The 115,343-nt window shown below is 68.9% G+C and carries 96 protein-coding genes, 4 tRNA genes, 1 pseudogene and 1 riboswitch (1 of these 102 running past the window's edge); of the genes and pseudogenes, 34 read left to right on the top strand and 67 right to left on the bottom strand.

Annotation, left to right across the window (positions count from 1 at the left end):
- Positions 1 to 548, bottom strand: partial view of an L-lactate dehydrogenase gene (locus tag MAY35_RS11930; RefSeq protein ID WP_238421502.1) — the 5' portion only. Its footprint begins 406 nt before the window's first position; the window shows 548 of its 954 coding nt (coding positions 1–548); its start codon is at positions 546 to 548; its stop codon lies off the left edge, out of view.
- A 134-nt stretch (positions 549 to 682) separates the two neighbouring features.
- Positions 683 to 866, top strand: a riboswitch (cobalamin riboswitch).
- 47 nt (positions 867 to 913) lie between these two features.
- Here MAY35_RS11930 and MAY35_RS11925 point away from each other — a divergent pair.
- The 4 genes from MAY35_RS11925 (at position 914) to MAY35_RS11910 (ending at position 5,708) form a co-directional block, all read left to right on the top strand.
- Complete coding sequence (locus MAY35_RS11925; protein WP_238421501.1) at positions 914 to 1,993, top strand: iron ABC transporter permease; 1,080 nt, start codon at positions 914 to 916, stop codon at positions 1,991 to 1,993.
- Complete coding sequence (locus MAY35_RS11920) at positions 1,990 to 2,820, top strand: ABC transporter ATP-binding protein (RefSeq protein ID WP_238421500.1); 831 nt, start codon at positions 1,990 to 1,992, stop codon at positions 2,818 to 2,820. Before MAY35_RS11925 ends, MAY35_RS11920 begins: the two co-directional genes overlap by 4 nt.
- Before the next feature lie 50 nt (positions 2,821 to 2,870).
- The gene (locus MAY35_RS11915) at positions 2,871 to 3,896 is read left to right on the top strand and encodes an ABC transporter substrate-binding protein (RefSeq protein ID WP_238421556.1); all 1,026 of its coding nucleotides are present in this window, start codon (positions 2,871 to 2,873) and stop codon (positions 3,894 to 3,896) included.
- Positions 3,897 to 4,097: 201 nt separating this feature from the next.
- Positions 4,098 to 5,708 (top strand): HNH endonuclease signature motif containing protein, encoded by a 1,611-nt coding sequence (locus tag MAY35_RS11910; RefSeq protein WP_238421499.1) that lies wholly within the window; start codon positions 4,098 to 4,100, stop codon positions 5,706 to 5,708.
- Positions 5,709 to 5,836: 128 nt separating this feature from the next.
- On the opposite strand, the gene rplA is transcribed toward MAY35_RS11910, so the two are convergent.
- From rplA to MAY35_RS11860, 10 genes are all read right to left on the bottom strand, one after another.
- Entirely contained in the window at positions 5,837 to 6,553 is a 717-nt protein-coding gene (rplA, locus tag MAY35_RS11905) for a 50S ribosomal protein L1 (RefSeq protein WP_238421498.1), read from the bottom strand.
- Positions 6,554 to 6,638: 85 nt separating this feature from the next.
- The gene (rplK, locus tag MAY35_RS11900; protein ID WP_238421497.1) at positions 6,639 to 7,073 is read right to left on the bottom strand and encodes a 50S ribosomal protein L11; all 435 of its coding nucleotides are present in this window, start codon (positions 7,071 to 7,073) and stop codon (positions 6,639 to 6,641) included.
- 84 nt (positions 7,074 to 7,157) lie between these two features.
- On the bottom strand, positions 7,158 to 8,015 hold the full coding sequence (gene nusG, locus MAY35_RS11895) for a transcription termination/antitermination protein NusG (protein ID WP_238421496.1): 858 nt from the start codon (positions 8,013 to 8,015) through the stop codon (positions 7,158 to 7,160).
- A 71-nt stretch (positions 8,016 to 8,086) separates the two neighbouring features.
- On the bottom strand, positions 8,087 to 8,557 hold the full coding sequence (gene secE, locus MAY35_RS11890) for a preprotein translocase subunit SecE (RefSeq protein WP_238421495.1): 471 nt from the start codon (positions 8,555 to 8,557) through the stop codon (positions 8,087 to 8,089).
- 39 nt (positions 8,558 to 8,596) lie between these two features.
- Positions 8,597 to 8,669: transfer RNA gene (locus tag MAY35_RS11885), tRNA-Trp, on the bottom strand.
- 255 nt (positions 8,670 to 8,924) lie between these two features.
- Positions 8,925 to 10,022, bottom strand: coding sequence for a fused (3R)-hydroxyacyl-ACP dehydratase subunits HadA/HadB (locus tag MAY35_RS11880; RefSeq protein WP_238421494.1), 1,098 nt, complete (start codon positions 10,020 to 10,022; stop codon positions 8,925 to 8,927).
- Positions 10,023 to 10,166: 144 nt separating this feature from the next.
- Positions 10,167 to 10,334, bottom strand: coding sequence for a 50S ribosomal protein L33 (rpmG, locus tag MAY35_RS11875; RefSeq protein ID WP_003929651.1), 168 nt, complete (start codon positions 10,332 to 10,334; stop codon positions 10,167 to 10,169).
- Between the two features lie 93 nt (positions 10,335 to 10,427).
- Positions 10,428 to 10,501, bottom strand: a tRNA-Met gene (locus MAY35_RS11870).
- A gap of 21 nt (positions 10,502 to 10,522) precedes the next feature.
- Positions 10,523 to 10,595 (bottom strand) — tRNA-Thr (locus MAY35_RS11865).
- A 117-nt stretch (positions 10,596 to 10,712) separates the two neighbouring features.
- Positions 10,713 to 10,793: transfer RNA gene (locus MAY35_RS11860), tRNA-Tyr, on the bottom strand.
- A 126-nt stretch (positions 10,794 to 10,919) separates the two neighbouring features.
- Here MAY35_RS11860 and MAY35_RS11855 point away from each other — a divergent pair.
- Positions 10,920 to 11,411: a YajQ family cyclic di-GMP-binding protein gene (locus MAY35_RS11855; protein ID WP_238421493.1), complete on the top strand. Its 492-nt coding sequence runs from the start codon at positions 10,920 to 10,922 to the stop codon at positions 11,409 to 11,411.
- Positions 11,412 to 11,557: 146 nt separating this feature from the next.
- Complete coding sequence (gene htpX, locus MAY35_RS11850; RefSeq protein ID WP_238421492.1) at positions 11,558 to 12,415, top strand: zinc metalloprotease HtpX; 858 nt, start codon at positions 11,558 to 11,560, stop codon at positions 12,413 to 12,415.
- 3 nt (positions 12,416 to 12,418) lie between these two features.
- Here htpX and MAY35_RS11845 read toward each other — a convergent pair whose 3' ends face one another.
- The gene (locus MAY35_RS11845; protein ID WP_238421491.1) at positions 12,419 to 13,435 is read right to left on the bottom strand and encodes a polyprenyl synthetase family protein; all 1,017 of its coding nucleotides are present in this window, start codon (positions 13,433 to 13,435) and stop codon (positions 12,419 to 12,421) included.
- A gap of 233 nt (positions 13,436 to 13,668) precedes the next feature.
- On the opposite strand from MAY35_RS11845, the gene MAY35_RS11840 reads away from it, so the two are divergent.
- Entirely contained in the window at positions 13,669 to 14,883 is a 1,215-nt protein-coding gene (locus MAY35_RS11840; RefSeq protein WP_238421555.1) for a geranylgeranyl reductase family protein, read from the top strand.
- A 143-nt stretch (positions 14,884 to 15,026) separates the two neighbouring features.
- A complete protein-coding gene (locus MAY35_RS11835; protein ID WP_238421490.1) occupies positions 15,027 to 16,040 on the top strand; it encodes an oxygenase MpaB family protein in 1,014 nt (337 codons plus the stop codon).
- A gap of 16 nt (positions 16,041 to 16,056) precedes the next feature.
- On the opposite strand, the gene MAY35_RS11830 is transcribed toward MAY35_RS11835, so the two are convergent.
- On the bottom strand, positions 16,057 to 16,764 hold the full coding sequence (locus MAY35_RS11830; protein WP_238421489.1) for a demethylmenaquinone methyltransferase: 708 nt from the start codon (positions 16,762 to 16,764) through the stop codon (positions 16,057 to 16,059).
- A gap of 75 nt (positions 16,765 to 16,839) precedes the next feature.
- Complete coding sequence (locus MAY35_RS11825) at positions 16,840 to 18,003, bottom strand: glycosyltransferase family 1 protein (protein WP_238421488.1); 1,164 nt, start codon at positions 18,001 to 18,003, stop codon at positions 16,840 to 16,842.
- A 129-nt stretch (positions 18,004 to 18,132) separates the two neighbouring features.
- Between MAY35_RS11825 and MAY35_RS11820 the strand changes: the two genes are divergently transcribed.
- Positions 18,133 to 18,753, top strand: coding sequence for a Type 1 glutamine amidotransferase-like domain-containing protein (locus MAY35_RS11820; protein ID WP_238421487.1), 621 nt, complete (start codon positions 18,133 to 18,135; stop codon positions 18,751 to 18,753).
- Here the strand turns inward: MAY35_RS11820 and MAY35_RS11815 are convergent.
- Positions 18,740 to 19,255: a hypothetical protein gene (locus tag MAY35_RS11815; RefSeq protein ID WP_238421486.1), complete on the bottom strand. Its 516-nt coding sequence runs from the start codon at positions 19,253 to 19,255 to the stop codon at positions 18,740 to 18,742. The genes MAY35_RS11820 and MAY35_RS11815 overlap by 14 nt on opposite strands.
- A gap of 49 nt (positions 19,256 to 19,304) precedes the next feature.
- On the bottom strand, positions 19,305 to 21,008 hold the full coding sequence (menD, locus tag MAY35_RS11810; protein WP_238421485.1) for a 2-succinyl-5-enolpyruvyl-6-hydroxy-3-cyclohexene-1-carboxylic-acid synthase: 1,704 nt from the start codon (positions 21,006 to 21,008) through the stop codon (positions 19,305 to 19,307).
- A gap of 87 nt (positions 21,009 to 21,095) precedes the next feature.
- On the opposite strand from menD, the gene MAY35_RS11805 reads away from it, so the two are divergent.
- From MAY35_RS11805 to MAY35_RS11795, 3 genes are all read left to right on the top strand, one after another.
- Positions 21,096 to 22,244, top strand: a complete 1,149-nt coding sequence (locus MAY35_RS11805; protein WP_238421484.1) for an AbrB family transcriptional regulator — start codon at positions 21,096 to 21,098, stop codon at positions 22,242 to 22,244.
- 50 nt (positions 22,245 to 22,294) lie between these two features.
- The gene (locus tag MAY35_RS11800; RefSeq protein ID WP_238421483.1) at positions 22,295 to 23,584 is read left to right on the top strand and encodes a trans-acting enoyl reductase family protein; all 1,290 of its coding nucleotides are present in this window, start codon (positions 22,295 to 22,297) and stop codon (positions 23,582 to 23,584) included.
- A gap of 246 nt (positions 23,585 to 23,830) precedes the next feature.
- Entirely contained in the window at positions 23,831 to 24,277 is a 447-nt protein-coding gene (locus tag MAY35_RS11795) for an Hsp20/alpha crystallin family protein (RefSeq protein ID WP_238421482.1), read from the top strand.
- Positions 24,278 to 24,438: 161 nt separating this feature from the next.
- On the opposite strand, the gene MAY35_RS11790 is transcribed toward MAY35_RS11795, so the two are convergent.
- Complete coding sequence (locus MAY35_RS11790; RefSeq protein WP_238421481.1) at positions 24,439 to 25,638, bottom strand: EAL domain-containing protein; 1,200 nt, start codon at positions 25,636 to 25,638, stop codon at positions 24,439 to 24,441.
- 494 nt (positions 25,639 to 26,132) lie between these two features.
- Between MAY35_RS11790 and MAY35_RS11785 the strand changes: the two genes are divergently transcribed.
- Complete coding sequence (locus MAY35_RS11785) at positions 26,133 to 27,338, top strand: GGDEF domain-containing protein (protein ID WP_238421480.1); 1,206 nt, start codon at positions 26,133 to 26,135, stop codon at positions 27,336 to 27,338.
- Here MAY35_RS11785 and MAY35_RS11780 read toward each other — a convergent pair.
- The gene (locus MAY35_RS11780) at positions 27,284 to 28,045 is read right to left on the bottom strand and encodes a hypothetical protein (RefSeq protein ID WP_238421479.1); all 762 of its coding nucleotides are present in this window, start codon (positions 28,043 to 28,045) and stop codon (positions 27,284 to 27,286) included. The genes MAY35_RS11785 and MAY35_RS11780 overlap by 55 nt on opposite strands.
- Before the next feature lie 172 nt (positions 28,046 to 28,217).
- On the opposite strand from MAY35_RS11780, the gene MAY35_RS11775 reads away from it, so the two are divergent.
- Positions 28,218 to 30,341 carry an Rv1355c family protein gene (locus MAY35_RS11775; RefSeq protein WP_238421478.1) on the top strand — a complete coding sequence of 708 codons (2,124 nt, stop codon included), beginning with the start codon at positions 28,218 to 28,220 and terminating at the stop codon, positions 30,339 to 30,341.
- A gap of 45 nt (positions 30,342 to 30,386) precedes the next feature.
- Here the strand turns inward: MAY35_RS11775 and MAY35_RS11770 are convergent, their stop codons facing one another.
- Positions 30,387 to 31,037 carry a PaaI family thioesterase gene (locus tag MAY35_RS11770; protein ID WP_238421477.1) on the bottom strand — a complete coding sequence of 217 codons (651 nt, stop codon included), beginning with the start codon at positions 31,035 to 31,037 and terminating at the stop codon, positions 30,387 to 30,389.
- A 482-nt stretch (positions 31,038 to 31,519) separates the two neighbouring features.
- On the opposite strand from MAY35_RS11770, the gene MAY35_RS11765 reads away from it, so the two are divergent.
- Positions 31,520 to 32,512 carry a 1,4-dihydroxy-2-naphthoyl-CoA synthase gene (locus MAY35_RS11765; RefSeq protein ID WP_238421476.1) on the top strand — a complete coding sequence of 331 codons (993 nt, stop codon included), beginning with the start codon at positions 31,520 to 31,522 and terminating at the stop codon, positions 32,510 to 32,512.
- A gap of 100 nt (positions 32,513 to 32,612) precedes the next feature.
- On the opposite strand, the gene MAY35_RS11760 is transcribed toward MAY35_RS11765, so the two are convergent.
- The 4 genes from MAY35_RS11760 to MAY35_RS11745 form a co-directional block, all read right to left on the bottom strand.
- The gene (locus MAY35_RS11760; RefSeq protein WP_238421475.1) at positions 32,613 to 34,376 is read right to left on the bottom strand and encodes a DUF4012 domain-containing protein; all 1,764 of its coding nucleotides are present in this window, start codon (positions 34,374 to 34,376) and stop codon (positions 32,613 to 32,615) included.
- Positions 34,373 to 34,927 (bottom strand): low molecular weight phosphotyrosine protein phosphatase, encoded by a 555-nt coding sequence (locus MAY35_RS11755; RefSeq protein WP_238421554.1) that lies wholly within the window; start codon positions 34,925 to 34,927, stop codon positions 34,373 to 34,375. The genes MAY35_RS11760 and MAY35_RS11755 overlap by 4 nt, the downstream gene beginning before the upstream one ends.
- 104 nt (positions 34,928 to 35,031) lie before the next feature.
- Complete coding sequence (locus tag MAY35_RS11750; protein ID WP_238421474.1) at positions 35,032 to 50,037, bottom strand: non-ribosomal peptide synthetase; 15,006 nt, start codon at positions 50,035 to 50,037, stop codon at positions 35,032 to 35,034.
- Between the two features lie 718 nt (positions 50,038 to 50,755).
- Positions 50,756 to 51,820 (bottom strand): LLM class F420-dependent oxidoreductase, encoded by a 1,065-nt coding sequence (locus MAY35_RS11745; RefSeq protein WP_238421473.1) that lies wholly within the window; start codon positions 51,818 to 51,820, stop codon positions 50,756 to 50,758.
- A 142-nt stretch (positions 51,821 to 51,962) separates the two neighbouring features.
- Here MAY35_RS11745 and MAY35_RS11740 point away from each other — a divergent pair, with 142 nt between their 5' ends.
- The 4 genes from MAY35_RS11740 to menE are packed head-to-tail and all read left to right on the top strand — an operon-like array spanning position 51,963 to position 55,027.
- Entirely contained in the window at positions 51,963 to 53,240 is a 1,278-nt protein-coding gene (locus tag MAY35_RS11740) for an inorganic phosphate transporter (protein WP_238421472.1), read from the top strand.
- Between the two features lies 1 nt (position 53,241).
- The gene (locus MAY35_RS11735) at positions 53,242 to 53,523 is read left to right on the top strand and encodes a hypothetical protein (protein WP_238421471.1); all 282 of its coding nucleotides are present in this window, start codon (positions 53,242 to 53,244) and stop codon (positions 53,521 to 53,523) included.
- A gap of 8 nt (positions 53,524 to 53,531) precedes the next feature.
- On the top strand, positions 53,532 to 53,849 hold the full coding sequence (locus MAY35_RS11730) for a DUF3349 domain-containing protein (RefSeq protein ID WP_238421470.1): 318 nt from the start codon (positions 53,532 to 53,534) through the stop codon (positions 53,847 to 53,849).
- On the top strand, positions 53,846 to 55,027 hold the full coding sequence (menE, locus tag MAY35_RS11725; RefSeq protein WP_238421553.1) for an o-succinylbenzoate--CoA ligase: 1,182 nt from the start codon (positions 53,846 to 53,848) through the stop codon (positions 55,025 to 55,027). Before MAY35_RS11730 ends, menE begins: the two co-directional genes overlap by 4 nt.
- A 62-nt stretch (positions 55,028 to 55,089) precedes the next feature.
- Here the strand turns inward: menE and MAY35_RS11720 are convergent, their stop codons facing one another.
- Entirely contained in the window at positions 55,090 to 55,989 is a 900-nt protein-coding gene (locus tag MAY35_RS11720; RefSeq protein WP_238421469.1) for a type IV toxin-antitoxin system AbiEi family antitoxin domain-containing protein, read from the bottom strand.
- Positions 55,990 to 56,107: 118 nt separating this feature from the next.
- On the opposite strand from MAY35_RS11720, the gene MAY35_RS11715 reads away from it, so the two are divergent.
- Entirely contained in the window at positions 56,108 to 56,977 is an 870-nt protein-coding gene (locus MAY35_RS11715) for a 1,4-dihydroxy-2-naphthoate polyprenyltransferase (RefSeq protein WP_238421468.1), read from the top strand.
- A gap of 64 nt (positions 56,978 to 57,041) precedes the next feature.
- On the opposite strand, the gene MAY35_RS11710 is transcribed toward MAY35_RS11715, so the two are convergent.
- From MAY35_RS11710 to MAY35_RS11685, 6 genes are all read right to left on the bottom strand, one after another.
- The gene (locus tag MAY35_RS11710; protein WP_238421467.1) at positions 57,042 to 57,902 is read right to left on the bottom strand and encodes a Clp protease N-terminal domain-containing protein; all 861 of its coding nucleotides are present in this window, start codon (positions 57,900 to 57,902) and stop codon (positions 57,042 to 57,044) included.
- Positions 57,895 to 58,176 carry a helix-turn-helix domain-containing protein gene (locus tag MAY35_RS11705; RefSeq protein ID WP_238421466.1) on the bottom strand — a complete coding sequence of 94 codons (282 nt, stop codon included), beginning with the start codon at positions 58,174 to 58,176 and terminating at the stop codon, positions 57,895 to 57,897. The genes MAY35_RS11710 and MAY35_RS11705 overlap by 8 nt, the downstream gene beginning before the upstream one ends.
- 82 nt (positions 58,177 to 58,258) lie before the next feature.
- On the bottom strand, positions 58,259 to 60,781 hold the full coding sequence (locus tag MAY35_RS11700) for an FtsX-like permease family protein (RefSeq protein WP_238421552.1): 2,523 nt from the start codon (positions 60,779 to 60,781) through the stop codon (positions 58,259 to 58,261).
- A 110-nt stretch (positions 60,782 to 60,891) separates the two neighbouring features.
- Positions 60,892 to 61,521: an ABC transporter ATP-binding protein gene (locus MAY35_RS11695; RefSeq protein WP_238421551.1), complete on the bottom strand. Its 630-nt coding sequence runs from the start codon at positions 61,519 to 61,521 to the stop codon at positions 60,892 to 60,894.
- Positions 61,522 to 61,640: 119 nt separating this feature from the next.
- Positions 61,641 to 62,762: a PLP-dependent cysteine synthase family protein gene (locus MAY35_RS11690; RefSeq protein WP_238421465.1), complete on the bottom strand. Its 1,122-nt coding sequence runs from the start codon at positions 62,760 to 62,762 to the stop codon at positions 61,641 to 61,643.
- Between the two features lie 25 nt (positions 62,763 to 62,787).
- A complete protein-coding gene (locus MAY35_RS11685) occupies positions 62,788 to 63,060 on the bottom strand; it encodes a DUF4229 domain-containing protein (protein WP_238421550.1) in 273 nt (90 codons plus the stop codon).
- A 277-nt stretch (positions 63,061 to 63,337) separates the two neighbouring features.
- Between MAY35_RS11685 and MAY35_RS11680 the strand changes: the two genes are divergently transcribed.
- From MAY35_RS11680 to MAY35_RS11670, 3 genes are all read left to right on the top strand, one after another.
- The gene (locus MAY35_RS11680) at positions 63,338 to 63,562 is read left to right on the top strand and encodes a BldC family transcriptional regulator (protein WP_238421464.1); all 225 of its coding nucleotides are present in this window, start codon (positions 63,338 to 63,340) and stop codon (positions 63,560 to 63,562) included.
- Between the two features lie 98 nt (positions 63,563 to 63,660).
- Complete coding sequence (locus MAY35_RS11675) at positions 63,661 to 63,879, top strand: hypothetical protein (protein WP_238421463.1); 219 nt, start codon at positions 63,661 to 63,663, stop codon at positions 63,877 to 63,879.
- A 119-nt stretch (positions 63,880 to 63,998) separates the two neighbouring features.
- Complete coding sequence (locus MAY35_RS11670; protein ID WP_238421462.1) at positions 63,999 to 64,475, top strand: helix-turn-helix domain-containing protein; 477 nt, start codon at positions 63,999 to 64,001, stop codon at positions 64,473 to 64,475.
- A gap of 43 nt (positions 64,476 to 64,518) precedes the next feature.
- Here MAY35_RS11670 and ccsB read toward each other — a convergent pair whose 3' ends face one another.
- From ccsB to MAY35_RS11635, 7 genes are all read right to left on the bottom strand, one after another.
- Entirely contained in the window at positions 64,519 to 65,544 is a 1,026-nt protein-coding gene (ccsB, locus tag MAY35_RS11665) for a c-type cytochrome biogenesis protein CcsB (RefSeq protein WP_238421461.1), read from the bottom strand.
- Positions 65,545 to 65,564: 20 nt separating this feature from the next.
- Entirely contained in the window at positions 65,565 to 67,307 is a 1,743-nt protein-coding gene (locus MAY35_RS11660; protein ID WP_238421460.1) for a cytochrome c biogenesis protein ResB, read from the bottom strand.
- A gap of 11 nt (positions 67,308 to 67,318) precedes the next feature.
- Complete coding sequence (locus tag MAY35_RS11655) at positions 67,319 to 68,131, bottom strand: cytochrome c biogenesis CcdA family protein (RefSeq protein ID WP_238421459.1); 813 nt, start codon at positions 68,129 to 68,131, stop codon at positions 67,319 to 67,321.
- Positions 68,131 to 68,724: a TlpA disulfide reductase family protein gene (locus MAY35_RS11650; RefSeq protein WP_238421458.1), complete on the bottom strand. Its 594-nt coding sequence runs from the start codon at positions 68,722 to 68,724 to the stop codon at positions 68,131 to 68,133. The genes MAY35_RS11655 and MAY35_RS11650 overlap by 1 nt, the downstream gene beginning before the upstream one ends.
- Positions 68,725 to 68,741: 17 nt before the next feature.
- Positions 68,742 to 69,368 carry a histidine phosphatase family protein gene (locus MAY35_RS11645; RefSeq protein WP_238421457.1) on the bottom strand — a complete coding sequence of 209 codons (627 nt, stop codon included), beginning with the start codon at positions 69,366 to 69,368 and terminating at the stop codon, positions 68,742 to 68,744.
- A complete protein-coding gene (hemL, locus tag MAY35_RS11640) occupies positions 69,368 to 70,717 on the bottom strand; it encodes a glutamate-1-semialdehyde 2,1-aminomutase (protein WP_238421456.1) in 1,350 nt (449 codons plus the stop codon). Before hemL ends, MAY35_RS11645 begins: the two co-directional genes overlap by 1 nt.
- Before the next feature lie 95 nt (positions 70,718 to 70,812).
- Positions 70,813 to 71,796 carry an SGNH/GDSL hydrolase family protein gene (locus tag MAY35_RS11635; protein WP_238421455.1) on the bottom strand — a complete coding sequence of 328 codons (984 nt, stop codon included), beginning with the start codon at positions 71,794 to 71,796 and terminating at the stop codon, positions 70,813 to 70,815.
- Between the two features lie 135 nt (positions 71,797 to 71,931).
- On the opposite strand from MAY35_RS11635, the gene MAY35_RS11630 reads away from it, so the two are divergent.
- Together MAY35_RS11630 and MAY35_RS11625 are read left to right on the top strand one after the other, a co-directional pair.
- Positions 71,932 to 73,401, top strand: a complete 1,470-nt coding sequence (locus tag MAY35_RS11630; RefSeq protein WP_238421454.1) for an NAD-dependent succinate-semialdehyde dehydrogenase — start codon at positions 71,932 to 71,934, stop codon at positions 73,399 to 73,401.
- Between the two features lie 125 nt (positions 73,402 to 73,526).
- The gene (locus tag MAY35_RS11625) at positions 73,527 to 74,129 is read left to right on the top strand and encodes a YdcF family protein (protein ID WP_238421453.1); all 603 of its coding nucleotides are present in this window, start codon (positions 73,527 to 73,529) and stop codon (positions 74,127 to 74,129) included.
- A 190-nt stretch (positions 74,130 to 74,319) separates the two neighbouring features.
- Here the strand turns inward: MAY35_RS11625 and MAY35_RS11620 are convergent, their stop codons facing one another.
- The 3 genes from MAY35_RS11620 to MAY35_RS11610 all read right to left on the bottom strand — a co-directional run bounded on the left by MAY35_RS11620 (position 74,320) and on the right by MAY35_RS11610 (position 77,577).
- Complete coding sequence (locus MAY35_RS11620) at positions 74,320 to 75,201, bottom strand: endonuclease domain-containing protein (RefSeq protein ID WP_238421452.1); 882 nt, start codon at positions 75,199 to 75,201, stop codon at positions 74,320 to 74,322.
- 346 nt (positions 75,202 to 75,547) lie between these two features.
- The gene (locus MAY35_RS11615) at positions 75,548 to 76,711 is read right to left on the bottom strand and encodes an acyl-CoA dehydrogenase (RefSeq protein ID WP_238421451.1); all 1,164 of its coding nucleotides are present in this window, start codon (positions 76,709 to 76,711) and stop codon (positions 75,548 to 75,550) included.
- 182 nt (positions 76,712 to 76,893) lie between these two features.
- Positions 76,894 to 77,577 (bottom strand): TetR family transcriptional regulator, encoded by a 684-nt coding sequence (locus MAY35_RS11610; RefSeq protein ID WP_238421450.1) that lies wholly within the window; start codon positions 77,575 to 77,577, stop codon positions 76,894 to 76,896.
- Positions 77,578 to 77,734: 157 nt separating this feature from the next.
- Here MAY35_RS11610 and MAY35_RS11605 point away from each other — a divergent pair, with 157 nt between their 5' ends.
- From MAY35_RS11605 to MAY35_RS11595, 3 genes are all read left to right on the top strand, one after another.
- Positions 77,735 to 79,828, top strand: coding sequence for an acyl-CoA dehydrogenase (locus MAY35_RS11605; protein WP_238421449.1), 2,094 nt, complete (start codon positions 77,735 to 77,737; stop codon positions 79,826 to 79,828).
- Between the two features lie 326 nt (positions 79,829 to 80,154).
- Complete coding sequence (locus MAY35_RS11600; RefSeq protein ID WP_238421448.1) at positions 80,155 to 81,069, top strand: manganese catalase family protein; 915 nt, start codon at positions 80,155 to 80,157, stop codon at positions 81,067 to 81,069.
- Positions 81,070 to 81,161: 92 nt separating this feature from the next.
- Entirely contained in the window at positions 81,162 to 81,866 is a 705-nt protein-coding gene (locus MAY35_RS11595) for a hypothetical protein (RefSeq protein WP_238421447.1), read from the top strand.
- Here the strand turns inward: MAY35_RS11595 and MAY35_RS11590 are convergent.
- The 9 genes from MAY35_RS11590 to MAY35_RS11550 all read right to left on the bottom strand — a co-directional run bounded on the left by MAY35_RS11590 (position 81,848) and on the right by MAY35_RS11550 (position 90,264).
- On the bottom strand, positions 81,848 to 82,417 hold the full coding sequence (locus MAY35_RS11590) for an EbsA family protein (RefSeq protein ID WP_238421446.1): 570 nt from the start codon (positions 82,415 to 82,417) through the stop codon (positions 81,848 to 81,850). The two genes, MAY35_RS11595 and MAY35_RS11590, sit on opposite strands and share 19 nt — an antisense overlap.
- Positions 82,414 to 82,872 (bottom strand): hypothetical protein, encoded by a 459-nt coding sequence (locus tag MAY35_RS11585; RefSeq protein WP_238421445.1) that lies wholly within the window; start codon positions 82,870 to 82,872, stop codon positions 82,414 to 82,416. The genes MAY35_RS11590 and MAY35_RS11585 overlap by 4 nt, the downstream gene beginning before the upstream one ends.
- Positions 82,869 to 83,711, bottom strand: a complete 843-nt coding sequence (locus MAY35_RS11580; protein WP_238421444.1) for a hypothetical protein — start codon at positions 83,709 to 83,711, stop codon at positions 82,869 to 82,871. The genes MAY35_RS11585 and MAY35_RS11580 overlap by 4 nt, the downstream gene beginning before the upstream one ends.
- 119 nt (positions 83,712 to 83,830) lie before the next feature.
- Positions 83,831 to 84,808: a porphobilinogen synthase gene (hemB, locus tag MAY35_RS11575; RefSeq protein WP_238421443.1), complete on the bottom strand. Its 978-nt coding sequence runs from the start codon at positions 84,806 to 84,808 to the stop codon at positions 83,831 to 83,833.
- A gap of 117 nt (positions 84,809 to 84,925) precedes the next feature.
- On the bottom strand, positions 84,926 to 86,641 hold the full coding sequence (locus tag MAY35_RS11570; protein WP_238421442.1) for a bifunctional uroporphyrinogen-III C-methyltransferase/uroporphyrinogen-III synthase: 1,716 nt from the start codon (positions 86,639 to 86,641) through the stop codon (positions 84,926 to 84,928).
- Between the two features lie 48 nt (positions 86,642 to 86,689).
- Positions 86,690 to 87,634, bottom strand: coding sequence for a hydroxymethylbilane synthase (gene hemC / locus MAY35_RS11565; protein ID WP_238421441.1), 945 nt, complete (start codon positions 87,632 to 87,634; stop codon positions 86,690 to 86,692).
- Positions 87,631 to 89,028, bottom strand: coding sequence for a glutamyl-tRNA reductase (locus tag MAY35_RS11560; protein WP_238421440.1), 1,398 nt, complete (start codon positions 89,026 to 89,028; stop codon positions 87,631 to 87,633). The genes hemC and MAY35_RS11560 overlap by 4 nt, the downstream gene beginning before the upstream one ends.
- Positions 89,025 to 89,885, bottom strand: coding sequence for a redox-sensing transcriptional repressor Rex (locus tag MAY35_RS11555; RefSeq protein ID WP_238421549.1), 861 nt, complete (start codon positions 89,883 to 89,885; stop codon positions 89,025 to 89,027). The genes MAY35_RS11560 and MAY35_RS11555 overlap by 4 nt, the downstream gene beginning before the upstream one ends.
- Before the next feature lie 124 nt (positions 89,886 to 90,009).
- Positions 90,010 to 90,264, bottom strand: a complete 255-nt coding sequence (locus MAY35_RS11550; RefSeq protein WP_238421439.1) for a glutaredoxin family protein — start codon at positions 90,262 to 90,264, stop codon at positions 90,010 to 90,012.
- A gap of 172 nt (positions 90,265 to 90,436) precedes the next feature.
- Here MAY35_RS11550 and MAY35_RS11545 point away from each other — a divergent pair, with 172 nt between their 5' ends.
- Positions 90,437 to 91,621 (top strand): HAD family phosphatase, encoded by a 1,185-nt coding sequence (locus tag MAY35_RS11545; RefSeq protein ID WP_238421438.1) that lies wholly within the window; start codon positions 90,437 to 90,439, stop codon positions 91,619 to 91,621.
- 61 nt (positions 91,622 to 91,682) lie between these two features.
- Here the strand turns inward: MAY35_RS11545 and MAY35_RS11540 are convergent, their stop codons facing one another.
- From MAY35_RS11540 to MAY35_RS11495, 10 genes and pseudogenes are all read right to left on the bottom strand, one after another.
- A complete protein-coding gene (locus MAY35_RS11540) occupies positions 91,683 to 92,846 on the bottom strand; it encodes a zinc-binding dehydrogenase (protein ID WP_238421437.1) in 1,164 nt (387 codons plus the stop codon).
- Positions 92,847 to 92,909: 63 nt separating this feature from the next.
- On the bottom strand, positions 92,910 to 94,088 hold the full coding sequence (locus MAY35_RS11535; protein ID WP_238421436.1) for a lysophospholipid acyltransferase family protein: 1,179 nt from the start codon (positions 94,086 to 94,088) through the stop codon (positions 92,910 to 92,912).
- A gap of 243 nt (positions 94,089 to 94,331) precedes the next feature.
- Entirely contained in the window at positions 94,332 to 95,384 is a 1,053-nt protein-coding gene (locus MAY35_RS11530; protein ID WP_238421435.1) for an NAD-dependent epimerase/dehydratase family protein, read from the bottom strand.
- A 143-nt stretch (positions 95,385 to 95,527) separates the two neighbouring features.
- The gene (locus tag MAY35_RS11525; RefSeq protein WP_003402602.1) at positions 95,528 to 95,629 is read right to left on the bottom strand and encodes a 30S ribosomal protein bS22; all 102 of its coding nucleotides are present in this window, start codon (positions 95,627 to 95,629) and stop codon (positions 95,528 to 95,530) included.
- Between the two features lie 307 nt (positions 95,630 to 95,936).
- On the bottom strand, positions 95,937 to 96,170 hold the full coding sequence (locus MAY35_RS11520) for a helix-turn-helix domain-containing protein (RefSeq protein ID WP_238421434.1): 234 nt from the start codon (positions 96,168 to 96,170) through the stop codon (positions 95,937 to 95,939).
- Between the two features lie 188 nt (positions 96,171 to 96,358).
- On the bottom strand, positions 96,359 to 97,219 hold the full coding sequence (gene proC, locus MAY35_RS11515; RefSeq protein ID WP_238421433.1) for a pyrroline-5-carboxylate reductase: 861 nt from the start codon (positions 97,217 to 97,219) through the stop codon (positions 96,359 to 96,361).
- Between the two features lie 7 nt (positions 97,220 to 97,226).
- Positions 97,227 to 98,085 (bottom strand): annotated as a pseudogene (locus tag MAY35_RS11510) (thioesterase family protein).
- Positions 98,086 to 98,136: 51 nt separating this feature from the next.
- Positions 98,137 to 99,069, bottom strand: a complete 933-nt coding sequence (locus MAY35_RS11505; RefSeq protein ID WP_374237945.1) for a sugar phosphate isomerase/epimerase family protein — start codon at positions 99,067 to 99,069, stop codon at positions 98,137 to 98,139.
- Positions 99,066 to 100,904, bottom strand: coding sequence for a hypothetical protein (locus MAY35_RS11500; protein WP_238421432.1), 1,839 nt, complete (start codon positions 100,902 to 100,904; stop codon positions 99,066 to 99,068). Before MAY35_RS11500 ends, MAY35_RS11505 begins: the two co-directional genes overlap by 4 nt.
- Positions 100,905 to 101,036: 132 nt before the next feature.
- A complete protein-coding gene (locus tag MAY35_RS11495) occupies positions 101,037 to 102,014 on the bottom strand; it encodes a Ppx/GppA phosphatase family protein (protein WP_238421431.1) in 978 nt (325 codons plus the stop codon).
- A 54-nt stretch (positions 102,015 to 102,068) separates the two neighbouring features.
- On the opposite strand from MAY35_RS11495, the gene MAY35_RS11490 reads away from it, so the two are divergent.
- Positions 102,069 to 102,929 (top strand): hypothetical protein, encoded by an 861-nt coding sequence (locus MAY35_RS11490; protein WP_238421430.1) that lies wholly within the window; start codon positions 102,069 to 102,071, stop codon positions 102,927 to 102,929.
- A 28-nt stretch (positions 102,930 to 102,957) separates the two neighbouring features.
- Here MAY35_RS11490 and MAY35_RS11485 read toward each other — a convergent pair whose 3' ends face one another.
- The 4 genes from MAY35_RS11485 to MAY35_RS11470 form a co-directional block, all read right to left on the bottom strand.
- Positions 102,958 to 103,644, bottom strand: coding sequence for a response regulator transcription factor (locus MAY35_RS11485; protein ID WP_238421429.1), 687 nt, complete (start codon positions 103,642 to 103,644; stop codon positions 102,958 to 102,960).
- Entirely contained in the window at positions 103,641 to 105,044 is a 1,404-nt protein-coding gene (locus tag MAY35_RS11480; protein ID WP_238421428.1) for a cell wall metabolism sensor histidine kinase WalK, read from the bottom strand. The genes MAY35_RS11485 and MAY35_RS11480 overlap by 4 nt, the downstream gene beginning before the upstream one ends.
- 118 nt (positions 105,045 to 105,162) lie before the next feature.
- Positions 105,163 to 105,483, bottom strand: coding sequence for a GNAT family N-acetyltransferase (locus MAY35_RS11475; protein WP_238421427.1), 321 nt, complete (start codon positions 105,481 to 105,483; stop codon positions 105,163 to 105,165).
- Between the two features lie 83 nt (positions 105,484 to 105,566).
- Complete coding sequence (locus tag MAY35_RS11470; protein WP_238421426.1) at positions 105,567 to 106,313, bottom strand: phosphoglyceromutase; 747 nt, start codon at positions 106,311 to 106,313, stop codon at positions 105,567 to 105,569.
- Between the two features lie 162 nt (positions 106,314 to 106,475).
- Here MAY35_RS11470 and MAY35_RS11465 point away from each other — a divergent pair, with 162 nt between their 5' ends.
- Positions 106,476 to 107,924 (top strand): APC family permease, encoded by a 1,449-nt coding sequence (locus MAY35_RS11465; protein ID WP_238421425.1) that lies wholly within the window; start codon positions 106,476 to 106,478, stop codon positions 107,922 to 107,924.
- Between the two features lie 85 nt (positions 107,925 to 108,009).
- On the opposite strand, the gene MAY35_RS11460 is transcribed toward MAY35_RS11465, so the two are convergent.
- The 3 genes from MAY35_RS11460 to mshA all read right to left on the bottom strand — a co-directional run bounded on the left by MAY35_RS11460 (position 108,010) and on the right by mshA (position 111,761).
- On the bottom strand, positions 108,010 to 109,617 hold the full coding sequence (locus MAY35_RS11460) for an AMP-binding protein (RefSeq protein WP_238421424.1): 1,608 nt from the start codon (positions 109,615 to 109,617) through the stop codon (positions 108,010 to 108,012).
- An 81-nt stretch (positions 109,618 to 109,698) separates the two neighbouring features.
- Positions 109,699 to 110,343, bottom strand: a complete 645-nt coding sequence (locus MAY35_RS11455) for a YbjN domain-containing protein (RefSeq protein WP_238421423.1) — start codon at positions 110,341 to 110,343, stop codon at positions 109,699 to 109,701.
- A gap of 53 nt (positions 110,344 to 110,396) precedes the next feature.
- Positions 110,397 to 111,761 carry a D-inositol-3-phosphate glycosyltransferase gene (gene mshA, locus MAY35_RS11450; RefSeq protein ID WP_238421422.1) on the bottom strand — a complete coding sequence of 455 codons (1,365 nt, stop codon included), beginning with the start codon at positions 111,759 to 111,761 and terminating at the stop codon, positions 110,397 to 110,399.
- A gap of 128 nt (positions 111,762 to 111,889) precedes the next feature.
- Here mshA and MAY35_RS11445 point away from each other — a divergent pair, with 128 nt between their 5' ends.
- The 3 genes from MAY35_RS11445 to MAY35_RS11435 are packed head-to-tail and all read left to right on the top strand — an operon-like array spanning position 111,890 to position 114,572.
- On the top strand, positions 111,890 to 112,876 hold the full coding sequence (locus MAY35_RS11445; protein WP_238421421.1) for a metal ABC transporter solute-binding protein, Zn/Mn family: 987 nt from the start codon (positions 111,890 to 111,892) through the stop codon (positions 112,874 to 112,876).
- Between the two features lie 5 nt (positions 112,877 to 112,881).
- Entirely contained in the window at positions 112,882 to 113,706 is an 825-nt protein-coding gene (locus MAY35_RS11440) for a metal ABC transporter ATP-binding protein (RefSeq protein ID WP_238421420.1), read from the top strand.
- Positions 113,703 to 114,572, top strand: coding sequence for a metal ABC transporter permease (locus MAY35_RS11435; protein ID WP_238421419.1), 870 nt, complete (start codon positions 113,703 to 113,705; stop codon positions 114,570 to 114,572). The genes MAY35_RS11440 and MAY35_RS11435 overlap by 4 nt, the downstream gene beginning before the upstream one ends.
- Before the next feature lie 58 nt (positions 114,573 to 114,630).
- Here the strand turns inward: MAY35_RS11435 and MAY35_RS11430 are convergent, their stop codons facing one another.
- On the bottom strand, positions 114,631 to 115,107 hold the full coding sequence (locus MAY35_RS11430; RefSeq protein ID WP_374237947.1) for a DUF2599 domain-containing protein: 477 nt from the start codon (positions 115,105 to 115,107) through the stop codon (positions 114,631 to 114,633).
- Between the last annotated feature and the right edge of the window lie 236 nt (positions 115,108 to 115,343).

Genomic DNA, 115,343 nt, shown 5'->3' with positions numbered 1-115,343 from the left:
ATCTCGGTGTCACCGTGTTCGCCCGCGATGTAGGAGTGCACGCTCTGGACCGCGACCCCGCAGTGCTGTGCGATGAGGAATCGCAGTCGCGACGAATCGAGCACGGTGCCGGAGCCGAACACCCGATTCGGTGGCAGGCCGCTGATCTTCATCGCCGCGTAGGTGACGACGTCGACCGGGTTGGTCACCATGAGGTAGATCGCATCCGGGGCGACATCCAGTACGCCGGGCAGGATCGCTCGGGTCAAACCGATTGTGGCCTCGGCCAGCTCGAGCCGGGACTGCCCGGGCTTCTGCTTGGCGCCGGCGGTGAAGACGACGACGTCGGCGTCGGCGCACACCGACACGTCGTCGGATCCGATGATGTCCGCGCGTGGGACGAACTCGAGTCCGTGGGACATGTCGAGGACCTCGGCGGTGACCTTCGCGGTGTTGACGTCGAGGAGCGCGATGGTCCGCGCGACGCCCCTGATGAGCGAGGAGTAGGCGATCGCGGTACCCACCGCGCCCGCTCCGATGATGGCCAGTTTCGTGTCTCGTACGTCCATCGGTTCACCGTTCCGCCGTCGGTCCATCGGTCGTCGCCCACCACCCTAGGTGCTCGACACGACCCCTGTCCTGGTCGCGAGGCCACCGCTGTTCATCGCCACCGCTGTGTTCATCGCCACCGCCGATGTTGATAGGTTGACCGGGCGAGAACGGTCGCACCTGCAGATGCGGGTGCCAGGGAACCTGGTGGGAATCCAGGACTGGCGCGCAGCGGTATGGGGGACGGCTCCGACACAGAAGCCACTGGGGCAACCCGGGAAGGCGTCGGGACCGGTCGAACCCGAGTCCGAATACCTGCCGATCTCGCTCGAGTCCATCGTGTATCTCGCGCACAGATACCCAGACCGTTAGGCAGTACCAACACGTGTCCCGTCCTCCCGACGGCACGACCGAGATCGCCGTCGCCCCCGCGGCACGGCGACTCCCGTCGACGCCGCTCTCCGTCGTATTACTCGCGCTCACGCTGGTCAGCATCGTCCTCGCCACCGCGTTCGGCGCCGAACCCATTCCCGTCGGCGATGTGTGGCACACCGTTGTCGGCCGTCTCACCGGAAACGACATCGATTCCGCACACGCGGTGATCATCTGGGATCTGCGACTCCCCCGATCGGTCCTGGCCGCGATCGTCGGAGCCGGACTCGCACTCGCCGGTGCCCTGATGCAGGCTCTGGTCCGCAATCCTCTGGCCGAGCCCTATCTGCTGGGTGTGTCGGCGGGCGCCGCGGTCGGGGCCACCGCGGTCATGACCCTCGGCATCCTCGCCGGCCTCGGGGTGTGGTCGCTGTCCGGCGGTGCCCTGCTCGGCGCACTCGCGGCGTCGGCCACCGTGTATGCCGTGGCCCGCGCCCAGGGCGGCCTCACCGCCCTGCGGCTCATCCTGTCCGGAGTGGTCCTCTCCTCGGCGTTCATGGCGTTGTCGTCGCTGCTCGTGTTCACCGCCGCCGACCCGCACGCCGCCGACAACGTGATGTTCTGGATGCTGGGCAGCGTCGCCGGCGCCACGTGGGCCAAGGTCCAGATCGCGGGCGTCGTCGTGGTCGTCACCGTGCTGGCGATGCTGGCGATCCACTCGTGGCTCGACGCCTACGCCGCCGGCACGGACACCGCAACCTCCCTCGGGGTCCCGGTACGGGCGATGCGCAACGCGCTGTTCGGGATTCAGGGCGTACTGGTCGGGGTGCTGGTCGCCGTCGCGGGCGGCATCGGATTCGTCGGCCTCATCGTCCCGCACGCGGCCCGACTGATGGTCGGCGCCACCCACCGCGCCATGTTGCCCGTCGCCGTCTGCGGCGGCGCACTGTTCCTCGTGTGGGTCGACGTGATCTCACGGGTGGCCGCCGCCCCGCGGGAGATGCCACTGGGCATCGTCACCGGGTTGATCGGCGCGCCCATCTTCCTGTTCCTCATGGGTCGACGCCACTACGTGTTCGGCGGTGGCTCATGACAGGCGGCGGCCGCACGCAGGCGATGACCCTGCGTGCCGAAGACCTCGCCTGTCGCCGTGGGAACCGCACCGTCCTCGACCACGTGGACCTCGATGTCCCCGCCGGCACGAGACTCGCCATCGTCGGACCCAACGGAGCGGGCAAGAGCACCCTGCTCCGAACCCTGTGCGGTCTACAGCATCCCGTCGCGGGCAGGGTCGTGGTCGACGGCGCCGATCTCCGTCGCATGCCGCCTCGACGCCGCGCACAGTCCATCGCCGTCGTGGGCCAGGAGGAGCAACCCTCCGCCGAGCTCACCGTGTCCGAGGCTGTGAACCTGGGCCGCACTCCCTACCGATCGGCCTGGGCGACGGGAGATTTCGACGACGCCGCGATCGTGCGCGCCGCCATGGCGAAGGTGGGCCTCGACGGCTGGGAGAACCGGTCGTGCACGCACCTGTCGGGCGGTGAACGTCATCGGGTCGTCCTCGCACGCGCGCTCGCCCAGCAGACACCGATCCTGGTTCTCGACGAACCGACCAACCACCTCGACGCGGCATGGCGACTGCGTCTGATGCAGGTCCTCGACGACGTGGAGTCGACCGTCATCGCGGCAATGCACGACCTTGATCTCACACTCCGTCATTTCGATTCCGTCGCAGTCGTTTCCGACGGCCGGGTCATCGCACACGGCCGCCCGGTCGACGTGCTGACAACCGGACTCCTCGCGTCGGTCTTCGAGGTCTCCGGCACCGTCGTCGATCACCCCACGACCGGCTCGCCCCATCTGCTACTCACCTCCGCACCGTCCCCTTCCACACAGACACTCACCAAGGACATCCCGTGACCATTCGTTCGACCCGAATCCGCCCCGCCCTCGCCCTCGCCGTCACCGCGATGACCCTCGGCACGACCGCCGCGTGCGGCACCGACACCGGAGCCGCATCGAAAGACACTGTCACGGTCACCAATTGCGGATCAGAGGTCGCCTTCCCGCAACCCCTGAACCGCCTGTTCGTCAACGACGGCGGCATGATCGCCATCGCCCTGGCCGCCGGGGCCCGGGACAAGATGGTGGCGGTCAGCGCACTCGCCCGTGACAAGGATGTGCTGCGGCTCGAGTACGGATCGCAGGTCGACGGCCTCAACGAGGTCGCCCCGGAATCCCCCTCGCTGGAGAACATCGTCGGCGCCAAACCCGAGGTCCTCTACGCCGGATACAACTACGGCATGAGCGAATCCCGCGGCATCACCCCGGAGATCCTCGCCTCCCACGGAATCGACGTCTACCAACTGTCGGAGGCCTGCCGGCAGGTCGAGGGTGAGGCGCAGCGCGGCACCATGGATCCGTGGGTCGCGCTCGACACCGACCTCCGCAACATCGGCACCATCACCGGCAACCCCGAGCAGGGCGCCGACGCTGCCGACGACATCGCCGGTCGCCTCGACAAGTTGCGCGCCGCACCACAACCCGCTGACAAGCCCACGGTCTTCGTCTTCGACAGCGTGTCCGACACCATCTTCTCGTCGGGCTCGTTCGGCGGCCCGCAGGGCATCATCGACGCCGCAGGTGCCCGCAACGCGACCGCGGACATCGAAGACACCTGGACGACCGTCAGCTGGGAACGGCTCACCACCGCCGACCCCGACCTCATCGTGTTCGTCGACTACCCCGGTCAGACGGTCGAGCAGAAGATCGAGGCGCTGAGGACCAATCCCGCGAGCCGGAACCTGAAAGCGGTGCGCGAGAACCGATTCGTCAACCTCCCCTACGCCATGTGGGTGTCCAGTCCGCTCAACATCGACGCGGCCGAGACCCTCCGGGCCGTCCTCGAGAACCACGGACTGGCACCCGAATCGGGGATCACACCGACCCTGGACGTCACCGAGCTCGACCTCGGGGGCAACAACTTGCTGAGGTGAGGCCCACACGCGGGCTCACGGTCCCGTGGACCACACAACCTCCGTTGATACGGACCTCGTCAGCGGCCCTAACATTGGCCACCGACACACCGAGGTATTCAATAGCACTGCACAGCAGTACTTTTGGCCTCGCTGTGCGTCCACTTTCGTGTACACTCGAACATACATTCGCAGCAACGGTTCTCGGGGGAGGTGACCGTCATGACCGTTACTCAACGCAACGACGGCACCGACGTGCCGTCCCCGCGTGCGGTCGAAGTGGTGGCCGATCTCCACCACCTCCTCGACGAACTGCAGTCCGTGGACCTGTCGCCGTGTACCGATGCCGAGTTGGCTGATGTGGCAGCCGATACCGAACGCGCCATCGCGCGGTTGACCGTCGCCGGCGACCGGCAGATCGATCAGGTCGAAGCCCGCGACCTCCCCCGCAAGACCGGCTGCCGAACCCTCATGCAGTTCATGACCCATCGGCTACGCGTCTCGAACCCGATGCGTCGCCGCAAGCACATGGACGCCACCGCCACCCGCACCAGCCTCGGCGGCGACGTCCTACCGCCCGAACACCCCGGGCTCGCCGAAGCATTCGCACAAGGAACCGTCGGCACCGCCCACGTCCAGGCCACCCTCGACGTCCTCGACCGCATCCCACTGGCCGTCGAACACGATGTACGAGTCGCCGCCGAACGACACATGGCCGAGATCGCCACCGACCACACCCCCGCCGACATCACCCAACTCGGCGCGCGGCTCCTCGCCCACCTCGACCCCGACGGCACCCTGGCCGACGACTCCGACCGCAAACGGCGCCGCAACCTGTGGATCAACCGCCAACGCGCCGACGGCACCGCCAAGATGACAGCCACCCTCACCCCCGAGCTGGCTGCCCGGGTGACCATGTTGCTTGCCGTCTGGGCCAAGCCCGGCATGAACAACCCCAACGACCCAGACTCGCCCACCGGGTCAGTCGAGGACGCCTACCCCGACACCCTCGCCGCAGCAGCCGAACGCGACGACCGCACGCCCGCCCAGATCAACCACGACGCACTCAACGCCCTCCTGAAAGCGGTGCTCGAAGACGGACTGCTCGGCAAGTCCCACCGCGGCCTGCCCGTGCAACTGATCATCAAAGCCGACCTCGGTGACCTCATCCGCGAAGCCGGACTGGCCACGACCGCCACCGGAACCCTGCTACCCATCCCCAACCTCATCGCCCTCGCCGGCGAGATCCAACCCTGGTTGGCGATCTTCAAAGATCACACCACCGTTCCGCTGCACTTCGGGCGCGGCAAACGTCTCGCCACCCGTGCACAACGCCTCGTCTCTTTCGCCCGCCCCGACGGGGAAGTCTGTTCCGCGCCTGGTTGCGACCAACCCGCCACCCACGTCGAACTCCACCACGCCCAGAAAGACTGGGCCAAAGGCGGTCTCACCGACATCGACGACCTCGCCCCGGCCTGTCCGCGACACAATCGGATGGTCGGTGATCAGCCCGGCCAGTACACCACCCGCATCGAACGGTCCGGACCCGACGAAGGCCGCTGCGTCTGGCGACTCAACACCGAACCGGGAGCACCACCCAACCCCGAACACATCAACCGCCGACCCGACATACCCCGGCGGTTCGCAGAACATCTGAACACCGTGCGCGACGAGATCCACGGACCACCAACGCCGTCTGGCCATGACGCACGCCCAGATGACCTGCGCCTGAACACCAGCCACGTCATCGACGTCCGACCACCGCGACCCGGACCACCCCCACCCCGGCCCTCGCTCGTCGAAGCACAGCTCACGTGGCTTCTCGCCAGCTGAACCATGCTCATGAAGAACAATGTGCAGGGGCTCCTACATTGGCGCTCGAGCGCGATCAGCGCATCCCGAACACACGCGAGGGGCCCGGCATCGAAATGCCGGGCCCCTCGTGTGGAACTTGGGAAAGACTACGCCTGCGGTGCTTCCGCGAAGTTGCGGCTCACCTGCGGGTCGACCGGGATACCCGGGCCCGTCGTGGTGGAGACGGTCACCTTCTTGATGTAGCGACCCTTCGCTGCCGACGGCTTCGCACGCATGATCTCGTCGTACGCAGCGCCGTAGTTCTCGGCGAGCTTGGCCGGGTCGAACGACGCCTTGCCGATGACGAAGTGCAGGTTCGCAGCCTTGTCGACGCGGAAGTTGATCTTGCCGCCCTTGATGTCGTTGACGGCCTTGGTGACATCGGTGGTCACGGTGCCCGTCTTCGGGTTCGGCATCAGGCCGCGGGGTCCGAGGACACGCGCGATGCGGCCGACCTTGGCCATCTGATCCGGGGTGGCGATCGCGGCGTCGAAGTCCAGCCAACCGCCCTGGATGCGCTCGATCAGGTCCTCGGCGCCGACCTCGTCGGCACCGGCGGCGGTGGCCTCGGCGGCCTTGTCGCCGGCGGCGAACACGATCACACGGGCGGTCTTACCGGTGCCGTGCGGCAGATTGACGGTGCCTCGAACCATCTGGTCTGCCTTACGGGGGTCGACGCCCAGGCGAATCGCGACCTCGACGGTCGCGTCGGTGTTCTTCGACGACGTGTCCTTGGCCAACTCCACAGCCTCCAGCGGGCTGTACAGCTTGGTCTTGTCGACCTTCTCGGCCGCGGCCGCGTAGGCCTTGCTCTTCTTGCTCATTGCTCTGTTCCTTCTCCGCCGTCAGTCGGCGGGGTGTGTGGTGCGGGCCGAGCCGGCCCTCCCACGGGATGTTCGTAAGTGGAGATCAGCCCTCGACCGTGATGCCCATGGACCGAGCAGTACCGGCGATGATCTTCGCGGCCTGGTCGATGTCGTTGGCATTGAGGTCTTCGGCCTTGGTCTTGGCGATCTCACGGACCTGGTCCATGCTCACCTTGCCGACCTTGTTGGTGTGGGGCTCGCCCGAGCCCTTCTGCAGGCCGGCGGCCTTCAGGAGGAGCTTCGCAGCCGGCGGGGTCTTCAACTTGAAGTCGAAGGAGCGATCTTCGTACACGAAGATCTCGACCGGGATGACGTTGCCGCGCTGCGACTCGGTCGCGGCGTTGTACGCCTTGCAGAACTCCATGATGTTCACGCCGTGCTGACCGAGCGCCGGACCCACGGGCGGGGCCGGGTTGGCCTGGCCTGCCTGGATCTGGAGCTTGATGATCCCGGCGAGCTTCTTCTTCTTGGGAGGCATCTTATGTTCCTTGCTTGTTTTCCTTGCGAATTCACGCCCGCTGGAGACGTGAAAGTCTGTGTGGTCAGTCCGAGAAGCTGGAGATCAGATCTTCTCGACCTGGTTGAACCCGAGCTCGACCGGCGTCTCGCGACCGAAGATCGACACGAGCACCTTGACCTTGCGCTGCTCGGCGTTGACCTCGCTGATCGATGCCGGCAGCGTGGCGAACGGGCCGTCCATGACGGTGACCGACTCGCCGACCTCGAAGTCGACCTCGATGACGTTCGACGCGGCGGCAGCTGCGGCCTCGACACCGTCGGCGGCCGATCCGCGCGATGCGGACGGCTTCTTCGCCTCGACACGCGGCATCAGGAACTGCAGCACCTCGTTGAGCGAGAGCGGCGACGGCTTGCTGGTCATGCCCACGAAGCCGGTGACGCCCGGGGTGTTGCGCACGGCGCCCCACGACTCGTCGTTGAGTTCCATGCGCACGAGGATGTAGCCCGGCAGCACCTTGCGGTTGACCTTCTTGGGCTGACCGTTCTTGATCTCGGTGACCTCTTCGGTCGGGACCTCGACCTGGAAGATGTAGTCACCGACGTCGAGGTTCTGCACGCGGGTCTCGAGGTTGGCCTTGACCTTGTTCTCGTAACCGGCATAGCTGTGGATCACGTACCAGTCACCGGGAGCGCGCCGCAGCTGCTTGCGCAGCTCCTCGACCGGATCCACCTCGGCTTCTTCGGCAGGAGCCTCGTCCGCGGGCGCTTCGGCGTCGGCGTCCTCGGAGACGGTGTCCTCGGCGGGGAGTTCGTCGCCCTCGACGGCACCCGACTCGTCGACCGTCGAGTCCACGGCCGCCGCAACATCGGCGTCTGCCGAGTCGGTCGTGGCCGCATCGACATCGGCGTCCGTCACGTCGACGGATTCGGTCGAGGCGAGTTCGTTCTCCGGGGTGCTCACTGCAGCCCACGCTCCTTATGGTTCATCTCGCGGTCGTACTTCTCGTCGCCCGGCCGAGCCCACCGCGTGGGTCAGCCGAACAACCAGAGCACGCCCTTGGCGAAGGCGAGGTCGAGGCCGGAGATGAACGCGGTCATCACGATGACGAACACGAGCACGACGATCGTGTACGTGATCATCTCGCGCCGCGTCGGCCAGATGACCTTCTTCAGCTCGGCGACGACCTGCGTGAGGAACAGCCAGATCCGAACGAACGGATTCCGGCTCTCTCCCGCAGACGCCTTCTTCTTCGTCTTGCGTTCCTTGACGGCGACCGACGACCCCGAATCGGAGTCGGTGTCCCCATCGGTTGCACCCGCCGACGAGCGACGTCCGCGAGCCGAGCGCTTACCGGACGGCCGCAGCTCCTTCGCGGTGTCGGCCGACTTCTCGTCGTCCGTTCCCGCGTCGGTGGCCTCGTCGCGACCGTCGAGCTCAGCCGGATCCGCCGCAGAACCCTCAGCGGCTTCTTTGGCGCGGGCTGCCCGGTCTCGCTTGCTCAACTTCGCGGTCCTCTCGTCAACGTGTGCCCTTCACCAGGGCAGGGGCGACAGGACTTGAACCTGCAACCTGCGGTTTTGGAGACCGCTGCTCTGCCAATTGAGCTACGCCCCTTTGCGACGCCCTCACCGGGGTGGGTGGCGTTGCCGTCTTCTCGACCCGGCCTCTCGGCCACGTCGACGATTCGTCGCCGACAAAACCAACGCGCCACCCTATGGGTAGCGCGCAAGTCTGAATCAATCAGACACTTCAGTGTAGATCACCGGCACCGTGGAACCCAAAACGGCCTCCGTGGCACCTTGCCGTCGACCGTACACGAGCACCCTTCGGCGTCCGTGGCCGTGCCGATCGGCTCAACCGGATCACAGCTCAGTTGAACTGGATGACCGCCTGCGCACGGCCGAAGATCCGCCGGTCACCCTGCTTGGCCGTGATCGCGATGGTGCCGCGACGGGTCTCGGGGTCGAGGGACTTGACCTTGCCGCTGAAGTCGACAGCCGCACTGTCGTTCGCAGGCACGTAGACGGGACTGGTGAACCGGACGTTGTACTCGCAGAAGGCCGCCGGGTCGCCGATGAACTCGGAGATGAAGCTGGCGCCGAGGCCCATCGTCTGCATGCCGTGGGCGACGACGTCGTCCATACCGGCCGCCTGGATGACGTGATCGGAGAAGTGGATCGGGTTCGGGTCGCCCGCGACACCGGCGTAGTTCGAGAGGTTGCCCCGGGTGAGCAGGTACCGCTTGGCGGGGAGTTCCTGGCCCTTCTCGAGGGTGTCGAAGTCGATGGCGCCGTAGGCGCCGGGTGACTGTGTCGGGTCGGGCAGCTCGTATCGGCCGGCCTGGGGTTCGACGGTGTGTCCCGGCTCGCCGATGGCGTCGATCTTCATCATGACGTGGTCGAGCGAGGCCTCGAGCTCCGGATCGACGTCCATTCCCGGACGCGCCGCCAGGGAGGTCCAGGTGGTCATCACCGGCTCGTCGTGCTGATTCCAGATGACGTTCTTGGTGACCATGAGATCGATCATCTCGGGGCTGCTGACGTGGCGGAACGACTCGAGCGAGACGTCACAGATCAGCCGGTCCCCCACCTTCATCGGCTGGTGGTACACCAGTCGCTGGTCGGTCTGCATGATCTGCCACATGTCGTAGCCGGTGATGACGTCTTCGAACAAACGGCGCTGGGCGATGATGCCAAGCACCGACACGTAGGTCGGCGCGGCGATCAGGGTTTCGTGCCCGTACGACCGCGCACCTTCTTCACTCCAGTGGGTCGGGTGCGCGTCCTGCACGGCCATCGCGTGCTTGCGGACCTCTTCCCGGCCGATCTCGTAGTAGTCGTCGACGGTGTAGTGGAAGCCGACCAGCGTCTGCGTGTGGGCGGCGATCTCCTCGGGGGTCATCTTGGCGGCCGGGGCGCCGGTGTCCGCGTCGTCGATCCGATCCCGGGTGGCGCTGACGTCTGACATTGATCGATGCTCCCTTCGGCAAGTCCCACGCTTACCGCTCTTGTGGCGAACTGTCCCCGCATCCGGCCCCCGACAGCAAGACGGGCCGCCTCGAGACGAGGCAGCCCGTTGCTGGTTGTACTACCGGAATAGCCGACGTCTGGGTCAGCGCGATTCCTTGTGCGCCTGATGTTTGCCGCAGTTCGGGCAGAACTTCTTGATCTCGAGGCGATCGGGATCGTTGCGGCGGTTCTTCTTGGTGATGTAGTTACGGTGCTTGCACACCTCGCATGCCAAGGTGATCTTGGGGCGAACATCTGTTGAGGAGGCCACTTGATTGCCTTCTTTCGGGTGGTACGTGGTCGGGTTCGGCAGTTCCCTCAGGGCTTGCGACCCTTGCGCTCGGTTCCGGTCGGACCCGATGTGTAGCGGTGGAGGGACTCGATCCCTCGACCTCACGATTATGAGTCGTGCGCTCTAACCAGCTGAGCTACACCGCCCCGCGGACTTGTCGTCCAGCGAGCCCCCTGACGGAATCGAACCGTCGACCTTTTCCTTACCATGGAAACGCTCTACCGACTGAGCTAAGGGGGCGTGCCCCGGTCATTTCTGTCCGAGAGCCTTAACGAGGTTACACATCCGCCTCTGCGCTAGCCAAATCGCGGGTGAGCGACTGTCTGAAGTGCAGTTCGTGGACGTGGTACCACGCTGTGGCAGGTATAGGATTCGAACCTATGTAGCTTGCGCGACGGATTTACAATCCGCTCCCTTTGGCCGCTCGGGCAACCTGCCGTGCCGCTCTGCGGGCCGTGATCCACAGCCGTTCGAACAACGCCGTGAAGAATACAACGAACCATGTGCCCGCGCGCAAACCGGCTGGTCAACCTGCTCCTGTCGCCATGACATACGCTGGTGCCCATGGCTGATTCATCGTTCGACGTGGTGAGCAAGATCGACCGCCAGGAGGTCGACAACGCCCTCAACCAGGCCGCGAAGGAACTGTCGCAGCGCTACGACTTCCGCGGCACCAACACCGGCATCGAGTGGTCCGGCGAGGAGAACATCGTCATCACCTCCGACGCCGAGGAACGTGCGCAGGCCGGCCTCGAGGTGTTCAAGGAGAAGCTGATCCGGCGCGACATCTCGCTGAAGGCGTTCGACGCCGGCGAGGTCGTGGGCTCGGGAAAGACCTTCAAGATCACCGGCACCCTGGTCCAGGGCATCGACTCCGACCACGCCAAGAAGATCTCGAAGAAGATCCGCGACGAGGGCCCCAAGGGCGTCAAGGCACAGATCCAGGGCGACGAGCTGCGGGTGTCGAGCAAGAAGCGCGACGATCTGCAGGCGGTCATCTCGCTGCTCAAGGGCGAGGATTTCGGCATCGCCCTGCAGTTCGTCAACTACCGCTAGGCCGGTCGCCGCAGGCGCCGGAAACCTGATCGCGTCCTGCGTCGTTTGACCGTACGAGGGCGCCTGCACTCCTCCGCCGAGCTCCCCGGACCGCCCGGGGAGCGGCCGGAGTCCCAGTCCAGCGGCGCCGGACAGACGAGGACCCGATGCATTTCAACGGAGTGAAGACCGCGGCACTGCTGGGCCTGATGTCGGCGATCATCGTCGGCATCGGCGCCCTGTTCAAGAGCCCGTTGATCCTGTGGGGTTCGGTCGTCGTCGCCGTCGGCATGAACGCTTACGTCTACTTCAACAGCGCGAGGATGTCGTTGCGGGCGATGCACGCCCAGCCCGTCACCGAACTGCAGGCGCCGGTCATGTACCGGATCGTCCGCGAGCTGGCGACCACCGCGCATCAGCCGATGCCCGCGCTCTACATCTCCCCCACCGAGTCGCCCAACGCCTTCGCGACGGGCCGTAATCCCAAGAACGCAGCGGTGTGCTGCACCACCGGCATCCTGCAGCTGCTGAACGAACGCGAGCTCCGCGCCGTACTCGGCCACGAGCTGTCCCATGTCTACAACCGCGACATCCTGATCAGCTCGGTCGCGGGCGCGATGGCCGCGGTGATCAGCGGACTGGCCAACTTCGCGATGTTCATGGGCGCGTTCGGGAGCCGCGACAACGCACCCAACCCACTCGCGATGCTCCTCATCGCGCTGCTGGGTCCGATCGCGGCGTCGTTGGTGAAGATGGCCGTCTCCCGCTCCCGGGAGTTCCAGGCCGATCAGTCGGGTGCCGAGCTCACCGGGGATCCGCTGGCCCTCGCATCAGCGCTGGCGAAGATCTCCGGCGGGGTCCAGGCCGCGCCGCTGCCACCGCAGCCCGACATCGCCGCGCAGTCCCATCTGATGATCGAGAGCCCGTTCCGCGCGACCGACCGGATGGCGCGCATGTTCTCGACTCATCCCCCGACCGCCGAACGTATCCGGCGCCTGCAGGAGATGGCTCGAGACGGCCGCTGACTGCTAACCGACGCGCTCGATCGTGTAGTCCACCAGCGACGCCAGCGCGCGGTGGGCCGGCGACTCCGGGAGCTCGGCGAGCATCGCGTGTGCCTCGTCGGCGAAGTCCTGGAGCTTGGCCCGCGCAGCGGTCATGCCCGCCGACGAGCCGAGCAGCTCGATAGCCTCGGCGACCTCCGCGTCGTCGGTCAGCGGCCGCGATGCCCCGCCGTCGGCGACGAGCAGTTCCCGCAGACGGACCGATGTCGCGTCGTCACCGGCCAGCGCGTAGAGCACCGGCAGCGTGTGGACGCCTTCCCGCAGGTCGGTCCCGGGCGTCTTGCCCGACTCCACCGACACCGAGCTGATGTCGATGATGTCGTCGGACACCTGGAAGGCGACGCCGACGATGTCACCGATCCGCGACAGACGTTCGATGTCCTCGGCGCCGGCCCCGGAGGCCATCGCGCCGAAGCGTGCCGCCGCGGCGATCAACGACCCCGTCTTCTCCCAGACGACCTGCAGGTAGTGGTCCACGGGGTCGGCCCCCGGCTTGGCGCCGACGGTCTCGCGCATCTGTCCGGTGACGAGCTCGGCGAAGGTCTCGGCGATGATCCGCACGGCCTCCGGGCCGAGAGTCGACACGAGTCGGGACGCCCGCGCGAACAGGAAGTCACCGGACAGGATGGCCACGCTGTTGGTCCAGCGGGCGTTGGCGCTGGGAGCGCCTCGCCGCATCGCGGCCTCGTCCATGACGTCGTCGTGGTAGAGCGTCGCCAGGTGGATCATCTCGACCACGGTGGCCGAGGTGATGACGTCCTCGGAATCGGGCTGCGGGCCGAACTGGGCGGCCAGGATCGCGAACATCGGCCGGAACCGCTTGCCGCCGGCCCTGGCGAGGTGCGTGGCGGCCTCGGTCATGACCTCGTCACCCGAGGAGAGCTCACTCAGCAGCAGGTCCTCGACCTTCTGCAGTGAGGAGCGCACCGTCTCGGCGAACTCATCCGACACCAGGTCCACCCCGGCGAATGTGGACTTCACGTGAACGCGGCCCCATCTCGTCTGATCCGGCAAATCGTCTCTCGGCGGATGCGCGTTCCCGCGACGACCCCACCTGCCTGCTGAGCCTAGCCCGTCGCCGGTGCGGACATACTGGTCGGGTGAGCACGGACACGACGCCGCCCGAGCGCATCCCGCCCGAGGTTCCCGGCGGCCCCTCTGCGGCCGATTCCCACCCCGTTTCCGCCGACGGCCTTCCCGGGCATGCGGACGTCCTGGTCGTGGGTGCGGGACCGGGCGGATCGGCAGCCGCGGCGCACGCGGCGGCAGCGGGACGCGACGTCGTACTCGTGGACGCTGCGGTGTTCCCGCGCGACAAGACCTGCGGCGACGGCCTCACCCCGCGTGCGGTCGCCGAACTCGACGCCCTCGGACTCGGTGGACTCCTCGCCGACCGTCCGCGTCTGGACGGCCTGCTGCTGAACGGATGGGGAGCGCGCCAACAGGTCCGGTGGCCGTCGGGACGGTTTCCCACGTACGGCAGCGCCGTGGCCCGGACGGAGTTCGACGACGCCATCCGTGTCCACGCGGTGTCGTGCGGAGTGCGAATGGTGCAGGGCGCCAAGGCCGTCGACGTTACGATGGACGGCGACCGCGTGGGTGCGGTCACCTTCGAGACCTCGTCGGGATCGCACTCGATGACGGTGCGCGACCTCATCGTCGCCGACGGCGTCCGCTCCGGGCTCGGCAAAACCCTTGGCCGACAGTGGCATCGAGATACGGCATACGGTGTCGCCGCCCGCGCCTATGCACCGTCGGCGCGCGCGGACTCGCACTGGATGGGCTCTCACCTCGAGCTCCGCGGACCCGACGGCAGCCTCCTGCCCGGATACGGCTGGGTCTTCCCACTCGGCAGCGCGGGCGGCGGCCTGGTGAACGTGGGCGTGGGTGCGCTGGCGACGTCGAAACGCCCAGCGCACATGGCACTTCGGCCCATCCTCGAGCACTATGCGGCCATGGTGCGCGACGAGTGGGCGCTCGGCGGTCCCCCGGTACGTATCGCGTCCGCGCTGCTGCCGATGGGCGGCGCCGTGTCCCATGTCGCGGGCCGCAACTGGATGCTGATCGGCGACGCCGCCGCGTGCGTCAACCCGCTCAACGGGGAGGGGATCGACTACGCGCTGGAGACGGCGCGGCTGGCCGTCGAACTCCTCGGCGCCGACGACTACACCACCCGCTGGCGCGACATCCTGGTGGAGCACTACGGACTGGCGTTCTCCGCCGCGCGGCGGCTCGCGGGCCTGCTCACCATGCCCAGCGCGGTGCCCACCCTGGGCCGCCCCGGGATACGGTCCCCTCAGCTGATGTCGCTGGTCGTCCGGGTGATGGGCAATCTCATCACCGCCGAGGACGCCGACCTCGTGGCGCGGGCGTGGCGTACGGCCGGACGCGTCTCGCGGCAGGTCGATCCGCGGCCCCCCTTCTCCTGACCGAGCCGGCCACCGCCGCCACCCGCATGGCGCGATGAGACGATGGAGCGGTAGTGTTCCAATGCGTGTGGCGCCCGCCACACGTATGCAAGAATCGTGCCCAGCGTCGATCCGATGCCACCCGACGTTCCAGGAGATGCAAGATGTCCACCGCATCCACCCTCGCCACCCGAGCCAAGCACGCCGTCCAGAACCGGCTGGCGCAGCGCTACCACCTCCGCGGCGAGATCGACCACATGGACGCGGTCAACGATCCGACTGCGGTCGCCCAGGCCCTCGCCACCCGCGAGTTCCCGTGGGGCAACACCCAGGCGCTCAGCTTCGCGCTCTTCCGCACCTACGCCGTGCCGTCCATCGGCGATCTGCTGTACAAGACGAGCCAGTTCACCGAGTCGACGCAGAAGCGCTACGACGACACCGTGCTGTTGCTCGACGCCCCTCTCGAACACGGCGTCGACAGTCCGGCCGGTCGCGCGGGCATCCGTCGTATCAACCAGATGCACGGCATGTACGACATCCCCAACGGCGACTTCCTCTACGTGCTGGCCACTTTCGTCGTGTGCCCGGTCGAATGGATCAATTCCTACGAGTGGCGCAAGCTCACCGGTCACGAGGTACTCGGACTCACCAACTACTACCGCCGGCTCGGACAACTCATGGGCATCAAGGACATCCCGGAGACCTACGACGAGTTCAAGAGGTTCTACGAGGACTACGAGACCGCGCACTTCGCGTTCAGTCCCGACTCGCTGGCCGTCGCCGACGCCACCCTCGACCTGATGGGCACGTTCATGCCCTACAAGCTGCTCCCGCGAGCAGTGGTGCGCCGGATGTCGTTCGCGCTCATGGACGACCGCCTGCTCAACGCGTTCCGGTACCCGAAGCCCACGGCCGTCGAACGCGTGCTGGTCCGCGGTGGCCTGAAGGCGCGCGGTCTGGCGATCCGGTTCTTCGCCTCACCGCGCACCGAGCCGCTCTTCGGACGGCAGACCAAGCAGGTTCGCAGCTATCCCAACGGATTCCAGCTCGACGAGCTCGGCACGTTCGCCCCGGGATGCCCCGTCGAGAAGCCATCCGGGGAGAAGTCGGCTCCGACCGCCGGATGCCCGGTGCCCCACGACGCTCTCGCACCGGCACAGCAGGCCGCCAACTCCTAGAGCGGCCCGGCGCCCCTCAGGCTCGGGCGGAGTGGATCGCGGCGATCCCGCCGGTCACGTTCTGCCAGCGAACCTGCTCGAACCCGGCTTCGCGGATGAGATCACCGAGTGCGAACTGATCCGGCCACGCCCGGATCGATTCGGCGAGATACACATACGCAGCCGGGCTGCTCGACACCTTCGTCGCGACCGCGGGCAACGCCCGCATCAGGTACTCCATGTACACCGTGCGGAACGGCTTGAGGGTCGGTGTGGAGAACTCGCAGATCACCAGTCGCCCACCGGGTGTGAGTACTCGTCGCAGTTCGGCGAGGGCCTTCGGGACGTCGTTGACGTTGCGCAGGCCGAAGGAGATGGTCGCGGCGTCGAACGATCCGTCGGCGAACGGCAACGACAACGCGTCCGCCGCGACCTTCGGCACGTCCCGGTGGGCTCCCGCCTTGAGCATGCCGAGCGAGAAGTCGGCGGCGACACAGTGGGCTCCCGAGGAGGCGAGCTCGACCGTGGACACCGCGGTGCCCGCAGCGAGATCGAGGACGACGTCGCCGGGCTTGAGGTCGAGCGCCCGACGTGTCTTCCTGCGCCAGCCCCGATCCTGTCCGAACGACAGCACCGTGTTGGTGATGTCGTAGCGGCGCGCGACGCCGTCGAACATGGCCGCGACCTCGGCCGGGTCCTTGTCCAGCGTTGCCCGTTCCGGTGGTGTCGCGCCCGTCGATGCCATGCCGCTCACGCTACCGGGCGCCACGTGCACACCCGCCGTGAGGTGCGCCGACTCGATCGAGCGGTCCATGCCTGTTCAGGCGGGTCTGCCGACCTCGGTGGCGACGCCGTTCCCGATCGTGTCGGCGTAGTGACCGACGAGCTCGGCACACACCGACGGCCACGTACGCGCCCGGACGGCCTGCACCGCGGCGCGTCCGAAGGCCGAGCGCACGGACTCGTCCCGCAGCGAGTCGACGATCCCGGGCAATGTGCCGGCGAACTCGGAGACCTCGAGGAGGTAGCCGGTCCGGAACGGTGACACCAGGTCCCGAGGGCCGCCGGCGTCGGGACCGATCACCGGCAGTCCGCTGGCCATCGCCTCCTGGATGGCCTGACAGAACGTCTCGTGTTCGCCCGCGTGCACGAACACGTCGAAGCTGGCGTAGGCGCAGGCGAGGTCGTCGCCGCGGAGTTCGCCGGTGAACACCGCGTCGGGCATCAGGCGCTCGAGACGTTCACGCTCGGGACCGGCACCGACGACGACCACCTGGATGCCGCTGTTGCCGGACAGGCCGGCGAGCCGTTCCACGTGCTTCTCCGGTGCCAGCCGGCCGACGAATCCGACCACCATCCGATCGGTGGTGTCGGCCGCATGACCGAGCCACCGCCCCCGGAGCGCGTCGCTGCGCTTGGCCGGCGAGAACAGGCCGACGTCGACGCCGCGGCCCCACCGCTTCAGCCGCGGTATCCCGTGGGCGGCGAGGACGTCCAGCGTGGCCGTGGACGGCGCGAGGGTGAGGTCGCACATCTCGTGCAGCCGGCGCGTGTACCGCCATGCCAGCCTTTCCACGGCACCGAGACGGTAGGCGGCCGCGAAGCCCGCGACGTCGGTCTGGAAGACCGCGACCACGGGTACGTCGAGGGCGCGGGCGGCCATCGCACCGGCCGCTCCGACGACGAACGGGGACGCCAGGTGGACGACGTCCGGCCGGAAGTCGCGCAGGGCCCGGTAGAGCAGTGGCGACGGCACGCCCACCGGGAGCGAGGTCACACGCGGCACCTGGACCGCGGGCAGCAGGTGGACGGGGGTTCGTCGACCGACCAGCCGCGGCCCGCCGGGGACCCCGCGCGGGGTGTCGGGGGCGATGACGACGACGGTGTGTCCCGTCGACTCGAGGTGGTCGACGATCCGGAGGACGGAGTTCACCACCCCGTTCATCTGGGGCAGGAAGCTCTCGGCGACGATCGCGACGCGCATGGTCCCGATCGTGACCGGTCCACTTGACCAGCCCGGTCGATCGACGTGTCGCGCCGCCCAATTCGCGGTGAACTCGTCGTGGCCGCCGAGGTCGGTGCGCCACGCACCCGGTCCGGGCAGAGTGGGTGTGTGGCCGAACCCGAACTGTTGCTGCTGAGCCGATGGCTCACGCCCGTCCCGCAGTTCCTGACGCCACTCGTCGGACGCGGTGGTCGGGTCGGTTATGTGCCCACCGCGTCGTCGATCTATCCGGAGCAGGACTGGCTGGATCTCGAGCGCGGAACACTGCGCGATCAGGGGTACGACGTGATCGATCTCGATCCGGAGTCCGAGGGTCGCGTCGCCTTCGCCCGACGGCTCGGGACTCTCGACGCGCTCTTCGTCGCGGGCGGCAACGTCTTCCACCTGTTGGGGGCGCTCCGCCTGTCCGGAGCCGACCGCCCCATCGTCGACGCGGTGCGGGCCGGACTCCCCTACATCGGGGTCAGCGCGGGCGCTGCCGTCACCGGGCCCGACATCGAGCCACTGGGCCTGCTCGACGATCCCGGCGAGGCCGCTCCCCTCGACTCGACACGGGGTCTCGACCTCGTCGATGTCACGGTGATCCCGCACGCGGAGGGCACGGTCGGTGGAACCGGACCGGTCGATGCGACGCGCGAGCGCTTCGCCGGTTCGCATCGGCTGCACTTCCTGCGCGACGACGAGGCACTCGTCGTCTCCGGCGGGACCGCCACGGTCATCCCGGGCTGACGGTCTCGTCCCGGTCGGCGTCCGGCGCGTGCCGGTCGGTGGACCTCTCGTCGTCGGAGGCGCTCGAGTCGCCCGCGCCCCGGCGCGCCCGTCGACGGCTGAACTCCGCGACCCCGACCATCAGCAGGCCGATCACGAGCCAGGCGCCGACTACGACCGACAGGGCCGGGATGATCGACAGCATCGCGGTGCGGCCGGTCGGGCGGGCGAGGTCGGGGTTGTACACCGCGTAGTCGACGCTGATGCGCTGACCCTCGCTCAGCTCGGTGGGATACAGCAGCCCGAAACGCGGGCTGTGGAACGATCCGTCGGGCGTCTGGAAGTTCACCGCAGCGTGCAGGCTGTCCACCGACACCACCTCGGCCATCACGGTGGCCCGGCTGGCGTCGATCGTCGCGTCGTTCTTGAAGCACCCGGCGATCAGGGTCAAGCCCATGAACGTGATCGCCACGGCGACGACGAGCAGACCGAGCTGCACGCGCCGCTGGATCACCGGATTCATGCCGTTCAGCCTAGCGGTGAGGGCGACGACCCGGTGTCGGCGACACCGCTCACGCCAGCCGGGCGGAGATCGCCGCGTGCACCGAGCGCAGGCGCTCGCGATCGGTCGCCACCTCGACGACCTCGATCCCACCCGCCGCCGGCGGTTCGGCGAGCACGCCGGACAGTTCCCCGACATCGACCCGGCGATGTGGGATGCGGAACCCCGCGCACATCGACGCGATGTCGGTGCGGTGCGGGGTGCCGAACACACGCTCGTACGCACCGGCATACGCCCCGGTGTTGTACCGCGGATCGCCCTGTTCGAGCAGTCCGAAGATGCCGCCGCCGTCATCGTTGGCGACGACGATGCGCAACGACCGCGGCCGCGGCTCCCCCGGTCCGATGACCAGCCCGGTCGCGTCGTGGACGAAGGTCAGATCGCCCATCAGCGCGATCGTGCGCGCACCCGAACCGTCGCGGTCGAGGGCCAGCGCAGCCCCGATGGCGGTGGAGTTGGTGCCGTCGATCCCGGCGACGCCGCGATTGGAGAGCACGCGTACGCCGTCGCCGACCCGCCCGGCCAGTGCGATGTCGCGGATGGGGTTGCTGGCGCCGACGACGAGCTGTTCACCTGCGTCCATGGCGCCACTGACCGCGCGGGCGACGTGAAGCCCGGTGGCCGGTCCCGGCGTCTCTAGTTCGGCAGTCACCGCGTCCGCGACGCGTTCGGTGACCGCGGCGCACTCGGCGAGCCAGTCCGCGCGCGGCTCGCCTGCGACCTCGATACGGGTGCCCGTCGCATACACGTTGCCCGAGACGTCGGGCCACCGCGGACCGGTGGTCAGCGCGTAGACGCGGACCTCGGGATCGGCGAGCAGTCGCGCGACCCCGCGGTGCAGGGTGGGCCGCCCGCAGATGATGGCCTGCCGCGGACGCACCGAGCCGAGGGCAAGAGGATGCAGCGGGGTCACCGCACGCGGGGCGGTCGGCTCGGCCACCGTCGGCACGTGTGCGAGACCCGGGTGCACGCCCGCTCCGTGGCCCGACACCACGACGGTGTCGAGGGAGAGATCGATGGGCAGGGGGACGTCGAGTTTGCCGACCGGGGCCTGGGTCCACGGCAGCCCGTCGGGCCGCCCGGAGAACGCACCGAGGTCCGAGGTCGGGTCCGGCGCGGCCACCTCGTCCGGGTCGGGGACGAGGGGTTCGCGCAACGGGATGTCGAACTGCACGGGTCCGGCATTGCCGGTGCGCGCGCCGCGGGCGGCGGCCAGGACGCGGCCCACCGCCGAACGCCACTGGCTGTTGGTGTCGAGATCCTGTTCGGCGAGGCCGAGACTGATCGCGGCGCGCACCTGGGTACCGAAGATCCCGAACTGCTCCACCGTCTGGTTGGCGCCCGACCCGAGCAGCTCGTAGGGCCGGTTGGCGCTGACGACCACCAGGGGCACCCGTGCGTAGTTGGCCTCGAAGACCGCGGGCCCCATGTTCGCGACCGCCGTACCGCTGGTCATCACGATCGGCACCGGCTGTCCCGAGGACACCGCGAGGCCCAGGGCGAGATATCCCGCCGACCGCTCGTCGATGCGCACATGCAGTCGCAGCCGCCCGGCGGTGTCGGCGGCATGCAGCGCGAAGGCCAGCGGCGCGTTCCGCGAGCCCGGGCACAGGACTGCCTCGCGCACGCCGCCGCGGATCATCTCGTCGACGATCACCCGGGCCTGCAGCGTGGACGGGTTCGGTCCCGACGCCTTCTGGGCCGATGGATTCATCCCACAAGCCTAGGGAGTCGCGAGTCCCGGCCGTGCGCCAGGCGGTCCCCTCACCCACCCGCGGGCACGGTCCCTACTGTGGACCCGGTGCGTCGCTGGACTCTGCTGGTTCTCCTCACCGCGGTCGCGACGCTGACCCTCGAGATCGTCGACGTCGACGCGGCGGCCCTCTTCGCGGGTCTGGTGGTCGCCGGCGCACTCGCGATCGCGGGGCGCGCACCTCACGGCGGGCCGGCCCCGTCCGAGCGCCCCGACGGCCCGGACTCACCCGAGGACCCCGAGGACCCCGAGGACCCCGAAGACCCCGAGGACCCCGACCAGCCGATCGTCCCGCGGTGGGCCTTCGTGGCGGCGCAGGGAGTACTCGGCGTGTTCATCGGCACCATGGCCGAACCCGAGACCCTGAGCGGACTCGGGTCGTCGTGGTTTCCCGTGCTGGTGATCGGCATGGGCACGCTCGCCATCTCCGTCGCGTGCGGAGCGCTCCTCGGCCTACACCGCAACGTCGACCCGCTCACCGGGTCGCTGTCACTGGTCGCGGGTGGGGCGTCGGGTCTGGTCGCCCTGACGCGGGAGTTCGGCGGCGACGAGCGGATGGTCGCCGTCATCCAGTACCTGCGGGTCGCGCTGGTCACCGTCACGATCCCGCTGGTCGCCTCGCTCGTCTTCGGCGCCACGGGAGAGGCAGGCGCGCCGGAGACCCCGCGGTGGTCCGCCGAGGGTCTGACCGACCAGGCCTGGGGGTTGCTGCTCCTCGTGGCCTGCCTCGGTGTCGGGATACCGCTGGGTCGCCTGCTGCGCATGCCCGCCGCGGGTCTGCTGGGTCCGCTGGCACTGGCCACCGTCGCCGAACTGACCGGCGTGGCCGGCGACGCGGAGGTCTCCCCCGCGCTGCTCACCGTCGCCTACGCGGTGATCGGCTGGCAGGCCGGTCTCGGATTCACGATGCCCCGCCTGCGGGCGATCGGGCGGGTGCTCCCCTTCGCCCTCGTCCTCATCCTCGTCATCGGCGCCGGTTGCGCCCTGCTGGGTGTCGCGCTCTCGGCGTGGACCGGCGAGTCGATGTTCGACTGCTACCTCGCCACGACGCCGGGCGGGATCTACGCCGTGCTGGCCGCGGCCACCGGCGCGGGCGGCAATGTGGCCTTCGTCGTCGCCGCGCAGATCCTGCGGGTTCTGCTCATGCTCTTCGTGGCGCCCTTCGCCGCGCGTCTCGCCGCACGACGGGCGTCCTGACCGCCGAGTCGCGGTTACCTGTGACGCGCGTCCCACGTAAGGTCGGGACCATGAGCGGGGAATCGAGCACCGAGAACACGTCCACATCCCACGGCCGCGAATTCGACGTCGTCATCTACGGGGCCAGCGGCTTCGTCGGCGAGCTGACGGCGCGTTATCTCGCCGACCATGCGCCGATCGGCACCAAGATCGCACTCGCCGGGCGCAACGAGTCGAAGCTCACCGAGGCCCGTCGTCGCCTGCCCCTGCGCGCACACGACTGGCCGCTGATCATCGCCGACGCCGAGTCGCCCGCGGCGCTCGACGCGATGGTCGCGCGCACCCAGGTCGTCTGCACCACGGTGGGCCCCTACCTCAAATACGGTGAGGCGCTCGTGGTCGCCGCCGCCACCGCCGGCACCGATTACGTCGACCTCACCGGCGAGGTCCCCTTCGTCCGCTACTCCATCGACAAGGTCCACGAGGTCGCCGCGGCATCGGGCGCCCGCATCGTCCACTCCTGTGGCTTCGATTCCGTCCCATCCGACATCAGCACCTACGCGCTGTACAAGAAGGTCCTCGCCGACGACGCCGGCGAGATGACCGACACCACCCTGGTGGTCGCCTCGTTCCGCGGTGGCATCTCGGGCGGGACCATCGATTCGATGCGGGTCATCGCCGAGGAGGCGCGCAACGCCCAGTCCCGCCGGCTCATGCTCAACCCCCAGGCGCTGTCCGGCGGCCCGGGTGACGTGCCGCGGGTCAGCCTGTCCGACGAACCCAGCGACCTGTCCATCATCAACGCGAAGAAGGTCGACCCGTCGCTGCGCGGAACGCTCGCGCCGTTCTTCATGGCGGCGCACAACACGCGCATCGTGCGGCGCTCGAACGCATTGCTGGACAACGCCTATGGCAAGGACTTCCACTACGCCGAGACGATGAGCGTCGGCGGGGTACCCGCCGTCTCGTCGCTTCTCGCCGGCGCGGTCGCGGTCGGCACGGGCGCGTTCATGGGCGCGATGAGCTTCGGACCCACCCGTCGCGTCCTCGACCGTGTGCTGCCCAAGCCGGGTGATGGACCGAGCGAAAAGGCCCGCGAGAACGGCTATTTCGTGGTCGAGACGTACACGCGCAGCACCACCGGCCGCCGGTACCGGTCGCGGATGCGCGCCAAGGGCGACCCGGGCTACAAGGCCACCGCGGTGATGCTCGCCGAGAGTGCGCTCGCGCTGGCACTCGACCGTGATCGCCTGCCCAAGCGCGCCGGCGTCCTCACCACGGCCGTCGCGATGGGCGATGCCCTCATCGACCGCCTTCAGAACGCCGGGTTCAGCATCGAGACGACAGAGCTCACCGACTGACCCTTCTCGGCACCCGACATCTCGTCGGCGGCCCGATCGCGCACGCTCGCGCTTCGCCGGATCATCACCGGCACAGCCGAACTCGCGGTCGGGCCGTTTGTCGTCGAGGGTGAAGAATTTCTGGCACTCCCCCCTTGAGAGTGCTAGACGAGTGCCGGATCCGGTGCTATCTTCGTTGTCAGTACAGCGATGAACTGCTCGTCAAACGGGTGGCGAGCAGCCTTGTGAGACAGGAGGTGAACTGCTGTGCTTCGTTTCGATCCCTTCTCCGACATGGATGCCTGGACCCGAGGCATGATGACCGGTTCAGTGGCCGGAACCCCGCGTACGCCCCGATTCATGCCTCTCGACCTGTACAAGGTCGACGACCACTACATGCTCGTCGCCGATCTTCCCGGCGCCGATCCCGGCTCCATCGACGTCAGCGTCGACAACGGGGTCCTCACCCTGTCCGCTCAGCGGAGCACCCCTTCCGACGAGGGCGTGCAATGGCTTACGAGCGAACGCTTCTCGGGAACCTATCGTCGCCAGCTCACGCTCGGTGACGCCATCGACAGTGCGGGGATCTCCGCCCGCTACGACAACGGCGTGCTCACCGTGACGATCCCGGTGGCCGAGAAGGCCAAGCCCCGCCGCATCGAGGTGGAGAGCTCCCGCGGACCGCAGGCGATCGAGACCCACACGGTCACGTGATGGCCATCTGCCCTGTGTAGCAGTCTGATTCGATCAGGAGGCGCTTATCGGTAGAAGTCCACTCAATTTCCCACAAGCACCAGAACGAGTCCGCCCGGGCGGTCGGTTCGCCGGAGACGGCGACCGGCCGCCCCCGTCTGCATCGCGTCGGCGACCGTCGGCTATGCGCCGAAGAGATCCGCCAGCGGCGCGGGACGGCCGAACAGATAACCCTGGGCGAAGTCGAAGCCGAAGTCCTCGAGGATCGGCATCAGATGTTCGGACTCGATGCCCTCGGCCACCATCCGCACCCCGGTCGCGGCGGCCATCTCGCCGATGGCACGGACGACCGCGCGGTCCGACGAACTGTCGGCCAACTGCGCGATGAGGGTGCGGTCGACCTTCAGGACGTCGACCGGTAGATCACGGACGTATCGCAGCGCCGAGAATCCGGCGCCCAGGTCGTCGATGCAGATCGTGCATCCGAGATCGTGCAACGCATCGATGGCTCGGGACGCGGACGTGTCGACCCGGATCGCCTGGTCTTCGCGCACCTCGACCCAGACCCTCGCCGGATCGACTCCGTGCCCTTCGATGAGGCCCTCGACATACGAGACGAGGCCGTCGTCCCACAGCTGCTGCCCCGACAGGTTCAACGAGACGAAGGTCTGCTCCCCCATCGCGCGCGAGATGTCGCCGGACAGATCCCGGATGGCCTCACCGATGGCGTGCCGCCCGATCGGCGCGAGCAGCGAGATACCCTCGGCCACAGAGAGAAACGCATCCGGCGCGAGGACCCCGGATTCGGTGTGCCACCGCAGCAGCGATTCGTAGCCCACGACGCTGCGGTCGGCAACCGCGACGATGGGTTGGTAGAACACGGAGAAATCACGCTCCACCGACCGGGTGAGCCAACCGGCGAGGTCCACCTCGGCGCGGATGTGGCGCAGCATGTGGGGAGTGGCGAAGGCGACCGCGGTGCGCCGATTCAGTGCGATGCACAGGGCGGCATCGGCGTGCCGGATCAGATCTTCGTCGGTGTGCGCGTCGAGTTCGTCGTTGCCGACGGCCACTCCCATGCAGACGTCGAGGAACCAGCTGCGGTCTCCATCGCTCACCGTGTGGGCGCCGAGTTTGGTGCGTGCGGCGTCGATCAGCGCACTGCGCCCGCGCTCGTCCTCGCCGCCATCGGTCCAGGGCAGGATGATGAGCCACTGGAAGTCGGACCGGCGCCGGAACTGCGCGCGGGGGCTGATGGGCATCAGCACTTCTTCGATGAACCGCTCCGCGGCCGAGACCGACGTGGCATAGCCATACGCGACCACGGCGCGGTGGTACGGGTCGACCGACACCGCGATCACCGATGTGCCGAACGTCAACACGACGTCATTCGTTCAGTCCGATCCCCCCGGGCGGCGTCGAGTGCGCCGCGCACGCTTACCGCGGAGATTCTACTCCGCGACGACGAGGAGAAAAGAGGCCGCGGACGCAAACTCCGGGACCGATTTGTCCGGTGGCTTCGGCGACGTGCTCCGGCGGGACCGCGGGGGATGGTGCCGCGAGTCCGTTCGCGCGCATTCGCGAAATGGACTCGGCCGGCGGCGCGTCGGGCGCGATCACGAACTTCTCAGGCTTTACATAGACCACGTCAAGTAATTACCCGACGGCCTTCACAGGCATTCTGCGCAATTCTCGACAGCACGGCTAACGATTCTGCCTGACCCGGCAAAAGTGCTGGTAAGGTACATTTCATTCCTTGCACCCAGTCCCCTTATGATTACGTGATTATCGCCTATGAAGCCACGGTTGCGGATTAGCGGAGTTCGGCGAGCCAGCGGCTGTGAGAACAGCCGCCGACGGAAAGCGGTCCCAGTAGATGTCGTTGATCAGGAAGGTGCTGCGCCGCTACGACGCCCGGTCGATGGCGACGCTGATCAGCACCGGCGGAGTCATCCCGCTCCCTGTCATCAGCGTGCTCGCACCCGACACCCTGTACCCGGGTGGGATGCCGATCCTCCTCACCATCTGGTCGTTCATCGCCGTGGTGTTCGCGGTGACCGCCATCCGCGCTCGTCTCACTGACCTCGAATTCGCCTTCCTCGGCGGCCTCGGCATCGTCGGGATCTGCGGTACATCCATGATCCTGGCCTCGCCCCGGTCCTCGGCGCTGGTACTGGCGATCGTCGCGGTCATCCCGGCGATCGGCGCGATCTCGGCGACCACGCGCCTGATCATGACCCACCTGATCCTGGCCGTCGTGTGCGTCGCCGTGGTCCTCGGCATCACCAACACCTCGCTGCCCGCCTACCTGATCAGCTTCGGCTCGATGCTCGGCCTGATCGTCGTGCCGGTCTTCCTCGTCGTCGCACTGCGCAAGTCCATGGAAGCCGTGCTCGACCAACAGACCCGCCTGGTCGGCATCGATCCGCTCACGGGCCTGCTCAACCGTCGCGGTTTCCTGATCCGTGCGTCCCAGCTTCTCTCGGCCGCCCGGTCGTCGACGGGATGGATCGGCATCCTGTTGCTCGACGTCGACCACTTCAAGAGGATCAACGACCAGTACGGACATCTCGCGGGCGACGGCGTACTGCTCGCGGCGGCCGCGGCGATCCGTGAGCACGCGCCGGTGGGCTCGGAGGTGTGCCGGTACGGCGGCGAGGAGTTCCTCATGTTCCACGTCGTCCACGACGAGGACGAACTCTGGCTCAGCGCCGAACGACTCCGCGCCGCGGTGGCCGCCGCGGCCCCGGTGACCATCAGCGTCGGAGGCGTCTGCGCCCCGCTGCTCACCGCCCGGGACCAGCTGGTCTCGGACCGTTTCATGACCGCCTACTCCACCGACGATGTGATCGGCAACCTGCTGGGCAGCGCCGATGACTGCGTGTACCAGGCCAAGGAGAACGGCCGGGACACCACGGTCATCAAGTCGATCGACGCCGTCGTCTGGAACGACGGCGCCCCGAGTGCGCATGCCGCCGACGCCGAACGGACGGCGTCGCCCCCGTCGGCGAGCCTGTACGAGGTCTTCTACCGGCGGCCGGCCGACTTCGTGGACATCGACAGCCGCACGACGGGACGCTGAACCAGCGATGCCGACTGCAGTGCATCGGCCTCCGAACGCATCCGACGCCAGGTCTCCGCGGTGGTGTGCTCGGTCAGGCGTGCGCGGTCCCACCACATGAGCCGCGTGCGGTAGCGCTCGTCCGGGAACGGGGTGAAGGGCACGGACTCGTCGAGCCGTCCGCCGCCGGACTGCCAGCGACGCAGCACGTGGTCCGCGGCGGTCGCCATCATGTGGTCGACTCCGGAGAGCTCCATGATCACCAGGCCCAGCCGCGACAGCTGGCCGGCGACCGTACCCGCGATCGGTGACCGCTCGTCCACCCAGGCCGTCTTGACCTCGACGATCCCTCCCTGCAGACGCTCCTCGATGGCGTTGACCAGCTGCACCTGTCCCGGCTGACCAGCCCATTCGACCAGGGCATGTGTCTGCGCGGCAGCCGCCAGACGCGGCTGGACCCGCAGCCCGCCGACGACCTTGCCGTCGTGATCGAGTACGGCGAAGAACATCGCGGTACCCGTTCCGCCTGCGACCTCGTCGTAGTCCAGCGCGGCCGCGCAGCCGTGCCGGTTGTAGGACTCATCAGCGCCGCCGAGGTACTCGTGCCACAGGTCCGGCTCGCGGCGCGGGCTGGCCACGATCACCGAGTATTCGGTGCCGGTTTCGGGCGCGACGCCCTGCAGCGTGCCGGTGCGGACCACATCGTGGGTAGCTGTCATCTTATTCATCGCAGTTTTCTGCCTTCCGGAAATAGGTAATTTAGAGACGAGATCTCCCCTGACCCCGCGTGTAATGCTGCCACAGTGATGCTTTTATGCACTCCCACAAGCGTGCTTCTTTCCCGAAATCCACCCCATTGGCGGGTTGGCACCGCGCAATCCAGTGGGTCACGATGCTTGTATGCACACGTCGCCGGCAGCCGCCGCCACCCTGTACTCACCGGCCGAACTACCCGTTCAGCTTGCTGAGGATCCCTCAGTCAATGTGTCCGACATCACGCCCGAAACCACTCGTGCACTCGATGAACTGCTCCCCCCGGCCGACCCTGCCCTGCACGCGGAGGAGCCTCGCTTCGCACACTTCCCCTGGCGCAACGCACTGGTGAAGATCCCCGGTCCGCGCGCGTTCCGTCGCCTCCGCCTCGACCGCAACCGGCACAAACTGACCGCGGCAGAACAGGACGCGGCCGGCCGCCTCCGGATCGGCATCGTCGGCCTCAGTGTGGGCCACGCCATAGCTCTGACCCTCGCCCTCGAAGGACTGGCCGGAGAATTGCGACTCGCAGATTTCGACGATCTCGAACTGACGAATATGAATCGAATTCCGGCGACTCTGATGGATATCGACGACAACAAAGCAGAAGTTGCCGCTCGCCGAATTTCCGAAATAGATCCCTACCTCACCACCACTGTCTTCTCGACGGGCATAACGACCGAGAACATCGATCAATTCCTCGACGGGCTCGACCTCGTCGTCGAAGAATGTGATTCGTTCGACGTGAAAGTCCTCGTCCGGGAGAAGTGCCGGTCCCGTCGCATTCCGGTACTCATGGAAACCAGCGACGGCGGAACGCTCGACGTCGAGCGATTCGATCTCGATCCCGAACGGCCCCTCTTCCACGGACTGGCCGGCGACCTCCGGATGGAGAACCTGGTCGGACTCGACCGGGCGCAGCTCACCCCACTCGCCGTCCGGGTGCTCGAACCGTCGAAGGTCACGGCCGCGATGGCGGCGTCGGCCATCGAGCTGGGCCACACGGTGACGGCATGGCCCCAGCTCGGCGGGGACGTCCTGCTCGGCGGCGCGACCGTGGCCGCCGCGGTCCGCCGGCTCGTCCAGGACAAGCCGCTGCCCTCGGGTCGGGTCCGGTTCGACCGCGACGTGTGGCTCGACGGCCTCGACGATCCCCTCGCGGCGGCCGACGCGACTGGTACCGATACGACTCCCGCCGCGGAGACGAGCACGACCGACCCGACGCCCACGGTCGATCCCGGCGACCTCGGCGACCGGGATCTCGTCGTGCACGCCGCGCTGCGCGCGCCGTCGGCTGGCAACCAGCAGCCGTGGCAGGTGACCCACGACGAGGACTCGGTCACGATCTCGCTGGACCGAACCCGGACCTCGACCCTCGACGTGGACAACCGGGCATCGGCGGTCGCCGTCGGGGCAGCCCTGTACAACGCCCGCGTCGCGGCCACCGCCCGCGGCGTGCTCGACGACGTCGAGATCATCGACGAGGACGGGACCCTGGCCGGCCGGGTGCGGCTGAAAGGCGTGGGCACCGGCACGCGCTCACCCGAAGCCGAGCAGGAACTCGGCGAGATCCTCACCCGCGGCACCCGGCGCGGGGTGGGTGACGGATCGCCGCTGTCCGCGCAGGACATCGTCCGCCTGCAGGACGCGGGCGACGACGACCACACGCGCCTGGTCGCGATCACCGAGCGGGCGGACATCGCCCGGTACGCGTCGATCATCTCGCGTTCGGACCGGGCACGTTTCCTGACCCCCGAACTGCATCGGGAGATGTTCACCGAACTCACCACGGACCCGCAGGCGACCGAGGGCATCGACGTCGCCTCCCTCGACCTGCCGCCGGCGATGGCGGGGATGCTCGACGTCCTGCGCCGGGCCGACGTGATGGCGTTGCTCGACCGCTGGGGTGGAGGTGCCGCGCTCGGCGCCGATGCCGGCGCCCGGGTCGCGTCGTCGTCGGCGGTGCTGGTACTCGTGCAGGAGGGAACGCAGCCCGCGGACTATCTGCGCGCCGGCCTCGTCGCGGAACGTGTGTGGGTCACCGCCGAGTCACTCGGCTACGCGGTCCATCCGATGACCCCGACGTTCCTCTATGCCCACGACGACGCCACCGCGCGGTCGTTGTCGTCGAATCACGGGGACGACCTGGTGGCGTTGCGACAGGAGATGCGGACGTCGTGGCCGATCGGTGAGAACGAGGCGCCGACGATCGTCTATCGCCTGTCGCGGACGGATTCGCCGCTGCAGGTGAGTCGCCGCATCGCCTTCTGAGCGGCGGTCCGGGCGGGGCATTCCACGTCCCGCCCGGCCGGGCGGTCAGGCCTGACCGGGATTGAGCTTGATGAACAGCGCGTCCATCTCGGCGCACAGGCGGTCGCCGTCGTGCAGCGTGCCCTTGATGAACACCTTGCGACCCTCGACACGATCCGCCCAGGCCTCGATGCGCAGCGGTGTGTTCAGCGGGGTGATGGAACGGTATTGGACGTTGAGGTACGCGGTGCGACTGACGTGCTGCACCGCGACCGCCGACGCGAAGCCACCGACGTCGTCGAAGGCGACCGCGACGTGCCCGCCGTGGGCGGCGTTGTTGCCGCCGAGGTGGAAGTCACGGAACGTCAACTCGGCCACGACCCCGGTCTCGGTCACTTCCTTGACCTCGTACGGCGGCAAGGTGATGTTCCCCCGGGACGGCAGGTCGATGCGGGTACCGGCGGGCGAATGCCATTCGTCGATCCGCACCTTCGCCAGCTTCTCGTTGACGGCGGTCAGGTGGTCGATGAGTTCGCCGACGAGCTCGTCGTCCGGGCAGGCATACCGCGCATTGTCCATGAGGAGGCGCACCTGTTCGCTGAACTCTCCGTACCGGGGACCGCCGCGCTCGGTCGTGATCGCCGTGTGAGCCCGAAAACCACCCTCGTGCGGGTCTTCTTCGACGGTCTCGGCAGCACGATCGTTCGCTTCACTCATCGGTCAACCGTAGATGAGCTGACCGATACGCGAACCGCAAGGGTGCTCTGATGCGAAGGTGCGGGCGTCCGGCCCTCAGGTCGAATCGCTGCGCCGTTCGGTCCGCCGATGATCGGCGAGGTCCACACACACGCCCCCACGTGCCAGCCGGCGCGTCGACTCCGGGACGTAGTCCGGAATCCCCCGCGGCCCGCGTTCTCTGTCGTCTCGGATCCGGACCGCCCTCCCGACGATCACCGCGACCGTCGCGGAGACCACGCACCACGCGCCCCCGACGATCAGAATCCACCCCCATACAGCCATACGGACAGCTAAGCACCCGAATCTGAGATTTCGGTGATGTTCGGGCCGACGGCCGGCCGCCATCCAATGGTTGAATGCAATCCGCGTCGGAGTTGTGTCGACTTCGTGACCTCCGTCCACCGATCCGCGCGGCGTCGGGCGCGGGGACCGCCGGGACGGGTCGTCGTTAGGCTGACCCCATGACCGCCACGCCAGAAAGCACGGGGACGTCAGAAGCCCAGGGACCCGCCGACCAGCCCTTCGATCCCTCGTCGTGGGCGGAGGTGCCCGGCTTCGCGGACCTGACCGACATCACTTATCACCGCCATGTCGGCGAGGGCCGTGAGGACGGCATCGTCCGTGTCGCCTTCGATCGTCCGGAGGTGCGCAACGCCTTCCGTCCCCACACCGTCGACGAGCTCTACCGCGTCCTCGATCACGCCCGTCGCAGTCCCGATGTGGGAACGATCCTGCTCACCGGCAACGGCCCGAGCCCCAAGGACGGCGGGTGGGCGTTCTGCAGTGGCGGCGATCAGCGCATCCGCGGGCGGTCCGGGTACCAGTACGCCACCTCGCACGACGACGACGTCGCAGCGGCCGGCGCCGACACCGTCGACGCCGCGCGGGTCAAGGCCGAAGGCGGGCGGCTGCACATCCTCGAGGTCCAGCGCCTCATCCGGACGATGCCCAAGGTCGTCATCGCGGTCGTCAACGGCTGGGCGGCCGGCGGCGGACACTCGCTGCACGTCGTGTGCGATCTGACGCTCGCGTCGGCCGAGCACGCCCGCTTCAAGCAGACCGATGCCGACGTCGGCTCCTTCGACGCCGGTTACGGCAGCGCCTATCTCGCCAAGCAGGTGGGGCAGAAGTTCGCTCGCGAGATCTTCTTCCTCGGGGAGGCCTACGACGCCGAGACCATGCACCGGATGGGTGCGGTCAACCGGGTCGCACCGCACGCCGATCTCGAGAAGACCGCCATCGAGTGGGCTCGCCGGATCAACGGCAAATCGCCCACCGCGCAACGCATGCTGAAGTTCGCCTTCAATCTGACCGACGACGGACTGATGGGACAGCAGGTGTTCGCCGGCGAGGCCACCCGGTTGGCCTACATGACCGATGAGGCCGTCGAGGGACGCGACGCCTTCCTGGAGAAGCGCGATCCGCGCTGGGACGACTACCCGTACTACTACTGACCGCCGCGTCGAGTACTCTCGCTCACCTCATCCGTTCCCGCTCACCCGATTTCGGGGAGCGGGAACGGAACAGGTAAGCGGAACAACATCTTCGGAAGCTCTACTCCTCCGGGCCACAGGCAGGCACGTCGACCTTGACGGTGGGGTCGTCGACGAGGGGCTGGATGGGCACCTCGGCGGGACCGTGGGCCGTGGTCGGTTCGTCGATCTTGAGCACGATGGTCGCCGTCTGTCCCGGGGCGATCCCGACCCTGGTGGAGTAATACGGGCGGCCGTGCAGGGTCTGCTCGACGTAGAAGGCACCGCCCTCACCGAGGGTCATCTCCTTGAGCACTGCACCCTTGGTCGCCAAGAACTCGACATTGGCGAGGTTGGTGCCCTTCTTGACCGCCAGGTCGGTACCGAGTCCGCCTGCGACGTAGTCGGTCATGTCGGTGGTGTCGAGCGTGTTGGTCAGCTTGACCGTGATCGTCGATTCCCGCGTGTCGCCGGTGCACGGACCCGAGGTGTAGCTGATGTCGCGCTTCAGGTAGTAGTCGAGCTTGGTTCCCGAGGCGTTCCCGACGGCCACCTGCAGATACGGCGACGAGGTGTCGGAGATCTGGTGGCCGAGCTTGGTCGACTCGATGATCTCCTGCTCCGCGGGGGTGGTGCTGTAGACCATGATCCGCCGCTCGTGCACCCCACGACCGAGCGCCTCGAGCAGGGTGCGGGTACTCCCGCCGGAGGTGATCAGCTTGTTCACCACCGCCTGGGAGATGGACTGCAGGTAGTCCTTGCGGGCCTGGTTGTCGTCGGCGAAGCGCTCGTAGGCGGTGGACAGCGTGATCGGTACGACGTTGTCGGCGGTGATCTTCTCGCCGCCGGCCACCGTCACCGGTCCGACGGCCTCGAGTACGTACTTGAGGGCGATCGGGTCCAGGGCGATCGCCCCGTCGAGGCGTTCACCGGTCTGCGCACGCCAGTTCGCCAGCCAGATCTGGGCCGCGTCGGGGAAGTGCGGACTGAGGTTGCCGTTCCGGAAGTCGGTGTAGGGCTTGTAGTACGAGTACAGGGCGTCGTACTCCGGGCCGAGGTTGATCTTCGGTGTGGCCGGGTCCCGGAACTCCGAGTTCGCGCCGAGTTCGGGGATGGTCACCCGACCCGCGTCGGCGTCGAGCACCGCGAATCCGCCCACCAGACCACCGGTACCGCGTGCCTCCGACGGGGTCTGGAACGCCATGAAATAGCTCCGCGGGCCGTCGGCACCGAGCATCGACGGCACCAGGGTCGCGGCGATGTTCGTCGCCTGCACAGTGGAGTCCGCAGCGTCGACCTGGTCCACGAGTTGGGTCCGGGCATCGGCGACGACGCCGAGCCAGCTGGGTGCGATCGAGGACACCTGTTCGGTCACCTCGGCCGACTTCTCGGCGACCGACTTCAGAGCCGGTTGCGCGTTGCGCAGGAGTTCGAGGTTCACAGTGTTGCCGGTCCGGAGCTCGTCGGGGTTGAGCACCGAGGCGAGATCGGCTGCCGGGACCAGGACATCGGAGGAGAGCGCTTCCACGGCGTCGCTCATCTCCTGCACGGATTTCAGCGGTGATCCGACACCCGGGACGGCAGCGACCGCCGACCAGAGGAATCCGTGGGATCTGTCCGCGGCGTCGGATGCGCGCGCGGAGGCCGCCTCGGCCGCCTGCCGGGCACCGGCCTGGTCCCCGTCGAGCATCAGGGTGCGGGCCCGCCCCGCGTCGGTGCGCACCGACTCCAGATCGCCCTTCACCTTCAGTGCCGAGTACGCCAGCCAGGCGACGGCCGCCGCGGCGAGGACCACCACGACCGCGATCACCTGGACGCCGCGGTTGCGGGCCAGTCGACGGATCATCGGTGCTCCCCCGACGTACGCTCACCCGCGGAGTCCGCGGGTGCGGACCCGGCGAGCCACGACACCACGGTCTCCACCTTCGGCTCGACCTCGGCGAAGACGCGGTCGAAGTCCTCGCGCGGACGTCCCATCGGGTCGACGATGTCGAGGAGTTCGGAGTTCGGGTCGAGACGTCCGCGACCGGCGATGATGTCCGGCAGCGGGCCGATGTCGCAGAGTGCGGCGAACTCGGTCAGCGTGAACACCCGCTTCCAGCGTGCCGGTGCCATCTGCTGGGCGGCGGCACGGTGCTCGCGGCTCATGCACAACACGACGTCGGCCTCGGTCAGCATTGGTGGGCGAAGGTATCGGGACTCGAATCCCGATGCGTCGTAACCGTTTTCGGTCAGGACCGCCGATGCGTGCGGGTGGATGGGCTGCCCGTTGAGCGCACCCACACCCGCGCTCGTCGACGACACCGGCACGCCCGCGCGCCGGGCGAGCTCGCGCAGCACCCGTTCGCCGATCGGCGACCGGCAGATGTTCCCCGTGCAGACGAACAGGACCGACATCCGTGGCGCCGCCCCGCCCGTGGGCGATGTGTCCGCCCGCCGATGGGCTCCGGGCCGGTCGGCCTGCTCACTGTGTGGTCGGGACACCGGCCGGTGGGGTTCGATCACCATTCCTCCTCGATTCTGCGGGCTATCCGCGCCAACACTTCTGGCCGTCCCAGGTCTGCGTGCGTCACGTCGACCGCCATCACCTCGACGCCCGGTCCGTTCCCGACGGCCTCCGCCCAGCGTTGCGGGGCCGGATTGTCCTCGGCGGCGACGTACACGATCTCGTCGGCGACGACGGGCCGGAGATCGTAGGCGCGGGCGGCCGCGGCCAGCGCGGCCGAACGGTCCTCGAAGCGCTGCACCGCGAGCGGGTCGAAGCGTTCGGCGAGCGCGCGCAGCGGATGGTCGCCGACGCGCAGTTCGTCGTCGCCCACGGACGCGAGCTCGGCGGGGGTGCGGGCGTCGAGCAGGACCAGCTGGGCCACGCGCGCGCCCGAATCGACCAGCTGCCGGGCGATCTCGTGCGCCAGCAGACCGCCCACCGACCAACCGACCAAGCGGTAGGGACCAGTCGGTTGGGTATGCCGGATCGCCTCGACGTGGAGGGCGGCGATGTCCTCGACGGTCCGCGGCATGTCCCGGTCCGCGAGCACGAGTTCGGGCAACTGCAACCCGAACACCGTTGCGGTCCGGAGCGAGTCACCGAGGGGGCGAAGCGGTTCGGCGAGACCGGTCGCGGTGTGCACACACCAGACCGTCGTGTCCACGGCGCCGGCGGTCCCGCGCGCCGGTGACAGCGGCACGACCCGATGTTCGGCACCGACGGACACCCCCGACGTCAGCAGTCCGGCGATGTCGGCCGGGGTGCGATGGGTGAACAGGTCCGCCCCGGCCACGATCCGGCCGGTACGGCGCTCGAGTTCATCGCGCAGTTGCAGCAGCGCGAGCGAATTGCCGCCCGCGGCGAAGAAGTCGTCGTCCATGCCGACCCGGACACCGCCGTTCGGCGTTTCGCCGGTCTCCCCAAGGACGGCGCGGAAGGCGTCGAGAACAGCGGCCTCCAACGGGGTCTCCGGGTCGCGCATCGACTCCGACCACACCGGCTCCGGCAGACGTTTCTCGTCTATCTTGCCCGCCCCGCTGCGCGGCAGGTCGGTCATCTCGACGATGCGACTCGGGACCATGTGGCGCGGCAGCCGGGCGCGGCAGGCCGCGATCAGATCCGCGATCGATGTCGTCGGCGACACCACGTAGGAGACGAGGGCATCCCCGGCCGGGCCCCGGCGGAGCACGGTCGCGCTGCGCTGCGCCCCAGCCCGGACGAGGACGGCGTCGATCTCGGCGGGCTCGACGCGCTGCCCGCGGATCTTGACCTGACGGTCGGCGCGGCCGAGGTAGACCAGCTGTCCCGTCTCGCGATCCCAACGCACCAGGTCGCCGGTACGGTATCGACGCTTCCCGTCGGGCCCCGCGACGAACGTGGCCGCGGTGAGTGCCGGAGCCCCGAGATAGCCGCGGGCGACGCCGGTCCCGGCGATGTAGAGCTCGCCGACCACTCCCGGCGGGACATGACGCAGCTGTGGATCGAGCACCTCGGCGCCGATCCCGGGGCGCGGGTGTCCGAGACGGATCGGCTCGCCGCGGCGGAAGGCGCTGGTGGAGACCGTCACCGTCGTCTCGGTGGGCCCGTAGATGTTGAGGACCTGCGCATGGTCCGCCCATGCCGCCGCGAGGTCCTCGGCGAGGGCCTCCCCGCCGATGTAGACCAGCCGCAGCGCGCCGATCCCGGCCGGCCGCAGGGTACGCATGACCGACGGGGTCGCGGTGAACACGCTGACAGCGGTCCGGTCCAGGAAACGGGTGAGTTCGGTGCCGCCCGCGATCGCCGCGGGCACGACCACCAGCGTCGCGCCTGCAGCCAGCGGCAGGAGCATGTCGTGCAGCGTGGCGTCGAAGCCGGGACTGATGGCCATGCCCACCCGGTCGGAGGGTTCGACGTCGCCGAGCGAGGCCACCCGATGGACACCTCGATGGGTGACGCCGACGATGTTCGGTGTGCCGGTCGTACCCGAGGTGGTGATGATGTAGGCCAGCGAGTCCCGCGGCACGACCGTGACCGGTTCCGGCACAACCGGTTCGATGGGTTCGACGGGGATGTCCGCCTCGGTGATCACGCTCGCGCGCGCTCCGGCGACGACATGGTCGATCCGCGCGCTCGGGTAGGTGACGTCGACCGGCACGCACACCCCGCCGATGCGGCTGACCGCCCAGATCGCGACAACCGACTCGATCGACCGCGGAACCACGACGGCCACCGCGTCCCCGACACCGAGCCCCCGCGCCCGCAGGCTCCGCGCCGTGACCGAGATCCAGGCGTCGAGTCGGCGGTAGGTGAGGGTGCGGACGCCGTCGGCGATGGCCGGGCGATCCGGGTATGCGGCGGCGGCCTCGGCGAAGAGCTCGGCCAGCAGGGGCTCGGCGCCAGTCGGCGCCGCGGCCCGCGCACGGTCGGTGACGAAGCGACGCTCGGCGACCGTGAGGGGTTCGACCGCCGCCACGCGCCGCCCTGGATCACCGGTCACCGCCTCGACCGCGGCGAGCAGCCGCTCGCCGAGGCCGCGGATCACGCTGTCGTCGAACAGCTCCCGGGCATGGTGGAGCTGCAGGCGCCAACCGTCCTCGTCCGGCACCGCGACGACGTGCAGATCGAACTCGCTCCGCGGCGTCATCCAGTCGACCGTGTCGACCGCGTCAACCGGGTCGACGATGTCGACCCGGGCGACGTCCGGCCCCTGCGTCATCGGGTCGGGCGCCACCGGGCTGTCCGGCACCGGCGTCTGGGCGACCGAGAACGCGACCTGCACGAGCGGATGACGACCAGGCATCCGCGGCGGGTCGATGAGTGCGACCACGTCGTCGAAGGCGATCGCGGCGTGATCGAGCGCGGCGAGGTCGTCGTCCCGTACGCGCGCGATGAACTCGCCGACGGTGGTGCCGGCGACGATCCTGGTCCGCAGGACGACGGTCGAGATCAGCATGCCCACCGTGCGCGCGGTATCGGTGTCGCGGCGCATCGATGCCGGGGTGGCGAGCGCGATGTCGTCGGCCCCGGACTGGGCCGCGAGTGCCAGGACCGTGGCGGCGTGCAGGACGTGGAATTCGCTGGCCTGCGCGCGGCGGGCGGCCGCCGACACCGCCTGTGCCGCGTCCCCGCGTACCGGATACTCGGTCATCGCGGTGCGGAGGTCCCGAGCCGCGGGCCGGCGTTGCGCGAGGTCGAGCTCGCCGCTGTACCCGTCGAGCGAGCGCCGCCAGTGGTCGAGCAGCTGCGGACGTGACCGCTCCTCCTCGGCGACCATCCGACGGGCGACCACCTCGAAACCGGTGGGCGCGGAGTCGAGTTCGTTGCCGGCGAGCAGTGATCGCAGCTCATGGTCGACGATCGTCGCGGATTCCCCGTCCATGGCGATGTGATGGGCGACGAGGACCACGGCCACCGGTGCCGCGTCACCGGCACCGGAACCGTCGACCACGACCCAGACCCGGACCGGCGGATCGCCGGTCAGGTCGAAGGGCACCGACAACGCGGAGAGGCCACCCGGCTGGGCCAGATCCGTTCCGCTCACGCGCCGCACCCGCGGGCTCCAGCCGTCGACGACGACTTGCCGGGGCCCCGCCGGTGTGGCGAGGTAGCGCGTGCGCAGAGCCGAGTGCCGCGCGACGAGAACCTCTATCGCGGTGTCGATCTCGGATTCGTCGACCCCTGCGGGCACCGGCACCGCGACGGGGACCGCGTAGATCGGCACCTCGCCGAGCATCTGCGCGCCGACCCACATCCGACGCTGCGTGGGTGCCAGGGGTTCGCCCTCGCCGACCGGCCCGGTATCGCCGGGCTCGGCCGCGACGGCTCCGGCTGGGGTGGTGTCGGCTGGGGTGGTGTCGTCGGCCTCCGGTTCGAGATCGTGCACCGCCCGCGCCAGTGCGGCGGGAGTCGGATTCTCGAACAGCAGTCGGGTCGGGATACGACGGCCCAGACGCCGTCCGAGCGCGGAGGTGACGCGGGTGGCCGACAGCGAGGTCCCACCCAGGACGAAGAAGTCGTCGTCGGGCGCAACGGCAGGGTGTGCGGGAGGGGGGTCCGGTGATTCGAGGACTTCGGTCATGATCGCCGTGATCGCGGGGACGAGCGAGGCCCAGTCCGCCGGGTCCGCCTGCGGCTCGGTCGACGGCGTCGACCGGCCGGAGGTCTCCGCCGGGGTGCCGTGGCCCGACAATGCGGGGAAGGGACGTTCGGTGTCCTCACCCACCGCCGTCAACATGGCGCGGAAGTCGTCGAGCAGAGCCTGTGCGACGTCGCCGGGGATGTGGCCCGAGTGCACCACGGTGATGTGCAGTTCGTCGTCGTGTTCGGCGAGCACCACCTCGACGTCGAACTTCGCGTCGACGGTCGCCGTCACCTCCGGCACGAGCGTCGCCACGGGTCCCGAGAGCGTGACCTCACCCGAGGACTGTGGCACGACGTCCTGGTTCACCAGGAGCACCGAGATCAGCGGATCCCCGCCCTCGCGGGCGCCGGGGCGGACCGTGCGGGCGACGTCCTCGTAGGGGACGTCGCTGTGGGGTTGGGCGGCGAGCGCCACATCGCGCGCCTGCTCGATGACCTCGCGGATCGGCGCGTCGGGACGCAGCCGGGTCCGCAGGGCGACGGTGTTGACGAACATGCCGACCACGGATTCCCACTCGGGCGCGTGGCGACCGTGCACCGGCACGCCGATCACGGTGTCCCACTGCCCCGTCCACTGTCCGACGACGGTGGCGAGGGCGGCGTGAGCCACCTGGAACACCGTTGCCGACAGCGTCTTCGCGGCCTGGTGCAGCGGCCCGGTCCCGTCCAGCGAGGCCGAGATCCGGCCCGTCTCACCGGTCGGGTCGACGTCCCGGCGACCCGGGAGCCGGACTGGGTCGGGTGCACCGGCCAGGGTCGAGGTCCAGAACCGCAACTCGCGCGCATGCCTGCTGCCGGGGTCGGACGGGTCACCCAGGCGCGCGATCTGCCACTGCGTGAAGTCGGCATAGGTGAACGCCTCGTCGGCGGGTACCGACAGTCGCTCGCCGTCATAGGCGCGGATGAGGTCGGCCAGCAGCACCCGGATGGACCAGCCGTCGATCGCGATGTGATGCAGCACCGCCGCGAGGTGCGTGTCCGGCTCCTCGGCCGAGTCGAGCTCGAAGACCGTTGCGCGGAAACCGGTCTCGTTCTCCAGATCGAACGGCCGCCGAAGGTGGTCGAGAACCTGCCGCCGGAGTCCGTCGGGCCCGTCCGCGGCGTCGACGACCCGGTGTCGCAGCACGGGGCTGCGGTGTTCGATGCGGCGCTGGACCGGACCGGCCGGCGAGTCCGGGTAGACGGTGCGGAGTACCGCGTGGGCGGCGACGACCTCGTCGACGGCCTTGCGCAGGCGCGCGAGGTCGACCCGGCCGGTGATGCGCAGCACCACGGGTACGTGGTAGGCGGTCGACTGCGGATCGAAGTGGTGATGAATCCACATCCGGCGCTGCGGGTATGCGAGCGGGAGGTGTTCGGGCACCGGGAGCCTCGTCGGGACCGGTGACGAATCCTGTTCCCGCGGAGCGGCGTCCGCGAGCATCTCGTCGACGCGCTGCGCGACCCGCGCCACCGTCCGGGCCTCGAACAAGGTGCGCACCCCGATGTCGGACCCGGTGGCCGACGACAATCGGGACGTCACCTGTGTCGCCGACAGCGACGTACCCCCCTCGGCGAAGAAGTCGGAGTCGGCGCTCATCGACTCGACCGGCCGCTCGAGGACCTCGGCCCACACGGCGGCCACGAGCTCCTCGGTGGCCCCCGACAGCGGTCGTCCCACCTCGGCACCCGAACCGGTTGTCGTTCCGGCGAACTCGGGGTCGGGTAGCGCGGCGACGTCGATCTTGCCGTTACGTCCCGTCGGGAGCGCCGAGACCGGCACGATGGCGGTCGGGATCATGCTGCGCGGCAACAGGTGTGCCAGCTGAGCGGGCAGTTCCGCGAGAACCCCGCGCCGGCCGGTCGCCCGGTCGTGGTCGAGGCGACCGGATTCGGGAACCACCCACGACACGAGGATCTTCTCGCCCGCGGGAGTGGTCCGCGCAGCCGTCACCGAGGTGGCGACGCCGGGCAGGCCGGAGAGCGCGGCGTCGACCTCCGCGGGCTCGAGGCGAACGCCGCGGATCTTCACCTGGTCGTCGGTACGGCCGTGGATGACGAAGGTGCCGTCGCCGCGCCGGTGGACCAGGTCGCCGGTCCGGTACATCCGACGGCCGGCGCGATCGGCGACGAAGGCGCGGGCGGTGGTCGCGGGATCGTCGAGATATCCACGCGCGAGGCAGTTCCCGGCGAGGTACAGCTCTCCGACGGTGTGGTCGGGAACAGGGCGCAGCGCACGGTCGAGCACGTGCACGACGACGCCCGCCAGCGGATGTCCGATGTGGACGGTGCCATCGAACGCGGCGCCGCCCTGTGCATACCGGGCACTGCCCGCCGCGACGGTCGCCTCGGTCGGGCCGTACTCGTTGCTCAGGGTGTGCAGCCGGGTCCATTCGCGTACCAGGCCGGCGCCCAGCGGCTCGCCGCCGACCGCGACGTGCCGGACGCGGCCCAGCTCGTCGGGATTCATCGTGGCCAGCACCGACGGGGTGGTCAGCAACACGGTCACCCGCTCGTCGTCGACCTCCGCGGCGAGTTCGTCGGCGGCGATGACCTCGGGCGGGCACAGGACGATCGTCGCCCCGGCCAGCAGCGGCGGGACCACCCCCATCAGGTGGGCGTCGAAACCCGTTGCATAGGTGTGCATCACCCGATCCGACGGTTCGAGCCGGAGGCGTTCGGCGGTGTCGCGCGCCCAGCCCGCCAGGCCACGATGGGTGACCTCGACCCCCTTCGGCACACCCGTCGTACCAGAGGTGAAGGTGATGTAGGCGACGTCGTCGGGCGACACCGGACGCACTCGTTCGGCGGGATCGAACACCGCAGCGGCTGCGACGGATTCGTCGGGAGCGCCGAGCAGCCGGTCGAGAGCCAGGACCGGGACACCCGGGTCCGTCCCCGCCTCGGCCACCCCGGCCAGGGTGAACACCGCACGGGGCCGGCACCGGCCGATGATCATCCGGCGCCGTTCCGCCGGGTCGGCGGGATCGAGGTTGACGAACGCCGCCCCGGCGCGTGCGGCCGCCGTCGTGGCGATGACGCCGAACACCGAACGCGGCAGCAGGGCCACGACCACGTCTCCCGGACCGATCCCCAGCTCGATCAGCGCACGCGCCGCGACCGTCGAGAGCCGGTCGAATCCGGCGTTGTCGACAACCGGCCCGTGCCCCGGGATCTCATACCGACGGTCGATGATCGCCGGCACGTCCGGGCGCCGACCGAGACCCGCGGTCAGCAGGACGTCGAGCGTCTCGACGCGATGACCGTCGACGGGACCGCCATCGTTGTCGCGAAAGAGCTCGACACCGTCCGGCCCGCCGGGCGCGAGCACCTCGACCGTCGGCCGGGTCGGCTCCGCGACGCCGCGGCCGAGGGTCTCGACGACCAGATCGCACAGCGCGTCGAGTCGCGCGGCACCCGCCACCTCGTCGGTGCAGGCCATCGTCAGGTGCAGCCGGCCGTTCCGGCGATACATCGACACGTCGATTCCGAACAGGGGCACCCCGAACGCCAGCGGCACCCCAGACGAGGACATCCCAGACGAGGACATCCCAGACGAGGACATCCCAGACGAGGACATCCCAGACGAGGGGTCGCCCTCCGCGAGTGCGGCCGCGACGACCTCGTCGGGAACGGCGCCGAAGGACACCTCGAACAGCGGCGCGCCCGCGCCCACGCGGCCAGGGTCGGCGATGTCGGTGATCTCGGTCAGAGGCAGGTCGGCGTGCTCGAACGCCCCCAGGTCGACCGCGGTGACGGAGGCGACCAGGTCGGCGAACGGGAGGTCGAGATCGACCGGTGTGTGCAGCGGGACCGCACGGGCGAACAGTCCGGGCACGGCGAGGAGCCGGGGATCGATCCGACCCGACAGCGCGGTGCCGATGGTGACGACATCGGAGTCGGCCTGACGGGCCAGCACCGCGGCGAGAGCGGTGTGCACGACGATGAACGCAGTGCTGCGCAGCGCCGGTGCCAGGGCGTCGAGGGTCTGGGTCGTCGCGCCGTCGAGCGAGCGATGTGCCCGGTGCACGGTGAGGGCGGTATCGGCACCGGCGGAATCGGTTCCGGTCGAACCGGGGCCGGTGGCCGCCTGCAGATTCACCTCCGGCAGACGCAGGCGTTCGACGGGGCGCGCGAAGGCTGCGGTCCAGTGTGCGACGAGATCGGTGCGCGTGGCCGCGAGCGTCGCCTGCCGCCACATCGAATAGCGCCGGTAGTCGACGTCGCCGGGCGGTGGCAGCGCGCCACCGAGCGCCTGGTCGAACTCCGAGGCCAGGATCGGGAAGGTCTCGCCGTCGACCGCGATGTGATGGGCGACGACGAGAAGCCAGGTCTGCGTGCCGACCCGGCAGAGCCGAACGCGCCACGGCAGATCCGCGGTGAGGTCGATCGGGACGAGGAGGGCGTCGAGTTCGACCGGGAGGGCATCGGGGGTCGACACATACACCTCGACGGCCAGTTCGGCATCGAGGTGGGCGCCGACGGCGTCGACGTCCCAGCGGTGCTGCACCGGTTGGGCACCGCGCATCGGGAAACCGGTGCGGAGGGCGTCGTGGCGGGTGACGATCTCGCGCAGCGCGCGGCGGATGTCGTGGACCGGCGCGTCGACCGGCATCGCGAACGGCATCAGGTACCCGGTGAACTCCGGTTGAGTCCGCCACCGGAGCCACAGATCCATCTGCTCCGGTGTCAGCGGGAGCTCGACGGGGATCTGGGTGTCGTCCGGCGTCGACGCGAGGGTCGGGACGGTTGCGCCCGAGGGATCGACGGCGGGGCGCACCCTCGCCGCGAGACCTTCGACCGTCGGCTGCTCGAAGACATCGGCGACCGTGATGCGGTGCCCCATCCCGGCGAGCGTCGCCACGAGCCGCGCCGCCGACAGCGAGGTGCCGCCCGCGGCGAAGAAGTCGGTGTCCGCGCCCGGAGCCGCGGGGTCCGATCCGGTGACCGACGCCATGGCCGCCGCCACCGCCTGCTCGGTCGCGGTGAGAGTCCTCGTCGACGACGCGGGCGGTGCGGCCAACATGCCGACGAGCCGACCCCGGTCGAGTTTGCCGGTGGAGGTCCTCGGCCAGCCGTCGACGATGGCCAGGCGCGACGGAATCATGTGCGCGGGTAGGCGTTCGGCGCATGCTGCGAGGATCGCGTCCTCACTCAGGGCGTCGAGGACGTCGAAGTCGGCGAGCCCGTCCTCGGTGACGAACGCGAGCAGCCGTTCGTCACCCGGGTGCGCCCCGGGCTCGACCAGCACCCGGGCATCGCCGACACCGGGGACACCGCGGAGCACTGCTCCGATCTCACCGAGTTCGATGCGATACCCGCGGATCTGAACCTGGTCGTCGTTGCGCCCCAGATAGATCAGGCGGCCGGGGGCGATCTCGCGGACGCGGTCGCCCGTGCGGTACATCCGCCGCCCCGACCCGCCCGGGTCCGCCACGAATCGGGTGGCCGTGAGCCCGAGGGCATTGTGGTATCCCAGCGCGACCTGGTCGGCGACCACGTACAACTCGCCGATGGCGCCGGTCGGGACCGGCCGCAACTGCCGGTCCAGCACCACCGCGTCGCACCCGTCCAGCGGGCCGCCGATGTGGCTGCGCTCGTCGTCGACGTCGACGTCGACGGCGGTGAGATGAACCGTTGTCTCGGTGATCCCGTACATGTTGACCAGGCGGGTGTCCGGGTGGTCCGCGGCCCACGCGCGTAACGTGCGGGGCGACAGCGCCTCTCCCCCGAACACGACCGTCCGTAACGACCGCAGCGGGGATGCCGGCCCGGTCGCTCGCAGCGTGGGATCGATGAGGGTCGCGAAGGCGGTGGGGGTCTGGGAGCAGATGGTGACCCCGTGCCGTTCGATCGACACCGCCAGCAGCTCCGGGTCGCGGACAGTCGCCAGATCCATGTCGACGACGCTGCCGCCAGACGCCAACGCCCCCAACACTTCCCATACGGAGAAGTCGAACGCATACGAGTGAACCCGGCTCCACACGTCGTCCGGGGTCGCCCCGACGACGCCCAAGGCCGCCCCGAGCATCGCGGCCAGGTTCTCCCGCGTCACGAGCACCGCCTTCGGGATGCCCGTGGATCCGGAGGTGTGGATCACGTAGGCGCCGCCGGGAATGGTCTGTGCGACACCATGGCCCGCTCCGCGTGAGATGACCGGTCCGGCGTCGACGATGGCGGCCGGCGACGTGGCGGCGAGTTGCAGGTCGATCCGCGACCGCGGACTGTCCGGATCGATCGGCACGTAGACCGCGTCGGCGATGAGCGACGCCACGATGGCCACCACGGAGTCGGCGCCGTTCCCGGTGAGCAGTGCCACCCGATCGCCGGGCCGCACCCCGGTGTCCCGGAGTTCGCGTGCCATGCCCTCGGCACGTTCGAGGAGCTCCCGATAGGACACTCGGTGCGCACCGGCGATGACCGCGATCGCGTCGGGCCGTCGCCGGGCATGGTCCCGCAGGGCCTCGATCGGATCCACCGGCGCGGTCCGCCGGGCGTGCCGGTCCGCGGATGAGTGGACGGGGACCGGGCTGCACCGGGCGATGATCGCATCCGGCGCAACCGATCCCAGAGCGGCGACGGTGTCGATGAAGCGCTCGAGAACCGCGTCGGCCGCGGCCACGTCGACGCGTTGCTCGGCGATCGTGAGCGTGACCGTGAGACCGTCCTGCTCATCGAACACCGTCACCTCGAGGGCGGTGCGCGCCTGATGGGTCGGGAGCGGCTCCGCGGCGGCGAACACCGCCGACCCCGTGAGGTCCGGTCGGGTTGCGTGATAGGCGAAGATGACGTCGGCGAGACCGGTGGGTCCGGCATCGGCGTGCGCGATCGCCGTCGTGAGGTCCTCCCCGACCGTCGCGAGGGCGTCGGTGACACGGCTGCGGCGGACATCGACGGTCCGCACCGGCACCGTCTCGACGAACATGCCCACCGGGCGGAGTTCCTCGGTGGTGAACCGGCCGGACACCGGCATGGAGAGCAGGATGTCGTCGGTGTCGGCGTACTCCCCCAGGGTGGACGACAGTGCCACGCACAGCAGGGTGTTCAGGGTGGTGCCGGCCTCACGGGCGCGGGCGGTGGCGCGTTCGCGGACATCTCGTCCGATGCGCCGGTGCCGGTAGACCGCGGGCCCCGCGGTGAGGCCGGTCTGCGAGCGGACGGCGGGTTCCGGCAGCGAGATGCCGGTGGGGGCGCCGCGCATCATCTTCGCCCAGAAGACCTCGGCCGCCGGGCTCGCCCCCTGTCTGCGGGCGTCGAGCATCGCGCTGACGCTGACGGCTTCCGTCGACCAGACCGGCTCGTCACCGTCGCGCCGCGCGCGTATCGCGGTGGCGAAGTCGTCGACCACGATGTGCAGGGACCACTCGTCGATCGCGATGTGGTGGGCGACCAGGACGACCTCGGTCTGCTCGCCCGATGCGTCGACGACCGCACGCCACGGAGCGTCCACCGTGAGGTCGAAGGGCGCCGACACGGCCAGCTCGGTTCCCACGGAATCCAGTGTGGCGCCGGTGATCGGCGCGGCGGCCCGTGCCTCGGTGACCCCGCGGACGTGTGCCAGGGGTTCCCCGTCCACATCCGGGTACACCGTGCGCAGGGCCTCGTGCCTGGCTGCCACGTCGATCAGCGCCGCCCGGACCACGTCGGCCGCGATGCCCTCGCCGAGCGTGAGTCGCACCGCCAGGTGATAGACGGTGGCGTGCTTGTCGGCGCGGTTGAGGAGCCAGATCTGCTGCTGCGCACGGGTGGGGCGGCAGCGGACCACACCAGACGCCGAGACACTGCGCGGCGCAGCGGATTCGATGACCGCGGCGAGTTCCGCGAGGGTCGTGACGTCGGCGAGGTCGCGAACGTTGACCACCACGCGCAGTGTCTCGCCGAGGTGGGTGGCCAGCTGCATGAAGCCCAGCGACGTGGCCCCCAGTTGCACGAGCTCGTCGTCCATGGACGGCTGTGAAACGCCCAGGACGTCCGTCACGGCGTCGGCGACGGCCCGTTCGGTGGCGGTCTCCGGTTGCCGGTGCGCGGCACGCGACTCGGGGGCCGCCGCGATGAGCGCCGCGGCGGCCGTGCGGTCGACTCCGCCGGACGCGTCGAGCGGCAGGGAGTCCAGCATCGCCACCCTCCTCGGCCACAGGACCGTCGGCAGCTCGGCATCGACCCGGCGCCGGACCGATGCGCGAATCCGTTGCCGGTCCGCGGATTTCGTGCACCCACCGGGCTCTGCTCCCACCGGCACGATGCCGACGTGGATCTCGCCGCCCGCGATGACCGACACGGCCCGGGCGACACCCGCCACCTCGGCGGCAGCACGTTCGAGAACGGCCAGATCGACACGAACACCACCGACGGTCGACACCTCTCCCGCGCGGTGGTCGACGACCAGTCCCCCGCCACCCGGATCCAGATGACCACGATCCCCGGTGGCGACCATCCGCTCACCGGGACGCCAGGGGCATGCGACGAACACGGCCGCGGTTCGTCCGGCCTCGCCGGCAAAGCACTGCGCCGACAGGGAACCGGCCACGTAGATGTCGCCGGTGACCCCGGCGGGGAGCGGGCGCATCCGATGATCGAGGATCGCGAGGTCGACTCCCGGTCGCGGCCCGCCGCCGGGTAGCGGGCGATCGAGCGGGGCGTCAGGTGCGATCCGGTCCGGCGACGTGTACGGACCGAGTACTCCCCGCGGGCAGTAGGGCGCGCGGACGTCCCGGCCGACGGCGAGCTGCACGATCGGGGCCGGCGCGGCATCGGATCCGACGACCAGCACGTTCGGGGCGAGAGTCGACACGGCGTGGTCGTGCAGCTGTCCGGGGGTGACGACGGCATGCGTCGCGGACTCGGCGGACGGGTCCACCAGCCGGAATCCGGTGGCGGCACACGCTGCGAATTCGAGGTGCTCAGCCCACGATCCGCGTGGTGTGATCCCGGCGAGTCTCCCGTGACCGGGTCCCGGGGTCGCGTCGGCGAAGACTCCCTGCGCGATGAGGGTCGCGACCGCCCGCTGCGGAACCGCGATCATCGATCCCCGGCCGCCGGATCCGCCCGGGTCGGCCACGAGACAGGCGATGTCGTCGGCTGCCGACTGACGGCGATCGGGACTCGGTGCCACAGAGCCGATGTCGGCGAGCGTGTACAACCCGTCCGCACGAGGACCGGACGGGGTTCCGTCGTCGACGAGGACGAGCATAGGGCGCGCAGCGGGTGGTGCGGCCTTCATCGACGGGGCATCGGGGTCGGTCAGGATCGTGGCTGCGCCGCTCTCCGCGATCGCCCACCAGGCGAGCATGCGGTCGGTGCGCGATCGGAGCGCGACGCCGACGACGGTACCCGGCCGGGCCCCGAGTGTGCGCAGGCGTGCACCCAGATCGCGTGCACGCGTGTGCATCTGATCGTAGGTCTCCGTCCCCGCGCCTTCGGTGGCAGCGGCCGACTGGTCCCGATGACGCGCGACCGCCGCTGCAAGCACTTCGGAAACGGAACCCGTTGATGCAGAGCCGATTTCGGAATTCAACACGGTTTCCGGTGCGTCGACGCGGAGGGGCAGGTCGTCGACGCGGGTGTCCGGTGAATCCAGCAATGCGGCGGTGAAGGTGTCGAGCATCGACAGGAACTGACGGTGATGCTCGGCGACCTCGGCGGCGTCGTAGCGGTGGGGATTGGCCTCGACCCCGATCATGAGTGACGCCTGGTGATCCTCGCCGGGGACCGGGTAGATGTTGATGGTCAGGTCGTCGGCCGGCCCGACCGTGAGGATGTGGAACGTGGCTGTCGCTTCGCCACAGGGGAATTCGCGGTCGAAGAGCATCAGGTTGAGCATCGGCCCGGATCGTTCCTGCGCTGCGGTGCGCGGGGTCCGGCCGCTGGTCTCGTCGGCGGCGACATCGGCCCAGATGTCCTCGCCGCGGAAACGCTGGTGCCGCAATGCCCCCATGAGGGCGGTCTGCGTCGTACGGAGGGCATCGGCGACGGTGGCCTCGGCGGTGACGCGCGTGCGCAGGGGCACGATGTTCGCCACCGGGAGCGGGGTGGATCGCAGTGCCGCGGTCGTGCGTGCCGCCACGGGGAATTGGAAGATGACCTCGTCACCCTGAGCAGCGGCCCGCGCGAGGTATGCGGCGAAGGCGGCGACGATCACGTTCGGCAGAATCGTCGACTGCTGCTGCGCGACGTCGCGGAGCGCGGCCATCGTCCGGTCGGGCACCTGGGCTGCGACGCGTCGGGCCACCGCAGCCGGACGGCCCGGCCGGTGCGCGAGGGTCGCGGCCACGCCCACGCCCGCCATGTTCTCGCGCCAGTAGGCGCGGTCGGTGCCGAAACGTGAGGACTCGCGGTACTGGGCGTCGGCGCGGGCCGGAAGATCCAGGTCGACCGGCTTCTGCGCCGGCGCGGGCTCCCCCGTCACCGCGGCATGGTAGGCAGCGAGTGCCTCGACCATCCGGTCCTTGCCGCCCATACCGTCCGACAGGAGGTGATGGCCGCGGTTGTAGACGAGAGATTTGTCGTCGGCGAGCCGGAAGAGGCATCCGCGCGCGGTGCGGTCGACGCGGGGATCCAGAGGGCGCGAATAGTCCTGCGCCATCATCTCCTCGGCGACCGCACGCGGATCGGGCCGGTCGCGGAGATCGATGATGTCGGCCCAGTAGTGCAGGGCGGGGTCGTAGACCCCGACGAGTCCGTCGTCGGTCTCGTCGAACCGCAACTGGGTGAACAGTGCCCGCTGAACCGCCGCGCTCGTCGCACGGACGAAGAGTTCGACGTCGATCGGGCCGTCGAGTTCGACGTACTGCGCGACGTTGATCGGCACGTCGGGGGCGGCCTGCTGGGTGAACCACAGCGAACGCTGAGCCGCACTCAGTGCGAACCGGCGGGCAGTGCCGGGTGTGGAGGTGCCGGGAGTCGACGACGATTCGCTCATGCGCGCCGTCCGTCACTCACCGGTCGGGTGAGCCTCGACCTCATGGGCCAGGCCGACCGTCTGTTCCCCCCGGTCCCCGAACTGACATCCTGACCCATCGATTCACGCGCGCGCGAGCTCCCGTCTCGCACTCGATCGGCATACGGGAAAAGGGCATGCGTCGTCCACATGAACGAAACGCGGGCGCCGAGGAAATCAACGCCTTGCCTCACCACTCACCATGTGCCGTCCTCTTGTCCGCCCACCGGTTGTTCCGTCGGTACCGCGTTCTCGGGTATCCGCCTTATCCGGCATGACCCGGGTTCCGGCCACCGCCCGCGCGGTGTCCCGCATTCTTTGACATGCGCTTCACCAGCACGAACAGCCTTTTCCCGGCACCATCGTCACACTGGCGATTCTCGTGAATACCGTTGCGCGCCGAGCGGGATACCAAGAGCCTATGGGACGGCCAGTCGGCCCACAACTCGGGGCGAGGGCACCGTTGTGACCATTTCGCCGGCCGACGATAAAAGCATTGGGCCGCGTCTGGGAATTCGTCGAAAACGCATATAGCCGTAGCTCCGAATTCACGGTCTCGGACAGCCGTCGAACTTTTGTGAATGTCTCGGAATTGTGCATGACCACCGCCGCCGAACATTCGGCGGTCGAGCCGTCTGCACAAATACGACACGGCGGCCCCGAAGGGCCGCCGTGTCGATGAAGAGAAGGTGGGGGTGGGTCAGCTGCCGAAGATGTCGCGCAGCTGCTCGACCTCGGTGACCCGCTCGGCGTGGGTCGGTGCGGTGGGCGAGGCGAGGATGCACGTGACCCCCGCTTCGCGGAATGCGGCAACGCGCTCGGCGACCTCGGACTTGGACCCGATCAGCGACATCGAGTTCACGAGATCCTCGGGGACCGCCGCGGCCGCCTCGATCTTCTTGCCGTCGAGGTACAGGTCCTGGATGAGCTTGGCCTCGTCGGCGTACCCGTACCGGATGGCCAGCTGGTTGTAGAAGTTCTTGCCGCGGGCGCCCATTCCACCGATGTAGAGCGCGGCGTGATGGCGGACGAGTTGCTTGGCGTTGTCGATCTGCTCGGCGTCGTCGGAGATGCGTGCGGTGGACTGCACCACGATGCCGAGTTCGCCCAGCGACGGATCGCGCTTGGCCCGGCCCGCCGCGAGGGACTCACCGAAGGCGGCGTCGATCTGCTCGGGGTGGAACAGGATCGGCTGGAGTTCATCGAACATCTCGGCGGCGAGCTCGATGTTCTTGGGCCCGATGGCGGCGAGGAGGAGCGGGATGTTGTCGCGCACAGGGTGGTTGATGATCTTCAGCGGCTTGCCGAGTCCGGAACCACCGTGCTCCTCGTCGAGCGGGAGGGTGTAGTGCTTACCCTGGTAGTTGAGCTTCTCGCGGCGCCAGACCATCCGGCAGATCTCGGCGTGCTCACGTGCGCGGCCCAGCGGGTAGTCGTACTTGACGCCGTGGAAGCCCTCGATCACCTGCGGACCGGACGCGCCGATACCGAGCACCGCCCGCCCGCCGCTGATGTAGTCGAGGCCGGCCGCCGTCATCGCCAGGTTGGTGGGGGTACGCGAGTACATCGGCAGGATCGCCGTCTGCAACTCCATCGTCTCGGTCTTCGCCGCGATGTAACCGAGCTGGGAGACGGCGTCGAAACTGTAGGCCTCCGGCACCGCGATGCGCTCGACACCCGCCGCCTCGAAGTCGGCGAGATTGTTGATGGTCTCGCGGAAGTCGCCCGCGTAGTTGATCGGCATGCCCAGCTTCATCGATGTCATGACGTCGGATTCTTCCACAGAGAAGCGCGGTTGCCGAGGGGTCTGCTGAACGTACGATAGCCTCCCTGCACAGGGGCCGGATCGCAACGAAAGCGCGACGAGATTTTGGGGATTACGGACCCCAGACCCGACAATCGTTGCCATGAGCGGCGAAATGCTGATCCTGGTGCTGTTGGTGATCACAGCCCTCGGCTTCGACTTCACCAACGGCTTCCACGACACCGGCAACGCGATGGCCACCTCCATCGCGACGGGCGCGCTCCGGCCCAAGGTCGCGGTGGGCGTCTCGGCGGTCCTGAACCTCGTCGGCGCATTCTTGTCCGTCGAGGTCGCGGCCACGATCACCAAGGACGTCCTCGACATCCAGCAGACGTCCGGGCCCGATGCCGGTGAACTCGTCGCCGGACTGTCGGCGACGACGGCGCTGCTGATCATCTTCGCCGGCCTGATCGGCGGAATCCTCTGGAATCTCCTCACCTGGTTGTTCGGCCTGCCGTCGAGTTCCTCGCACGCGCTGTTCGGCGGCCTCATCGGGTCGGGCCTCGCGGCCATCGGCGTCGACGGCATCAACTGGTCCGGGATCACGTCGAAGATCCTGATCCCGGCCCTGCTCGCGCCGGTGATCGCGTGCATCGTCGCCGCATGCGGAACCTGGCTGGTCCTGGTGATCACCCGGCGCATCGCCGACGGCGCGAAGGAGGACGGCTTCCGCTACGGCCAGGTCGCGACCGCGTCGCTGGTCTCACTGGCCCACGGCACTGGCGACGCGCAGAAGACGATGGGCGTGATCGCGATGGCCCTCATCGCGACCGGGCACCTCGACGCCTCGAGCGTGAGCCACGGACTCCCCTTCTGGGTGGTGTTCAGTTGTGCCGCGGCGATCGCGATCGGCACCTACCTCGGCGGCTGGCGGATCATCCGCACCCTCGGCAAGGGCCTCGTGGAGATCACCGCCCCGCAGGGGATGGCGGCCGAGGCGTCGTCGGCGGCCATCATCCTGACCTCCAGCGCGGCCGGCATGGCGCTGTCGACCACCCAGGTCGCCACCGGGTCGATCCTGGGGTCGGGCCTCGGACGCAAGGGCGCCCATGTCCGCTGGTCGGTCGCGAGCCGGATGGGCGTCGCCTGGGTGACCACGCTGCCGGCGGCCGGAGCCGTCGGCGCCGTCTGCTACTACCTCGCGCACCTCTTCGGCGATGTCACCGGTTCGGTCATCATCTTCGCGCTGCTAGTGGTCGCGTCGGGCTACATGTACTGGCGGGCCCAGCGCAACAAGGTCGATCACCAGAACGTCAACGACGCCTGGGAGGGTGACACCTGGGACGGGGACGCCTGGGACGGGGACGCCGAATCCACGCTGCCCGTCCCGCCGACCATCCCCGCGGAGATCATCGAACGCGATCCCGAGCGGACGGTCTGACATGGAGACCGTCGAAGCCATCGGCAAGGTCCTGGTCGTCGGACTACTGTTGGGAGCCGGCCTTCCCGCGCTCTTCGCGGTCGGACTCCGCCTGCAGACCCTCGGGTCCGGGGGCGAGAACGCCGACGGGACCCCGCAGGAGCCGCATCCCGCGCTGAAGACCCTGGCGTATGTGATCTTCGGTGTCGTCATCCTGGTGATCCTCACCGGAATCCTCTGGATCACCAGACAGACGATCTTCTACTACACCGGGTTCAAGATCTTCCCCTTCGGATACAAGTGAGGCCGCCCGTGGACCGTCCGACGTTCCTGCAGAGGATCGTGGACTGGCTGCGTGCCGGTTACCCGGACGGCGTCCCGCAGGGCGACTACATTCCCCTGGTCGCGCTGTTGCGCCGCCAGCTGACCGAGGACGAGGTGGAGCGGGTGTCGGTCGAGTTGGTGCGGGAGTCCCCGCCCCCACCCGAACCCATCTCCAAGATCGATGCCGCGGTGAAGATCACCCGCTACACCCAGGAACTGCCCCACGAAGACGACATCGCGCGGGTGCGCGACCATCTGGCGTCGCGCGGCTGGCCGTTCGACGACGACGGTCGGGAGCCGTCCTGAAGGTCCTCCGCCCGCTGCCGCTGCCTTCCACACCGGCGGTCGTCGACCGCCTCGACGACGTCCGGGCCATCCTCGACGGGGCGTCGGCGTACGCCCCGGTTCCCGAGTCCGACCGTGCCGCAACCGACCGTGCCGCAACCCAACTCGCGACCGCTCTGGGGGTAGGGGAGCCGATCGACGAGGCGTTCTCGCTCGTCATCTCGACCTCCGGATCGACCGGCACACCCAAGGGCGCCCAGCACTCGCCGTCGACCCTCGCGGCGTCGGCGCGTTCGACCGCTCTGCGTTTGGGCGGCCCCGGCAACTGGTTGCTGGCCCTCGCCCCGCACCACATCGCCGGACTCCAGGTTCTCCTGCGCGCGCTCGCCGCCGGACACACCCCGGCCGCCCTCGACCTGGCCGACGGCTTCGATCCGGCGTCCTACGCACGCGCGGTCGCCGACCTCGACGGCCCGCGGCGCTACACCTCCCTGGTACCGACCCAACTCGTCAAGGTCCTCGACCACGCCGGCGCGACGGCGGCCTCCCGCGGTCTCGACGCGATCCTCGTCGGCGGTGCGGCGACCCCGAAACCCCTGCAGGACAGAGCACTCGCCGAGGGTCTGCCGATCGTCGCGACCTACGGGATGAGCGAGACCGCCGGCGGGTGCGTCTATGACGGCACCCCGCTCGACGGCGTCGAGGTCCGGATCGTCGACCCCGCACCCGACGGTGTGGGCCGGGTGATGCTCGGCGGGCCCGTCGTCGCCCACGGCTACCGGTACCGGCCCGACCATCCCGCCTTCGCCGAGCCCGGCTGGTTTCGTACCGATGATCTCGGCTCCGTCGACGACACCGGGACGCTCACCATCGTCGGACGAGCCGACGAGGCCATCTCCACCGGCGGCCTGACCGTCGTACCGCAGGTGGTCGAGGCCGTGATCGTCGACGACCCGGCAGTCGCCGAATGCGCCGTCGTGGGTCTCCCCGATGCCCGCCTGGGCGAGAAGGTCGTCGCCTTCGTCGTCGTACGCCCCGGAGAACAGCTGGATGTCAGCCGGATTCGCGGTTCGGTGACCGAACGTCTCGATCGGTACGCCGCCCCGCGCGACGTCGTCGAGGTCGACGCGCTCCCCCTGCGCGGCCCCGGCAAGTACGACCGTCGGGCCCTGCGGGACAGGTTCGGCTCGACGACGTAGGGGTTGCTCCGACAGATGTCGCGTTTCGTGTCGTCCACCGACACGAAGTGCGACACCTACGATCACGCCGCGACCTCGAGCGCCTGTCGGACACTCGCCACCACGTACTCGGGCCGGTCGCGGAGGTCGCCCCAGGTGAAGTTGAGGACGGTCCATCCGTCGGCGATGAGAGCGTTGCGGCGAGTCCGGTCACGCTGGAAAGTCGTGGCGTCGCGGTGGAACGCGAAGCCGTCGATCTCCACCGCGACCCGCTCGCGCACGAAGGCCAGATCGATTTCGTACCCGGCAACCGGGTGGTTGGCCATCCAACCCCCGAGCTCGCCGTTGCGCAGAACGGTCACGGCGAGGCGCTCGGCCGCGGAGCGCGCACCGGACTCCAACAACTCGACCATCGGGGCCATGCCTGCGGCGCCGAGGCATCGGCGTCGACGTTCGTACGCCTCGCCCAGTCGCTCGACGGTGATCAGCTTCTTCTGCAGAGCGTGGTCGATGACCTCCACCCCGCTCTCGACCGCACCTTCCAGCGCCGACAACGCGACGCCTGTGACGAGCAGGTCCCGGCGGGTCAGCACGTCGGCGTCGTCGAGGGCGCGGTTGATGATCCGCACACCGGACACGGGTGCGCCGTGCCGCCCGCGCGGCGCGGTGACCATCGTGGTCGCGGGGCACTCGTCCACGATGCCCAGCCACCAGGCTGCCGCATGACCGGAGAGAACCGCGTGCTGTCCCACCGACAACGTCGCGATCCTGATTCGCGTGCGATCGGTCTCCGGGTGGTCGGCGAGTCGGTAGATCCGTGGATGGACCCGGACCCACTCCCCCGCGTCGACCCGACGGCGCACGGCTGACCGGTCCAGTCCGTGCAGACGCGCATCCGCGGCGGTCAGGACACCGTCACGGTCGAGGGCGAGGTCGCGGAGTTTCGTCGGCAGGCGCACAGGACTCAGACGCATTCGCGCCATGGCCGGTTCCCTGCGTTCCGGCCGCCCGGCAGACGTCGCACTTCGTGTCGTCCACCGACACGAAGTGCGACACCCACGCGGCGCCGGCGGGGCGACGGCGCCGTGGCAGGATCGACGCGTGGCTACCCCAACGCAGTGGATCCAGGGCGCTCGTCCGCGCACGCTCCCCAACGCGGTGGCTCCGGTCGTGGCCGGGGTCGGCGCGTCGCTGCACCACGGCGGCATCTCGTGGTGGAAGGCCGTGCTGGCGCTCGCCGTCGCGATGGCCTTCATCATCGGCGTGAACTTCGCCAATGACTACTCCGACGGCGTACGCGGCACCGACGACGATCGGGTCGGCCCGATGCGACTCGTCGGATCGGGCGCGGCGTCCCCCAGGTCGGTCAAGACCGCCGCGTTCCTGTGTTTCGGGATCGGTGCGGTGTGCGGACTGGTACTCGCGATCGCGACGGCCTGGTGGCTGGTCCTGGTCGGGGCGGTCTGCATCGCCGGCGCATGGTTCTACACCGGGGGCAAGCGGCCGTACGGGTACGCCGGCTGGGGCGAGGTCGCCGTGTTCACCTTCTTCGGGCTGGTCGCGGTGCTCGGCACGCAGTTCGTCGCCTCGGGCCGGGTCGACTGGATCGGGCTGGCCTGCGCCGTCGGCGTCGGCGCGATCTCGAGCAGTGTGCTGGTCGTCAACAATCTGCGAGACATCCCCAGTGACACCGAATCCGGCAAGATCACGCTCGCCGTCCGACTCGGCGATGCTCGCACCCGCACCCTGTTCGCGGTGCTGCTGCTGACTCCTCTCGTGATGAGCGTCGCCCTCGCGTTCGCGACTCCCTGGGCGCTGCTCGCCCTGCTGACGTTCCCGTTGCTGTGGCAGGCCTACACGCCGGTCCGCACCGGAGCCGTCGGCCCCGGCCTGATCGCATCGATCGGTTCGACCGGGAAGGCGATGCTGGCGTGGGCGGTGGTCACCGCGGTGGCCCTCGCACTCACCTGACAAACCGTGCCCGCCCCGCGAATCGTCGCGGGGCGGGCACGTCTGTACGTCGACGACCCGCGGGTCAGACCTGGGCGTCGACGTCGGGCAGGGTCGCCCACAGCGCGGCGCGGAGTTCGTCTGCGGTGGTGACCGATTCGATCAGCGCCCGCGACGGGGCGTCGGCGGTGTCGATGATGCCGAGCAGGAGGTACTCGGCGCGCAGGCGCCGGTCTCCCCGCTCGCGCGCGATCTCCATCGCCCGACCGAAGGCGTCCCGCGTCTCGGTCGCGAAGCGCGGCCGCAACCCGCGACCGCGCGGGCCGCGCCGGCCGCGGCCGGGTTCCCACGGGCCACCTTCGCCGGCGAACGGCCCGCCGGCCATGGGTCCGCCCGGGCCGAATGGTCCCGGCCCGAAGCCCGGACCCCAGGGACCGGAGTTCGCGGCACCGAACTCGGCCGGGCCACACTCGGGACGCGCCCCCCGGCCACGGTGCGGTCCATGACCATGTCCATGTCCGTGCCCACGCCCGTGACCACGCCGTCCCCGGCCGCGGGGCCCGCGCTCGGGCCGTTCACCCCAACCGTCGGACAGATCCTCGCCGAAGCGACCGCGAACGGCCTCACGGACCTTGTCGAGGTCGATGCCGATGCTGCGCAGCGCTTCTCGATCCTCTTCGTATCGTCGGCGCCCCGACTCGTCGTCGGCGGATGATCCGGACTCGTCGGCGTCGGCGTGCTCGTCGTGGTACGTACGCACCACTTCTCTCGCCGGGGCCAGGGTCAGCCCCTGGTCGGCGAGGAACGGGAACAACGAACTCCGGGCGTTGCAGAGCATGCCCAGGATCAGATGGTCGTTGCCCAACTGCCGGTGACCCAGGTCGCCGGCCTCCTGCGTGGCGAATGCCAGCAGCATCTTGTCATCGCGACTGATTCGCTCAAACATCTGTGTCTCCTCTCGGCCCACTTCCGCGGGCCTCACGTTGTGAGTGCTTCTGATGCACGGCCTGCCGGCTGATCTGCAGTACTTCCGCGATCGCCTGCCAGCTCCACCCATGGGCACGGGCGTTGGCCACCTGCACGTCTTCGAGCCGGTCGGCCAGCGTGCGCAACGCACGGACCGCAGCCAGGCCCCGGCCGGGATCGCTGCTCGCAGCTGCTCCCGCCAGGTCGGCGCTCGACGCGTCGGGTGCGGTGTCGGTGTTCTGGTCGTCGTGCATGATGTCAGGTTATGTTGACACCGCCAGATTGTCAATATTTGTTGACAACGGGGGTGGCCGAAAGGTCCGGGAGAGGCCGGGGTCACTCGTTCTGGATCGACTCGCTGATGTTCATCCGGGCCGCGCGCACGGCCGGAACGAAGGCGCCGACGAGGCAGAGGGCCACGGCGATGGCGACGAAGAGCAGCGCGGACGGGCGCGGGGAGTAGATGACGGTCAGCGACGTGGTGATGGTGAGGATCTGATTGCTCAGCAGATGCATGGTCGCGCCCAGGACGACACCCACGGCGGAACCGATCAGGGCCACCGCGCCGGCTTCGGCGAGCACCATGCGCGACACGAACTTCCGCGACGCACCCATGGCCCGCAGCACGCCCAGCTCGCGGCGTCGTTCGATGACTGAGAGCAGCAGCGTGTTGAGCAGCGCGATCGCGGCGGCACCGGCGACGATCCACTGGATCGCCACCGTGAACGCACCAGCCTGCTCGACGGTCGCCTGGGTCGCGGCGAGCGCCTCGGCACCGCTGTACACCCGGATCGGCTTGTTCCCGGTGGTCGTCGCGTCCCCGACCGCGGACTCGAGCTGCCGGCGAATCTCGTCGGGGTCCGCATCAGGAGCCGTGATGACCTGCAGATAGGTGTCACCGTCGCGTCCGAACCAGTCCCCCAGCAGCTGCTGCGACATGGCGGCGACACCGGAGTCCAGCGACACGTAGTCGACGGTGTCGCGCACCACGGTCTGGCGCGGACCACTGGGAGTCGCGAGCTCGACCGTGTCGCCGGTTCCGACCCCGAGGACACGTGCGAGGACGTTGGACAGGAGAATCCCGTCGCCGGCGAGCACCTGTGCCACCGCTTCCGGAGATGCTTTGCGCATGAACGGTGCACGCGAATCCGGTTCGAGCCCTTGCACGTTGGCCTTGCTCTCGCCGATGTTGACCGCGGCCCACTGCCCGCCGACCACCTCGGTGACACCGGGGATGGTGGCGACCCGCTCGGCAACCGCAGGCGGCAGGAGCGGACCGAGCGGCAGGCTCGCCGCCGAGGTCGACGACACGTAGAAGTCCGGATCGCCCAGGCCGTCGAGCGATTTCGACATCGACGACACCAGGTTGTCGAGCGCGCCCGACGTCCCCATGCCGACGGCGATCGCCACGGCCACCGTCATGAGCGTCGCCCACGCGCGCCGCGGTGCGCGTTCGGTGTTGACCGACGCGAGCCGTCCCGGCCCGCCGAACCAGCGGGCGACCCGGACGACCAGCCACGACAACGGCTTCGACAACGCGAAGCAGACGAGCAGCGCACCGACGAGGTAGAAGACACCGGCGAGGATGGCGGGCCTGCCGGGCACCGTCGCGACGATCACCCAGGACGCGATGAGCCCGGCGACACCGAGGATCGCGGCGATGACGACGGCGGGACCCCGCCGCGGTGTGGCGTCGGACACCTCGACCGGGGCCATCGCCTCGACCGGCGACACCGCGAACACCGAGCGCGCCGCGAGGGTCGTCGCCGCGACACAGGCGACCACACACGCGGCGACGGCGACCATCGGTGCATAACCGGGCAGGTGGTAGTTGATGACCGTGCCCACCGAGTCGGCCGGCGGGTCGGGCAGGCTGCTGATCACCGCCCGGCCCGCGAGAATGCCGAGCGGGACACCGACGACACCGCCGAGCAGGCCCATCAGCGCGGCCTCACCGAGCATGTCGCCGACGAGGTGCGATCGCCGGGCACCCAGCGCGCGGATCATCGCCAGGGACTTGCGACGCGATGCGACCGCCATGTTCATCGTGTTGAAGACCAGGAACGCCGCGATCACCAGGGACACCAGCGAGACCAGCAGCGTCGCATCCCGCGTCACCGAACTCGCGACCTCGGCCTGTTTGGCCCGGAAGTCGGGGTCGACCACCACCGCGCGGCCCGCGACGATGGACTCCACCTGCGACCGCACCGCGGACACGTCCGCGCCCGGATCGGTGACGATGAGGATCGAATCGAGGCGACCGTCGAGCCCGAGCAGCCGCTGGGCGAGGTCGACATAGGCGAAGACGAAGCGCCCGTTGTTGAGCGCCGCCGCCTGATCGTTGTCGACGACCTCGAGCACCTCGACGTCGACGCCGTCGATGGTCAGTTCCTGTCCGCGCTCCAGGCCGAGTCCGGGTCCGACCAGCACGCCGTTGCGCAAGCGGTCGAGATCGACTGTCCCCGACCGTTCCTGCTGGACCGCGCCCCGCAGACTGCCCGACAGCGCGGTGACGCGCTGATCGGAACCCAGGAGCGGGACCGACGAGCCGTCGACGACGACGGAGCCCCGGACCATCGGGACGACGGCCTTCGCATCGTCGACGTCGCGGCGGATCTGACCCGCGAGCGCCTGGTCGACACCCGTGTCGGTGATCCCCGCGACCTCGATGTCGGCGGTTCCCGACACCGCATTGTTGAACTCGCGCACCGATTCCGACGTCGACCCGTAGGTTCCCAGGACCGCGACCAACAGGGCCGACGAGACGATCACGACCGCCAGCGATGTGAACAGACGCAACCGATGGGTGCGGATCTCGCGGAGGTTGAGCAGACGGATGCGGGTGAAACCGGCGCCCAGGGCCTCGACTCGCCTCGTCGCTCCGCTCCTCGCCGGCTCAGCCGACGGGGGGACTCGCCTCGTCTCTCCGCTCCTCGCCGGCTCAGCCGACGGGGGGACTCGGCTCGGCACTAGGCGATCTTCCCGTCGCGCACCGTGATCGTGGTGTCCGCGACGGCGGCGGCCTTCGGGTCGTGGGTCACCATCATCACCAGACGGTCGGCGGTGTCGTGCGCCACCTCCGAAAGCAACTCGAGAACCGAGTCGCCCGTCTTGGAGTCCAGGTTGCCGGTCGGTTCGTCGGCGAGCAGGATCGTCGGGTCCATGATGAGCGACCGTGCGATCGCGACGCGCTGCATCTGGCCGCCGGACAGCTCCGACGGGCGATGGTCGACGCGGTTCCCGAGACCGACGCGGCGAAGTAGTTCCACCGCACGGGGTTTCGCCTTGCGCAGCGACTGGTTGTCCAGCAACCGGGGCAGCGCCACGTTCTCCCACGCCGACATCGTCGGGACGAGATTGAAGAACTGGAAGATGAAGCCGACACGGTTGCGGCGGAACTCCGAGGCGGCGGTGTCCTCGAGCGCGCCGAGGTCGACCCCGTCGATGCTGATCCGCCCCGACGTCGGGGTGTCGAGTGCGCCGAGCACGTGCAGCAAGGTGCTCTTGCCCGCCCCGGACGGACCGACGACGGACACGAACTGGCCGCCGTCGACGGAGAGGTTCAGGCCGTCGAGGGCACGGACCCGCTCCTCACCCATCTGGTACTCGCGCACCAGATCGACAGCCTCCACGAGGGCACGTCCGGCGCCGGGCGCCTGCCCGGGTTCCTTCGACACCCCCGGATCGTAACCCAGACCCGGGACACGACCGGTTCTTCTCACGCTCCCCAGCGACCGGTCGCGAAGAACTCGTCGAGGACCGCATCTGCGGGTCCGAGGTCGAAAGAGCTTCCGGCGAGCCACGAGTCGTCGAAATACGTGGTGGCATAGCGGTCCCCGGAGTCGCACAGGAGGGTCACGACGCTGCCCGGCGTGCGGGCCGCGGCCATCTCGGCGACCAGCGAGAACGCACCCCACATGTTGGTTCCGGTCGACCCTCCGACCCGTCGGCCCAGCAGGTCGCTCACCCGGCGCGCGGTCGCGATCGACGCCTCGTCCGGCACCCCGATCATCCGGTCGATGACCTGGCTGATGAACGACGGCTCGACCCGCGGCCGGCCGATGCCCTCGATGCGCGACCCCGTCTGGGCGGTGAGGGTCCCGTCGGCGGTCTCGTACGCCGGCAGGAACACCGAGTTCTCCGGGTCGACGACCGCCAGCCACGTGTCGTGCCGCCGGTAGCGGACGTACCGTCCGAGCGTCGCCGACGTGCCCCCGGTCCCGGCGCCCACGACGATCCAGGTCGGGATCGGATGATCCTCGTCGGCCATCTGCGCGAAGATCGACTCCGCGATGTTGTTGTTGCCGCGCCAGTCGGTCGCGCGCTCGGCCATCGTGAACTGGTCGATGAAGTGACCGCCGAGTTCGGCCTCGAGACGCAGCGCCTCGGCATAGACCTCGCCGGGGTGATCGACGAAATGGCAACGCCCGCCGTGTCGTTCGATGAGTGCGGTCTTGGCGGGCGAGGTGCTACGGGTCATCACCGCGATGAACGGGACCCCGATCAGCTCGGCGAAGTAGGCCTCGCTGACCGCGGTGGACCCCGACGACGCCTCGATCACCGGGGTGCCCCGGACGACCCAGCCGTTGCACAGCGCGTACAGGAACAGCGAACGTGCGAGGCGGTGCTTGAGCGAACCGGTCGGATGCGTCGACTCGTCCTTGACATACAGGTCGATACCGACCTCGCCGTCGGGACCCGCCCATCGCGACCACGACGGCAGCGCGACGCGGAGCAGATGGGTGTCGGCGCTTCGGCGCGCATCGGCCTCGATCAGGCGGACGGCGTTCTGCGCCCAGGACCGGTCGGCGCGACGGTCCACGACCAGGGTCGGCCTCATCTCGCCGCAACCCCTGCCGCGTAACTCACTTGTCGCCGCGGAGACGGGCCTGCAGGTCGTCGTGCTTGGATCGCCGTCCGGCCTCCAGGGCCGCGATCTCGCCGTTCACCTTCAGACGCAGCTTCTTGAACAGCACCATGCCCAACGGCAGCGCGATCAGGACGCCGAACACCGCCGCGACCAGGAAGGGGACCTCGACGTCGACGAGACGACCGCCGACCAGGATGATCACGACGACCGCCGCGACGAGGAGCAACCGCGCGAAGGTGTAGGCGAACAACGCGACCGCCAGGGTCATCGGACGTCCGCCCGCCTGCGCGGTTGCGGGTGTGGATTTCTCGGGAGAACTGTCCCCTGCGACGTTGTGGTCCTGCGGTTCACTCACCCCACCAGACTACTGGGCACCCGGAACACCTCTGCAGGTCGCGGGCCTTTGCACACTCTTTACCTGCCGCTGACGGTTCGAGTACCTGGGCGTTTTGCGTGTATTCATGAAGCACTCGTCCACCATGTGCCGAGCCGCTCGCCACCTCCGGCGCACCGACGGAGCACGCAACGAAGCACCAGGGGGAATCATGACCACCGTCGAATCCGCACCGCACGCCGCCTACATCACCCCGGGCATGGCCAGCCAGCACACCCTGACCCCGGGTCAGGTCGCCGCGATGTTCAACGTGAATCCCAAGACCGTCGCACGCTGGGCGAGCTCGGGCATCCTCGGCTCGATCCGGACCCCGGGCGGGCACCGCCGGTTCCGCGAGGAAGACGTCGTCGCCCTGCTCAACCGACGCACCCACTGACCGGAGTTCATCCTCCTCGATCGGGATCCACCCGGTGGGCACGTCGTTCGACGTGGCCAGCCCGGCAACTCACGTACGCTGGTCGTCGGGAGGTTGTCATGATCTATCTGTTCGCCGTTCTGGGTCTGCTCGCCATCGGTTTCCTCATGTGGCGCGCCTTCGGACCGCAATCCGACGGTGCCGGTGACACCCCCTCGCCCGGCCCCCGACGCCCTCGCCAACGCGGACCGCTCGGCCCCGACGACGACCCGGATTTCCTGCGTGACCTCGACAATCGGACACGAGGTTCCAATGGGACCGACAGCGACGACGCGTAGGCGCGAAGCCGATCAAAAACTGAGACCAGGTTCAGACGCCCGGGCGGAACATACCCATGGGTAGGGTATCGTCCAGATCACCATCGATCCCCCGGTGGCTGATCCGAGAGAAGGCGCCGTTGAACCCCGGACGATCTCCGCAAGGGGCGTCGACCGAAGACGACCTGAGCTTCGCCGAGAAGATCGGTTATCTCTTCGAGCACAGCCGTGACGAGAACGGCATCCGGTACACCGGGAAGAAGATCGCCGAGAAGGCCAATCGGCTCGGATACTCGCTCTCCGACGCCTACATCTCCCAGTTGCGCACCGGTAAGGCGCGCACACCGTCGTTCCGGACCGTCGAGGCCATCGCACGCGCCTTCGACGTCAGCGTCACGTATTTCCTCTCCAATCCCGACGAGGATCTCGAACGCGTTCGGCAGCAGCAGAACTACGTGGAGATGCTCCAGGTCACCGGGAGCCATCTGTCGGGGATCGACATGGCCTCACTGTGCCCCGAGACCATCGACGCGCTCATCGATCTGCTCAAGCTGGTGAAGGCGCAGGCACTCGCCAAGAGCGCCGAACAGTCCGCACCGGCGGACTCCGCCGGCTGACGCCTCTCGTGCGACGGCCGAGCCATGAGCCCGGCCGCGACGCTCACAGGCCCGCGTACGAGTGCAGGCCGGACACCACCAGATTGATGATGAACAGGTTGAACAGCATCGCCACGAACCCGGCGACGTTGATCCACGCGGCCGCGTTGCTGCGCCATCCGGCGGTCGCGCGGGCGTGCAGGTAGGCGGCGTAGATGACCCAAGCGATGAACGACACGGTCTCCTTGGGGTCCCAGCCCCAGAAGCGGCCCCACGCGGCCTCGGCCCAGATCGCGCCGCAGATGACGCCCAGGCCGAACAGCGGGAACCCGATCACCACGCACTTGTAGGCGAGACGATCCAGGCTCTCCGTCGACGGCAGGTGCTCGACGATCCGCCGCAGTGCGCCACCGATCCCGGGACGGGTCGCCACCGCCGCGGCCGCGTCGTCCGATGTCGCCGCCCAACGCACCTTGATCAGGTAGAGGATGCTGGCGACACCGGACACCAGCAGGATGCCCGAGGACACCGAGATGATCGACACGTGCACGGCCAGCCAGTAGGACTTCAGGGCCGGGACCACCGGTGCGGCCTGCGTGTACAGCCAGCGACCGGCGATGAACATCAGCAGGATGACCGGAAGCAGCACGAACGACAGCAGCGGGCGGTGCTCCCGCTTGCGCAGGATGATCAGACCGGCGAGCACTCCGGCGGCACACGTCATCGAGATGAACTCGTACATGTTGCCCCACGGCGCGCGTTCGGTCGCGATGCCGCGCAACACGATCGAACCGATGTGGGCGACGAGACCCACGATGACCACCGGCAGAGCCATGTTGCCGAGCCTGTCGCCCAGCGTGCGCCGTGCCGGCCCCTCGACGCGACCCGGCACTCGCTGCTCGCCGTCGGCAGTCCCGGTGGCGCCGGCGTTCACCAGCGACTTCTGCTCGAGGCGACGACCCCGGACAGCCGCGAGTGCGCCCAGGAACAGGACGACCGCCACGACGTAGACCGTCATCGCGGTGCCGTACAACAGGTCCGAATACCGCGCGAGCGTCTCGTCGATCGGCATCGTCGTTCCGTCGTTCATCAGGTTCCTTTCGCCGGCTGTCAGAGCCGCCGTGTCGTACGCCGCGAGGCGGGCCCGTCCGCGTCCTCGGCCACGAGTCCGGCCGCCTGCTCGTCGAAGCCCTCTCCCCAGCCGGCCTGATCGGTACGTGCCAGGCCGGCGATCTCTACTACAGTACGTCGTTTCGAATCGAGCTGGTCATCGCCATCGGTTTCCGCCCCCGCGGCACCCGGCACTGCAGCGGGCGCCGGGACCAGCCGGACCCAGATCCGTCGACGACGGATCAGCAGCGAGACCAGCAGCCCGCCGAGCATCACGACCGCGCTGACCAGAACCCACACCTGGGCGGGGTCGTGGGAGACCTGCACCGACACCCAGCGCTCGTAGCCGTCGAAGGTCACCGTCGTGCCGTCGGCCAACGTGTGACTCTGCCCCACCGCGAGGTTGACCTGGGCCTGCCGCTGCAGGCGGCCCTGCTCGATCAGCTCCTGGTCGAGGGAGTAGACGTTCTGCGGTTTACCGGTGTCGAGGCCGGTGTCGCCCTTGAAGATCCGGATCGCGACGAACGGGTCGTCGGGCTCGGGTGACGACGACATCAGCAACGACCCGTGGAAGGACGCCGTCGGCGCGAACAGACCCTCGAGGGCGATCTGGTTCTTGCGACGGTCGTCGGGGTCGGGGTACAGGCCCGCGGGGGTGTCGAACCGGACCGCCCCCGACGACAGCATGGTCTGCAGTTCGTCGGGTACGAACGGCGTGGTCTGCGAGCGCTTCTCACCATTCGGGAACGTCACCGTGAACTTCGGCGCAAAGCCGTTGCCGAGGACGTACACGCGGTCACCGGCGACGCGAAGCGGTTCGTTGACCCGCACCGATGCACTCGGCCATGTCGCGGGGTTGCCGAGATCGCCCACATTTCCATCGGAGCCCTCCGCGTAGCGGATCGTCGCGTCGTACATGTCGGGCTGACCGCTCGGCAGGAAGGTCGCCGAGAAGTCGTCGACGCGGAAGCAGAACGGCGACAGGTCGGTGCCGTCGACGAGGTTGCCTGCCCGGAACGAGTCGTAGACGGCGGTCGAGGTGTTGCACATCCCCTGTTCGCCGTCCGCGACGAGACTGCGGGTGCCCTCGTAGCCGTACATCTTGCCCGCGGCGATCGACACCAGGAGGGCCAGCAAGGCGAAGTGGAACAGCAGGTTGCCGAACTCGCGCAGGTATCCCTTCTCCGCGGAGACCTCGACGCACCCGTCGGGATAGGCCTTGGTGGGCTCGCGGACGACCACCTCCCGACGCCATCCGCGCAAGCGGGAGCTGACGCGTTCGGCGACCGCCTCGGGAGTGCCGTCGACGGTGTGTGTGACATGCCGCGGAAGCCGCGACAGATTGCGGGGCGCGGCGACCGGCTTGGCCCGCAGGCTGTGGAAATGCTCCACCATCCGCGGCGTGAGGCAACCGACGAGCGAGACGAACAGCAGAACGTAGATGGCGGTGAACCACACGCTGGAGAAGACGTCGAACAGCTGCAGTCTGTCCATCCACGTCCCGAGCTGACCGCGGGCGGCGATGTACTCGAGGGTCTTCTGCTCGTTCAGTTCGCGCTGCGGGAGCAGGGCCCCGGGGATCGCGGCCAGGGCGAGCAGGAACAGCAGGATCAGCGCGGTCCGCATCGAGGTGAGCGAACGCCACAGATTGCGCAGCGGCCACAGCAGTCGGCGACGCGCCCAGTGGGGCTTGCGGGCCGGCTCGGGGGTGTCCACCTGCGGGCGGTCGGTCACATCGGTCATAGGACTGGCACTCAGATCGGTAGTTGGGTGTCGGTGACGAATCGGACCTGGACCCAGACGATGAACTGGTCCCACCAGCCCGTCAGCAGGGCGACGCCCACCCCGATCAGAAGGACGCCGCCGACGACCTGGATCGTGCGGGCGTGGCGCCGCAGGAAGCCGAGGCTCCGCAACGCCCAGGCCGAGGAGAACGCCAGGATCACGAACGGGAGCCCGAGCCCGAGGCAGTACGCGACGATGAGCGTCACGCCCTTGGCCGCCGTCGACCCCTCGGTTCCGCTGACGGTCGCGATCACCGCGGCCAGGGTCGGCCCCAGGCAGGGCGTCCAGCCGAGCGCGAAGACCGCGCCGAGCAGCGGTGCGCCCACGATGTTGGAGACGCGACGGGGCTCGAACCGGACCTCACGCTGCAACGCCGGGATGAGGCCGATGAACACCAGGCCCATGGCGATCGTGACCACGCCGCCGATGCGTTGCAGCAGTTCGCGATTCAGGACGAACGTGCTCGTGACGCCGAGGACCGTGGCGGTGGCCGCGACGAAGACGACGGTGAAGCCGAGCACGAACAGACCCGCGGCGAGTGCGACGCGCGATCGGCCGCTCTTGACCTGTTCGCCCACCTTCACCGCGGGCGCCTCCGCCCCGACGAGGCCCGCGAGATAGGACAGATAGCCCGGCACGAGCGGCACGACGCACGGCGACGCGAACGAGACGAGACCGGCGAGCAGGCACGCGGCGAACGCGAGCAGCAGCGGCCCGCTGGACACGGTGTCGGCGAAGGTGTCGCCGATCGACGAGGCGAGGATCGTGGTCGAGGCGTTCATCAGACCGGGCCCGCCGGTTCGGCCGCGACGCGCTGCACGACCTCGTCGAGTTCGGCATCGGAGACCGCCTTGAGGAACACCGCGGCCGGCCGGTGCTGACGATCGAGCACGATCGTGGTCGGCACCACCGAGGTGGGCGTGGTCAGCGCAGCCAGCGACATCCCCGGGAAGTCGTAGATCGACGGGAACCCGACGTTGCGGTCGATCACGAAGTCCTTGGCGGACTCGCGGTCGTCACGCAGGTTGATTCCGAGGAATTCGACGCCGTTGTCACGGTGACGTTCGTAGACGCGCTCGAGGTCGTCGGCCTCACCCCGGCAGGGCCCGCACCACGATCCCCAGACGTTGATCACCACGGCCTTGCCGGCGAATCGAGGGTCCGACAGCGACAACGGCTGGCCGGTCACCAGATCCTCGCCGCTGAGCTCGGCGATGGGTTTGCGGTCTGCCGCGGGGTAGGTGATGACCGTCTGCCCGCCGGGCGAGACGAACTGGAAGGTGTTCCCCTGGGCGACCGCGTCGTCGCCGGTGCTGCAGCCCGCGATCACCATGATCAGGGCCGACAGCACCGCCGGCAGGAGAAGCTTTCGCACCACGTCAGACCTTCGGGTCACGCACCGGTGGCCAGCGGGTCGGAGGCACCGGCCGGCTCGGAGTAGATGATGTCGACGAGGGCGTCGTCGTCGTAGATGAGGCTGGTCAGCGAGGCCAGCGAGCACTGGCGTCGACGCGGGTCGTGCCAGAGACGCTGACCTTCGAGGAACCGGCGCAGCGTGTAGACGGGGAGCTGGTGGCTGACACAGACCGCCTCGTGTCCTCGGGCGGCATCGCGCGCCTTGTTGGCCGCGGCCAGCATGCGGTGCGCGAGCTGGATGTAGGGCTCACCCCAGGACGGCGTGAACGGGTCGCGGAGCTTCGGCCAGTGCCGCGGCTTGCTCAGCGCGCCGTCGCCGACGGAGACCTTCAGTCCCTCGAAGACGTTCTCGGCCTCGATGAGGTCGTCGTTGGTGAGGATCGGGACACCGTGCGCGGCGGCGATCGGGGTGGCGGTCTCCTGCGCGCGTTGCAGCGGCGAGGCGAAGACGGCCTTGATGTCGTGATCGGCCAGGGTCGCGGCGACCTTGTCCGCCTGCGCGCGACCCGCACCCGACAGGCGGAATCCGGGAAGCCGTCCGTAGAGGATGGCGTCGGGGTTGTCGACCTCTCCATGGCGCATCATGTGGACGATCGTGTGCATCAGGCGTTGTCCCCCGGGGTGGCTGCGGTCGCGGCTGCCTGCGCTGCCGTGGGCAACGCATCGGCGATCTGCGAAAAAGCATCCTCGTCGAGCGCCGCGGACACAAACCAGGCCTCGAAGGCGCTCGGCGGTGCGTAGACGCCGCGTTCGAGCAGCGCGTGGAAGAACGGGGCAAACCGCCAGGTCTGCGTCGCGGACACCCCCGCGTAGTCGAAGATCGGGATCTCCGGGTCGGTAGCGAAGAACACACTCAGCAGGTTGCCCGCCTTCTGCACCCGATGGGCGACCCCGGCTTCGGTGAGGGCCTCGGTGAGGAGGGTCGCGAGCCGGTCGGCGTTGGCGTCGAGCTTGCGGTAGACGTCGACGTCGGCGTTCCGCAGGGTCGCGAGGCCCGCCGCGACGGCTACGGGGTTACCCGACAGCGTGCCCGCCTGGTAGACGGGGCCGGTGGGCGCGAGACGGTCCATGACGTCGGCGCGACCGCCGAAGGCCGCGGCGGGCAGACCGCCGCTCATCACCTTCCCGAAGGTGTAGAGGTCGCCGGCGACGCCCTCGAGGCCGTACCAACCGCTCGGACTCACGCGGAAGCCCGTCATGACCTCGTCCATGATGAGCAGCGCGCCGTGCCTGCGGGTCAGATCGCGCAGACCGGCGTTGAAGCCCTCGACCGGGGCGACGGCGCCCATGTTGCCCGCCGCGGCCTCGGTGATGACGGCGGCGATGTCGTCGCCGTGGGCGGCGAAGGCGTCGGCGACGGCGGTCAGGTCGTTGTACGGGAGGACGAGCGTGTCGTGGGCCGAGGCGCCGGTGACGCCGGGGCTCGTCGGGAGTCCGAGGGTCGCGACACCCGAACCGGCCGCGGCCAACAGGGCGTCGACGTGACCGTGATAGCAGCCGGCGAACTTGATGATCTTGGACCGACCGGTGAAACCGCGGGCCAGGCGGATCGCCGACATGGTCGCCTCGGTGCCCGAATTCACCAGGCGGACCCGCTCGACGGGGTCGACGCGGCCGATGATCTCCTCGGCGAGTTCGATCTCCGCCTCGGTCGGGGCGCCGAAGGACAGTCCGCCGGTGGCCGCGCGCTGGACGGCATCCACGACGGCCGGATGTGCGTGTCCGAGGATCATCGGACCCCACGAGCTGACGAGGTCGACGTACTGGGCGCCGTCGGCATCGGTCATCCGGCATCCCGCCGCACTGGCGATGAACCGCGGCGTGCCGCCGACCGCCGAGAACGCGCGGACCGGCGAGTTGACTCCACCCGGGATGGACTGCGTCGCGCGGGCGAAGAGTGCGGCCGAGGCGTCCGTGCCGGGAGCGGAGGTGGCGTCAGCGGAAGGGGTCACGGCCTACAGTGTTCCAAACGGCACCGGGTGACCCAAATCCCCGCTGGTCGGAGGCCTGCGGCGGGGCTCAGCGGCCCATGTGGCGGACCCGGACCCTACTCGTCGAACGCCTTGCGCACCTGCGCGGCGATGGCCTCCTGGCCCCGGTCGTTGGGGTGCACGGCCCCCGGACCCGGGGTGGTCATCGGCTCGATCCAGCGTTGGTCGCCGGCACAGGCGTCGTGCCCCTCGGACACCTCCGACATGTCCACCCAGCGCACGCCCTCCTCCCCTGCGGCGCGGCTGCCGTAGGTGTTCAACGCGGCCTGCAGCTCGCGGATCATCGGCACGTCACCCGCGGCGATCCGCATCTCGGGATAGCAGCCGGTGGTCGGCGGGAGCAGCCACGGATACCCGGCGAGGAGGACCTTCGCGTTGGGGGCGCGGTCTCGGACGTCGCGCAGGGCCTGCCGGAGGGCGGGGTAGATCTCGGTCGCCACCGGCTCGATCAGGGATCGGCCGTAGCGGTCGGTGCACGGCGAGCCGGTGAGGTCGGTGTCGGCCACCTCGCCGCAGAGTCTGATCGCGCGGCTGTAGGTCTCCTTGTCGTTGCCGCCGATCATCAGCGTGACGACGTCGGTGTCCGCGTCGAGGGCTTCGAGCTGTCCCGGGACACCCTGATGCTGGGGTTCGCGGAAGTCCTCGGTGTCGGCGCCGGCACAGCTGACGTCGGTCAGTTCGACGGCCTCGCGCTCGGCGAGGAGGTGGGCGAAGTTCTTCGACGACCGCAGGCAGTAGATGGGCGAGTCCGCTTCCAGCGGTCGGACGCCGGTGCCCGCGCTGAAGCTGTCGCCGAGGTTGACGTACTTCGTCGACTGGGCGGGCGTTTCCGTCGACCGTGCGGGTGTTTCCGTCGACCGTGCGGGTGTTTCCGTCGACCGTGCGGGTGTTTCCGTCGACCGTGCGGGTGTTTCCGTCGACCGTGCGGGTGTTTCCGTCGACTGTGCACATCCGGCGAGGAGTGCACCGACCGCGAGCACGACGAGTCCCGACCTGATGAGCCGCGGTGGACGTCGACCGCCGAACCTGCGTGCGTTCATCCCGCCATCCTGCGTCCGGCGAAGCCGATCGGCAACCATCGACCTGCCGCCCACCCACGCGAGTAGCGTGGTTCGCCGAGGGGATCGCCGCTTCGGGCGGAGTCCCGCAGTCCAGTGACGAGGATGTGAATGCGCATGAGCGACAAGGAAATTCTCGACCCACAGGCCGTGCTCGACGGAGTACCCACCGGACTCTGGATCGACGGCCGGTCCACACCGGCGGCCGACGGCGCCACCCTGGAGGTCTACGACGCGGCCACCGAGGAGTCGCTCGTGTCGGTCGCCGATGCGGGAGTCGCCGACGCCCGCCGCGCTCTCGATTCCGCCGTCGCCGCGTCGGCCGACTGGGCGGCCACCGCACCGCGCGAACGCAGCGAGATCCTGCGTCGGACCTTCGAGTTGCTCACCGATCGCGCCGACGACATCGCGATGTTGATGACCCTGGAGCTCGGGCGCGCCCTGCCCGACAGCCGCGCCGAGACCACCTACGGGCTGGAGTTCCTGCGCTGGTTCGCCGAGGAGGCGGTACGGATCGGCGGCCGGTTCAACCACGCACCCGCGGGCAACGGACGGATCCTGGTCGCCCATCAGCCGGTCGGGCCGTGTCTGGCGATCACGCCGTGGAACTTCCCCCTCGCGATGGGGACGCGCAAGATCGCGCCGGCGCTCGCGGCGGGCAACGTGATGATCGTGAAACCGGCCCGGGAGACGCCGCTGACGATGCTCGCCCTCGCCGAAGCCTTCGCCGAGGCGGGTCTGCCGGCGGGCGTTCTGTCGGTGCTGCCGACGAGTTCGAGCGGCGACGTGTCGTCGACGCTGATCGACGACGACCGCATCCGCAAGATCAGCTTCACCGGCTCGACCCCGGTGGGTCGCAACCTCCTCAGCCAGGCGGCCGACCGCATCCAGCGCACCTCGATGGAACTCGGCGGCAACGCGCCGTTCCTCGTGTTCGACGACGCCGACGTCGACGCCGCGGTCGAGGGCGCGTTCGCCGCGAAGATGCGCAACGGGGGCGAGGCGTGCACCGCGGCCAACCGCTTCCTGGTGCAGTCCGGGGTAGTCGAGGAGTTCACCGAGAAGCTCGCGGCGAAGATGTCGGAGGTCCGCATGGGACCCGGTTACTCCGAAGGCGTGACCCTCGGCCCGCTTGTGAACGCCGACCAGCGGGACAAGGTCGCCGAGGCCGTGGACCAGGCGGTCGCCGACGGCGCCCGGGTACGTCTCGGCGGCGAACGACCGGATGGTCGCGGATTCTTCTATCCGGCAACGGTTCTCGACAACATCGACCCGTACGCTCCGGTGACCCGCGAGGAGATCTTCGGTCCCGTCGCGATCATCAGCAGCTTCGACGACGAGGCCGACGGCATCGCGGCCGCCAACTCCACCGAGTACGGCCTCGCGTCGTATTTCTACAGCCGCGACATCGAGCGCTGCATGCGGGTCGCGGAGAAACTGGACTCCGGCATGGTCGGGGTCAACCGCGGTGTGATCTCGGACGCCGCAGCGCCATTCGGCGGCATCAAGCAATCCGGTATCGGACGCGAGGGCGGCAGCGAGGGCATCAACGAATACCTGTCGGTGAAGTACATCGCGCTCACCTGACCCGTCGCCGCATCGCCCGAACCATCGTTCGACGACGATCAGCGGTTGTTACGTATGTGACTAGTGATGCAGGTGTTACCGATTCGACACCTGCACGGCCGTACAGATCCTTACACTCGGACACCATGCGTCGTAGAACCCTCACGTCCGCGATGGCTGCTGCCGCGGTCACCACGGCCGCCGCGGTGGCGATCGCGGTAGCACCGACCACGCCCGGCACGAGCGTCGAAATCGCCGCGTTCAGCACCGATTTCGGAAGCGTCGACCTCGGCAGCTCCGAGCTGGGGACACCCAACAGCAACTTCTTGTGGCAGAGCCCGGGGACCCGGTACATCGTCGTGCTCGGCGCCAAGTTCGGCGTTCTCGGCCAGACTCCGGATGTTCTCAAGCGACGGCTCGACGTCGCCGCCAACCTCGGCAAGAAGCACCCGTTCAACCGCATGATCGTCTCCGGCGGTGACACCCACTGGCTCCCCGTCACCGAGGCCCAGTTCATGAACCTCGGCCTCATCCGTCGCGGAATCCCCATGTGGCAGATGGTGAACGAGGGCGCGTCCACCTCCACGGTGCAGAACGCCCAGAACACGGTGCGGATGCTGAAGCACATGGGCGCCAACGGCGCGATCATCGTGACCAACGGCTTCCACATGGAACGCGCGATGAAGAACTTCCGCGACGCGGCCCGGCAGCAGGGCGCACGGATCGAATTCCGGTCGGCGTACGCCTGAGGCCGCCCCGTCGACCGGGCGCTAGATTTCGTCGACCGTGCGTTTGTTTTCATCGACCGTGCGTCGCGATCCGTCGAGTGTGCGTCCGATCCCGTCGAGTGTGCGTCCGATCCCGTTGAGTGTGCGCTATATTTCGTCGACTGTGCGTCGCGATCCGTCGACCGTGCACCCTATGTCATTGACGCAGTCCCTAATAAGCACCGCGCGCCCTCATCGCTTTGACTATCTCGACGACGATCCCGAACGGCTCATCACGAAGGCGCCGGCGGTCGACGCGGATCATGATCCACCCCAGCTCACGCAACGACGCGTCTCGCGACTCGTCGCGAGCGCTCTGCTCTTGTGACGAGTGGAAGTCCCCGCCATCGTATTCGACGCCGATCTTCAGTGCTTCGTATCCCAGATCTATTCGTGCGAAGGGGTTTCCGCTCCGGTTGGTCACGACGATCTGCAGATCCGGTGTGGGCAGTTCCGACCGCACCATGAGGAGCCTGACCCAGCTCTCGGGCGGAGACTCAGCTCGTGCGTCGACCAAGGGTGCCAGCTCTCGAATCTGTCGAACGTGGCGGCGCCTCCGCTGAGCATCGGCGTAGCGGGCGAGGTCCCGGGTGTCGAGTTCGGTCGCCCTCGCCAGGGCATCGAGGTACCCGAGCGCACGCCACGGTGGCTGCATGCGTCCGATGTCGAAGGCGGTGCGGAGCGGCGTCGTCACCCGGACACTGTCGACAATGCACCAATCCGCGGGATCGATGTCGAACCGGTGAGTGATGGTTCCCTTGGCGGGACGTCCGGATCCGGTCGCCGGACGAACGAGTTCGATACTGAAGTCGTCGTCGTACCACGCGGAACCATGAAGGATCGATGCTGCCATCCCCGCCACGACTGGCTCGCCCTGTGCACTCGCACAGACCCCCAGAATTCGTTGACGGGCGGTGAGCAGCGTGGACCGGTCGACGAAGTTGCTGCCTCGCAGATGCCGGTATCCGGCGTCGAACTGCTCCGCGGCCACAGCGCCGAGCATCATCTCGTGGCGCGTGGTCAGGGGAATGGAACCGGTCGCGAAGGTCGTCATACAGACTCGGACGCAGCGGACGCCATCGTGGTTTCATCTACCCGGTACGAACGTGGCCACGAAGGTATGCCGAGGTCGTTCGGACCGCGTTCCGCACCGGACCACACGCACACTCGACGAAAACCGACGCACGATCAACGGAAATCAACGCACGGTCGACGGGAATCGACGCACAGTCGACGAAAACCGACGCACAGTCGACGCGATTCGACGCACAGTCGACGCGATTCGACGCACAGTCGACGAAAACCGACGCACGGTCGACGGCCCCGGGAACAGCACCGCGCAAAAGCAATTCGCCCCGCCGGCCGAAGCCGACGGGGCGAACCTGTGAGAGGGAAAGCGATCAGCGGAGCAGCGCGCGGCTCATGACGACACGCTGGATCTGGTTGGTGCCCTCGTAGATCTGGGTGATCTTGGCGTCGCGCATCATGCGCTCGACCGGGAAGTCGCGGGTGTAGCCGGCGCCGCCGAAGAGCTGCACGGCGTCGGTGGTGACCTCCATCGCGACATCGGAGGCGAAGCACTTCGACGCCGAGGAGATGAAGCCCAGGTTCTTCTCGCCACGCTCGGCGCGGGCGGCCGAGGTGTAGACCATGAGGCGCGCGGCCTCGACCTTCATCGCCATGTCGGCGATCATGAACTCGACGCCCTGGAACGAGCTGATCGGCTTGCCGAACTGCTTGCGGTCCTTGACATATGCGATCGCCTGGTCGAGCGCGCCCTGCGCGATGCCGACGGCCTGCGCGCCGATGGTCGGGCGGGTGTGGTCAAGGGTCTGCAGCGCGGTCTTGAAGCCGGTGCCCTCGTCGCCGATGATGCGGTCGAGCGGGATGGTGCAGTCCTCGAAGTACAGCTCCGCGGTGGGCGACCCCTTGATACCGAGCTTCTTCTCCAGCGGTCCGACGGTGAAGCCGGGATCGTCCTTGTGGACCATGAACGCCGAGATGCCGTTGGCCTTCTTGTCGGCGTCTGTCACGGCCATCACGGTGTACCAGGACGACTTGCCGCCGTTGGTGATCCAGCACTTGGTGCCGTTGAGGACCCAGTTGTTGCCGTCCTTGCGTGCGCGGGTCTTCATACCCGCGGCGTCGGAGCCGGCCTCACGTTCGGACAGTGCGTACGACGCCATCGCCTCGCCGGAGGCGATGGACGGCAGCACCTGCTGCTTGAGTTCCTCGGAGCCGTTGAGGATCAGGCCCATGGTGCCGAGCTTGTTGACGGCCGGGATCAGCGACGACGACGCGTCGACACGGGCGACCTCTTCGATGACGATGCATGCCGCGATGGAGTCGCCGCCCTGGCCGCCGTACTCCTCGGGCACGTGGATGGCGTTGAATCCGGATGCGACCAGCGCGTCGAGGGCTTCCTGCGGGAACCGTGAGTTCTCGTCGACGTCCGCGGCGTGCGGCTCGATCTCCTTCTCCGAGAGAGCGCGGATCGCATCACGCAGCGCCAGATGCTCCTCCGGGAGTTCGAAGACGTTGAAGTCGGGATTTCCGTAGCCCATGACAACTCCTCACGGCACCTGCGGTGCCAGCTTGTGGGTCCCTGCTCGTTCCCGGCACGCGTGTACCGGCAGATGTTGACGACCAGTGCACCACGGCACTCAGTGCCATGTCAATGCGCATGGGGCTTGCTCGTCCGATTGTCCACGAATCCGCGGCCCGTGTCCCACGGCCGCCCGCCGGGTCAGTCATCGCTCAGCGATTCGGCCACGCGACGTGCGACTTCCGTCGGCGATGTCCCGGCCGGATAGGTGACGACGGTGACCCGTCTGTCCGGTTCGACCCGCGGGTGCCCATCCTCGGCACCGAGTGCCACCGCCACTCGGGAGAGCTCTACGCGCAGACGCGCCAGGGTCGCATCGGCGTCGCCTCGGATCATCTGGCGGAGCAGGTAGTTGTGGGTGCCCGTGACCGCCGCGACGTAGGCGACGACGTGCACCGGGCTCTCGTCGGGCAGTCGACGACGGAGGAAATCCTCGAATGCGCCCTGGTAGCGGTAGGTGGTGACCAGTTCCCGATCCCGCAACGCCGGGACCTCCTGCACCACCTGCGCGCGACGCACCGCGAGGTCCCGGTCCCGCACGAAGTGCCCGAAGACCAGCTCGGCCGCCGCGCACACCGCCGGCCACGGGTCACCGGTGTCGGCCGCGAGGCGCTCCCCGACCTGGGCCAGCAGCGACTCGTGGTCGGCGAAGATCACGTCCTCCTTGGACCCGAACTGCCGGAAGAACGTGCGCCGGGACATCCCCGCGGCGGCCGCGAGCTGGTCGACGGTGGTCGACTCGTAACCGTTCTCGCTGAACAACCGGATCGACTCGGCGACGACGCGCATCCGGAAGGCGGCCGGGTCGGTATCCGCGACTGACATGGGTCAAGTATCACCACACCGCGGCGCAGCGGCCGGCAGACCGGCCCCGAGAAGGCGGTTCGGCGCCGACCCGTACATCGGATGGCGATCATTACTCGTCAGTAGCAGGCGCCACAAAAGCTAGTTCCGACGCCGGGTCACTACGTACGGTGGAGCCATGGCAACCCCCACCGCTCCCTCCGAGAAGACTCCGGCCGAGAAGAGTTCGGACGAGAAGACTCCGTCGACGACGAGTCCCACCCCCATCGCCACCGAGCCCACCATCGACGATCCGGTCGCCCCCGCGGACGTGTCCGCCGACGGTGAGTTGTCGGCGGAGGAGCGGGCCCTACTCGTCGACAACCTGCGCTTCGTCCTCGACGGCCACTGGCGCGCCACGAGGGACACGGTGCGCGAGAACTCCAATCGCGCCGATCTGCTGCCGGACCCGTCCCGCACTCTCGACGAAGCCCGCGCGCACACCCTCGAGGTGATGCGCGAACTCGCGTCGCAGGGGTTCGCCGCCGCGGGATTCGCCTCCGACCACGGCGGAACGGGCGACATCGGTGCATCGATCACCGCGATCGAGATGCTCGGTTACGCCGATCTGTCGCTGATGGTCAAGGCCGGCGTGCAGTGGGGACTCTTCGGCGGTGCCGTCGAGAACCTGGGCACCAAGCGGCATCATGAGAAGTACGTGCCGGGGATCATCGACCTCGACGTGCTCGGTTGTTTCGCGATGACCGAGACCGGCCACGGCTCCAACGTGCAGGCGGTCGAGACCACCGCCACCTATGACCGCGATGCCCGTGAATTCGTGGTGCACTCCCCGACTCCGTCGTCGCGCAAGGACTACATCGGTGGAGCGGCGGAACACGCACGCTTCGCGGCCGTGTTCGCACAGCTCGTCACCGGCGGGCCGGGCGAGGAGCCCGAGGGTCGTGGCGTGCACTGTTTCGTGGTCCCCATCCGCGACGAGGACGGCAACGACCTGCCCGGCGTCACCACCAGCGACTGCGGTTACAAGGGCGGTCTGGCCGGAGTCGACAACGGCCGCATCATGTTCGACAACGTCCGCATCCCGGCGGAGAACCTCCTCAACCGGTACGCCGACGTCGCCGAGGACGGCACGTACAGCTCCCCCATCGAGAACACCAACCGCCGCTTCTTCACCATGCTCGGCACACTGATCCGCGGCCGGGTCAGCGTCGCCGCGACCGCGGGCGCCGCAGGCCGCAAGGCGCTCGCGCTCGCGACCCGCTACGGACTCATCCGCAAGCAGTTCGAGGCACCCGACGGCACCGACGAGATCACGGTGATGGATTACCTGGGCCACCAGCGAAAGCTGTTGCCGCTCATCGCCAAGTCGTATGCGATCGGGTTCGCGCAGAACGAGATCGTCGCCGAACTGCACGAGGTGCAGTCGGTCGCACCCGACGATTCCGACGCCGGGCGCCAGCGCCAGCTCGAGGGACAGGCCGCGGGCCTCAAGGCCTACGCCACCTGGCATGCCTCCCACGCGATCAACGTCAGCCGTGAGGCCTGCGGCGGCGCTGGGTATCTCGACGAGAACCAGCTCTCGATCATGCGCGGCGACATCGACGTGTTCACCACCTTCGAGGGCGACAACACGATCATGACGCAGCTGATCGCCAAGGAACTGCTGTCGGCCTACTCCGAAGACGTGCAGGGGCTGTCCGCGGGCGGCTGGGTCCGGTTCATCGCCGGCATGGCACGCGACGTCGTCGCCGAGAAGACCGCGGTGCGCCAGGTCGTGCAGACCCTGCTCGACGGCTCGGACGAGGACACCGAGAAGTCGGCACTGACCGACCGCAGTACTCAGATCCGGTTGTTCCGCAATCGCGAGGACCACCTGGTCCGCACGTGCGCGCAACGACTGCGTCGGGCGATGGACGACGACAACGACGCCTTCGAGGTCTTCAACAACGCACAGGATCACCTGCTGCGTGTGGGTCACGCGCACATCGAGCGGGTGGTGCTCGAGGCCTTCGTCGAAGCCATCGAGACCTGCGATTCACGTTCGGCCGCAGAGCTTCTGGGCAAGGTGTGCGATCTGTTCGTGTACTCCGCGCTCGAGGACGACCTCTCGTGGTTCCTGATGCACCGGCACATCTCGGTCGAACGCGCCAAGGCCATCCGCCGCGGCGTCAACGAGCTGTGCCAGGACCTGCGGCCGCACGCGCGGTCGCTGGTCGACGCCTTCGGCGTCCCCGAGGAATTGCTGCGGGCACCGATGCTCTCCAACGGCTGATCTTCCCCAGTCCCCACCGGGCGCGACCCGACTGCAACATCGCAGTCGGGTCGCGCCCGTTCTGCATCCGGACCACCCCGAGCGGACACCGGGGTTTGAACCGTGTCATCCCGGGCATACTGCCGCCGACGCCGCAGTGAAGACCACGCCGCGACGCACGACGAGATCGCGCAGGTCTCGCGTCCGGTCAGGCCGGCATCGCGATCCGTCCCACCCGAACCGTCCACCACGGCCCGTCGATCCGCGGAAGCGCTGCAGCGCAATCTCTTGCGCGCCGTAACACACTCTGCCGACGAGCGACTCGATCCGATCTGTGAGGGGAATACATGTTCCGCCATACCGATTACATGCAGTTCGACGTCAAGCCGGAGAAGCCGGATCCCATCTACGCCCGCAAGCTCCAAGAATTGCTCGGCGGTGCCTACGGCGAGATGACCGTCACGATGCAGTACCTCATGCAGGGCTGGAACTGCCGCATGAAGGGCAAGTACAAGGACATGATCATGGACATCGCGACCGAGGAGATCGGTCACGTGGAGATGATCGCCACCATGGTCGCGCGCCTGCTCGAAGGTGCGCCGGTCACCGACTCGACGGCCAACGCCCTCGGCGACCCGGTCGTCGCCGCGGTTCTGGGCGGCACCGACCCGACCCAGGCCATCTTCGCCGGCGGCGGACCGCGTCTCGCCGACAGCAACGGCGTGCCGTGGAACAGCGGGTACATCACCCACAGCGGAAACCTGCTGGCCGACTTCCACGCGAACGTGACCGCGGAGGCCCAGGGTCGCGTGCAGACCGCGCGCCTGTGGCACATGACCGACGATCCGGGCGTGAAGGCCATGCTGCGGTTCAATCTCGCACGCGACACGTTCCACCAGAACCTGTGGCTCAAGGGCATCGAGGAGCTCAAGGAGGACGGGCTGGAGGGCACCATCGCCCCCGACGACCTCTTCGACGAGGAGTACAGCGAGCACGCCAGCACCCTGTGGCATCTCTCCGACGGGGAGGACTCCAACAAGGGCGGCTGGGCCAGCGGCCCCACCCCCGACGGAGCGCACGAGTTCAAGTTCCTCGCCGACCCGCAGCCGCTCGGCGACCGGCAGTCCGGCCCGCCGCCGGACCCCAAGCTCTACGCCACCTACGACGGCGCGATGGGCACCCCCCAGAAGCCGCAGTTGGGCACGGAGAAGGGCGTCATCGGCAAGATCAAGGACGCTGTCGATCCGGACCCGACCGGATAGACCGGCACGTTGCTCCCCGCACGCCGCCCGGTGGCGAACCGACGAGGTTCGCCACCGGGCGCGTGTGCATCCACTCGATCACCGGAGTTTTCATGAGCTCAATTCCCGACCTCATCACGACCCCGTTCAGATGGCTCGGCGCGCTACGGCACGCACGCGTGTTCCATCCCGATGGTCTGCTGTGCGGCGGCCGTGCCTCGGTGTCCGCAGACCACCCACTCCCCTTCCGCAGCGGCCCGGTGTCGGTGCGCGTGTCCAAGGGGATCGGCACCCCCGGCGGGCTGCCCGACATCGTCGGGTTGGCGATCCGCTTCCCGGCGACCGATCAGGGCACCGTCGGCGGGGGCGGTGTCTCACCGTCGACCAATGCGACCGGCGCCTGGGATCTGCTACTCGCGGGTCCGGCCCCGCTGGCCGGCCGCCTGCCCGTGCCGCTCCCGACGACGCACTGGGCCACCGCGGTGTCCAGCCTGACGCCGTACCGGTACGACGGCGACCTCTATTGGATTCGTGCGCGCATCGTCGAGCCGGCCGAATCGTCGGGTCTGTCGATCGAGGACCTGGCCGCGCGCTTGCGCCAGAACAAGCCCATCGTGATCGTGCTGGAAGCGGGCGCCGGACGGTTCGTCCCCGTCGTCCGCATCGAACTCGACCACGTCCTCACCGGGCTCGACGTCGACTTCGACCCGATCCTGCACCGGCCCGAGAGCGTCGAGTTCGCGCCGTCGTGGCTCGGTGACCTACGCCGCCGCGCCTACCGCGACAGCAGGACCGGACGTCACTCGGTCTCGTCCTGAGACTCCGCCTCGGTGGTCGAGCGCTTCGACGACCGGGGCGGCAACCCCATGCGCACCGCCTCATGGGCCTGGGTGAGCTCGCTGCGGAATCGTTCGATGTCGCGAGCCCACGCCTGCGCGAGCGTGCCCGTCGTCAGCTCCACCCCGATACCCTTCCGGCGGCGCGGCACGCCGTGCAGTTCGCCCAGGGCCGACGCACTCTCCCAATCCTCGGGGGCAGCACCGTGATTGGGCGGGAAGACCTTCTCGATGTCGGAGAGCGGGATGGTCACCGCCCCCTGCCGGAGGGTGGTCTCGGTGAGCTCGACGCTGACGTGGCGGCGTGCCGCCGACACCTGCACGACCGAGAAGCCGAGCAGGATCACGAAGAAGATCGCCAGCACCGGCCAGTGCACCTGCCCGGGACCCGCGATCTCCACGGCGAGGACCCCGCCGACCAGGAGCGGGCCGATGAGCACCACCCACCAACTGCCGCCGGGTTCGTAGAACAGGGTCTCGCCGACGGGTGCCTCGTCCTCCGGCCCTGTGGCGTCCGGCGTCTCGTCGCTCACGATCGCTTCTTGCGCCCGGATCGGTTCTTGGGTTCGGCGTGCTTCTCGGGTTCGGGGGCCTTACCCGTGTACCAGGTCTCCGACGGCGGCCGGTAGGCGAGCAACGAACCGAACAGACCGATGATCCCCGCGATCAGCGCGAGCGCGAACACCGGGGACCCGAGCCCGACGCTGAGAAACAACAGCATCGCGACGACGACGAGGGTCAGCGCGGACAACGAGGACCGCCATCTCGCGTCGCCGGTGAACGCCTTGCTGCCCAGCAGGATGAACGCGACGCCGACGACCGCCACCATCGCGCCGAGCACACCGGACGCGACCGTGCCCGAGTCGTCGAGCGCCGACAGGACGATGACGAGCGCGCCGAGCGCCACCAGCAGCGAACCGGACACGAGCCAACAGCGGTAGGCCCAGACGACGAGTTTCGGTCGCTGCGCCGGGTCGGGACTGGTCACTGGTTCTTCGGTCCTTCGCTGTGGTTCTCCGGATGGCGGTCGGCGCCCCCGCTCCGATCTTCCCCGCTCCGATGGTGGCTGTCACCATACGGCCTGTCCTCCGCGGCCGCGGCGCGCTTCGACTCATCGTCGGCACGACTCGACTCATACGGGCTCTGGCCGTACGGATTCTGGGTGTACGTGTCCTGGCCGTACGGACTTCGGGTGTTGGGGTTCTGGCCGTAGGGGTTCTGCTCGTAGGGGTTGTGGCCGTATGGGTTCTGGCCGTACGGGTTCTGGCCGTAGGGATACGGGTGAGGCGGCGCGGGCGGGTGCACCGGCTGCGGTTTCCGCGCGGTCGCCATCTCCCGGCAGTACTTCTCCGACTCGCCGCGCATCAGCAGGACGGTCGCGCCGAGCGCGGCGACACCGCTGATCACCAGCGGGATCATCGCCCACGCCGGCGACGTGTCCCCGAACAGCGAGAACAGCAGATTGACCATCACGTAGACACCCATCGCCGACAACACGATGCGAGCCCAGTTGTAGCCCTTGCGCGTGAACCAGACGACCAGCGCCGTGATCGCGGTGAGGAACACCGACGTCGCCACCAGCACGCCGACCACGAAGCCCGACGACGTCATGAACTCGAGCTGATCGGCCGACACGCCCTCCGGAGGGGCAGTACGAACCTGGTCGCGCACCATGTCGACGAACGTGCCGGTCTGCGCGAACAACGCCACGATCTGCCCGACGATCACCACCGCCCACAACTCGACGGCGATGGACACGGAATCGGGAACCGGAGGGCGCGACGCCGTGGCGTTCTGCGGGTGCGGCGGGTCGTACGGGGAGGACATGCGACCAGCCTAGTGAACCCGGGCCTCGGCAACCGCCGCACGCGGTGTCGCCGGCAGCGCCGCGCGCCCGCTCACGAAAGTCGCTGCGCGACCGATCACGAAAGTCGCCGCGCGCCGGATCAGGAAACTCGCCGCGCGACCTCGGCAGCCCAGTAGGTCAGGACGATCGAGGCACCGGCCCGCCGAATGGAGGTCAGGGACTCGAGGATCGCCGCATCCCGGTCGATCCATCCGCGCTCGGCCGCCGCGGTGATCATCGAGTACTCGCCGCTGATCTGATACGCCGCCACCGGCACATCGCTCATCTCCGCGACATCCCGCACGATGTCGAGGTAGCTCATCGCCGGCTTCACCATGACGATGTCGGCGCCCTCCTCCAGATCGAGGCGGACCTCGCGCAGCGCTTCGATCCGGTTGGCCGCATCCTGCTGATACGTCCGGCGGTCCCCCTGCAGCGACGACCCGACGGCCTCGCGGAACGGACCGTAGAACGCCGAGGCGTACTTGGCGCTGTAGGCGAGAATGCCCGTGTCGGTGAAGCCTTCGGCGTCGAGCGCCGCACGGATCGTGGCGACCTGGCCGTCCATCATCCCGCTCGGCCCCAGCAGATGCGCACCCGCGCGGGCCTGGGCCAGCGACATCGAGACGTACCGGTCGAGCGTGACGTCGTTGTCCACGCGCCCCCGCTCGTCGACCACGCCGCAGTGCCCGTGGTCGGTGAACTCGTCCAGGCACGTGTCGGCCATCAGGACGGTGGCGTCACCGAGGTCGTCGGACAGGGTGCGCAACGCACGGTTGAGGATGCCGTTCTCGGCGTCCGCACCCGAGCCGGTCGCGTCCTTGTCCTCGGGTTGCGGCACCCCGAACAACATCAGTCCGCCGACGCCGGCCTCGACCGCCTCCGCGGCCGCCGACCGCAGCGAATCCATCGTGTGCTGGACGACACCGGGCATCGAGGAGATCGCCACCGGGTCGGCGATGCCGTCGGCGACGAACATCGGCAGCACCAGATGCCGCGGCTCGAGCGAGGTCTCGGCGACCAGGCGACGCATCGCCGGGGTGGTGCGCAACCGTCGCGGCCTGATCACCGGTGACATGGTGTCTCCTTGTCGTTCACGGGCCCGTCGAGGCTCGTCGCTTGCGCTCCTCGCACCTCAGGGAGCGGTCGGGGCTCGTCGCTCACCTCAGGGCGGCGCCTCAGGGAGCGAGGCAGTTCACGAACGCGAACGGCGGGACTTCTTGCGCGGGGGCGGAAGTGCGCCCTCGGCCCGCAGCCGGGCGGCATGCTCGGCGAGCGCATCGACCAACTCGATCACGGAGGCATTCTCGGGCTGCACGTCCACCCGCAGCCCGAATTCCGTTGCGGTCTCGGCGGTCTTGGGTCCGATACACGCGACGATGGTGCGCGCGTGCGGCTTTCCGGCGATGCCGACGAGGTTGCGGACCGTCGAGCTCGAGGTGAAGCAGACCGCGTCGAAGCCGCCGGTCTTGATCATCTCGCGGGTCTCGGCGGGCGGCGGGGCCGCGCGCACGGTGCGGTAGGCCGTGACGTCGTCGATCTCCCAGCCGCGGTCGCGCAACCCCTCGGACAGGGTCTCGGTGGCGATGTCCGCGCGCGGCAACAGGATCCGGTTGACCGGATCGAACACGTCGTCGTAGGGCGGGAACTCGTCGAGCAGGCCCAGCGAGCTCTGCTCACCCGACGGCACCAGTTCGGGGTTGATACCGAAGGAACGCACCTTCTCCGCGGTGGCCTCGCCGACGCAGGCGATCTTCACGCCGGAGAACGCGCGGGCGTCGAGACCGAACTCGGCGAACTTCTCCCACACGGCACGCACGGCGTTGGTCGAGGTGAACACGACCCACTGGTAGCGGCCGTCGACGAGGCCCTTGACGGCGCGCTCCATCTGCGCCGGACTCCGCGGCGGCTCGACCGCGATGGTCGGGACCTCCTTGGGCATCGCGCCGTGGCTGACGAGCCGCTCACTCATGTCGCCGGCCTGGTCCTTGGTACGCGGCACCAGCACGGTCCAGCCGTACAGGGCACGCGACTCCCACCACGAGAGCTTGCCGCGCGCACCCACGACCTTGCCGACGGTGACGATCAGCGGGCCGGTGAGCGCATTGCCCTGCTCGTTGAGGGTCGCCAGCGTGGCCTCGATGGTCCGCTGGGCGCACGTGGTGCCGTTGATGGTGATGGCGGCGGGGGTCTGCGGGGCCATGCCGTGTTCGGTGAGAGCGCTCGCGGTCTCGGCCAGGTGACCCGACGTCGCGTGCAGCACCAGCGGGCCCGGGGCGGCGGCCAGCGCCGCCCAGTCGACCTCCCCGCGCACGTCGGCCTCGGTGTGGGTCGAGCCCAGCGGCATACCCGCATAGCTCGGGACGACCGAGGCGGCGGGCAGACCCGGCAGCACCTCGAAGGTGACCGACGTCCGGGCCACGGCGTTGACCTCGGCCAGCACCGAATCGGTCGTGAGCGGGTCGCCGGCGACGACGCGGACCACATCGTCGCCGTTGCGTGCGGCGGCGACGAGGGTCTTGGCGACCTCGGCCGGATCGCCGAGGGCAGGCCGCACCACCGACTCCTCGTCGGCGGGGGCGGCGGGGGCGGCGTCAGCGGTGGCGCCGGCCTCGGCAGCCGCGGCGTCCGCGACGGAACCGTCCGCGGCGACGGGTGTCGAACCGTCCGCCGGGGCGTCGTCTGCGGGCTTGTCGGCCTTCTTGGTGGACCGTCGAGTGTCTGGCGTGGGTTCGTCGCGATGCGCACTACCGATCAGCGACACGACCGGTGCCGGCACATCGGGGTCGATGTAGGCCGTGGTCGCGTTGGTGATCACGGTGCGCGCCCGCACGGTGAGCAGGTCGGGATCACCTGGACCCGACCCCACGAACAGGATCCGTCCGGGATTTGCCTTCTTCGTACGGCTCATGGGTTCGCACTCTCCTGCCCTCCGGGGAGGGCTGCAGTTCGTTCTCTGCTAGGGAGAGTTGACGAGGTCGCCCGCTCCCAGCTCCAGCAGTTCGGCGGCGAGATCCTTGCCCAGCTGAACGGCACGATCGACCGGACCCACCGCCGAAGCGCGGATCACATCCGATCCGTCCTCGGCCGCCACCGCCGCTCGCAGCGACAGTTCGGCGAAGATGCGCCCGTCCTCATCGATCGACTCGACCACCTCGGCGATCGCGCCGACCGGAGCGGTACATCCGGCTTCGAGAGCCGCGAGTACCGCCCGTTCGGCCTCGATGGCCGCGCGGGTGGACGGGTCGTCCAACTCGGCGAGAATTCTCACCAGTTCGGCATCGTCTGAGCGGCACTCCACAGCGAGTGCACCCTGCGCCGGAGCCGGCAGCATGACCACCGGTTCGAGCGCTTCGGAGACCACTTCGGTGCGTCCGATCCGCACGAGCCCGGCGCGGGCGACCACGACTGCGTCGAGTTCGCCGCTGGCGACTTTGCCCAACCGAGAGTCTAGGTTGCCTCGTAGGGGGCGGATTTCCAAACCGAGACCCAGTGCTCTAAGCTGCGCGGCCCGCCGCGGGGCCGAGGTACCGATGACCGAGCCGGGCGGGAGTTCGCCGAGCACGAGTCCGTCGCGCGCGACCAGTGCGTCCCGGGGATCGACGCGTGTCGGGACGGCCGCGATCGTGAGGTCGTCCTCGGGTGCGGTCGGCAGATCCTTGTACGAATGGACCGCGACGTCGACCTCGTCGTTGCGGAGGGCCACGCGGATGGCGGTGGTGAACACACCGACACCGATCTCGGCGACCGGGGCGGCCGAGGCGTCACCGGCGGTCTTGATGATCACCAGCTCGGCGGGATGGCCGGCGGCGATCAGCGCATCGGCGATGGTCTGCGACTGGGTGGTGGCCAGCAGCGAACCCCGCGTACCGATCCGGATCGGCGCGGGAGAAGATGCGCTCATCGGTCACCCAGCTCGCCGGTCGACTCGCCCGCGGGCAGGCCACCGAGATGGTCGGGAGCCGAAACCGCTTCCGCCGCACCGGGCTTGAGCTCGAACAGTTCGCGCAGCGCCTCGGCGTAGTGGTCCCCGTTGGGGGTCGACGCCAGTTGCTTGACCCGGACGGTCGGCGCATGCAGGAGCTTGTCGACGACGCGTCGGACGGTCTTGGCGACCTCGTCGCGCTGCGCGCCCTCGAGGTCCGGGAGGCGAGTCTCGAGCCGGAGGATCTCGGCCTCGACGACGTCGGCGGCGCGCTGACGCAGCGCCGCGACGGTCGGGGTGACCTCGGCCTGGCGCTGATGGGTCAGGTAGTCGGCGAGTTCGGCGGCGACGATCGACCGCGCCGCGAGGGTGTCGTTCTCGGCGGCCTGGGTCTCGGAGTCGCCGCGCAGTCCCTCGATGTCGACGATGTGCACGCCCGGCAGTCGCGCGGCGGCCGGGTCGACGTTGCGCGGGAGTCCGAGGTCGCAGATGACGAGCGGTGCGGGCGCGTTACCGCCCGCCTCGTTGCCGGCGCGGGAGGCGAGAGCCTCGTGCACCGACCCCACGCCCACCACCGCACCGATCGCGCCGGTACACGTCACGACGACGTCGGCGGTGGCCATCGCGGCCGGCAGATCGTCGAGCCCGACGCCCCGGACGCTGATGCCGTGGTTGGCCGCGATGTTGCCTGCGAGATGGTCGGCCTTGTCGACGGTCCGGTTCACGACGACCATCTCGGTGACGCCCTCGCGGGCCAGCTGCGCGGTGGCCAGGCCACCCATCGCGCCGGCACCGACGACGACCGCGCGGCGCAGGCGGTGCGCACCGGTTGCGGGATCGGTGAGCAACGACTTGGCGCGGTGCAGTGCGACGGAGACCACCGAGGCCCCGGCACGGTCGATACCGGTCTCGGTGTGCACACGCTTGCCGACGCGCAGCGCCTGCTGCGCCAGCTCGTGCAGCACGCGTCCGGCGGAGTCGTTGGCATCGGCACTCAGATAGGCGTTGCGGATCTGGCCGAGGATCTGCTGCTCGCCCACGACGAGGGAATCGAGGCCGGCGGCGACGGTGAACAGGTGTTCCACCGCGGCCTCGGAGTAGCGGACGTAGGCGTGCCGGGTCATGTCGTTGACCGTCATGCCCGAGTGGTCGCCCAGGACGGCACCGACGGCCTCGAGGGCGGGGTGGAAGGCGTCGACGACCGCGTAGATCTCGACCCGGTTGCAGGTCGAGACCAGCATCGCCTCGGAGATGGCCCGCGAGGAGAGCAGCGCGTCGACCAGCTTGGGACGGTCGTGGTCGGAGACCGCCAACCGTTCGAGCACCTCGACGGGCGCACTGCGGTGCGATACCCCGAACAACAGAACACTCACGCTGTCACCGTTTCTTCACCCATTGCGTTTCCCTGGCGTGCATCGGACGCCTTGCCCCCGCGCGGCTCCTCGACGGAGCTGCGCGGCGGTTCGCGAAGGTCGTTCCGCTGGGCCTGTGCCGTGCCACGAGAGGCCTGGAACGCCAACACCTGTAGTTCCAAGGCTAGATCAACCTGTCTGACGACGACATCCGACTCCGCCGAGAGCGACACCGGGGTGACGTTGAGCACCTGCGTCACCCCCGCCGCGACGAACGCGTCGAACGCACGCCGGGCGTCGTCGTCGGCGGTCGCGATCACCGCGATCTCGATCGCCGGGGCCACCCGGGCACACACCGATGCGATGTCGGAGAGCGGCGCCACCACGGGACCGTCGGGTTCCAGCGACACACCGGCCAGCGCGGGATCGTCGTCGAACATGGCGGCGACCCGGAATCCGCGACCGAAGCCGGTGTGGGTCAGCAGCGCGCGTCCGAGCGTCCCGGCTCCCGCGAGTGCGACGGTGTGGATGCTGTCGGTGTGCAGGGTCATCGAGATGCGGGCCGTCAGCCGGGCGACGTCGTAGCCCACCCCGCGGACACCGTTGGCCGCGACGTAGGAGAGGTCCTTGCGCAGGATGGCGGGGTTGACCCCCGCGGCGGTCGCCAGCTCACCGCTCGAGGCGATCAGTACGCCGCGCCGGCTGAACGAACGCAGCACGTAGAGGTAAGTTGCGAGCCTCGTGACGGTGGGCGCGGGGATGTCGGCGGCATCGATCGCGGGCTGGGTGCCGATCAGGGACGCCGGGTCGGTGGCGGAGTGCGACCGGACGGACGCGGGAGGATCGGCGTCGGCCGACTTCGCACGTTGCGCGCCCACACTCACCCCTACACATCCCGACGTCACGACGAGGTCGAGGATATAACTTCCCTGTGAATCTGTTCACACGGCCCCCTGCGACCCGGGGGCCTGTGTTAGGCGCGCGGAAGAGTTCCGCGGCGGATCAGGTCCGCCCGGCGAGGTCGGCGCGCAACCGCGGCTCGTCGACCTCCCAGAAGCTGTGCTCGTCCCCGTCGAGCAGGATCACCGGCAAGCGATCACCGAACTCCGCCCGGATCTCCGGACGGCCGTCGGTGGCGGCGAGGTCGACGTCGACCTCGGTGAACCCGATTCCGAGATCGCCGCAGATCCGCGTCAGGTCGGCGCGGGCCGCCGCACAAGCCGAACATCCCGCCCTGGTCAGCAGTTCCACCGTCATACCGACCATCCTCGCAGCGCCGCGATCGCGCCCGCACCCGGGTGAGCGCGCGCGACGATGTGCGATTCGACACCCCCTCGCCGGAGCCGCATCGCGGACTGCGGGATCGGCGACCGGGGCCGCTAGGCTGGACCAGCAGGCAGTGCTGGCGCAACCGCGTGGGAGGTGGGCAGTGGGCGACATCCCGGGCCCGGAAGACCGACAGACCGACAACACGCCCAACAGCGACACGCCCGACGCGCACACGCCCCACGACGCCACCTCCCTGCCCCCGAACCCCCATCCGGACGCCGCGGGCGAAGCCCCCGACTCCGGTGACGCGCTCGCGGGAGACGACTGGGAGACCCACGCCGCCGATGTCGAGTTCTCCGACGACTTCGACGAGGACGCCGAACTCCACGCACTCGCCGACGACGAGACCAACCGCGTCACCACCTGGATCTCGCAGCGCGCCAACGCCGCGACCGGACGATTCCGGCAGACGGCGAACGAGCTGCGGCAGACCCTCGCCGGCGAGGCCAGCGCGAAGGCGGCCGTCGACTCGCTGCGCTCTCGGGAGACCTCCGAGATCCCCGGCGAGCCGCGCCGCGACCTCACCGCAGCGGCCTTCTTCGACGTCGACAACACCCTCGTCCAGGGCGCGTCGATCGTGCACTTCGCGCGGGGTCTCGCCGCGCACAAGTACTTCTCCTACAGCGACATCATGGATTTCGCCTGGACCCAGGCGAAGTTCCGCATCACCGGCAAGGAGAACGCCCGCGACGTCGCCGAGGGCCGCGAGAAGGCGTTGTCCTTCATCGCGGGACGGCAGACGTCCGAACTCGTCGAACTCGGCGAGGAGATCTTCGACGACTACATCGCCGACAAGATCTGGCCCGGCACCCGCGCACTCGCCCAGCGACACCTCGACGCCGGGCAACAGGTGTGGTTGGTGACGGCCACACCGGTCGAACTCGCCCAGACCATCGCCGACCGGCTCGGCCTGACCGGCGCCCTGGGGACGGTCGCCGAGAGCGTCGACGGGGTCTTCACCGGACGGCTCGTCGGCGACATCCTGCACGGCCCCGGCAAGGCGCATGCGGTGCGCGCACTGGCCATCCGGGAGGGTCTCAACCTCAAACGCTGTACGGCGTACTCGGATTCGCACAACGACGTACCGATGCTGTCGCTGGTGGGCCGAGCGGTGGCCATCAACCCCGACACCGACCTCCGCGACGTCGCGAAGGTCCGCGGCTGGGAGATGTACGACTTCCGCACAGCCCGCAAGGCCGCGAAGTACGGTGCGGGAACCGCGATCGTGCTCGGCGCCGCGGGCGGCGGCGCCGCAGCCGCCGCCCGGTATTTCCGTCAACGCTAGCCCGGATTTCGTAGCAGCAATGCGGCCATGACGCGCATTGCTGCTACGAGATTGCGGTCGCCTACAGCGAGTCGACCTCGCTCATCGGATCGATGAGGACCTTGGCGTGGTGCTGGGCGATACCGAGTGCGTCGAAGGCCGCCGCCACGCCGTCGAGGCCGACCGTTGCGGTGATCATCGGTCCGACGTCGACCGTCCCGTCGGCGATCATCTGCAGGGTCTCGTGGAACTCGGCCGGATCGTAGACGAACACGAACCGCAACTCGTGTTCCTTGTTCAGCGCCATCGCGGGGCGGAAGGTGTCGGGTTCCATGCAGACGCCGACCACGACGATGCGCGACCGGAACGGCGCCTCGGACACGATGTGTTCGATCATGCCCGGGGTCCCCACGCATTCGAAGATCACCGGACCCTTCGGGGTCGCCCCCAACCGGTCGGCCATCCGGAACAGAGATTGCCAGGGCGCCAACGGGATTCGACGCAGGGTGCGCATCGCGTCGAAGGCGGCGCCGAGCAGCTCCTGCGCCTGCGTCACGTACTTGCCGGCCTCGGCGCACCGATCGAACGGCGAGGTCACCGCTGGATCGACGACGATGTCGGCGCCCACCCGGTGTGCCAGCACCCGCCGGCCCGGTGACGGGTCGCTGGCGATGACCGTCCGCACGCCATCGGCCTTCAGCATGGTGATGATCGCGAGCCCGATCGGGCCGCAGCCGATCACGACCGCCACATCCCGACGGCCGACCTCACCGCGTCGGACCGCGTGATGGGCGACGGCCATCGGTTCGGTGAGGGCGGCATGCTCGGGCGACAGACCGTCGGGGATCTCAAACGTCATGTCCTCGGCGGCGAGCACGAACTGGGCATACGCCCCGGGCGCCGACTCCGACAGTCCGGTCAGATGCGCCTCGTCCCCGTGTCGGATCATCGGCAGCGCGACGACCGGTGTCCCCGGCGCCCACCGTTTGCGGCATCCGGGCCCGTAGGAGACCACCTCGCCGGCGAACTCGTGCCCCATGACCACCGACTGCTCCGAACGCATGAAGGCGTCATAACCGACCTCGGCGGACACCTCCGCCGTGGCATCGCCGTGCACGCGGGCATGGAGATCGGATCCGCAGATCCCCGAGCGGAGGACCCGGAGCAGCACCTGCCCCCTTCCCGGTTCCGGGGTGGGGATCTCCTGGACCGTCAGTTCGCCGTTTCGGCACACGACTGCACGCATGGCTCCATGCGTAGCAGTCGGCGGGCTGCCGCGGCGTCGAACACGCTCAGGCGTCGCGGCGTGTCAGCCGAAATAGACGCTGCCGCGTCGGCTCAACATCCGGAACAGGGTCTGCTGGATCTCCTCGCGGACGTGGTCGGTGAGATCGAAGACCACCATCGGATCGTCGGCCGACGACTCGTCGTAGGAGCCCGTCTCGATGGGGCGGCCGAAGTGGATGTGCCACTTCGACGGCAGCGGCACCAGCCCGAGCGGTCCGAGCCACGGGAACAACGGTGTGACCGGGAAGTACGGCAGGCCCAGGACCTTCGCCAGCGGCTTGAGGTCGGCGAGCATCGGGTAGATCTCCTCGGAACCGACGATCGAGACCGGGATGATCGGCGCCGCGTTGCGCAGCGCGGTGGTGACGAAGCCGCCGCGACCGAAGCGCTGGAGCTTGTAGCGGTCCTTGTAGAGCTTGCCGATCCCCTTGAAGCCCTCGGGCCACACCGCCGTCAGCTCACCGGCCCGCAGCAGCCGGTCGGCGTCGTTGGTGCAGGCCAGGGTCGCGCCGATGCGACGTGCGACCTCGCTGATGCCCGGGGTGTCGAAGGCCATGTCCGCGGCCAGGACGCGGAGGTACCGACCGTCGGGGTGGTTGTCGTGGACCGCCAGCGAGGTGATGACCGCGTCGACGGGGATGGTGCCGGCGTGGTTGGCGACGAGCAGTGCGCCGCCGTCGAGCGGCAGGTTCTCGATACCGGTGACCTCGACGCGGAACCACTTCTCGTAGACCTGGCGCAGCGCGGGATACCAGACGGACTCGGTGAAATGCGGGTCGAAACCGAACTCGTCGACCTCGTACTCCCCGGCCATCCGTTCGCGGATGAACCCGGCGGTCGAGGTGAGCGTGTCGGCGACCGCACCTCGCAGGCCACCCAGGCTGAACAGCGGGCTCGACTTCGACGGGCCGCGATGCTCGGGGCCGAGCGCCTCCTCGGGCAGGCTGATCTCGTCACTGATCGGCGTCACCCGGGCGGGTTCGCGCCCGAAACCATCGGTGTTCGGGTGGCCGAGGTGGTTCGACGATTGTCGTTGCGCCACAGACGCTCTCGGCCGACCGCCGGGCTGCTGGCTCGGGTGGCGACGGCGCCCGGACTCGCGGGAGTCACCGACACCACCGGGACCCGACGGCGCCGTGTAGAGCTGAATGACTTTCGCGGTACGTGCGTCGCTCGCTCCGCCACCTGCCAAGGTGCTCACCCCTAGTCCGTGTCCTCGGTTCGAGACCCGAACCGATTCGGCCGCGGGTCTGCGTTGATGTCGATGCCACGAGACGCCGGCGGGAAGATCGGCCCGGGGCGTCGAATCCGGGCGTCCGCCGGATCTCGCCTCCGAACCGTTGTCGCCGGGCCGGGCGTGGTGTGGGTCTGGCGTCCAAGTCTAGTGGTTGCAGTCACGTTGCGCATGCCCACCGCGACATCACCACCATCGTGACCCGGAATTTCACTGCAGTTGATGCGCCGCGGCGACCAGCCGCTGCTCGAGCGATTTCCACGAACCGGCCCCGATGACCGGCGACACCCCACTGCGCTCGACGAAGTCGTCGAGCGTCTCGAGGGTCGAGTACCGCGGGACGAAACCCAGCTCGGTGCGCATCCGCGTGGTGTCGAGCACCCGACCGTAGGTCAGGAACTCCGTCTGCGACGACCGCAGCTTCGCCGACCGGAGGTCCTGGAAGACACCGGCGACGGGAGCCAGCAAACTGCTGGGAACAGGCAATTCGATGTGCCCGACGCGCCGGATCGCCTGAGTCAGTGTCACCACTCCCTCACCGGCGATGTTGAACGTTCCCGGCTTTCCGGCGAGGGTCGCGTGCTCCATGGCCGCCAGGGCGTCTTCCTCGTGGAGGAACTGCAGGCGGGGCTGGAACCCGATGACCGTCGGCACCACCGGCAGCGACAGGTACGAACTCATCCGGGTGTTGATGCGGGGGCCGAGCATCGCCTGCGGACGCACGATCGTGATGTCGATGTCCTGGCGCCGACGGCCCAGACCCCGCACATAACCCTCGACGTCCAGTAGATCCCGACCGTATCCGCGCGTGGGTTCCCGGCGTGCCCGGGTCTCCTCGGCGAAGTGTGACGGGTCGTGACCGCTCGCCCCGTAGACCATGGCCGTCGACCGCAACACCAGACGCTTCACCGACGGGGTGCGCTGGCAGGCCGCACACACCTGCATCGCGCCGACGACGTTGAACTCCTTGATGGCCGCGGAGTGCGGGGCCGTGTCGGCGATCGACGTCGCGGCGTGGACGACGGTGTCCACCTCGTAGGTCGACAGCGCCTTCGCGATGGTCGGGCGACGGATGTCGATCCGCAAGAACTCGGCCCGCCCCATCCGACGCAGCAGATCCTTGCGCGGAACCCGCGAGTCGACGGCCAGAACCCGCTCGATGGCGGGGTTCGCGGCGAGGCGCGCCACCAGGTAACCACCGAGGAACGTCGACGCCCCGGTCACCAGGACGACCCGCGGCGGGGCTGGGGTGGATTCGGCCATGCTCCGAGGCTATCGGCACCGGCCGGATTCGGCCCGTCGAGGCGGTACCGGCGGCCTGTCTCCGGGCCGGGTCCGCCGACGGCGGGCGGACAGCAAAAGGACCCGCCGGTGGGCGGGTCCTCTCGATGCCAAACGGAGTGGGCTTATTTGCCGAGTTTGCGGCGCTGCACCCGGGTCCTACGCAGCAGCTTGCGGTGCTTCTTCTTCGACATGCGCTTGCGGCGCTTCTTGATCACTGAACCCATCGGGGCGCTTCCTCACGATTGACACTGATGAACTTGATCGACCCTGGTCTGCACTGGGCCGGACGGCTCCGGGAGCGACGCGAGCGCCGCATGTCACGGAGTGCTCCCCGACGCATCCAGGTACGCGACCACCGAGCCTACCGGGCGGTGTGTCGGATCAGGAAATCGCGGGTGACAAACCGCTGAACGCGGGCGCGCGGGAGGGGCGCCGGAACCCCCATCACGCAGAGAACCTCCGCGGCCGGCACGGAGCCGGTCACGGAGGTCCTCGTCGAAAAGCTGTTCGAGACGAACGCCGAGCCGCTGGTCAGCCGGCGTCGAAGTACGACGTCTCGAGATAGTCGTGAACCGCTTTCGCGTGCACACGGAACGAGCGCCCGACCCGAACGGCGGGCAGTTCGCCGTTGTGGACCAGACGGTAGACGGTCATCTTCGAAACGCGCATCAACGATGCAACCTCGGCGACGGTGAGGAACTGCGAAGCCGAAGCCGCATTGCCCACTGCGCCCGTCCTGTCACCAGGAGTGTCTGCAGGTGCCATGAATCACTCATACCTCCGGTGCACGCGTCGCGGCCGCAGGCTTCCCCTCCTGCGGACATCAGACACGCACGTGCTTAAAGGAGCTTAGCGTGGCAGATGTGAAAAAAGCGACGTGAGAGACCGGTATTTCTGAGATTCCTGTGACTTGACCCCAACATGCTGGGGTTTGTCGGCCGTTCGACCACAATTCATGGGGTGTCTGTGACGGCGTGTCCCTGTGCCAAACCCTCGACTTCCACTCGACGTCCGCCGCGTGCGCTGGCCGCCGCACAGGCGCGTGTCGCCTGATAGACGGCGTGGCGGAGGCCGTTCGCCTCGAACTCACGGATCGCCTCGGCGGTCGTACCGCCCGGCGAGGTCACGGCGGCGCGGAGATCGACCGGTGACAGGCCCGAGTCGCTGAGCAGGATGCCCGCGCCGCGGATGGTCTGCACCGCCATCTCCGACGCCTGCGGACGCGTCAGTCCGAGCCCGACGCCGGCATCGATCATGGCCTCGGCCAACAGGAACACGTAGGCCGGTCCCGAGCCCGAGACGGCGGTGACCGCATCCATCTGCTTCTCCGGCACCACCGCGACCCGGCCCACGGTCTGCAGGATCTTCACCACGGCCTGCAGCTGCTCGTCGCCGACGTAGCGCCCCGCCGACACCGCCGACATGGCCTCGTTGACGAGCATCGGGGTGTTGGGCATGACACGGATCACCGGGGAGCCGGCCTGCAGGGCGCTCTCGTAGCGCGACAGCGGAATCCCGGCGACAAGGGTCACGGTGACCCGCTCGGACTCCGCGTTGTCCTCGGCCGACGCCAGGGTGCGCAGGATCGCGTCGACGTCGTCGGGCTTGATCGCGAGGAACACGTACTGCGCCGACTCGGCCGCCGTCTTGACGTCGGTGACCAACACCCCGTACTCGTCGGCGATCTCGGCGGCGCGGCTCTCCACCCGCTCGGCGACGACGAGGTCCTTGGTCGGGGTGCCTGCACCGATCAGACCGGCGAGCAGCGCCTCACCGATCTTGCCTCCGCCGATGATGGCGATGCGTTCGGTCACGAGATGTCTACCTTCCTGAAGGGATCAGAGCCAGCTGCCGGGACTGTGCGACAACTGTTCCGGTCGAGTCCACCACGAGGTGGTCCTCCTCGAACATGCCGGGGCCGACCTCCGAGCTGGTCGCCGCGAACCGCAACCAGCCGGGCGCCGGGTGGCGACGGACGTAGGTGGTCAATTGGACTGTCGGGGCCCACCCGAACAGAGCGAGGTTCATCACCACCGGTGGTTGAGATGTCGCAGACGAGCACCGAGAAGTACTCGTCGGGTTCGACGCCCTTCGGCCGAATCCAGCCGCGGACGAGAGGTTCCCCGGTCTCCCCCCGCGCGATGGGGAACGTCTCCGAATCGAGGACGAGGTCGATCGCGGCCCCGAGGTGGTTGACCTCGGCGATCGGCGACCCGTCGAGCGGGATGCCCGTCGCCGGCGGTTCGACCGGCACCCCGTCGAGCACCGTGGGACCGGAATGGTGCGGCGTCCCGCTGTCGGGACGGGCCATGGTGACCGACGACGCCACGACCGTGCGACCGAGCTGCACGGCGTCGACCGACAGCACCGTGACGGTCCGGCCGCGCTTGCGCACCGTGATCTCCAGGTCGATGTCCGCGGCATCGGGAGAGGTCAGGTAATCGCTCGAGATCGCGACCGGGATCATCGCCGCAGCGGCCTCGGCATGCTTGTCCTCGGGCGCCGTCAGGGCGGTGAGTGCGGTCCGGGCCGCCTTCGCGACGACCATCTGCAGGCTGCCACCGTGGACCTTCGGGCCGATCGTGAACGTCGAGTCGATGTGCGCGCGCAGGGTGATCGAGTCCGATCCCCGACGCGCCACCTCGGTGAGTTCTTGCACTTCGGTGATCTTGCTGGTCACAGTCTCCGCCTTCGTTCTGCCCGATCACCGAACCGCCTCATCGGCCGTGGTTCAGTCGATCTGGCCGACGGGTTCGGCGAGCGGCTCGCGTTTCAGATGCCGCCGCGCAAAATCTAGCGAACGGGCGAGCAGGGCGCTGCGCTCGGGTTTGGTGCGCGCGCTGCCGGTGGACACCTCCAGCACGACCGCGCCCCCGAAGTCGCTGGCCGCGAGTCGTCGGCACACCTCTGCGCAGGGCTGCCTCCCGTCGCCGGGTAGGAGGTGCTCATCGGTGGATGCACCGTTGCCGTCCGCGAGATGCAGGTGGTTGAGGTGCGAGCCCATGCGATCGAGCAGCGCGATGGCATCGACGCCCGCGGTCGCGGTGTGCGACAGGTCGAGGGTGTAGTGCGCGTAGCCGTCGTCGGTCGGGTCGATGGACTTGCCGAAGGCCGACGCGGCCAATCCCGGGCCACCCCCGCGCTTCTCCTGACGACGGACCGAGGGCTCACGGGCGCCGAACAACCTGTCCGCGCGCATCGGGAACATGTTCTCCACCGCGATCGCCACGCCGCTGTCCGCTTCGAGCTGGGCGACGAGGTCGTCGAAGGCCGAGACATACCCGCGCTGCCACCGGAACGGCGGGTGGACGACGACGGTCGGAGCACCGAGGTCCTCGGCGGCCTCCACGGCGCGGGCCAGTTTCACGATCGGGTCGCGTCCCCACACCCGTTGCGTGATGAGCAGGCATGGTGCGTGGATCGAGAGCACCGGTACCTGGTAGTGCTCGGACAGGTATTCGACGTGCCGGATGTCCTGGCTGAGCGAATCGCCCCACACCATGAGCTCGACGCCGTCGAAGCCGAGCTCGGCCGCGTAGGCGAACGCGGCCTCGGTGTTCTGCGGGTAGACCGATGCGGTGGACAGCCCGATGGGGATCTCCGCGTGCGGACGCGCGTCGTCCGACAAGGACTTGTCGGCGTCGTCCGGTGTCGACAGGCTCACGCGGCCAACAACACCAGTGGTCCGATGGTGACCAGCAGACCGACCCCGAGGGCGAGGAGCGTCGTCGGGAGATCCTTGGTGCGTCGCACCACATGCGAGAGCGTGACGATCCCGAAGATGACGACGACCGCCAGCACCAGGGCGAAGTACGGGTTCCACCGCCAGAGCTCGGTGAAGCCCCAGAAGAGACCGACGCCGACGGCCAGGCCGGCCACGGCCTGACCGAAGATCAGCAGCCATGCGAGAGCCGGCGAGCGTGTGTCCTCGTCGCGCCCTGCCCCGTCCTGATCGTCCGCGCTGCGGTCGGCCTCCTGGTCGATCGGGCCCCGGTCGACCTCGTTCCGGTCGGCTGTCTCCCGATCGGTCCAGACCGACCCTTCGTGGCCGGGCACCTCGGGTCCGTGATCGACGGTCTCGTCGAGGTCGGTGGTGTCCTGGACCGAGGCCGCATCGGGCGAGTCCTCGGCATCGTCGTGCTTGACCAGATCGACCGGGTCCTCGTCGGCGCGATCGGTGGCGTCGGCGGTCGACGGGTGGTCGTCGGCGGGGTGGTCGTGCGCGGGGCGCCCGTCGGCGGGACCGGCCACGGGCGCGATGATCCCCGTGGGGTGGTCGTCGGCGGGGTGGTCGTCGGCGGGGTGGTCGTCCGCGGGGTGGTCGTCCGCGAAACGATCGTCCGTGCGGTGCTCGTCGGTCTGCGACGACGCCAGTGCCGCGGTGGTGCCGCCCGCGGTCGCGGCCGCCGCCGCGGTGGCGGCCCAGTCGGTGTGTGACTCACCGGGATCGGTGCGGCCGTCCGGGGCCGACGACTCGTCGACCGCGGTCCCCCGACCCTTGTCCTTGCCCTTGCTCCCGAACAGCTTCCGCGCGAACCCGGCGATCCCCTTGCCCGAGTCCTTGTCGCCGGTGTCCCGACCGCTCCGCGCGCCGCCCCGGGCCGACCGACGGTCGTCGCCCTCCACGTCGGCGAAGTTGCGGTATGCGTCGAAGTCCATCACCTCGGAGAATCCCGAGTCCCGACGCTCGCGCGGACCGTCGGTGTGCGGATCGACCTCGGCGAGGTCGTAGGTCACGACGTCGTCGGACTCGACGACCGACAGGTCCCCGCCCGTCTCCCCGACAACCGGGATGATGCCGGTGACCGCATTCGCCGATTCCCGATCGACGGGTGCGGCATCGCGGGGCGGGTTCTGACCCATGCGCCTGGCCACGGCGTCCGAGCTGAAGTCCCGCGTCGCCAGCGGCGGGGCCTGTCCATAGGCGGGCATACCGCTGGCCGTGCGGTTGCCCGGCCGGGTGGCGTACTGATCCGGGCGGGGCCGGTCGACGACGGGCTGGTCGGCCTCGGGGCGGCGCGCGACCGGGTTGGCCGACCGCGGGAACGAGGCACCAGCGTCGGTCGGCGATGCGGGCGCGTCCGGCGCCGGGCGCGTCTGAGCGCGTGCACTCTCACCCGCCGGCCGGTCGGTTGCCTTTTGCCCGTCGCCGGTGCCCCGCGACCGAGCGTCCGCCTGCGAGGCCGAGGGGTTCTCCGCCTTCGGGGTCTGGACCGGCTGGGTCTGGACCGGCTGGTTCTGGGCGGGCTCGCTCGGGGCAGCCTCGCTCTGGCCGGGCCGGGCCGGGCTCGGCTGCTCGTCCCGACCGGGGTCCGCGTCGGCGACCTTGGGGATCTCGCCGGTCAGCTCGGAGACCGAGAAGGATCCGTCCCGGCCGGCGCGCCGGCGGCCTCGACCGTCACGGGATCGCGACGAAGAGCTCGACTCCGAGCCCTGCGACCGTGCGAGCAGTTCCGATACCGAGATCGGTCGAGATTCGGGTTCCGAATCCTTCGACATGAAGTGGCTCTCCGTCCTCGAACGTCATCGGATGCCGGGTCAGGCGCATCCGCTTGTCTTTCCGACGATCACGCCGGGCCGCCTCACCTGGACCCCTACCCCGCATCGCAGCTGCGGCGCACAGGTCACGGCTCAGCCGACGCCCTCGTGAACGCCTTGCGTCTGTGCGGGCTCCAGCGAGTCGGCCTGCTCGGCATCGAGCCGGCGCAGGATGACCCCTTCACGAAGGGCCCACGGACAGATTTCCAGTGTATCGACTCGCAGCGCTCGCATCGCCGCCTCCGCCACCAGCGCTCCCGCAACGAGCTGACCAGCGCGATCGGAGCTGACACCCTCGAGTTCGGCGCGGTCGGCCTTGGTCATCCGGGAGATGAAGGAGATGAGTTGCCGCAGCCCGCTCGTGGTCAGTTCCCGCCGAACCCGGGGTCCCGCACTCGACGGGGCCGCACCGGTCAGCCGGGCCAGGCTGCGGAATGTCTTCGACGTCCCGACGCAGAGGTCCGGCGCACCGGGCGCCAGCAACTGGTTCGCCGGCGCGCGGAGTTCCGCGTCGAGCCAGTCACGCAGGACTCCCACGCGGCGGCGGTCGGGCGGGTCGTCGGGCAGCCACTCGCGCGTGAGACGTCCGGCACCGAGCGGCAACGACAACGCGACGTCGGGTTCCTCGTCGACGCCGTTGGACATCTCCAGCGAGCCGCCGCCGATGTCGAGGGCGAGGATGCGCCCGGCACTCCACCCGCGCCAGCGCCGGACGGCCAGGGACGTCAGCCTCGCCTCGTCGCGGCCGGAGAGGACGAGCACCCGGACACCGGTCTGCCGTTCGATCTCGTCGAGCATGTCGTCGGAATTCGTCGCGTCACGCACTGCCGACGTCGCGAACGCCATCATCTGTTCACACCCGGAGGTGCGGGCGATGTGGGTGAACTCGTCGATCGAATCGATCAGCTTGGCGACGGCCCGGTCGTTCATCCGGCCGTCGGTGTCGATCTGTTCGGCGAGGCGCAGGACGGCCTTCGTCGAACTCATGGGGGTGGGGTGACCGCCGCGGTGGGCGTCGACCACCAGGAGGTGGACTGTGTTGCTGCCCACGTCGAGGACTCCTAAGCGCACGGGTCAACGGTAGTGCAGCCCTCCACCGTCGCCTATCCCGGCTACCGTGTACAGGTGACCGCCATCTCGCCGTCCGCGCCCCGGATCAAGCCCGCCCCCGAGGTCGAACTCGACTTTCCTCGCGAATGGTACGAATTCGCCGATCCGGCCGATCCGGAACATGTCATCCGAGCCGACCTCACGTGGCTGCTCTCGCATTGGACGTGCGTCTTCGGCACCCCTGCGTGCCAGGGCATCCTGCCGGGCCGCGAGACCGATGGATGCTGCAGCCACGGCGCGTACCTGTCCGACGACGACGATCGCGAGACCCTCGCCCGCGGCGTCGCGATGCTGACGCCGGACGACTGGCAGTACTTCAAAAAGGGTTCGGGCAAGGATCCGCTCGGACCCAAGGGCTACCTCGAGGAGGGCGACCTCGACGACGAGCCGGCCCTCAAGACACGACTTCACAAGGGGGCGTGCATCTTTCTGAACCGCCCCGGATTCGCGGGCGGGGTCGGCTGCGCCCTGCACTCGATGGCGCTGCGCAAAGGGCTAGAGCCGCTCACCGTCAAACCCGATGTGTGCTGGCAACTCCCGATCCGCCGCGAGCAGGACTGGGTGGAACGGCCCGACGGCACCCAGGTGCTGCAGACGACGATCACCGAGTTCGACCGGCGCGGCTGGGGCGAGGGCGGCCACGACCTCAAGTGGTACTGCTCGGGCTCACCCGACGTCCACATCGGCGCCAAGCAGGTGTGGGAGTCGTACGCTCCCGAACTGACCGCGCTGCTCGGCGAACCGGCCTACGAGGCCCTCGCCGCTGCGTGCCGACGCCGGAACGGACTGGGACTCATCGCCGTTCACCCCGCGACCCAGGCCGCGACCGCGCGCCGGGAGACCGACGTCAAGTACGAACTGCAGCCGCCGGAGTAGGCACCGCGGCCGGCAGCGACCCCCCGGGTCAGGCCTCGAGTTTGTAACCCAGGCCGCGAACGGTGATGAGGTGCTTGGGATTCGCCGGGTCGGGCTCGATCTTGGAACGCAGACGCTTGACGTGCACGTCGAGTGTCTTGGTGTCGCCGACGTAGTCGACGCCCCACACCCGATCGATCAGCTGACCGCGGGTCAGCACGCGTCCGGAATTGCGCAGGAGATATTCGAGCAGGTCGAACTCCTTGAGCGGCAACGTGATCGACGCTCCGTTCACCGACACGGTGTGTCGCTCGACGTCCATCCGGACCGGTCCGGCCTCGAGCACACCGATATCGAGACCGTCGTCGGGCATCTCGCCGCCGCGCCGGAGCACCGCGCGGATGCGCGCGATCAGCTCGCGCGCCGAATACGGTTTCGTCACATAGTCATCGGCGCCGAGTTCGAGGCCTACGACCTTGTCGATCTCGCTGTCGCGGGCGGTCACCATGATCACCGGGACGTTGGAGCGCGTCCGCAGGGCCTTGCAGATCTCGGTGCCGGACATCCCGGGGAGCATGAGGTCCAGGAGGACGATGTCGGGGCTGACGCGGTCGAAGGTCGAGAGAGCCTGCGCGCCATCGGTGATGACGCTCGCCTCGAATCCTTCCTTCCGCAACAGGAATGCGAGCGGGTCGGCCAGCGATTCCTCGTCCTCGACGATCATTACGTGGGTCAACTCTTGTTTCCTTCGCTGTAGTGACCAGGAGTCGGTTCGTCGCCCTGAGGTGCATCGAGCACGGGTGCGGAGTCGGCCTCCGGGGTCCAACCCGTGTCGGTGAGGTCCTCGGGGATGCACAGGGTGAACGTGGAGCCGGTGCCGGGCTTGCTCCACAGGTTGATGGTGCCGCCGTGATTGGCCGCCACGTGTTTGACGATCGCGAGGCCGAGGCCGGTGCCGCCGGTCATCCGCGATCGCGCCTTGTCGACGCGGAAGAACCGCTCGAAGACACGTTGCTGGTCGGCCGGCTCGATGCCGATCCCGCGGTCGGTGACCGCGATGGCGACCATCGGACGGCCCTCGATCTTGATGACGCGGCGGCTGACCGAGACGATCGTGTCCGACGGAGAGTACGAGATCGCGTTGGCGATCAGGTTGTTCAACGCCGTCAGCAGCAGCGGACGATCACCGCGGATGGTGACACCGATCGGCTCGTCCGCACGGAGCGTGATGGCCGCAGCCTCGGCGGCGAGCGTCGACGCGGCGAGGGCATCGTCGATCAGGGAGTCGACGTCGACGCAGGTGAACGCCGGGGTGTCGCCGCCCTGCAGCCGGGAGAGGGCGAGCAGTTCGCTCACCATGTTGCCCATGCGCTTGGTCTCGCCGACCACGCGACGGCCGAAGTGCTGGACCGAGTCGGTGTCGTCGGCGGACTCGAGCAGCGCCTCGGCGAGCAGGCCGATCGCTCCGACGGGCGTCTTCAATTCGTGGGAGACGTTCGCGACGAAGTCGCGGCGCGTCGCCTCGACGCGTTTGTGCTCGGTGTCGTCGAGCCCGTAGGCGACCACGTAGCGTTCGTCGCCCTGGGCGACGATCTTCGCGTGGCACCGCACATGTTCGACGCTGGGACGGGGGGTGCGACCCGTCGAGACGAACCCCAGGCTCGACGTCGGCGGACTGAACTCGAAGTTCCGCTCGACCCCGCTGTCGAGGACCTCCTTGACCGCTTCCCACACCGGGTCGGCGAGCAGCATCTCACGCACCAGACCGAGTTCGACCGCGCGCTGGTTGTAGAGGACGACGTCACGGAACTCGTCGACCACCGCGATCGCGGTCATGGTGTTGCGCACGACCATGCTGAGCAGGCCGGCCTTCGTCATGCGGCCGTCGTCGGTGGTGGACTGGATGTCGGAGTCGCGGACCTCCGCGGAGGCGGGAACCGCGCGGGGTCCCATCGACTGAGCCGCCTCCCGCGCCGCCGCGTCCGAATGAGAGCCGGAGGCGGAACCGCGCGCGAAGAAATCGGCGAAGGCGAATCGCCGGGACCGGTCACGGTCGCGGCTGAGTCGACCGAGAACGACACCGAGGCAGAGCGCGAGTACGAACGCGATCGTCGCGGCTGAGATTGCGGCGGTCACATGGGCAGCTTACGGCTCGACCAACTCCGAACGCACATCCGACGGAGGTGTTCGGCCGTTGTTCACGCGGTGTTGGCCGGAGTCGCTGCGGGGCCCGGGACGGGGGTCCGCGACCACGTCACTGCGGGACGGGGACCGCCATGTCGGCGAACTCCGGGTGGCGTTCGATGAAACGCTGGACGTAGGAGCAGACCGGCACGACCTGCTTGCCGCCCTGCCGGATGTCCTCGAGCACGGCCCGGACGAGTTGGGCGGCGTAACCGTGACCGCTGAACTGCTCGCGCACGACCGTGTGGGTGATGACGACCTGGTAGGGCTCGGACACGTAATCGAGGTAGCCGACGACCTCGTCCTCGCCCGACGGATCGCCGACGAGGATCGCCTCGTACCGCTCCTGAGCAGGGGAATGTTCGATCCGAAGGGTGCCCACATCCGCCATGCCGTCTAATGTAGCGCGCGTCACACCACTGACGCCATGGCGAATGTGTTCTTTCGGACGCTCCGGCGGCGGAACCGTCCCGACTACTTCTGTCCCTGGGCGGCGACCGCGGCGGCACCGGCGGCCGCCGCCTCAGGGTCCAGGTAGGTACCCCCCGGGTTCAGCGGCTTGAGGTCGTCGTCGAGGTCGTAGCGCAGCGGGTTGCCGGTGGGGATGTTCAGCCCGGCGATGTCGTCGTCGGAGATCCCGTCGAGATGCTTGACGAGCGCGCGCAGCGAGTTGCCGTGGGCGGCCAGCAGCACCGTCTTGCCGGCCTTGACGTCGGCGACGATGGTCTCGAGGTAGTACGGGATGAAGCGGTCGACGACATCCTTGAGGCACTCGGTGAGCGGCACCTCGGGCAGGTCGGCGTAGCGCGCGTCGCCGACCTGGCTGTACTCGGCGTCGGGCTCGATCGCCGGCGGCGGGGTGTCGTAGCTCCGGCGCCACAGCATGAACTGCTCGTCGCCGAACTTCTCCTTGGTCTCCGCCTTGTTGAGGCCCTGCAGCGCGCCGTAATGACGCTCGTTGAGCCGCCAGTCGCGGACCACCGGAATCCACAGACGGTCCGCGCGGTCGAGCGCGATGTGGGCCGTGGTGATGGCCCGGCGCAACAGCGACGTGTAGACGACGTCGGGCAGCAGGTCGTGTTCGACGAGCAGTTCGCCGCCACGCTCGGCCTCGGCCTTGCCCTTCTCGGTCAGCGCCACGTCCACCCAGCCGGTGAACTGGTTGGACGCATTCCATTCGCTCTCGCCGTGACGCATCAGGATCAGGGTGCCGTTGCTCATGGCGGACAGTTTTCCACAGACGCCGAGCGCCCTCATCTCACCGTCCCCCCATCAACGGCCCGCTCGTCGGCACCGCGGACCGGATCGGCCGGTGCCGACGAAATGGTGAAGAAGCCACCGATTCGGCGCGCACCAGGGCCGGAGCGGGTCTAGCGTTAGCGCATGACAGCCAGTACAGACGCCGGCGAGGCCGGCCAGAATGCGGAGAAGCAGCCCGAGCTCAAACGCGTACTGGGCTGGAAGTTGTTGTTGCTGTTCATCATCGGCGACATCCTGGGCACCGGGGTGTACGCCCTCACCGGTCAGGTCGCGGGTGAGGTCGGCGGCGCCGCCTGGCTGCCGTTCCTCATCGCGTTCAGCGTCGCGACACTGACCGCGTTCTCCTACCTGGAACTGGTGACGAAGTACCCGCAGGCCGCGGGCGCAGCGCTGTACGTGCACAAGGCCTTCGGGATCCACTTCATCACGTTCATCGTGCTGTTCACGGTGATGTGTTCGGGTATCACCTCGGCGACCACCGCGTCGCGCGCTTTCGCGGTGAACATGTTGACCGCGTTCACCGGTGACTCCCCCGACGCGACCAGCCCGGCGCTGTTCGCGATCGCCATCGGCTTCCTGCTCCTGGTCATGTTCATCAACTTCCGCGGTGTCGCCGAGGGAGTCGGCACCAACGTGGTGCTGACGCTGGTGGAGCTGACCGGTCTGCTGCTCGTACTCTTCATCGGCTACTGGTTCATCGTCGGCGGCAACGCCGAGCACTGGGATGCGGTGGTGGCGTTCGAGAGTCCCGACGACAAGAACGTCTTCATCGCGGTGACCGCGGCGACGTCGCTGGCCTTCTTCGCCCTCGTCGGCTTCGAGGACTCGGTCAACATGGCCGAGGAGTGCAAGGACCCCGTCCGGATCTTCCCGAAGGTCATGCTCAGCGGTCTCGGCATCACCGCCGCCGTGTACGTCCTCATCGCGATCTGCGCGGTGGCGATCGTCCCGGTCGGCGTGCTCTCCGAGAGCGAGACCCCGCTCGTCGACGTCGTGCAGACCGCCGCACCGGACTTCCCGATGTCGGATCTGCTGCCCTGGATCTCGATGTTCGCCGTCGCCAACACCGCGCTCATCAACATGATGATGGCGAGCCGGTTGCTGTACGGCATGAGCAAGCAGGGCGTGTTGCCGAAGTTCCTCAGTTACGTCCATCCGGGGCGTCGGACACCGTTCGCCGCGATCATCTTCACCACCGTCATCGCCCTGTGCCTGCTCGCATATGTCAGCGCCGACCCGAAGGGTTCGATCGTCGGCCTGCTCGGCGGCACCACGGCGCTGCTCCTGCTGGCCGTCTTCACGGTGGTGAACGTGTCGGTGCTGGTTCTACGCAAGGACAAGGTGGGGCACAAGCACTTCCGCACCTACACCCCCATCGCGGTCCTGGGCGCGGTCACGTGTGGGTACCTCACGCTGCCGTTCACGGGCCGCGATCCGCAGCAGTACGTCATCGCCGGCTGGCTGCTGCTGCTCGGCGTCATCCTGTGGGCACTGACCTACTGGTGGCACAAGCGCACCGGCGCGGCCGCCGCGTCGGCCTACGACGACATCCCGCCGCACGAGATCCCCTGACCACAAACCCGTATGACGTCGGGTCCGGTTTCCGGACCCGACGTCATACGGGTGTCAGCGTCGTGGATGCCCTCAGGGGCCGGAACTACTTCCGCAGGTCCTTGCGCAGGATCTTGCCGGAGGCGGACTTGGGGATCGTCTCGATGAACTCGACCGCACGAACCTTCTTGTGCGGAGCGACCTTCGACGCCACGAACTCCATGACCTCCTCGGCGGAGATCTCGGTGTCGGGCTGGCGCACGACGAACGCCTTCGGGATCTCCTCACCCGATTCCGCCTCGATGACCCCGATGACCGCCGCGTCGGCGATCTTGTCGTTGGTCAACAACAACGCCTCGAGCTCGGCCGGCGGCACCTGATAGCCCTTGTACTTGATCAGCTCCTTGAGCCGGTCGACGATGTACACGCAGCCGGTCGGGTCGACCTGGGCCATGTCACCGGTGTGCAGGTAACCGTCGGCGTCGATGGTGTCGGCCGTGGCCTGCTCATTGTTCAGATACCCCAGCATCACGTTGGGGCCCTTCACCCACAACTCACCCGGCTCCGACAACCCCTCGGCCGGCAACTCGATCTCCGCACCCGAGGCCGGGTCGACGATCTTGTTCTCCGAGTTCGGCACCGCCCAACCCGTCGACGACAACGGCGGATCCTGCTGCCCGAGCAGACCCGGGGTGTCGGCCGGAATGATGTGGCTGACCGGCGACAACTCACTCATGCCATAACCCTGCAGCATGTGCAGATCCAGACGCTTGGCCACCGCCTGACCCAGCTCGTCATCCAGCGGCGCCGCCCCCGACATCATCGTGTGCAGCGACGACAGGTCGTAGTTGTCGATGATCGGATGCTTGGCCAACGCCACCGCCACCGGCGGCGCGATGTAGGCCATCGTCACCTTGTGGTTCTGGATGTTCTCCAGGAACTCCACCAGATCGAAGCGTGGCATGATCACCAGCGACGCCCGGTTGTAGAGCGCGGCGTTGAGCAACACCGTCATGCCGTAGATGTGGAAGAACGGCAACACCGCGATCACCACGTCGTCGGCGCCCATGCCCTGCAGCGGACGGATCTGGGCGACGTTGGCGACCAGGTTGCGGTGCGAGAGCGCCACCCCCTTCGGATTACCCGTCGTGCCCGATGAGTACGGCAGCACCGCCACATGCGTCGACGGATCGAACGACACCTCCGGCGCGGACAGCCCCGCACCCAGCAGATCCGCGGCGTTCGGATGCCCCGAGGCGTCCTGTCCCTCGCCGTCGAGGACGATCAGATCCGCATCCGCCAACCCGACCTCCTCGGCGGCGGCCTTGGCCTGCTCCAGCATCGGCGAGATCGTCACCAGCATCTTCGCGCCCGAATCACGCAGCTGCTTGGCGATCTCGGGGCCGGTGAACAGCGCGTTGATCGTCGTCGCGGTACCGCCGGCCCGCAGAATCCCATGGAACACCGTCGCGAACGCCGGAATGTTGGGCGACAAGATGCCCACCACATCACCCACACCGATCCCCCGCGCCGCCAACGCACCCGCCGCCGCGTCGATCTGCGAGATCAACTGCGCATACGTCGTCGTCGCACCCGACTTCGGATCCACCAGCGCGGTGCGTCCCAGATCCTCGTCGGCCACCGCACCGAACAGGAACTCGAACACGCTCACATCAGGGATCTCGACGTCAGGGAACGGACTCTTGAAGCTCATGACACCTCCATTGGGGAATTTCTCGCCCGCATCGTATCAACGCTTGTTGACACGATGTGACGTGGACCTCTCTCGATGAGTCTACGATTCGTCCGATTTGCCGACCGACGAACCCTCGCCGGAGCCCTCCGACTCGCCCTCGGTCGCGCTCTGTGCCTCCTCGACGACGGATTCGCCCGGCACATAACGACCTTCGAGGGGCGCACCCGCCTCGGGAAGCGACTCCTTGTCGATGAGGTGCTCGAAGGCGAGCAGGTTGCGCAGCGATTCGCCCCGCGAGACCCGCCACGCCCATTCGCGCTGGATGGAGGCGAGGAAGCCGAGTTCGAGGAGGGTGTTGAAGTCGCCGTCGGCGGCTTCGAGCACCTGCCCGAGGACACGATCGACCTCGTCGGCGGTGAGCCCGTCGGCCGAGATCCGGCCGATCAGGTAGATGTCTCCGGTGTTGTCGATCGTGTAGGCCACGCCGTAGAGGCGACGGTTGCGCTTGAGCAGATATTTGAAGACGCCGGCGTGGTTCTCGTCGGGGCGCCGACACACGAACGCCTCCACCCGCACGCCATGTTCGCTGGCGGTCAGCAACACGGTCGTCTTGAGCTTGCGTTCGCCGGGCAGCTCGACGACGACGTGGTCGACATCGGCACCGCCACCACTCTTGCGCGTGTAGTCGATCTCGTTGCGATCCAACGTCTTCTCGAGCAGGTCGATGACCTCGGTGCGGCTCACGGGTGTCCTCTCTGTGGAAAAACTCGGATACTCGTCGTCGCGACGTCCGCTGGTCAGACGGTGACGCGGCTGCGCCGGCGTCGCCAGCGGCGACGCACACGCGCCGAGGCACCCGGAGCCGCACCGGACTGGTCGGCACCGTGGCGGGCGTCGAACGACGCCATCGCGCGTCCGTAACCGGCGAGGAGCTGGTCCACGGTGTGCTCCCACGAGAACTGTTCGGCGTGCCGGCGCGCGTTCGCACCGAGTTCGACCAGTCGATCAGGTTGCGCGAGAAGCTTTTCCAGCGCATTGGTCCAGTCGCCGACCGCGTGTCCGTTGACCAGGACCCCTGTCCGCCCGTCGTCGACCGCGACCCCGAGACCGCCGACATTGGCGGCGATGACCGGCGTCCCGCATGCCTGCGCCTCGATCGCGACGAGACCGAAACTCTCCGAGTGACTGGGCACCGCGACCACATCCGATGCCCGGTACACCTGCGCGAGACGGTCAGCCGGCTGCGGCGGCAGGAACGTGACGAAGTCCGCGATCCCAAGGGCGGCCACCTGATCCATCAGGGCGGTCGGTCGTTGGAGCCCGGATCCCGACGGCCCGCCGACCACGAGCAGACGTAACCGGCGTCCGGTCGAGGCGGCCTCGGAGATGAGCGGCGCGACGGCCGCGACGAGAAGATCCGGGGCCTTGAGCGGCTGGATGCGGCCGACGAACGTCACGATCGTCTCGTCGGGGTCGAGGTTCAGCGCAGCCCGCGCGGCGGAGGCGGATCCCGGCGTGTAGCAGTCGAGATCGGCGCCCGGGGTCACCACGTCGATCCGGTCGGGATCGGCGTCGTACATCGAGAGCAGTTCGGCCGCTTCGGTTTCCGTGTTCGCGATGAGCCGGTCGGCCTCACCGACGACCTGCTGCTCACCGATCACCCGTAGTTGGGGTTCGGCGGTGTCCCCCTCGGCGAGGGCCGCGTTCTTGACGGCCGCGAGCGTGTGCGCGGTGTGCACCAGCGGGACGCCCCACCGATCGCGCGCGAGCCAGCCGACCTGACCGGAGAGCCAGTAGTGCGAGTGGATGAGGTCGTAGTGACCGGGCGCCTGTGCGGCCTCCGCCCGCAGCAYGCCCGCGGTGAACGCGCAGAGCTGGGCGGGCAGGTCGCGTTTGTCGAGCCCCTCGAACGGACCGGCGACCACGTGTCGGACCGTGACCCCGGGGGCCGCGACGACCGAGGGGGCGTCGGCCGACGAGGTCGCCCGGGTGAAGATCTCGACCTCGACGCCGCGTCGGGCCAGGCGGAGCGCCGTCTGCCAGACATAGACGTTCATCCCACCCGCGTCGCCGGTGCCCGGTTGCGCCAGCGGCGAGGTGTGCACGGAGATCAGTGCGACACGCCGCGGCACCCTGGACGACGACGGGGGGCTCGAGGTCATGGTCTCCACCATAGAGAACACCCGGGATTCCGGTGCAGACCGTCACCGCGGACCACTCCCCGCACGCCCGTCCGAGCCATCCCCTAGACTGCTTTCGGTAACGATTGTCATTTGCGTAAAGGTGCTCGATGAGGAAATCACTGCTGGCCGCGGCCGGCGTTCTGTCCACTGCCGCGCTGGTCCTGGCCGGCTGCTCGAGCGACTCCGGCGGCAGCGACGGCCCGCCCACGGTGGTGGCGTCCACCAACGTCTGGGGTTCGGTGGCGGCAGCGGTGGCCGGGGACAAGGCCCAGGTGACAGCGCTGTACAACAACGCCGACGGGGACCCGCACGAGTTCGAACCGTCGGCCGCGGACACCGCCACGATCGCCGACGCCGACATCCTCGTCTTCAACGGCGGGCACTACGACTCCTACATGGAGGAGGCCGCGGCGAACTCCGACGCCACTGCCGTCGACGCCTTCGCCCTGCTCGGCGGTGACGAGCACGCCGCCGAGGCGGAGGGCGAGGAGCACGGTTCCGACGGGGACCACGCCGGCGGGGACCACTCCGACGGGGCGCACGATCACGCGCACGGCGACCAGAACGAGCACGTCTTCTACGACCTCCCGGTCGTCGCCCAGGTGGCCGACAAGGTCGCCGACGCGCTGGCCGAACAGGACCCGGGGAACGCGGAGACCTACCGCGCCAACGCCGAGAAGTTCACCACGGGCATCGACGGCCTGCGAGCCAAGCTCACGACCATCCGGCAGCAGCACGCGGGCACCGAGGTCGCCCAGACCGAACCGCTCGCCGGATACATGCTGACCGAGGCCGGGCTCGTCGACATCGCGCCCGCCGGGTTCACCCAGGCCGTGGAGGAAGGGCAGTCACCCGCGGCTGCCGACCGGGCCGCGCTGCAGGACATCCTCGCCGACCGCCGCGCCAAGGTGCTGATCTACAACACCCAGGCGGTGGACCCCGTCACCCAGGCGATGCTCGACGTCGCCGGTTCGGCGGGCGTTCCGGTCGTGAAGTTCACCGAGACCCTGCCCGACGACGTCACCGACTACGTGGCGTGGCAGAACGGCCAGATCGACGCCCTCACCGCGGCGCTGGCCTCCGGAACCAGGTGACCGCCGTGCACGCGGAACCGGAACCGGTCGTCGCCTTCGCGGGCGCGCGGCTCGGCTTCGGCGACCGCGTCCTCTGGGACGGGCTCGACCTGACCATCGAACCCGGCGAGTTCGTCGCGGTGCTCGGTCCCAACGGATCGGGCAAGACCTCGTTCCTGCGTGTCCTTCTGCGCCAGTACGCACTCGACCGCGGGACCGTCGCCACCACCGACGCGATCGGGTACATCCCGCAGCAACACGCCGACGACGACGCAGATCCGATGGCCATCCGTGGACGCGACCTCGTCGGCTTCGGCGTCGACGGCGGCCGCTGGGGCATCGGCCTGCGCGGACGGGCGCGCCGTCGCGAGCTGGTCGACCGCGCGCTCGGCGCGGTGGACGCACTTCCCTACGCCGACGCACCGCTGGGTGTCCTGTCCGGCGGTGAGCAGCAACGGTTGCGTGTGGCGCAGGCCGTCGTGAGCGACCCCGACCTCCTGCTGTGCGACGAACCCCTGGCCAGTCTCGACCCCACCAACCAGCAGGTGGTCGTGGAGCTCATCGACCGTCGCCGACGCGAGGCGGGGACCGCGGTCGTCTTCGTGACCCACGAGATCAACCCGATCCTCCCCTACGTCGACCGCGTGCTCTACCTCGTCGACGGTCGGTTCCGCATCGGTGCGCCGCACGAGGTGATGACCACCGAGACGCTCAGCGAGCTCTATGGCAGCGACGTCGAGGTGTTGCGGGTCAACGGCCGTCTCGTCGTGATCGGTGGCGAGGACGCCCACCACTGTGCCGACGCGACACCGGGCACCACCGCGACCGGACTCCCGGGCGGACTCGCGTGAACACGACGGTGTCGGCCGCCGAACGTCAGTTCAGCGACCTCTGGGACTTCTCGACGACCGTCGATCTGCTCGGGTACGACTTCATGCAGCAGGCGCTGCTCGCGATGGTGCTGCTCGGACTGCTCGGTGGTCTGCTCGGTCCGCTGATCGTGGCGCGGCAGATGTCGTTCGCGGTGCACGGTGCCAGCGAGTTGTCGGTGACGGGTGCCGCCGCAGCGCTGCTCATCGGGTTCAGCGTCAATCTCGGCGGCGTGATCGGGGCGGTGATCGCCGCGGCGGTGTTCGGTTTCCTCGGCAACCGGGCGCGCGAACGGGATTCGGTGATCGGCGTCGTGATGGCGTTCGGTCTCGGGATCGGCGTGCTGTTCCTCGCGCTGTACGGACGCATCGGCACCGGGTTCGCGCTGCTGACCGGTCAGGTGGTCAGCGTCGGCATCAACGGCCTGGTGGCGATCGCGATCACCACGGCTGTCGTGGTCGCGGTGCTCGCGGTGATCTACCGGCCGCTGCTGTTCGCGTCGACGGACCCGCGGGTGGCCCAGGCGCAGGGCGTGCCCATCCGGACACTGTCGGTGGTCTTCGCGATCATCATGGGGCTCGCCGCGGCGCAGGGCGTGCAGATCATCGGTGCGCTGCTCGTGATGTCGTTGATGATCACGCCGGGTGCCGCCGCCGCGCGGGTGACCGCGAGTCCGGCTCGGGCGCTGATCCTCTCGGTGATCTTCGCCGAGGTCGCCGCGGTGGGCGGTCTGCTGATGTCACTGGCCCCGAAGCTGCCGGTGTCGGTGTTCGTCACGATCATCTCGTTCGTGATCTACGTGGTGTGCCGCATCCTCGGGAACCGCCGCGTGCATCGCACGCGCTAGAACCACGGCGGGCATCGCACGCGTTGAAACCACGGCGTGCACCGCACGCGGTGACGGGTCACTCCTCGGCGAAGCCTGGGTTGCAGCCGGCGCCGACCATGTCCTCCTCGGTGACGACGGGGCGGCCGGGTTCGAGGTTCCAGCTGGTCTTCTCGGGTTCGATGATGCGGGCGAAGCGCCAGTGACAGTCGAACTGCGCCTGCATGCCGGGGGTGTCCGCGGTGGCGTCGAGGTCGAGGACCTCCGCCCACGCGGCGGCCATCGCGCCGGGGTCGGTGGTGTAGCGGCCGGAGGTCGTGGGGAACACCGACAGGCTCGGCCCGACGGCGGTGTCGGTCCATTCGACCCGGTCGATGTAGGGCGGGCGGTAGACGATCGGTGCCGGGGCCGACGATTCCGGCACATACGGCGAGGTGGTGGGCGCGGTGGTGACCGGCGAGATCGACGACGCCGCGGTCGGCGTCGGGAGGTTCGGCGTCTCCTGCCCGCACGCGGACAACGGTGTCGACAGCGCCACGGCGGCTGCGACGAGGATCCCTCGTCGCACTGCAGCCCACCCACGGTCCCGCGCGGTGCGCCCGTGTGACCCCGACCAGTGTGACCCGAGATCGACGACGCCGCGGTCGGCGTCGGGAGGTTCGGCGTCTCCTGCCCGCACGCGGACAACGGTGTCGACAGCGCCACGGCGGCTGCGACGAGGATCCCTCGTCGCACTGCAGCCCACCCACGGTCCCGCGCGGTGCGCCCGTGTGACCCCGACCAGTGTGACCC

Source organism: Gordonia sp. 'Campus', from assembly GCF_022206305.1.
In the GTDB taxonomy this organism is placed as follows: Bacteria; Actinomycetota; Actinomycetes; order Mycobacteriales; family Mycobacteriaceae; genus Gordonia.
The sequence above is the reverse complement of the archived record's forward strand: the minus strand, read 5'-3'. Positions and strand labels throughout refer to the sequence as shown.

Excerpts from the sequence above, each read along its gene's own strand:
- htpX (WP_238421492.1), top strand. The coding sequence starts at position 11,558 with ATGCATTTCAACGGAGTGAAGACCGCGGCACTGCTGGGCCTGATGTCG.
- MAY35_RS11765 (WP_238421476.1), top strand. The coding sequence starts at position 31,520 with ATGACCGCCACGCCAGAAAGCACGGGGACGTCAGAAGCCCAGGGACCC.
- MAY35_RS11570 (WP_238421442.1), bottom strand. The coding sequence starts at position 86,641 with ATGAGCCGTACGAAGAAGGCAAATCCCGGACGGATCCTGTTCGTGGGG.
- MAY35_RS11740 (WP_238421472.1), top strand. The coding sequence starts at position 51,963 with ATGAGCGGCGAAATGCTGATCCTGGTGCTGTTGGTGATCACAGCCCTC.
- MAY35_RS11625 (WP_238421453.1), top strand. The coding sequence starts at position 73,527 with ATGCGTCGTAGAACCCTCACGTCCGCGATGGCTGCTGCCGCGGTCACC.
- MAY35_RS11460 (WP_238421424.1), bottom strand. The coding sequence starts at position 109,617 with ATGAGCTTCAAGAGTCCGTTCCCTGACGTCGAGATCCCTGATGTGAGC.
- MAY35_RS11825 (WP_238421488.1), bottom strand. The coding sequence starts at position 18,003 with ATGCGCGTCGCGATCGTCGCCGAGAGCTTCCTGCCCCAGATGAACGGG.
- MAY35_RS11465 (WP_238421425.1), top strand. The coding sequence starts at position 106,476 with ATGACAGCCAGTACAGACGCCGGCGAGGCCGGCCAGAATGCGGAGAAG.
- hemB (WP_238421443.1), bottom strand. The coding sequence starts at position 84,808 with ATGTCACCGGTGATCAGGCCGCGACGGTTGCGCACCACCCCGGCGATG.
- MAY35_RS11920 (WP_238421500.1), top strand. The coding sequence starts at position 1,990 with ATGACAGGCGGCGGCCGCACGCAGGCGATGACCCTGCGTGCCGAAGAC.
- MAY35_RS11710 (WP_238421467.1), bottom strand. The coding sequence starts at position 57,902 with ATGTTTGAGCGAATCAGTCGCGATGACAAGATGCTGCTGGCATTCGCC.
- MAY35_RS11695 (WP_238421551.1), bottom strand. The coding sequence starts at position 61,521 with ATGGGTGAGGAGCGGGTCCGTGCCCTCGACGGCCTGAACCTCTCCGTC.
- MAY35_RS11655 (WP_238421459.1), bottom strand. The coding sequence starts at position 68,131 with ATGAACGCCTCGACCACGATCCTCGCCTCGTCGATCGGCGACACCTTC.
- MAY35_RS11520 (WP_238421434.1), bottom strand. The coding sequence starts at position 96,170 with ATGGCACCTGCAGACACTCCTGGTGACAGGACGGGCGCAGTGGGCAAT.
- MAY35_RS11645 (WP_238421457.1), bottom strand. The coding sequence starts at position 69,368 with ATGCACACGATCGTCCACATGATGCGCCATGGAGAGGTCGACAACCCC.
- MAY35_RS11750 (WP_238421474.1), bottom strand. The coding sequence starts at position 50,037 with ATGAGCGAATCGTCGTCGACTCCCGGCACCTCCACACCCGGCACTGCC.
- MAY35_RS11815 (WP_238421486.1), bottom strand. The coding sequence starts at position 19,255 with ATGAATCCGGTGATCCAGCGGCGCGTGCAGCTCGGTCTGCTCGTCGTC.
- rplK (WP_238421497.1), bottom strand. The coding sequence starts at position 7,073 with ATGCCTCCCAAGAAGAAGAAGCTCGCCGGGATCATCAAGCTCCAGATC.
- MAY35_RS11530 (WP_238421435.1), bottom strand. The coding sequence starts at position 95,384 with ATGGCCGAATCCACCCCAGCCCCGCCGCGGGTCGTCCTGGTGACCGGG.
- MAY35_RS11855 (WP_238421493.1), top strand. The coding sequence starts at position 10,920 with ATGGCTGATTCATCGTTCGACGTGGTGAGCAAGATCGACCGCCAGGAG.
- MAY35_RS11610 (WP_238421450.1), bottom strand. The coding sequence starts at position 77,577 with ATGTCAGTCGCGGATACCGACCCGGCCGCCTTCCGGATGCGCGTCGTC.
- MAY35_RS11830 (WP_238421489.1), bottom strand. The coding sequence starts at position 16,764 with ATGGCATCGACGGGCGCGACACCACCGGAACGGGCAACGCTGGACAAG.
- MAY35_RS11915 (WP_238421556.1), top strand. The coding sequence starts at position 2,871 with ATGACCCTCGGCACGACCGCCGCGTGCGGCACCGACACCGGAGCCGCA.
- MAY35_RS11550 (WP_238421439.1), bottom strand. The coding sequence starts at position 90,264 with ATGACGGTGGAACTGCTGACCAGGGCGGGATGTTCGGCTTGTGCGGCG.
- MAY35_RS11580 (WP_238421444.1), bottom strand. The coding sequence starts at position 83,711 with ATGTCCTCCCCGTACGACCCGCCGCACCCGCAGAACGCCACGGCGTCG.
- MAY35_RS11735 (WP_238421471.1), top strand. The coding sequence starts at position 53,242 with ATGGAGACCGTCGAAGCCATCGGCAAGGTCCTGGTCGTCGGACTACTG.
- menD (WP_238421485.1), bottom strand. The coding sequence starts at position 21,008 with ATGAATCCATCGGCCCAGAAGGCGTCGGGACCGAACCCGTCCACGCTG.
- MAY35_RS11720 (WP_238421469.1), bottom strand. The coding sequence starts at position 55,989 with ATGGCGCGAATGCGTCTGAGTCCTGTGCGCCTGCCGACGAAACTCCGC.
- MAY35_RS11605 (WP_238421449.1), top strand. The coding sequence starts at position 77,735 with ATGGCAACCCCCACCGCTCCCTCCGAGAAGACTCCGGCCGAGAAGAGT.
- hemC (WP_238421441.1), bottom strand. The coding sequence starts at position 87,634 with ATGAGCGCATCTTCTCCCGCGCCGATCCGGATCGGTACGCGGGGTTCG.
- MAY35_RS11705 (WP_238421466.1), bottom strand. The coding sequence starts at position 58,176 with ATGCACGACGACCAGAACACCGACACCGCACCCGACGCGTCGAGCGCC.
- MAY35_RS11540 (WP_238421437.1), bottom strand. The coding sequence starts at position 92,846 with ATGCGTGCAGTCGTGTGCCGAAACGGCGAACTGACGGTCCAGGAGATC.
- MAY35_RS11780 (WP_238421479.1), bottom strand. The coding sequence starts at position 28,045 with ATGAATAAGATGACAGCTACCCACGATGTGGTCCGCACCGGCACGCTG.
- rplA (WP_238421498.1), bottom strand. The coding sequence starts at position 6,553 with ATGAGCAAGAAGAGCAAGGCCTACGCGGCCGCGGCCGAGAAGGTCGAC.
- MAY35_RS11470 (WP_238421426.1), bottom strand. The coding sequence starts at position 106,313 with ATGAGCAACGGCACCCTGATCCTGATGCGTCACGGCGAGAGCGAATGG.
- MAY35_RS11600 (WP_238421448.1), top strand. The coding sequence starts at position 80,155 with ATGTTCCGCCATACCGATTACATGCAGTTCGACGTCAAGCCGGAGAAG.
- MAY35_RS11475 (WP_238421427.1), bottom strand. The coding sequence starts at position 105,483 with ATGGCGGATGTGGGCACCCTTCGGATCGAACATTCCCCTGCTCAGGAG.
- MAY35_RS11775 (WP_238421478.1), top strand. The coding sequence starts at position 28,218 with ATGCACACGTCGCCGGCAGCCGCCGCCACCCTGTACTCACCGGCCGAA.
- MAY35_RS11880 (WP_238421494.1), bottom strand. The coding sequence starts at position 10,022 with ATGTCAGACGTCAGCGCCACCCGGGATCGGATCGACGACGCGGACACC.
- MAY35_RS11500 (WP_238421432.1), bottom strand. The coding sequence starts at position 100,904 with ATGTCGAAGGATTCGGAACCCGAATCTCGACCGATCTCGGTATCGGAA.
- MAY35_RS11615 (WP_238421451.1), bottom strand. The coding sequence starts at position 76,711 with ATGGGCTACGGAAATCCCGACTTCAACGTCTTCGAACTCCCGGAGGAG.
- MAY35_RS11660 (WP_238421460.1), bottom strand. The coding sequence starts at position 67,307 with ATGACCGATGTGACCGACCGCCCGCAGGTGGACACCCCCGAGCCGGCC.
- MAY35_RS11595 (WP_238421447.1), top strand. The coding sequence starts at position 81,162 with ATGAGCTCAATTCCCGACCTCATCACGACCCCGTTCAGATGGCTCGGC.
- MAY35_RS11675 (WP_238421463.1), top strand. The coding sequence starts at position 63,661 with ATGATCTATCTGTTCGCCGTTCTGGGTCTGCTCGCCATCGGTTTCCTC.
- MAY35_RS11680 (WP_238421464.1), top strand. The coding sequence starts at position 63,338 with ATGACCACCGTCGAATCCGCACCGCACGCCGCCTACATCACCCCGGGC.
- MAY35_RS11635 (WP_238421455.1), bottom strand. The coding sequence starts at position 71,796 with ATGAACGCACGCAGGTTCGGCGGTCGACGTCCACCGCGGCTCATCAGG.
- MAY35_RS11445 (WP_238421421.1), top strand. The coding sequence starts at position 111,890 with ATGAGGAAATCACTGCTGGCCGCGGCCGGCGTTCTGTCCACTGCCGCG.
- MAY35_RS11755 (WP_238421554.1), bottom strand. The coding sequence starts at position 34,927 with ATGTCGGTCCTGTTCGTCTGCACGGGGAACATCTGCCGGTCGCCGATC.
- MAY35_RS11770 (WP_238421477.1), bottom strand. The coding sequence starts at position 31,037 with ATGAGTGAAGCGAACGATCGTGCTGCCGAGACCGTCGAAGAAGACCCG.
- MAY35_RS11620 (WP_238421452.1), bottom strand. The coding sequence starts at position 75,201 with ATGACGACCTTCGCGACCGGTTCCATTCCCCTGACCACGCGCCACGAG.
- MAY35_RS11800 (WP_238421483.1), top strand. The coding sequence starts at position 22,295 with ATGAGCGGGGAATCGAGCACCGAGAACACGTCCACATCCCACGGCCGC.
- MAY35_RS11690 (WP_238421465.1), bottom strand. The coding sequence starts at position 62,762 with ATGAGGCCGACCCTGGTCGTGGACCGTCGCGCCGACCGGTCCTGGGCG.
- ccsB (WP_238421461.1), bottom strand. The coding sequence starts at position 65,544 with ATGAACGACGGAACGACGATGCCGATCGACGAGACGCTCGCGCGGTAT.
- MAY35_RS11785 (WP_238421480.1), top strand. The coding sequence starts at position 26,133 with ATGTCGTTGATCAGGAAGGTGCTGCGCCGCTACGACGCCCGGTCGATG.
- MAY35_RS11910 (WP_238421499.1), top strand. The coding sequence starts at position 4,098 with ATGACCGTTACTCAACGCAACGACGGCACCGACGTGCCGTCCCCGCGT.
- MAY35_RS11745 (WP_238421473.1), bottom strand. The coding sequence starts at position 51,820 with ATGACATCGATGAAGCTGGGCATGCCGATCAACTACGCGGGCGACTTC.
- MAY35_RS11525 (WP_003402602.1), bottom strand. The coding sequence starts at position 95,629 with ATGGGTTCAGTGATCAAGAAGCGCCGCAAGCGCATGTCGAAGAAGAAG.
- MAY35_RS11760 (WP_238421475.1), bottom strand. The coding sequence starts at position 34,376 with ATGATCCGTCGACTGGCCCGCAACCGCGGCGTCCAGGTGATCGCGGTC.
- MAY35_RS11630 (WP_238421454.1), top strand. The coding sequence starts at position 71,932 with ATGAGCGACAAGGAAATTCTCGACCCACAGGCCGTGCTCGACGGAGTA.
- MAY35_RS11835 (WP_238421490.1), top strand. The coding sequence starts at position 15,027 with ATGTCCACCGCATCCACCCTCGCCACCCGAGCCAAGCACGCCGTCCAG.
- MAY35_RS11685 (WP_238421550.1), bottom strand. The coding sequence starts at position 63,060 with ATGACCCTGGCGGTCGCGTTGTTCGCCTACACCTTCGCGCGGTTGCTC.